General features: G+C 73.3%; 103 protein-coding genes and 2 pseudogenes (2 of these 105 running past the window's edge). 51 read left to right on the forward strand and 54 right to left on the reverse strand.

Features of this window, described 5'->3' with window-relative positions; all coding sequences use genetic code 11:
• Positions 1–500, forward strand: partial view of a B3/B4 domain-containing protein gene (locus tag ACZ7JA_RS13445; RefSeq protein ID WP_450745186.1) — the 3' portion only. 208 nt of this gene lie to the left of the window's left edge; only the last 500 of its 708 coding nucleotides appear in the window; the start codon falls outside the window, past its left edge; the stop codon is at positions 498–500.
• Positions 501–557: 57 nt separating this feature from the next.
• Here the strand turns inward: ACZ7JA_RS13445 and ACZ7JA_RS13450 are convergent, their stop codons facing one another.
• Positions 558–1,508, reverse strand: coding sequence for a helix-turn-helix transcriptional regulator (locus tag ACZ7JA_RS13450; RefSeq protein ID WP_470808531.1), 951 nt, complete (start codon positions 1,506–1,508; stop codon positions 558–560).
• 71 nt (positions 1,509–1,579) lie between these two features.
• Here ACZ7JA_RS13450 and ACZ7JA_RS13455 point away from each other — a divergent pair, with 71 nt between their 5' ends.
• A complete protein-coding gene (locus ACZ7JA_RS13455) occupies positions 1,580–1,966 on the forward strand; it encodes a VOC family protein (RefSeq protein WP_450745184.1) in 387 nt (128 codons plus the stop codon).
• Here the strand turns inward: ACZ7JA_RS13455 and ACZ7JA_RS13460 are convergent.
• Both ACZ7JA_RS13460 and ACZ7JA_RS13465 read right to left on the reverse strand, forming a co-directional pair.
• Positions 1,950–3,128: an RNA polymerase sigma factor gene (locus ACZ7JA_RS13460; protein WP_470808534.1), complete on the reverse strand. Its 1,179-nt coding sequence runs from the start codon at positions 3,126–3,128 to the stop codon at positions 1,950–1,952. The two genes, ACZ7JA_RS13455 and ACZ7JA_RS13460, sit on opposite strands and share 17 nt — an antisense overlap.
• Positions 3,129–3,136: 8 nt before the next feature.
• Positions 3,137–3,544, reverse strand: a complete 408-nt coding sequence (locus ACZ7JA_RS13465) for a YciI family protein (RefSeq protein ID WP_351663273.1) — start codon at positions 3,542–3,544, stop codon at positions 3,137–3,139.
• 278 nt (positions 3,545–3,822) lie between these two features.
• On the opposite strand from ACZ7JA_RS13465, the gene ACZ7JA_RS13470 reads away from it, so the two are divergent.
• The 3 genes and pseudogenes from ACZ7JA_RS13470 (at position 3,823) to ACZ7JA_RS13480 (ending at position 5,316) form a co-directional block, all read left to right on the forward strand.
• The gene (locus tag ACZ7JA_RS13470; RefSeq protein WP_351663270.1) at positions 3,823–4,554 is read left to right on the forward strand and encodes a dienelactone hydrolase family protein; all 732 of its coding nucleotides are present in this window, start codon (positions 3,823–3,825) and stop codon (positions 4,552–4,554) included.
• Positions 4,555–4,664: 110 nt separating this feature from the next.
• Complete coding sequence (locus tag ACZ7JA_RS13475; protein WP_389447564.1) at positions 4,665–5,078, forward strand: cytidine/deoxycytidylate deaminase family protein; 414 nt, start codon at positions 4,665–4,667, stop codon at positions 5,076–5,078.
• A 141-nt stretch (positions 5,079–5,219) separates the two neighbouring features.
• Positions 5,220–5,316: pseudogene (locus tag ACZ7JA_RS13480) on the forward strand.
• Positions 5,317–5,397: 81 nt separating this feature from the next.
• Here ACZ7JA_RS13480 and ACZ7JA_RS13485 read toward each other — a convergent pair.
• On the reverse strand, positions 5,398–6,243 hold the full coding sequence (locus ACZ7JA_RS13485; protein ID WP_351663264.1) for an RNA polymerase sigma factor SigF: 846 nt from the start codon (positions 6,241–6,243) through the stop codon (positions 5,398–5,400).
• Positions 6,244–6,558: 315 nt separating this feature from the next.
• On the opposite strand from ACZ7JA_RS13485, the gene ACZ7JA_RS13490 reads away from it, so the two are divergent.
• Positions 6,559–6,774, forward strand: a complete 216-nt coding sequence (locus tag ACZ7JA_RS13490) for a hypothetical protein (protein ID WP_351663261.1) — start codon at positions 6,559–6,561, stop codon at positions 6,772–6,774.
• Between the two features lie 238 nt (positions 6,775–7,012).
• A complete protein-coding gene (locus ACZ7JA_RS13495; protein WP_351663258.1) occupies positions 7,013–8,509 on the forward strand; it encodes a cryptochrome/photolyase family protein in 1,497 nt (498 codons plus the stop codon).
• Between the two features lie 13 nt (positions 8,510–8,522).
• On the opposite strand, the gene ACZ7JA_RS13500 is transcribed toward ACZ7JA_RS13495, so the two are convergent.
• Positions 8,523–9,770 carry an NAD(P)/FAD-dependent oxidoreductase gene (locus ACZ7JA_RS13500; RefSeq protein ID WP_403679940.1) on the reverse strand — a complete coding sequence of 416 codons (1,248 nt, stop codon included), beginning with the start codon at positions 9,768–9,770 and terminating at the stop codon, positions 8,523–8,525.
• A gap of 183 nt (positions 9,771–9,953) precedes the next feature.
• On the opposite strand from ACZ7JA_RS13500, the gene ACZ7JA_RS13505 reads away from it, so the two are divergent.
• The gene (locus ACZ7JA_RS13505; RefSeq protein WP_351663252.1) at positions 9,954–10,586 is read left to right on the forward strand and encodes a VOC family protein; all 633 of its coding nucleotides are present in this window, start codon (positions 9,954–9,956) and stop codon (positions 10,584–10,586) included.
• A 58-nt stretch (positions 10,587–10,644) separates the two neighbouring features.
• On the opposite strand, the gene ACZ7JA_RS13510 is transcribed toward ACZ7JA_RS13505, so the two are convergent.
• From ACZ7JA_RS13510 to ACZ7JA_RS13520, 3 genes are all read right to left on the reverse strand, one after another.
• Positions 10,645–12,207: a LamG domain-containing protein gene (locus tag ACZ7JA_RS13510; protein WP_470808536.1), complete on the reverse strand. Its 1,563-nt coding sequence runs from the start codon at positions 12,205–12,207 to the stop codon at positions 10,645–10,647.
• Positions 12,208–12,970: 763 nt separating this feature from the next.
• Entirely contained in the window at positions 12,971–13,141 is a 171-nt protein-coding gene (locus ACZ7JA_RS13515) for a DUF5670 family protein (RefSeq protein WP_199209256.1), read from the reverse strand.
• A gap of 145 nt (positions 13,142–13,286) precedes the next feature.
• Positions 13,287–14,573: a phosphatase PAP2 family protein gene (locus tag ACZ7JA_RS13520; RefSeq protein ID WP_389297979.1), complete on the reverse strand. Its 1,287-nt coding sequence runs from the start codon at positions 14,571–14,573 to the stop codon at positions 13,287–13,289.
• Between the two features lie 679 nt (positions 14,574–15,252).
• On the opposite strand from ACZ7JA_RS13520, the gene ACZ7JA_RS13525 reads away from it, so the two are divergent.
• The 4 genes from ACZ7JA_RS13525 (at position 15,253) to ACZ7JA_RS13540 (ending at position 19,691) form a co-directional block, all read left to right on the forward strand.
• Positions 15,253–15,813 carry a hypothetical protein gene (locus ACZ7JA_RS13525; RefSeq protein WP_389297647.1) on the forward strand — a complete coding sequence of 187 codons (561 nt, stop codon included), beginning with the start codon at positions 15,253–15,255 and terminating at the stop codon, positions 15,811–15,813.
• On the forward strand, positions 15,810–16,985 hold the full coding sequence (locus ACZ7JA_RS13530; protein WP_389447573.1) for a hypothetical protein: 1,176 nt from the start codon (positions 15,810–15,812) through the stop codon (positions 16,983–16,985). The genes ACZ7JA_RS13525 and ACZ7JA_RS13530 overlap by 4 nt, the downstream gene beginning before the upstream one ends.
• Positions 16,986–17,049: 64 nt before the next feature.
• Positions 17,050–18,204, forward strand: a complete 1,155-nt coding sequence (locus ACZ7JA_RS13535; RefSeq protein WP_351663237.1) for an MAB_1171c family putative transporter — start codon at positions 17,050–17,052, stop codon at positions 18,202–18,204.
• A gap of 32 nt (positions 18,205–18,236) precedes the next feature.
• A complete protein-coding gene (locus ACZ7JA_RS13540; protein WP_470808121.1) occupies positions 18,237–19,691 on the forward strand; it encodes an NAD(P)/FAD-dependent oxidoreductase in 1,455 nt (484 codons plus the stop codon).
• Between the two features lie 48 nt (positions 19,692–19,739).
• On the opposite strand, the gene ACZ7JA_RS13545 is transcribed toward ACZ7JA_RS13540, so the two are convergent.
• Positions 19,740–20,579, reverse strand: coding sequence for an MBL fold metallo-hydrolase (locus ACZ7JA_RS13545; protein ID WP_470808122.1), 840 nt, complete (start codon positions 20,577–20,579; stop codon positions 19,740–19,742).
• A gap of 126 nt (positions 20,580–20,705) precedes the next feature.
• Here ACZ7JA_RS13545 and ACZ7JA_RS13550 point away from each other — a divergent pair, with 126 nt between their 5' ends.
• Positions 20,706–21,101 (forward strand): GNAT family N-acetyltransferase, encoded by a 396-nt coding sequence (locus ACZ7JA_RS13550; protein ID WP_450745171.1) that lies wholly within the window; start codon positions 20,706–20,708, stop codon positions 21,099–21,101.
• A gap of 41 nt (positions 21,102–21,142) precedes the next feature.
• On the opposite strand, the gene ACZ7JA_RS13555 is transcribed toward ACZ7JA_RS13550, so the two are convergent.
• Both ACZ7JA_RS13555 and ctaD read right to left on the reverse strand, forming a co-directional pair.
• Positions 21,143–21,520 carry a hypothetical protein gene (locus ACZ7JA_RS13555; RefSeq protein WP_351663225.1) on the reverse strand — a complete coding sequence of 126 codons (378 nt, stop codon included), beginning with the start codon at positions 21,518–21,520 and terminating at the stop codon, positions 21,143–21,145.
• Complete coding sequence (gene ctaD / locus ACZ7JA_RS13560; RefSeq protein WP_450745169.1) at positions 21,517–23,247, reverse strand: aa3-type cytochrome oxidase subunit I; 1,731 nt, start codon at positions 23,245–23,247, stop codon at positions 21,517–21,519. Before ctaD ends, ACZ7JA_RS13555 begins: the two co-directional genes overlap by 4 nt.
• A gap of 334 nt (positions 23,248–23,581) precedes the next feature.
• Between ctaD and ACZ7JA_RS13565 the strand changes: the two genes are divergently transcribed.
• Positions 23,582–24,505 carry a YihY/virulence factor BrkB family protein gene (locus ACZ7JA_RS13565; RefSeq protein ID WP_389447581.1) on the forward strand — a complete coding sequence of 308 codons (924 nt, stop codon included), beginning with the start codon at positions 23,582–23,584 and terminating at the stop codon, positions 24,503–24,505.
• Between the two features lie 69 nt (positions 24,506–24,574).
• Here the strand turns inward: ACZ7JA_RS13565 and rox are convergent, their stop codons facing one another.
• The gene (gene rox, locus ACZ7JA_RS13570) at positions 24,575–25,999 is read right to left on the reverse strand and encodes a rifampin monooxygenase (RefSeq protein ID WP_351663219.1); all 1,425 of its coding nucleotides are present in this window, start codon (positions 25,997–25,999) and stop codon (positions 24,575–24,577) included.
• 291 nt (positions 26,000–26,290) lie between these two features.
• Between rox and ACZ7JA_RS13575 the strand changes: the two genes are divergently transcribed.
• Entirely contained in the window at positions 26,291–28,639 is a 2,349-nt protein-coding gene (locus ACZ7JA_RS13575) for a GH92 family glycosyl hydrolase (protein WP_470808123.1), read from the forward strand.
• A gap of 59 nt (positions 28,640–28,698) precedes the next feature.
• Here ACZ7JA_RS13575 and lpdA read toward each other — a convergent pair whose 3' ends face one another.
• Positions 28,699–30,111, reverse strand: a complete 1,413-nt coding sequence (gene lpdA, locus ACZ7JA_RS13580; protein ID WP_351663214.1) for a dihydrolipoyl dehydrogenase — start codon at positions 30,109–30,111, stop codon at positions 28,699–28,701.
• 153 nt (positions 30,112–30,264) lie between these two features.
• A complete protein-coding gene (locus tag ACZ7JA_RS13585; RefSeq protein WP_470808124.1) occupies positions 30,265–32,442 on the reverse strand; it encodes an FUSC family protein in 2,178 nt (725 codons plus the stop codon).
• Between the two features lie 272 nt (positions 32,443–32,714).
• Here ACZ7JA_RS13585 and ACZ7JA_RS13590 point away from each other — a divergent pair, with 272 nt between their 5' ends.
• The gene (locus tag ACZ7JA_RS13590; RefSeq protein WP_351663698.1) at positions 32,715–32,930 is read left to right on the forward strand and encodes a hypothetical protein; all 216 of its coding nucleotides are present in this window, start codon (positions 32,715–32,717) and stop codon (positions 32,928–32,930) included.
• A 31-nt stretch (positions 32,931–32,961) separates the two neighbouring features.
• Here ACZ7JA_RS13590 and ACZ7JA_RS13595 read toward each other — a convergent pair whose 3' ends face one another.
• A complete protein-coding gene (locus ACZ7JA_RS13595) occupies positions 32,962–33,852 on the reverse strand; it encodes a restriction endonuclease (protein WP_404029854.1) in 891 nt (296 codons plus the stop codon).
• 252 nt (positions 33,853–34,104) lie between these two features.
• Here ACZ7JA_RS13595 and ACZ7JA_RS13600 point away from each other — a divergent pair, with 252 nt between their 5' ends.
• Positions 34,105–35,259, forward strand: coding sequence for a glutathione-independent formaldehyde dehydrogenase (locus ACZ7JA_RS13600; protein ID WP_351663206.1), 1,155 nt, complete (start codon positions 34,105–34,107; stop codon positions 35,257–35,259).
• A gap of 83 nt (positions 35,260–35,342) precedes the next feature.
• Here ACZ7JA_RS13600 and ACZ7JA_RS13605 read toward each other — a convergent pair whose 3' ends face one another.
• From ACZ7JA_RS13605 to ACZ7JA_RS13615, 3 genes are all read right to left on the reverse strand, one after another.
• The gene (locus ACZ7JA_RS13605; protein ID WP_470808125.1) at positions 35,343–35,930 is read right to left on the reverse strand and encodes a lamin tail domain-containing protein; all 588 of its coding nucleotides are present in this window, start codon (positions 35,928–35,930) and stop codon (positions 35,343–35,345) included.
• A 296-nt stretch (positions 35,931–36,226) separates the two neighbouring features.
• Positions 36,227–37,357, reverse strand: coding sequence for a S8 family peptidase (locus ACZ7JA_RS13610; protein ID WP_351663696.1), 1,131 nt, complete (start codon positions 37,355–37,357; stop codon positions 36,227–36,229).
• 343 nt (positions 37,358–37,700) lie between these two features.
• Entirely contained in the window at positions 37,701–39,584 is a 1,884-nt protein-coding gene (locus tag ACZ7JA_RS13615) for an arabinofuranosidase catalytic domain-containing protein (protein ID WP_470808126.1), read from the reverse strand.
• A 235-nt stretch (positions 39,585–39,819) separates the two neighbouring features.
• Between ACZ7JA_RS13615 and ACZ7JA_RS13620 the strand changes: the two genes are divergently transcribed.
• Positions 39,820–39,975: a DUF6131 family protein gene (locus ACZ7JA_RS13620; protein ID WP_199209266.1), complete on the forward strand. Its 156-nt coding sequence runs from the start codon at positions 39,820–39,822 to the stop codon at positions 39,973–39,975.
• A 28-nt stretch (positions 39,976–40,003) separates the two neighbouring features.
• Here the strand turns inward: ACZ7JA_RS13620 and ACZ7JA_RS13625 are convergent, their stop codons facing one another.
• Positions 40,004–40,987 (reverse strand): ArsR/SmtB family transcription factor, encoded by a 984-nt coding sequence (locus ACZ7JA_RS13625; protein WP_389297625.1) that lies wholly within the window; start codon positions 40,985–40,987, stop codon positions 40,004–40,006.
• 57 nt (positions 40,988–41,044) lie between these two features.
• On the opposite strand from ACZ7JA_RS13625, the gene ACZ7JA_RS13630 reads away from it, so the two are divergent.
• From ACZ7JA_RS13630 to ACZ7JA_RS13645, 4 genes and pseudogenes are all read left to right on the forward strand, one after another.
• Positions 41,045–42,349 (forward strand): MFS transporter, encoded by a 1,305-nt coding sequence (locus ACZ7JA_RS13630; protein ID WP_403679903.1) that lies wholly within the window; start codon positions 41,045–41,047, stop codon positions 42,347–42,349.
• Between the two features lie 93 nt (positions 42,350–42,442).
• Entirely contained in the window at positions 42,443–42,730 is a 288-nt protein-coding gene (locus tag ACZ7JA_RS13635) for a DUF1905 domain-containing protein (RefSeq protein WP_393437976.1), read from the forward strand.
• A 464-nt stretch (positions 42,731–43,194) separates the two neighbouring features.
• Entirely contained in the window at positions 43,195–44,088 is an 894-nt protein-coding gene (locus ACZ7JA_RS13640; RefSeq protein ID WP_470808127.1) for a CAP domain-containing protein, read from the forward strand.
• A gap of 126 nt (positions 44,089–44,214) precedes the next feature.
• A pseudogene (locus tag ACZ7JA_RS13645) lies at positions 44,215–44,646 on the forward strand (ATP-binding protein); the annotation flags it as partial.
• A gap of 153 nt (positions 44,647–44,799) precedes the next feature.
• Here ACZ7JA_RS13645 and ACZ7JA_RS13650 read toward each other — a convergent pair.
• Both ACZ7JA_RS13650 and ACZ7JA_RS13655 read right to left on the reverse strand, forming a co-directional pair.
• Positions 44,800–45,492, reverse strand: a complete 693-nt coding sequence (locus ACZ7JA_RS13650) for a GAF and ANTAR domain-containing protein (protein ID WP_389297617.1) — start codon at positions 45,490–45,492, stop codon at positions 44,800–44,802.
• 112 nt (positions 45,493–45,604) lie between these two features.
• Positions 45,605–47,338 carry an LCP family protein gene (locus ACZ7JA_RS13655; RefSeq protein ID WP_470808128.1) on the reverse strand — a complete coding sequence of 578 codons (1,734 nt, stop codon included), beginning with the start codon at positions 47,336–47,338 and terminating at the stop codon, positions 45,605–45,607.
• Positions 47,339–47,596: 258 nt separating this feature from the next.
• Between ACZ7JA_RS13655 and ACZ7JA_RS13660 the strand changes: the two genes are divergently transcribed.
• The 3 genes from ACZ7JA_RS13660 to ACZ7JA_RS13670 all read left to right on the forward strand — a co-directional run bounded on the left by ACZ7JA_RS13660 (position 47,597) and on the right by ACZ7JA_RS13670 (position 50,304).
• Complete coding sequence (locus tag ACZ7JA_RS13660) at positions 47,597–48,010, forward strand: SRPBCC family protein (protein WP_351663176.1); 414 nt, start codon at positions 47,597–47,599, stop codon at positions 48,008–48,010.
• Positions 48,011–48,150: 140 nt separating this feature from the next.
• On the forward strand, positions 48,151–49,371 hold the full coding sequence (locus ACZ7JA_RS13665) for a phospholipase D-like domain-containing protein (RefSeq protein WP_351663173.1): 1,221 nt from the start codon (positions 48,151–48,153) through the stop codon (positions 49,369–49,371).
• Positions 49,372–49,458: 87 nt separating this feature from the next.
• Positions 49,459–50,304 (forward strand): DUF1206 domain-containing protein, encoded by an 846-nt coding sequence (locus tag ACZ7JA_RS13670; protein ID WP_351663170.1) that lies wholly within the window; start codon positions 49,459–49,461, stop codon positions 50,302–50,304.
• Positions 50,305–50,331: 27 nt separating this feature from the next.
• Here the strand turns inward: ACZ7JA_RS13670 and ACZ7JA_RS13675 are convergent, their stop codons facing one another.
• The 13 genes from ACZ7JA_RS13675 to ACZ7JA_RS13735 form a co-directional block, all read right to left on the reverse strand.
• On the reverse strand, positions 50,332–50,817 hold the full coding sequence (locus ACZ7JA_RS13675) for an ATP-binding protein (RefSeq protein ID WP_351663167.1): 486 nt from the start codon (positions 50,815–50,817) through the stop codon (positions 50,332–50,334).
• Between the two features lie 58 nt (positions 50,818–50,875).
• A complete protein-coding gene (locus ACZ7JA_RS13680; protein ID WP_470808129.1) occupies positions 50,876–51,235 on the reverse strand; it encodes an STAS domain-containing protein in 360 nt (119 codons plus the stop codon).
• Between the two features lie 44 nt (positions 51,236–51,279).
• Positions 51,280–51,672, reverse strand: a complete 393-nt coding sequence (locus tag ACZ7JA_RS13685; RefSeq protein WP_470808130.1) for an STAS domain-containing protein — start codon at positions 51,670–51,672, stop codon at positions 51,280–51,282.
• The gene (locus ACZ7JA_RS13690) at positions 51,669–52,763 is read right to left on the reverse strand and encodes a cobalamin B12-binding domain-containing protein (RefSeq protein WP_351663158.1); all 1,095 of its coding nucleotides are present in this window, start codon (positions 52,761–52,763) and stop codon (positions 51,669–51,671) included. Before ACZ7JA_RS13690 ends, ACZ7JA_RS13685 begins: the two co-directional genes overlap by 4 nt.
• On the reverse strand, positions 52,760–54,457 hold the full coding sequence (locus tag ACZ7JA_RS13695) for a PP2C family protein-serine/threonine phosphatase (RefSeq protein ID WP_470808131.1): 1,698 nt from the start codon (positions 54,455–54,457) through the stop codon (positions 52,760–52,762). Before ACZ7JA_RS13695 ends, ACZ7JA_RS13690 begins: the two co-directional genes overlap by 4 nt.
• Positions 54,458–54,564: 107 nt before the next feature.
• Positions 54,565–55,383, reverse strand: a complete 819-nt coding sequence (locus ACZ7JA_RS13700) for an oxygenase MpaB family protein (RefSeq protein ID WP_470808540.1) — start codon at positions 55,381–55,383, stop codon at positions 54,565–54,567.
• A gap of 64 nt (positions 55,384–55,447) precedes the next feature.
• The gene (locus ACZ7JA_RS13705) at positions 55,448–55,936 is read right to left on the reverse strand and encodes an MSMEG_6728 family protein (RefSeq protein WP_351663152.1); all 489 of its coding nucleotides are present in this window, start codon (positions 55,934–55,936) and stop codon (positions 55,448–55,450) included.
• 33 nt (positions 55,937–55,969) lie between these two features.
• Positions 55,970–56,203: a hypervirulence associated TUDOR domain-containing protein gene (locus ACZ7JA_RS13710; protein ID WP_351663149.1), complete on the reverse strand. Its 234-nt coding sequence runs from the start codon at positions 56,201–56,203 to the stop codon at positions 55,970–55,972.
• A 71-nt stretch (positions 56,204–56,274) separates the two neighbouring features.
• On the reverse strand, positions 56,275–56,484 hold the full coding sequence (locus ACZ7JA_RS13715) for a hypothetical protein (RefSeq protein ID WP_470808134.1): 210 nt from the start codon (positions 56,482–56,484) through the stop codon (positions 56,275–56,277).
• Between the two features lie 151 nt (positions 56,485–56,635).
• The gene (locus ACZ7JA_RS13720; RefSeq protein ID WP_470808136.1) at positions 56,636–57,547 is read right to left on the reverse strand and encodes an SDR family oxidoreductase; all 912 of its coding nucleotides are present in this window, start codon (positions 57,545–57,547) and stop codon (positions 56,636–56,638) included.
• Positions 57,544–57,996, reverse strand: a complete 453-nt coding sequence (locus tag ACZ7JA_RS13725; RefSeq protein ID WP_351663135.1) for a hypothetical protein — start codon at positions 57,994–57,996, stop codon at positions 57,544–57,546. The genes ACZ7JA_RS13720 and ACZ7JA_RS13725 overlap by 4 nt, the downstream gene beginning before the upstream one ends.
• Positions 57,997–58,027: 31 nt before the next feature.
• The gene (locus ACZ7JA_RS13730; protein ID WP_470808138.1) at positions 58,028–59,647 is read right to left on the reverse strand and encodes a phytoene desaturase family protein; all 1,620 of its coding nucleotides are present in this window, start codon (positions 59,645–59,647) and stop codon (positions 58,028–58,030) included.
• Entirely contained in the window at positions 59,640–60,149 is a 510-nt protein-coding gene (locus ACZ7JA_RS13735; protein ID WP_351663129.1) for an SRPBCC family protein, read from the reverse strand. The genes ACZ7JA_RS13730 and ACZ7JA_RS13735 overlap by 8 nt, the downstream gene beginning before the upstream one ends.
• 118 nt (positions 60,150–60,267) lie before the next feature.
• Between ACZ7JA_RS13735 and ACZ7JA_RS13740 the strand changes: the two genes are divergently transcribed.
• The gene (locus ACZ7JA_RS13740; protein ID WP_174266375.1) at positions 60,268–60,492 is read left to right on the forward strand and encodes a hypothetical protein; all 225 of its coding nucleotides are present in this window, start codon (positions 60,268–60,270) and stop codon (positions 60,490–60,492) included.
• Between the two features lie 137 nt (positions 60,493–60,629).
• Complete coding sequence (locus tag ACZ7JA_RS13745; RefSeq protein WP_351663126.1) at positions 60,630–61,040, forward strand: ATP-binding protein; 411 nt, start codon at positions 60,630–60,632, stop codon at positions 61,038–61,040.
• Between the two features lie 42 nt (positions 61,041–61,082).
• On the opposite strand, the gene ACZ7JA_RS13750 is transcribed toward ACZ7JA_RS13745, so the two are convergent.
• Positions 61,083–61,985: a YegS/Rv2252/BmrU family lipid kinase gene (locus ACZ7JA_RS13750; protein ID WP_389447611.1), complete on the reverse strand. Its 903-nt coding sequence runs from the start codon at positions 61,983–61,985 to the stop codon at positions 61,083–61,085.
• A 60-nt stretch (positions 61,986–62,045) separates the two neighbouring features.
• On the reverse strand, positions 62,046–63,638 hold the full coding sequence (locus tag ACZ7JA_RS13755; protein WP_389297594.1) for an FAD-binding oxidoreductase: 1,593 nt from the start codon (positions 63,636–63,638) through the stop codon (positions 62,046–62,048).
• Between the two features lie 83 nt (positions 63,639–63,721).
• Between ACZ7JA_RS13755 and ACZ7JA_RS13760 the strand changes: the two genes are divergently transcribed.
• Complete coding sequence (locus tag ACZ7JA_RS13760) at positions 63,722–64,321, forward strand: TetR/AcrR family transcriptional regulator (RefSeq protein WP_351663117.1); 600 nt, start codon at positions 63,722–63,724, stop codon at positions 64,319–64,321.
• Complete coding sequence (locus tag ACZ7JA_RS13765) at positions 64,318–65,901, forward strand: glycerol-3-phosphate dehydrogenase/oxidase (protein ID WP_470808147.1); 1,584 nt, start codon at positions 64,318–64,320, stop codon at positions 65,899–65,901. Before ACZ7JA_RS13760 ends, ACZ7JA_RS13765 begins: the two co-directional genes overlap by 4 nt.
• 163 nt (positions 65,902–66,064) lie before the next feature.
• On the opposite strand, the gene ACZ7JA_RS13770 is transcribed toward ACZ7JA_RS13765, so the two are convergent.
• The gene (locus tag ACZ7JA_RS13770) at positions 66,065–67,438 is read right to left on the reverse strand and encodes a tannase/feruloyl esterase family alpha/beta hydrolase (protein ID WP_470808149.1); all 1,374 of its coding nucleotides are present in this window, start codon (positions 67,436–67,438) and stop codon (positions 66,065–66,067) included.
• 512 nt (positions 67,439–67,950) lie between these two features.
• On the opposite strand from ACZ7JA_RS13770, the gene ACZ7JA_RS13775 reads away from it, so the two are divergent.
• Complete coding sequence (locus ACZ7JA_RS13775) at positions 67,951–69,177, forward strand: cytochrome P450 (protein ID WP_351663108.1); 1,227 nt, start codon at positions 67,951–67,953, stop codon at positions 69,175–69,177.
• 11 nt (positions 69,178–69,188) lie between these two features.
• Here ACZ7JA_RS13775 and ACZ7JA_RS13780 read toward each other — a convergent pair whose 3' ends face one another.
• The 5 genes from ACZ7JA_RS13780 to ACZ7JA_RS13800 all read right to left on the reverse strand — a co-directional run bounded on the left by ACZ7JA_RS13780 (position 69,189) and on the right by ACZ7JA_RS13800 (position 74,332).
• Positions 69,189–69,983, reverse strand: coding sequence for an SDR family NAD(P)-dependent oxidoreductase (locus tag ACZ7JA_RS13780; protein WP_351663105.1), 795 nt, complete (start codon positions 69,981–69,983; stop codon positions 69,189–69,191).
• Between the two features lie 55 nt (positions 69,984–70,038).
• A complete protein-coding gene (locus ACZ7JA_RS13785) occupies positions 70,039–71,100 on the reverse strand; it encodes a YihY/virulence factor BrkB family protein (RefSeq protein WP_470808153.1) in 1,062 nt (353 codons plus the stop codon).
• A gap of 260 nt (positions 71,101–71,360) precedes the next feature.
• On the reverse strand, positions 71,361–72,017 hold the full coding sequence (locus ACZ7JA_RS13790; protein WP_470808155.1) for a ScbR family autoregulator-binding transcription factor: 657 nt from the start codon (positions 72,015–72,017) through the stop codon (positions 71,361–71,363).
• A gap of 268 nt (positions 72,018–72,285) precedes the next feature.
• Complete coding sequence (locus ACZ7JA_RS13795; protein ID WP_351663097.1) at positions 72,286–73,524, reverse strand: cytochrome P450 family protein; 1,239 nt, start codon at positions 73,522–73,524, stop codon at positions 72,286–72,288.
• 124 nt (positions 73,525–73,648) lie between these two features.
• On the reverse strand, positions 73,649–74,332 hold the full coding sequence (locus ACZ7JA_RS13800; protein WP_389297584.1) for a ScbR family autoregulator-binding transcription factor: 684 nt from the start codon (positions 74,330–74,332) through the stop codon (positions 73,649–73,651).
• A 386-nt stretch (positions 74,333–74,718) separates the two neighbouring features.
• Between ACZ7JA_RS13800 and ACZ7JA_RS13805 the strand changes: the two genes are divergently transcribed.
• Positions 74,719–76,596: an acyl-CoA dehydrogenase family protein gene (locus ACZ7JA_RS13805; protein WP_470808161.1), complete on the forward strand. Its 1,878-nt coding sequence runs from the start codon at positions 74,719–74,721 to the stop codon at positions 76,594–76,596.
• A 6-nt stretch (positions 76,597–76,602) separates the two neighbouring features.
• On the opposite strand, the gene ACZ7JA_RS13810 is transcribed toward ACZ7JA_RS13805, so the two are convergent.
• A complete protein-coding gene (locus ACZ7JA_RS13810; RefSeq protein ID WP_470808165.1) occupies positions 76,603–79,050 on the reverse strand; it encodes a SpoIIE family protein phosphatase in 2,448 nt (815 codons plus the stop codon).
• Positions 79,051–79,197: 147 nt separating this feature from the next.
• Between ACZ7JA_RS13810 and ACZ7JA_RS13815 the strand changes: the two genes are divergently transcribed.
• Together ACZ7JA_RS13815 and ACZ7JA_RS13820 are read left to right on the forward strand one after the other, a co-directional pair.
• Positions 79,198–81,261 (forward strand): SpoIIE family protein phosphatase, encoded by a 2,064-nt coding sequence (locus ACZ7JA_RS13815; protein WP_351663088.1) that lies wholly within the window; start codon positions 79,198–79,200, stop codon positions 81,259–81,261.
• Positions 81,262–81,403: 142 nt separating this feature from the next.
• Positions 81,404–82,882 (forward strand): glutamate-cysteine ligase family protein, encoded by a 1,479-nt coding sequence (locus ACZ7JA_RS13820; RefSeq protein ID WP_389447623.1) that lies wholly within the window; start codon positions 81,404–81,406, stop codon positions 82,880–82,882.
• 90 nt (positions 82,883–82,972) lie between these two features.
• Here ACZ7JA_RS13820 and ACZ7JA_RS13825 read toward each other — a convergent pair whose 3' ends face one another.
• The 3 genes from ACZ7JA_RS13825 to ACZ7JA_RS13835 all read right to left on the reverse strand — a co-directional run bounded on the left by ACZ7JA_RS13825 (position 82,973) and on the right by ACZ7JA_RS13835 (position 85,401).
• Positions 82,973–83,734 carry a beta-glucanase gene (locus ACZ7JA_RS13825; RefSeq protein ID WP_351663082.1) on the reverse strand — a complete coding sequence of 254 codons (762 nt, stop codon included), beginning with the start codon at positions 83,732–83,734 and terminating at the stop codon, positions 82,973–82,975.
• Between the two features lie 106 nt (positions 83,735–83,840).
• Positions 83,841–84,623, reverse strand: coding sequence for a cache domain-containing protein (locus ACZ7JA_RS13830; RefSeq protein ID WP_351663080.1), 783 nt, complete (start codon positions 84,621–84,623; stop codon positions 83,841–83,843).
• Between the two features lie 37 nt (positions 84,624–84,660).
• Positions 84,661–85,401, reverse strand: coding sequence for a FadR/GntR family transcriptional regulator (locus tag ACZ7JA_RS13835; protein ID WP_351663077.1), 741 nt, complete (start codon positions 85,399–85,401; stop codon positions 84,661–84,663).
• 110 nt (positions 85,402–85,511) lie between these two features.
• On the opposite strand from ACZ7JA_RS13835, the gene ACZ7JA_RS13840 reads away from it, so the two are divergent.
• The 15 genes from ACZ7JA_RS13840 (at position 85,512) to ACZ7JA_RS13910 (ending at position 98,847) form a co-directional block, all read left to right on the forward strand.
• On the forward strand, positions 85,512–86,543 hold the full coding sequence (locus tag ACZ7JA_RS13840; RefSeq protein WP_351663074.1) for an ABC transporter ATP-binding protein: 1,032 nt from the start codon (positions 85,512–85,514) through the stop codon (positions 86,541–86,543).
• A gap of 95 nt (positions 86,544–86,638) precedes the next feature.
• Positions 86,639–87,835: an ABC transporter substrate-binding protein gene (locus ACZ7JA_RS13845; RefSeq protein ID WP_470808175.1), complete on the forward strand. Its 1,197-nt coding sequence runs from the start codon at positions 86,639–86,641 to the stop codon at positions 87,833–87,835.
• Positions 87,836–87,838: 3 nt separating this feature from the next.
• A complete protein-coding gene (locus ACZ7JA_RS13850) occupies positions 87,839–88,732 on the forward strand; it encodes an ABC transporter permease (protein WP_351663068.1) in 894 nt (297 codons plus the stop codon).
• A gap of 12 nt (positions 88,733–88,744) precedes the next feature.
• Entirely contained in the window at positions 88,745–89,560 is an 816-nt protein-coding gene (locus ACZ7JA_RS13855) for an ABC transporter permease (protein WP_470808178.1), read from the forward strand.
• 134 nt (positions 89,561–89,694) lie between these two features.
• On the forward strand, positions 89,695–89,952 hold the full coding sequence (locus ACZ7JA_RS13860) for a hypothetical protein (protein ID WP_351663062.1): 258 nt from the start codon (positions 89,695–89,697) through the stop codon (positions 89,950–89,952).
• 16 nt (positions 89,953–89,968) lie between these two features.
• A complete protein-coding gene (locus tag ACZ7JA_RS13865) occupies positions 89,969–90,523 on the forward strand; it encodes a hypothetical protein (RefSeq protein ID WP_470808179.1) in 555 nt (184 codons plus the stop codon).
• A gap of 55 nt (positions 90,524–90,578) precedes the next feature.
• Positions 90,579–90,971 carry a hypothetical protein gene (locus tag ACZ7JA_RS13870; RefSeq protein ID WP_470808180.1) on the forward strand — a complete coding sequence of 131 codons (393 nt, stop codon included), beginning with the start codon at positions 90,579–90,581 and terminating at the stop codon, positions 90,969–90,971.
• A gap of 142 nt (positions 90,972–91,113) precedes the next feature.
• Positions 91,114–91,962 carry a DMT family transporter gene (locus tag ACZ7JA_RS13875; protein ID WP_351663054.1) on the forward strand — a complete coding sequence of 283 codons (849 nt, stop codon included), beginning with the start codon at positions 91,114–91,116 and terminating at the stop codon, positions 91,960–91,962.
• Positions 91,963–92,352: 390 nt separating this feature from the next.
• Entirely contained in the window at positions 92,353–93,534 is a 1,182-nt protein-coding gene (locus ACZ7JA_RS13880) for an ATP-binding protein (protein WP_389297567.1), read from the forward strand.
• Positions 93,531–94,370: a roadblock/LC7 domain-containing protein gene (locus tag ACZ7JA_RS13885; RefSeq protein ID WP_351663051.1), complete on the forward strand. Its 840-nt coding sequence runs from the start codon at positions 93,531–93,533 to the stop codon at positions 94,368–94,370. Before ACZ7JA_RS13880 ends, ACZ7JA_RS13885 begins: the two co-directional genes overlap by 4 nt.
• Positions 94,367–94,750 (forward strand): DUF742 domain-containing protein, encoded by a 384-nt coding sequence (locus tag ACZ7JA_RS13890; protein WP_351663049.1) that lies wholly within the window; start codon positions 94,367–94,369, stop codon positions 94,748–94,750. The genes ACZ7JA_RS13885 and ACZ7JA_RS13890 overlap by 4 nt, the downstream gene beginning before the upstream one ends.
• 3 nt (positions 94,751–94,753) lie before the next feature.
• Entirely contained in the window at positions 94,754–95,314 is a 561-nt protein-coding gene (locus ACZ7JA_RS13895; RefSeq protein WP_351663046.1) for a GTP-binding protein, read from the forward strand.
• Between the two features lie 13 nt (positions 95,315–95,327).
• Entirely contained in the window at positions 95,328–96,686 is a 1,359-nt protein-coding gene (locus tag ACZ7JA_RS13900) for a cytochrome P450 family protein (RefSeq protein ID WP_470808182.1), read from the forward strand.
• 56 nt (positions 96,687–96,742) lie between these two features.
• A complete protein-coding gene (locus ACZ7JA_RS13905) occupies positions 96,743–98,032 on the forward strand; it encodes a cytochrome P450 (RefSeq protein ID WP_470808542.1) in 1,290 nt (429 codons plus the stop codon).
• Positions 98,029–98,847: an enoyl-CoA hydratase/isomerase family protein gene (locus ACZ7JA_RS13910; protein ID WP_389297563.1), complete on the forward strand. Its 819-nt coding sequence runs from the start codon at positions 98,029–98,031 to the stop codon at positions 98,845–98,847. The genes ACZ7JA_RS13905 and ACZ7JA_RS13910 overlap by 4 nt, the downstream gene beginning before the upstream one ends.
• Positions 98,848–99,119: 272 nt before the next feature.
• Here the strand turns inward: ACZ7JA_RS13910 and snpA are convergent, their stop codons facing one another.
• Positions 99,120–99,803, reverse strand: a complete 684-nt coding sequence (gene snpA, locus ACZ7JA_RS13915; RefSeq protein WP_351669727.1) for a snapalysin — start codon at positions 99,801–99,803, stop codon at positions 99,120–99,122.
• Between the two features lie 185 nt (positions 99,804–99,988).
• Between snpA and ACZ7JA_RS13920 the strand changes: the two genes are divergently transcribed.
• The 3 genes from ACZ7JA_RS13920 to ACZ7JA_RS13930 all read left to right on the forward strand — a co-directional run bounded on the left by ACZ7JA_RS13920 (position 99,989) and on the right by ACZ7JA_RS13930 (position 103,349).
• On the forward strand, positions 99,989–100,960 hold the full coding sequence (locus ACZ7JA_RS13920) for a LysR family transcriptional regulator (RefSeq protein WP_470808183.1): 972 nt from the start codon (positions 99,989–99,991) through the stop codon (positions 100,958–100,960).
• Positions 100,961–101,041: 81 nt separating this feature from the next.
• Positions 101,042–101,890, forward strand: coding sequence for an alpha/beta fold hydrolase (locus ACZ7JA_RS13925; protein ID WP_470808184.1), 849 nt, complete (start codon positions 101,042–101,044; stop codon positions 101,888–101,890).
• A 331-nt stretch (positions 101,891–102,221) separates the two neighbouring features.
• On the forward strand, positions 102,222–103,349 hold the full coding sequence (locus ACZ7JA_RS13930) for a hypothetical protein (RefSeq protein ID WP_351669735.1): 1,128 nt from the start codon (positions 102,222–102,224) through the stop codon (positions 103,347–103,349).
• Between the two features lie 43 nt (positions 103,350–103,392).
• Here the strand turns inward: ACZ7JA_RS13930 and ACZ7JA_RS13935 are convergent, their stop codons facing one another.
• From ACZ7JA_RS13935 to ACZ7JA_RS13965, 7 genes are all read right to left on the reverse strand, one after another.
• Positions 103,393–104,964, reverse strand: coding sequence for a hypothetical protein (locus ACZ7JA_RS13935; RefSeq protein WP_470808185.1), 1,572 nt, complete (start codon positions 104,962–104,964; stop codon positions 103,393–103,395).
• A 154-nt stretch (positions 104,965–105,118) separates the two neighbouring features.
• The gene (locus tag ACZ7JA_RS13940) at positions 105,119–106,261 is read right to left on the reverse strand and encodes a sugar phosphate isomerase/epimerase family protein (RefSeq protein WP_351669741.1); all 1,143 of its coding nucleotides are present in this window, start codon (positions 106,259–106,261) and stop codon (positions 105,119–105,121) included.
• Positions 106,262–106,273: 12 nt separating this feature from the next.
• On the reverse strand, positions 106,274–107,677 hold the full coding sequence (locus ACZ7JA_RS13945) for an alkaline phosphatase family protein (protein ID WP_389297554.1): 1,404 nt from the start codon (positions 107,675–107,677) through the stop codon (positions 106,274–106,276).
• Positions 107,674–108,843: a metabolite traffic protein EboE gene (eboE, locus tag ACZ7JA_RS13950; protein WP_470808188.1), complete on the reverse strand. Its 1,170-nt coding sequence runs from the start codon at positions 108,841–108,843 to the stop codon at positions 107,674–107,676. Before eboE ends, ACZ7JA_RS13945 begins: the two co-directional genes overlap by 4 nt.
• Positions 108,844–108,847: 4 nt before the next feature.
• Positions 108,848–109,696, reverse strand: coding sequence for a TatD family hydrolase (locus ACZ7JA_RS13955; protein WP_351669750.1), 849 nt, complete (start codon positions 109,694–109,696; stop codon positions 108,848–108,850).
• Positions 109,696–110,331 (reverse strand): EboA domain-containing protein, encoded by a 636-nt coding sequence (locus ACZ7JA_RS13960; RefSeq protein WP_389447647.1) that lies wholly within the window; start codon positions 110,329–110,331, stop codon positions 109,696–109,698. Before ACZ7JA_RS13960 ends, ACZ7JA_RS13955 begins: the two co-directional genes overlap by 1 nt.
• Positions 110,328–111,012: the 3' portion of a sugar phosphate isomerase/epimerase family protein gene (locus ACZ7JA_RS13965; RefSeq protein WP_470808191.1), read on the reverse strand. It continues 281 nt past the right edge of the window; the window shows 685 of its 966 coding nt (coding positions 282–966); its start codon lies beyond the right edge, outside the window; the stop codon is at positions 110,328–110,330. Before ACZ7JA_RS13965 ends, ACZ7JA_RS13960 begins: the two co-directional genes overlap by 4 nt.

Here is a 111,012-nt window from a genome sequence, read left to right on the forward strand (position 1 = left end):
GCTCCTTCGGCACCAACCCGCGCCGCATCCGGCCGAGCGTCGACGCCCTCGGCCGGCGGCTCGCCAAGAAGGGCGGCCTGCCGCGCGTCAACCCGGCCGTCGACTCCTACAACGTCGTCTCCGTCCGCCACGGCCTGCCCGCCGGCGCCTTCGACCTCGACCACGTGACCGGCGAGGTCGACATCCGGCACGCGGACGGCAACGAGGAGTTCACCCCGCTCGGCGAACCCGGCACCGTCGAGAACCCCAGGCCCGGCGAGATCGTCTACGCCGACGCCACCGGCGTCCTGACCCGCCACTGGAACCACCGCGACGCCCACCGGACCCGGGTCACCGAGGACTCCAGCCGGGTCGCCTTCGTCCTGGAGACCCTGCACGCCACCCGTGACGGCCACCTCCTGAAGGTCGCGGCCGACGAACTGCAGGGCCTCCTCGTCCCGCACGCCGACCGGACCGCGGTCCACCACTTCAGCCCCGCTCAGCCCGTCGTCGAGGTCTGATGCCGTGTTCGGCCAAGAGGCGGAGCCTCCTTCCCCCTCGGTGCCGAGGAGGGCCCTTCACTGCTGAGCCTCCAGGAGCGTGCGGGTGCGGTGCAGCAGCGCCTCCCGCACGGACTGTGGCGCGAGGACCCGCAGCGGTGTGCCGAGGCCGAGGAGATGGCGGACGAGGCCGTCCGGGTCGGGGCCGCCTATGTCGACCAGGGTCGCCCCGGGGCCGTCGGGGCGGTGGGTGCCGACCGTCGCGGGGACGAGCCGCAGCGCCTCGTCCAGCGGCAGCGGGAGCCGGACGGTCGCCGTGACCGGGTAGGGACCGTTCGCGATGTTGCGGGAGACCAGTCGTGCCGGGTCGGGCGGGTCGGTGAGGTCCGCCGGACGTCCGGTGGGCTGCAGCCGGTCGACCCGGTCCGCCCGGAACGTCCGCCACTCGCCGCGCGCCACGTCCCGGGCCACGAAGTACCAGCGGCGCCCGGCGCACACCAGACGGTACGGGTCGACGTCGCGGAGCGTCGCCCGCCCCTCCGCGTCGACGTACGACAGCCGGGCCCGCTCACCTCGCCGGCAGGCGACCGCCAACTCCAGCAGCAGGCCCGTGGCGATCCGCGGCCCGTCGGCCGTGGGAAGGCTGACGAAGGCGTCGTCCAGGTCGCCGAGCCGCTCCGCGATCCGCCGGGGCAGCACCTGGCGCAGCTTCAGCAGGGCGGACAGCGCGGCCTGATCGCCGCCCATGGCGTCGCTCTGCGCGGCCTCCCGCAGACCGGCCGCCACGGCCAGCGCCTCCTCGTCGTCGAGGATCAGCGGCGGCACCCGGGAACCGGCTCGGAGGCGGTAGCCGCCCCAGGGGCCGGCCTCGGAGTCGACGGTGTAGCCCAGTTCGCGCAGCCGGGCGACGTCCCGGCGGACCGTGCGGTCCGTGACCTCCATGCGCCCGGCCAGTTCGGCGCAGGTCCAGGACGGCCGGGAGGACAGCAGGGACAGCAGCCGCAGCAGGCGGGCGGAGGAGCCGATCACCCGGGGAAGTTTCCCACAGCGTGCCATGACCAGGACCGGAACTGTCCGGGTCACGGCCTAGCGTTCCCCCCATGACACAGGACACCGCTTCCGCACCCGCGTTCCGCTACGCCGCCGTCACCTTCGACTGCGCCGACCCCGCCGAGATGGCCCGCTTCTACGGCGAGTCGCTCGGCATGTCGATCCTCTACTCCAGCGACGACTTCGTCCTGCTCGGCCGGGAGGGGGCGACCGGGCTCGGCTTCAACCGTCTGGCCGGCTACCGCCCGCCCACCTGGCCGGACCCCGCCCAGGAGAAGCAGGCCCACATCGAACTCGGCGTGGACGACCTGGACATCGCCGAGAAGCGACTGCTCGACCTGGGCGCGACCAAGCCCGCCTTCCAGCCGCAGCCCGAACGCTGGCGGGTGCTGCTGGACCCGGCCGGTCACCCGTTCTGCATCACGACCCTGGTCTGACCCGCCCCGGTGACCCGCCTGCGTCACCGCCGGTGTTGAGCCGCGCGGCCTGGCGGGTGAGGTGGTCGCGCTCGGCCAGGTCGGGGGCCTTCCGGGCCGCCTCGGCGTACAGCCGTGCCGCCCTCGCCAGGTCGCCGTCGCGCTCGTGCAGGTAGGCCGCCACCGCGGTGTACCGGGGCAGCGAGTCGTCCAGGGCCGCGAGCGCCGCGAGCCCGGCGCGCGGTCCGTCGGCCTCGCCCACGGCGACGGCGCGGTTGAGCCGGACGACCGGGCTGTCGGTCAGTTTCGCGAGTTCGTCGTACCACTCGACAATCTGCACCCAGTCGGTCTCCCGGGCGGTGGGCGCGTCGGCGTGCAGCGCCGCGATCGCGGCCTGGGCCTGGAACTCGCCCAGGCGGTCTCGGGCGAGGGCGGCCTGCAGGACGTCGACGCCCTCGGCGATCGACGCGGTGTCCCACCGGCCGCGGTCCTGCTCGGCGAGCGGGACCAGGCTGCCGTCGGGCGCGGTACGGGCCGCTCGCCGGGCGTGGTGGAGCAGCATGAGGGCGAGCAGCCCCGCCACTTCGGGGTGGTCGATCCGGGCCGCGAGCTGCCGGGTGAGGCGGATGGCCTCGGCGGCGAGGTCGACGTCGCCCGAGTAGCCCTCGTTGAAGACCAGGTAGAGGACGCGCAGCACGGTGGTGACGTCGCCGGGCCGGTCGAACCCCGCGCCGCGGAGGGTGCGTTTGGCCCTGCTGATGCGCTGCGCCATGGTCGCCTCGGGCACCAGGTAGGCCTCGGCGATCTGGCGGGTGGTCAGTCCGCCGACGGCGCGCAGCGTGAGCGCGACCGCCGACGCCGGCGACAGCGAGGGGTGGGCGCACAGGAAGTACAGCCGGAGCGTGTCGTCCGCCTCCGGCGCCGGCCCGGGCGGCGGCTCCTCGTCGACCCGGTCCTCCCGCCGCCGGCGGGCGGCGTCCGCCCGCGTCGCGTCGAGGAACCGGCGCCAGGCCACGGTGACCAGCCAGCCCTTGGCGTCCCTCGGCGGGTCGGCCGGCCATGCCCGCACCGCCTCGACCAGTGCGTCCTGGACGGCGTCCTCGGCCGCCGCGAAGTCGGCTCCGCGGCGGACGAGGACGGCGATGACGCCCGGGATGAGGCTTCTCAGCAGCGCCTCGTCCATCAGCCGGGTCACTCCGTGATGGTGGGCGGCGCGGCCAGGAAGGGACGCACCTCGAGCCACTCGTGGATCGGCTTCCCGCCCGCGCCGGGCGCGGCCGACAGTTCCCCGGCCAGCTCGACGGCGCGCTCGCGGCTGTCGACGTCGATCACCATCCAGCCGGCGATGAGGTCCTTGGTCTCGGCGAACGGGCCGTCGGTGACCGGCGGCCGGCCCTCGCCGTCGTAGCGGACCCACATCCCCTCGGGCGCGAGCGCCTGGCCGTCGACGAACTCCCCGGTCCCTTCGAGCCGGGCCGCGAAGTCGCGCATGTACCGCATGTGCGCGGAGATCTCCTGCGGCGTCCACTGGTCCATCGGCACGTCGTTGACGGCTGCCGGAGCGCCTCGGTAGTGCTTGAGCAGCAGGTACTTCGCCATCGTGGGACTCCTCCGTACTGGTGCGGCCCATTGTGGCCGCCTTCACCACGGGGACGGAGCCGGCCACGGGTTCTCGACACGTCGGGCGAGAGTTTTTCCCACCTTCTTTTCCGCAGGTCTTTTCCGCACGTCCTTTCCGCACTCCGTGCTAAGTTCGACGCCGTCGTGCGCCGCTGCGAACCGAGGAGGTGAGACCGATCAACGCTTCGACAGGTCGGGACTCCCTCGCTCGCACGGTCCGGGGAGTGCCCGCGTAGGCATTCCGAAAGGCCAACGCCATGCGCTTCACTTCCGAGACGTCCTCCGCCGGCGTCACCGAACGACTCTTCCACCTCGACGAGATTCCGGGCGTGCTGTGGACGCCCGAAGGAGCCACGGGCACTCGTCCCCTCGTCCTGGTCGGTCACGGCGGCGGCCGGCACAAGAAGGCCCCCGACACCATGGCCCTCGCGCACCGCTTCGTGACCGAAGGCGGCTATGCCGTGGTGGCGGTCGACGTGCCCGGCCATGGTGACCGGCCCACGCACCCGGAGTACGACCGGCTCGCGACCCGGAACCAGGCGCGTGTCGAGGCCGGTGAGGACCCGGGCCCGCTGATCGCCGAGTTCCACGCGCTCGTGGCCCGTCAGACCGTGCCGGAATGGCGGGCGGCGCTGGACGCGGTCCAGGCCCTCCCCGACGTCGGCCGCGGGCCGGTGGGCTACTGGGGTGTGTCGCTGGGCTGCGGGCTCGGGGTCCCCTTCGTCGCCGCCGAGCCCCGGGTCCGTGCGGCGGTCCTGGGCCTGGGCGGTGGCTCGGCGTCGGCGGAGGCAGCCTCGCGGATCACCGTTCCGGTGGAGTTCCTGCTGCAGTGGGACGACGAGCGCGTGCCGCGGGCGGCGAGTCTGGCGCTGTACGACGCCCTGGCGTCGGCGGAGAAGACGCTGCACGCCAACCCCGGCAAGCACGGGGACCTCCCGGCGTTCGAACTGGACGGCTCCCTGCGGTTCTTCGGCCGGCACCTGAACTGACGCCGACGGGGCGACGGTGTGCGCGGTGGACCGGGCACACCGGCGGTATCGGCTTGCGTGGTTCCCGCTCAGGGGTCAGTGTCGGCTGACACCCGAAGAAGGCGGAGCAGATGACCACGCAAGCCCACCCCGTGGACCACGAACTCGTCGAGGCGGCGGCCCATGTCGCCGCCACGCGGTGCCGGGGCGACAACCACACCATGGCGGCCGCGGCCCGGGCCCGCGACGGCCGGATCGTCACCGCGGTGAACGCCTACCACTTCACCGGCGGCCCCTGCGCCGAGCTGGTCGTCATCGGCGCGGCGGCCGCCCAGGGCGCGTACGAGCTGGAGACCATGGTGGCCGTCGGCGACCGGGACCGGGGGGTGGTTCCTCCGTGCGGCCGCTGCCGTCAGGTCCTGCTCGACTACTTCCCCGCGCTCCGGGTCGTCGTCGGCAGCGGTGACGGCCTCCGGGCGGTCGCCGTCCGGGATCTGCTGCCGGAGAGCTACGTCTGGGCCGACCACCAGCTCGACGCCGGGTGAACCGGTGCGGCGCCGGGCGGGAACGGCCCGTACCGCGCGCCGTCGGTGAAGGTCCGGTCAGGCACGCGTCAGACGCGCGTCAGCGTTCTCCGGCAGTCTCGTACTCGTGAACGGCACGGGAGAACACCCCGGCCGGTCAAGGGAGAGGTGCCCGGAGTGGTTGATCGGGGACCAGCGAGCTCGCCTCACGGTCGGGCCTCCTCGGAGGTCCACGCAGGTTCGAATCCTGCCCTCTCCGCAGTGCGCGGTCGTCCGGCGGAACCGGACACGATGGAGGCCCGTCACGAAGGTGACGGGCCTCCATCCGCGCGGCGGGGTGTCAGTGGTTGGTGAGCATGCCCTCGCGCAGGCGGGCGAGGGTGCGGGAGAGCAGACGCGAGACGTGCATCTGCGAGACGCCCAGGCGCTCGCCGATCTGGGCCTGGGTCAGCTCCTCGACGAACCGCATGTGGATGATCTGCCGGTCCCGCTCGCCGAGCCCGGCGATCAGCGGCGCCAGGGCGTGGAAGTCCTCGACCAGGCCGAGAGCGGCGTCCTCGGTGCCGATGAAGTCCTCCAGCGCGGCCTCACCGTCCGCGCTGCCGTTGATCGTGGCGTCGAGGGAGGAGGAGTTGTAGCCGTTCGCGGCCAGCCGGGCCTCGCGGACCTCTTCCTCGGACAGGCTCATCAGCTCCGCCAGTTCCCTGGCCGACGGCATGCGGCCCAGGCGGCTCTGCAGCTCCTCCGTCGCGCGGGCGAGCTGGACCCGGGCCTCCTGCAGGCGCCGGGGCACGTGCACGGCCCAGGTGGTGTCGCGGAAGAACCGCTTGATCTCGCCGACGATGTAGGGGATGGCGAAGGAGGTGAACTCCGCCTCCCGCGAGAGCTCGAACCGGTCGATCGCCTTGATCAGGCCGATCATGCCGACCTGGACGATGTCCTCCATCTCCTCCGCGCCCCGGCTGCGGAACCGGCCGGCCGCGAAGCGGACCAGGGACATGTTCATCTCGATCAGCGTGTTGCGGGCGTACTGGTACTCGTGCGTGCCCTCCTCCAGCACCGCCAGCTGATGGAAGAACAGCTTGGACAGCTCACGGGCGTCCTTGGGGGCCACCCGGGAGGGGTCGGCGACCTCCGGCAGCTCCGCCGTCCGCGTACCTGTCGCCACCGTGCTCGTGGACGTCATGCTTCCCCTCCCGAAATCCCGGACCGTCACTGCTGTCTTTCCCGCCACTGCTTCCCAGTGGCCGGCGGCGCGGTCGATGACGCAGCGCGTACCCCCTCATCCTGAGCCCACGCCTGCCGTTCGCGCCAATGTGGCATGGATCTCCTCCGGCTCGCGAACAGGCCGTCGGACCGTGGAACGCTGCCCCGAGCCGGCGGGAGGGGACCGCATGACCGACAGACCCGGCAGATGCCGCCGGGTTATGCGAGATCACGGTCTGGTGCCGACCGCGTCCGCCGCCGAAACCCGCCGTGCCGCACGGCCGTTTCCCCGCATGTGTATGACGAACACCTTTTCACCAGCGGAACCTCCCGCCTGCTGGGCTCCTACTGGCTGGAGACCCCCGTCCGGCGCTCCCCGAAGCCCTGTTGCAGTTTCGCACCGCCCGTGCCGCGGCGGTCGCTGAGCGGGGCGCGCCTGGCCCGTACCGCCTTCACCGTGGCCGCGTACGCCCTCATCGTGACCGCACTCGCCCTCGCCGCCACCGGATGACCTCCCGCGCCGTCCCCTCTCCGAATGACGTCGGGCGTGCTCCTTGGGCCGACTGGTGACCCCGTTCGAGGGGCGTGCCGCCTGCCGCGCATCCGCCGGCCGGACGCCCCGGAAAGTGTCCGGTAGGCGGCCGGCGGCTACCGGCCGGCACCGCCCGACGCCCACGACGGGAGACGCCCATGCACGACGACGGCCGGTACGCACCGCATCCGCCCGGCCGCGGCTGAACGGGGGCGCCGTGCACTGGCTCTTCGGCGACCAGCTCGGGCCGCACTTCCTCAGCCCCGGCGACGGCGGCCCCGGACGGGACACCCCGCTGCTGATGATCGAGGCCCGGTCGGTGTTCCGGCGCCGGCGCTTCCACCGGGCCAAGGCGCACCTGGTCCTCTCCGCCATGCGCCACCGGGCCGCCGAACTCGGCGACCGGGCGACGTACGTACGGGCCGACACCTACCGGGAGGGACTGCGGCGCGCGGCGGGCGACCGCCCGGTCACCGTCCACCATCCGACGTCCTACGCCGCCGCCCGGCTGGTGCGTTCGCTCCCCCAGGTCACCGTGGGCCCCGCACGGGGCTTCCTGGTCCCGGTGGACGACTTCGCCGCGTGGGCGGACGGGCACGGCGGAAAGCGGCTGCGGCAGGAGGACTTCTACCGGTGGGTGCGCCGCGGACACGGCCTGCTGATGGACGGCGACACCCCGGCGGGCGGCCACTGGAACTACGACCACGACAACCGGCGGCCGCCGCCCCGCGACGCGTCGTCCCTTCCGGTTCCGGCGCCCTACCGTCCCCGGGAGGACGAGATCGACGAGGAGGTCCGCCACGACCTCGACCGCTGGGAGAAGGACGGTGACGTCTCCTTCGTCGGACGTGACGGGCCCCGCTCGTTCCCCGCGACCCGCTCCGAGGCGCGAGCCGCCCTGAAGCGCTTCCTCTCCCACCGGCTCGGCACCTTCGGGCCCTACGAGGACGCCGTGCTCGCCGCCGACCCGGTGATGAGCCACAGCCTGCTGTCGTCCTCGCTCAACCTGGGCCTGCTCGACCCCGCCGAGTGTGTCGAGCGGGCCGAGGCCGAGTGGCGCGCCGGGCGGGCGCCGCTCGGCAGCGTGGAGGGGTTCGTCCGGCAGATCGCCGGCTGGCGCGAGTACGTGTGGCAGCTCTACTGGTACTTCGGCGAGGACTACCGGCACTCCAACGTCCTCGGCCACACGGCGCCGTTGCCGCGGTGGTGGAGCGAGCTGGACGCGGACGCGGTCGGGGCCCGCTGCCTCAGCACGGTCCTGGCGCAGGTTCGGGACACGGGGTGGACGCACCACATCCCGCGGCTGATGATCCTCGGCAGCCACGCCCTGCAGCGGGGCTGGGACCCCGCCGCGCTCACGGACTGGTTCCACCGCTGCTTCGTGGACGGCTACGACTGGGTCATGGTGCCCAACGTCGTCGGCATGTCCCAGTACGCCGACGGCGGCCGGATGACGACCAAGCCGTACACCTCGGGCGGTTCGTACGTGAACCGCATGAGCGACCTGTGCGGGCCGTGCCGCTACCGGCCGGGCGAGCGGACCGGCGAGCACGCCTGTCCGTACACCGCCGGCTACTGGGCCTTCCTGGACCGGCACCGGGAACGGCTCAGCCACAATCCGCGGATCGCCCAGCCGGTACGGCAGTCGGAGCGGCTCGCCGACCTGGCCGAGGTCCGCCGGCAGGAACGCGCGCGGGGCGACTCGCCCCCCTGAGCGCGGCCCCCTGTCAGGCGCCCGGGAAGTCGCTCAGCACCTCCCGGGCCGCCCGGCTGCCCGAGGCCAGCGCCCCCTGCACGGAACCGGTGGCCCGGTGGTCCCCGCAGACGTACCGGCCCGGCGCGAGGCGCGTCGGGCGGCTCAGCGGCCACGGCGGACGCATCGCGGGCAGGGCTCCCGTCACGGTGTACGCGGCCACCTGCCGCCACTCGCCGGTGTCGGTGCCGTAGAGCTCCGCGAGGCGCCGCAGCACGGCTCCGCCCCGCTCCGGGCGGTCGAGTCCCAGCACGGAGGTGGAGATCAGCGCGGTGCCGGGCGGCGCGTACGTGGGCGCCGCCTCGGTGAGGACGCAGGTGTTGAGGACCGCCCGGGTGCTGTCCACCACCAGGGTCGGCTCGGCCAGGGGGGAGCGGGCGGCCGCGTGGTAGTACGTGGTGACCGTGCGGCTGTCCGGCGCGGCCGTGCCGGGCAGCAGACGGGCGGCGGTGACGGCGTCCGTCGCCACGACGACGGTCGTGGCGGGCAGTTCGCGGCCGTCCGCGAGGAGCACCCCGGAGGCGGTGACCTCGTCGACCGGCGTCTCCAGCCGCAGCACGCCCTCGGGCAGGCCGGCGGCGAGCTGGGCGGGTACGGCGCCGATGCCGCCGGCGGGAAGGCAGAGCGTCCCGCGGGCCATGCTGCGCCAGACGAGGTGGAAGAAGCGGCCGGACGTCTCCAGTGCGTCCTCCAGGAACACGCCGGAGAGGAACGGCCGCAGGATCTCGGCCACCGTCTCCGCCGACACGCCGGCGCGGGACAGGGTCTCGGCGGTGGAGCGGTCCGCGCCCCGCTTGAGGACGCCGGCCGGCAGCAGGACGTCCCGCGCGGTGAGCGCCCCGAGGGCGGCCAGGTCACGCGCCGGCAGGACCCGACCGGGCAGCAGCGCCCCCGCGTCCCTCGGCCGGCGGGTCGGGTCGGCGAGGCGGACGGGGCCGCGCGAGGTGTGCGCGACGAGGCCGGGAGTGAACGGCCGCAGCCGCAGGCTCCTCAGGTCGAGGCGTCGCTTCACCTGGGGGTAGGAGGTGTTGAACACCTGGAAGCCCCGGTCCAGCAGGAACCCGTCCCGCCGGTCCGTGCGCATACGGCCGCCCACGCCGTCGGACGCCTCCAGGAGCGCGACGCGCCGCCCGGCGCGGCACAGGTCCAGCGCGCAGGCCAGGCCGGCGAGCCCCGCACCGACGACGACGGTGTCCGGCTCCCCGCTGTGCCGAGTCATCATGGTCCCCTTCCTTCGACGCGGACACCTGTACCCCGAAAGCGGGGACCGGCCTCGCGGCGCGCCCAGCGTCGCCCGCCGTGGCACCCGTTCCGCCGCGGTGCGGTGCGCCGGGGGCTGGGAGTGGGGCACATCGGTCAGTTTTCGAGAAGCCACGGCACCGGGGCTTTCCCTACCGTCGAGGACATGACCTCCATCGACTCCGTCACCCTCGAGGTGGCCGACGCCGCGGCCGCCGCCCGCTTCTGCTCCCACGCCTTCGGGCTCGACTCCTCGCGGGTACGCCTGCGGGCCTGCGAGGAGCCGACGAGCGGCTTCCGCGGCTTCACGCTGTCGCTCGTGGTGTCCCAGCCCGGCAACGTGGACGCCCTGATCGGGGCGGCCCTGGACGAGGGCGCCACCGCTCTCAAGCCCGCCGCGAAGTCGCTGTGGGGCTACGGCGGTGTCGTCCAGGCCCCGGACGGCACGGTCTGGAAGATCGCCACGTCGGCGAAGAAGGACACCGGGCCGGCCACCCGCGACATCGACGAGCTCGTCCTCCTGCTGGGCGTCGCGGACGTGAAGGCCAGCAAGCGCTTCTACGTCGAGCGGGGTCTCACCGTGGGCAAGAGCTTCGGCGGCACGTACGTCGAGTTCGCCGCCGGGCCGGGAGCCGTCAAGCTGGCCCTGTACAAGCGGCGCGCGCTCGCCAAGGACGCGGGGCTGCCGGCCGACGGCACCGGATCGCACCGACTCGTGCTCTCCGGCGCCGCCGGCCCGTTCAGCGACCCCGACGGGTTCGTCTGGGAGGCCGCGGCCCCGCTGGGCGCCACGGCGTGACGCGGGCTCCCTCCGCCTCCGCGGCGGAGGCGGAGGCCGACTCAGCCCGTGCGCGCGTTCACGAGCACAGGCACGGGTCGGTGCCCATCCCCAGGCCGATGATGTCGCCGTCCCGCAGCGCCCCGGAGAAGGCCTGCACCTCGTCCACGTCACCGTGCAGGTACTCGCCCCAGCCGTCGGCGGTGAGCCCGCGCCCCACCTGGAGCGGGCCGCCGCTGTGCCAGCCGTTCGCGAAGCCGGCGGTCCCCGCCTCGCCCGTCATGCCGTCCAGGTAGAGCCGGATGGTGTCGGCGGCGTCGTCGTACACCACCGCGAGGCGGTGCCCCTGGCCCTCTCCGCCGTCGGCCATCGCGAGCTGGGAGACGACGGTCTCGGCCGCCCCCGTCTCGTCCTTGACCGGCATCACCAGCTGCCAGGCGTGCAGGGACGGCTGGTAGCGGACCTTGAAGGCGTCGGTGTGCTCGCCCGCCTGCGAGAGCACGGTCATCGGACGGTCCGGTTCGGAGTCCGCCAGGCGGACCACGGCGGCGACGGTGAAGCTGTCGGCGGTGTCCACGACCGGCTGCCGGGTGGCCGCGTAGGCCGTCCGGCCGTCCAGCTGGAGGTCGCCTTCGCCCTGGAGGGCGTAGGGGACGACGGGGCAGTCCGGGTCGAGCTCGGGCAGGCAGGAACCGTCGGGCCCGCGGTGGATCACCGCTCCCCCGCCGAGCGTCAACGGCTGTCCGCCGTTCTGCTCGGGGCTGGCGGTGCCGTCCGACGCGGTCTCCAGCGACCAGTGACCGAGCGGCGTCGGCTTGCGGTAGCCGAGTCGGCCGGCCTCGTCGGGCACCACGACCCGGTCGTAGGCGCGGACGTCGCCGATGTCGCCCTTCCAGGGCCGGACGCCGTGGGCCTGGCCGATCCGGAAGGCGCCGGAGGCCGGAGCGGGCGCGGCCTTCACCCGCGTACCGGTCTCCCGGCCGTTGACGTAGAGCTGCGCGTGGCCGGTCTCGGCGTCGTACAGGCCCAGGACGTGGGCCCATTCGCCGGTCTCCGGTACGCCGCCGGAGACCTCCTGGCCCCCGACGGTGAAGGACCAGACGGGACCTGTCTCCCGGCTGCGCAGGGCGAGCGCCACGCCCGCCGAGCCGTCCGTGTCCTGGCCCAGGACCGCCATGTCCCGGTCCGTGCGCCCGGGCCTCGCCCAGGCGCCGAACGCGAAGGTCTTCGTCGTGTCGGTCGCCGGGGCGCCGGGGGTGAGGAACGCCTGGTGGCCGCCGTCGAGGTGGGCCGTCGCGGTGAGGCCGGTACCGGCCGGCGCGTCCCCGCCGAACGTGACCCCGGAGCCCGCGCGCGCGTCGGTCCCGGACTCGGCGGCGGCGCTCGTGGAGCCGGCCGCGTCGCCGAGTTCCCAGTGCGCCACGGGGGCGCGGCCCGACTTGACGTTGAAGTCGTACGTCGACTGGCCGCTGCTGCGCCCGGCGCGGTCGACGGCACGGACCGTCAGCGTCTCGGGACCGGAGCTGAGCGGGAGGTAGGGAAGGGTCACCGCGCCGCCCGGCTGGTCCGCACGGACGGTTCCGTGCGGGCCGCGGATGAAGTCGTAGACGTACGCGACGACGTCGTCGGAGGGCGAGTCCATGGTGAAGTGGCCGTACACGCCGACTCCGTCCACCCAGAACACGTCCGTAGACCGCGGGTAGTCGGGCGAGGTGATGGCCGCCTTCTCCGGGTTCACGTCGTCGTACACGAACTCGCAGGCCGTGCCATCGTCGCCCGCCGAGCTCCAGGGGGACGTGCTCTGGCTGTCCTTGGCCCGCACGTGCCAGGACACGACGGTGTCCGGCGGGATGTCGGACGGCAGTCGCAGCGTGAACGGGCTGCCCGAGAGCTTGGCCGTCGTCGTGTAGGTCCGGCGCTGCTCGGCGCCGCCGGCGTCCGTCCACCAGACCTCGAACTCACCGCTGACCTGGCCGCCGTCGGGGTCGTACAGCACGGCGCTCAGTTGCGGGGCAGCCGCGACGTAGGCGCGGGCGTCCTCCCCGGCGGCGCACGCCTTGCCGTCGGTGTGCAGGTCCTTCACGAGGGGTTGTGCGGGCGGCACGTCGGTCGCCGCCCAGGACGTTCCCGGCACCGCCGCCGCCGTAGCGGCGACGAGCGCCCCCACGACGGTCCGTCTCAGGCGGTGCCGTCTCTGTCTGCTGTGTACGGGCACGGTTCGGCTCTCTCCCCTTGAGTCCGATGATCTTTGTCGGGCCGCCGCAGGCTAGCAACGGCGACCGACAACGCCGAAACCGTTTTCCCGCCAGTTTCGGGGCGCCGTACACACACGTGGGGCCCGGCCGTTGCGGCCGGGCCCCGTCCACGGTTCAGGCGTGGCGTGTTCTATGCGTCGGAACGCTCGTCTACCAGCGGTACCAGCGTCCCTTTCGGCCGCCGCTGCCCGCGGGCCGGACCACGAAGCCCAGCAGCCACACGACCAGAACGATCACCGCGATCCACCACAGCGCCTTCAGGGCGAAACCCGCGCCGAAGAGAATCAGGGCCAGCAGAAGAACCAGAAGCAGGGGAACCATATGTATCAACCTCCTGGCCAGCGAATGCCCTTGGTTCACCGCGACAAGCACATGAATTGGCTGGTTTTTTCATGGAGATGAAGGGCATGTGCGCGTGTTGCGGCGATTCCGGGGGCGCTCCGCGGCCGGGCCGCCCCCGGAGGGCTCACGCCGGCTCGGGCTGCGGTTCCGGCTGCTTCGGCACCGGTACCGGAACCGGGTCCCAGAGTCTGGTGGTGCGCACGTAGCCGTGGATGACCGAGGCCATCGCCAGGATGAGAAGCGGTCCGGACACCCAGGGGTACTCGGCCATCTCGACCGGCAGATAGCGGTAGGAGAGCAGGAGCGCGGCGAAGACCGCGGCGCCGTGGAGGACGAGCCGGGTCCCCGTCCGGTCCCAGCCGCGTTCGAGGGAGCGCAGGGCCGCCTCGATGGTGAGCGTGAACACGACGCCCGCGACGAGGTCCGCGCCGTAGTGGTAGCCGAATCCCAGGGTCGCGGTCAGGGTGGCGACCAGCCAGAAGGCGCCCGCGAAGCGCAGCACGCGGGGACCTTTGCGGGAGTGGAGGAAGATGGCGGTGGCCCAGGCGGTGTGCAGGCTGGGCATGCAGTTGCGCGGGGTGATCCCGTCGAACGCCATGTGGTGCGGGCCGGTGACCGGCGTCGGGGTGTCCGGCCACAGGTCGGCCACCGCCCAGTGCCCGCCGTCGGCGCCGTACGCGAAGACCGGCCCGACCACCGGGAACACCATGTAGACGGCGGGGCCCACGAGGCCGATCACCAGGAAGGTGCGGACCAGGTGGTGGCGCGGGAAGCGGCGCTCGGCCGCCACGTTGCGGAGCTGGTACATCGTGACGACGACGGCGGCGACCGCGAGCTGGGCGTAGACGTAGTCGAGCGCGTGGGCGCCGACCGGTCCCGTGGCCCGGACGAGCCGGCCCACCAGCCAGGACGGGTCGCCCAGCGCGTGGTCGGCGGTGGCGACGTACTGGTCGAGCACGGTCGGGCGGGTCTTGGAGGTGATGACCAGCCAGGTGTCGCCCGTCTTGCGGCCGGCCACGAGCAGCAGGCCCAGTCCGACGCCCTTGAGCAGCAGGGCGCGTTCGGCGCCGGTGCGGCGCGTGACGGCGACGACCGCGCAGCCGAGGAGCACCCACAGCGCGCCGTTTCCGAAGGGGTGCCCCTCGGTGAGGTCGGCGCCCGCCGCCCAGCGCGCCAGCAGGACGACGGCGTCGATGCCGATCGCGGTGCACAGCGCGATGATCCGTTGCCGCCAGGTGAGCACGACCATCATCAGCGCCATGCTGGCGTACAACAGGAAGCCCGACTTGGGCGGGAAGATCACCTCTCGCGCCTGATTGGTGAGGGGTCCCGCCATGCCGTAGTGGCGCGCGGCGATCTCCAGCGCGACCAGGAACCCGAGCGTCACCACACTCGCGGCGACCCACAGGATCGTCCGCGGCTCACGCCACGGTACGGACTTGACTCTGCTGTTTATTCGCGAAAACACCCGCGATGATATAGGTATCAACTTTTTGGCCGATTTGTTGGTTTTCAGTTAATGGAGTAACTGTTCGCACCGAATGGTGTGTTCGTCCGGTGCGGAACGGGCGTCGAGGGCGCTCGCCTTGGGCCGGATCATGCTATCGGAGCGGTGCGGGCGGATTTGAGCGATAAGTGGCCGAACCGGCGCCGGACCCCGGCGCGGACGCGCGGGTCACTCCGCGTGCTGATCTCGGGCCGCGATGCCACGGAGCGTCAACTGCGCCTGCCGGGACGGCCGGTCGGACCAGAGGACGGCGCTACGGATCCCGGCTCCGGCGAGCAGCGGAGGGGCGGAGTCGATACCCTCACGTCAGGCACGTTCCCTGATCCGAAGCCATGCGCCCGGGAGAGGACTCGGTGGCAGCAGACGATGCCGGCGCCCGGCCGGCCGGAGCCCCACAGCTCCCTCAGCTCGCCCGTGTGCGTCGCGAGCCGCGCGACGCACACGTCGCACCCCTGACCGCCGCCGCCCCGTGCGGCCCCGCCGCGGCCCGGGGCCCCGCGTCGTCGCCGACCGCCGTGGACCGCCCATGAGTTCTCCGGCCCGGCTTCGCCGGTGGCACAGACTGCGCAGGCGCGACAGGGAGATGCGTCAGCTCGCCGCGACGCTCATCGACCCCATCCGGGAGCGGCTCAGGGCCGGCACCGGCTCTGGGGAGGGCGGCTCCGGTGACGGGGCGATCCTGAACGCCGAGGACCTGTTCGACGCCCTGGTCGAGTCCGCCAGGCAGTGGCGCGGCGACCGCAGGCTGGAGGTGCACCGTGTGCCCATCCCCCGCGAGTTCAAGGCGACCGGGATGTGGCTGGAGCGTACGGACCGGGACGACGTCATCATCGAGCAGGGCGCCGAGATCTGGCACCAGGCGCAGATACTCGGACACGAGTTGTGGCACATGCGGCAGCGGGAGGGCTTCGCCGCGGAGCGGCCGGCCGCCGGGGCCCACGCCCCCGCGGAACCGGGGCACGAGCACGGCGCCCAGCCGGCCGCCGCGCGTTCCCGTTTCGACGACGATCCGGAGAAGGAGGCCGAGCTGTTCGGGATCCGGGTCGGCCAGCAGATGCGGGCGCTGATGGAACGGGACGTGATCACCGGGGAGACGGCCCGCCGTATCGCCGACGCCCTCAACTACCGGGGCAACCGGAAATGAGCGGGGCGATAAATTACATCAGCTGCGGTCTGCTGTGGGTCGGGCTGCTGGCCAAGCTGCCGGATCTGATCCGGCATCGCGGCGAACTCTCCCAGCGCGCCATCAACGGCGTGCTGGCGTTCGCGTCGCTGTGCTTCCTCTTCGGGGCGCCCCCTTCGGTCGGGGTCATCAACCGGGTCAGCGGCGTGCCCAACCTGGCCGCCCCGCTCACCTACGTCTCGATCACCGCGTACAGCGCTTCGCTGCTGATCCTCATCGCCTGCTGGCGCGGCGGCCCGACGGTGCGGCGGACGACCCGGCGCTGGATGTGGGGCTACGCGGCCGTTCTCGCCGGTGTCGCCGCCCTGTTCGCGCTGGGGACGACACCCCGGGAACGGCGCACCGACTTCGACACGTACTACGCGACGACGCCGTGGATCGCGGAGATGGTCGTCCTGTACCTGGTCGCGCACCTGACCGCGGTGACGGTCAGCGCCCTGTGGTCGCTGCGCTGGGGCTTCGAGGCGGAGGTGCGCGAGCGGCCCTGGCTGCGGGCCAGTCTGCTGACGATCGGCACCGGCACGGTCATCACCGCCGGGTACAGCGTCTCCAAGCTCATCGCCGTCGCCGCCCGCTGGTCGGGCCGGGACTGGCCGGTGCTCGCCACGTCGGTGCCGGCCGTCTGCGCCGGTCTGGGGGCGCTGCTGACGGTGGCCGGGGTGCTGCTGCCGATGACCGGCTACCACCTGTCGGCCTGGCGCGACTTCTTCCGGCTGGCCTCCCTGGACGCCGCGCTGGATCCGGTGCTGCGCGACCGTGCCCTGCGGGTGGAGCGGCCGCGCTCCCCCTTCCTGTGGGGCACCTGGCGCCGGAGCACCATCCTCAACGGCCTGCACGCGCTCGAGACGCTCTTCGACACCCGGCTCTTCGACGAGGTACACGAGGCCGAGCTGACGAGGACGGGCGACCGGGAACGGGCCGTCTCCGTGGCGTGGGCGGCCACCATAGCGGCGGCCGCGCAGCGCAGTACGCAGCCCGTACTCGAACACGTCGGCGCGCCCAGCCGGCTCTCGCACCCCCGCGACTCAGAGGCCCTGGTCCTGATCGCCGACGCCCTGAAGCGGTCCGCGCGGCTGACGCGGGCGACCGCCCAGGTCGCCGAAGGCGCAGGACCGGGCCGGCCCCGGGTGTGACGATGCCGACGACCCCACCCATCCCCCCACACAGCAAGAGGACCTGAACGGAGTCCCCCACGATATGAGTCTCGTCGTGTACACGGCGGCTTTCCTTCTGGCCCTGGCCGCCATGCTGCTTCGCCGACCACGCACGACTCCCCGCTCGCCCCTGACCGTCGCCACCCGGGCCACCACGTTCCTCGCCGCCGTCTGCTTCGTCTGGTCGGCGCCGGTGACCCTCGCGGCGGTCAACCACGCCACCGGCATCCCCAATGTCGGCGCCCCGCTCACCTACGGCTCGATCTCCGCCTTCAGCTGCTCCCTGATCATCCTGCTGATCCACTGGAGGGGCGGGGCGCAGGAGCGGATACGGCGCATGGTCCGGATGACCGTCGCGGTGTACGGGACGCTGGTCGTCGCCATCGTCGTGCTGTTCGCCCTCGCGGACGCGCGCACGGAACGGCTCACCGACCTGGACACCTACTACGCCAACACCCCGTACATGAGGGAGATGATCGCCCTCTACCTCGTGGGGCACCTGACGAGCACCATCGTGCTGAGCGCGGTGTGCCTGAAGTGGGCGCGCGACGAGGTCACCGGACTGCTCCGGGTCGGTCTCCGGCTGATCCTCGTGGGCCTCCTCGTCGACAGCCTGGGGTTCACCCTCACCAAGGTCACCGCGGTCGCCGCGCGCTGGCTCGGGTACGACCTGGACGTCCTGTCGACCACCGTGGCGCCCCCGGCCGCCGCGCTCGGCGCCCTGATCTACTCCGCCGGCTTCGTGCTGCCGCGGCTCGCGTCCGCCGCCGCGGCGGAGCGGCAGAGCCTGGCCACCTACCGCGCGCTGAAGCCCCTGTGGCCCGCCGTGAAGGACGTGGCGACGGCGCCGAGGGCGGAACCGACCTGGTGGCAGTTGTGGTGGCAACTGCCCAGCAATCGGCTCTACTTGCTGGAGGCGAACATCCGGGACGCCCTGCTGCAGCTCACGGCGCACTTCGACCAGCGGGTCGGACACAGCGCGTACGCGGCGGCAGTCCGGCGCGGCGAGCGGCAGGACAGGGCGCGGGCCGCGTCGGAGCAGGCGATGATCATGGACGGGTTACGGCGTGCGTCGGGCAAGGGCGCCGGTCCCGCCGATCCACCGGAGAAGTTCCGCATCACCATCGACCTGGTCGAGCTGGCGAGCACCGTGCACCGCCTCCACAAGGCGGCGCCGGAGCGAATAGGGACCCAGTGACGCCGTTCCAAGACCATTACGAGGAGAGCCCGTTGCCGCACAAAGCAGTCGTGATCGGAGCCGGCACGGCCGGACTGGTGGCCGCAGCAGCGCTGTCCCTGGCGGATCCCACGCTGCGGGTCCATGTGCTCGACCGGGACGAACTTCCCCAGGGCCCCGAGGACCGGCGCGGCGTCCCCCAGGGGCGGCACGCCCATCTGCTCATGGCCGGCGGCCTCGCCGCGATGGAGGCGCTGTTCCCCGTGAGCGTGCGCGAGCGCCTGCTGGAGGCCGGGGCCCACGAGATCGCGCTCGGCAACGGGATGCTGGCCCTCACTCCGGACGGCGGCTGGTTCCACCGGTGGAAGCGCGACGGCCCGCACATGATCACCTGCACCCGGGCGCTGACCGACTGGGTCCTGCGGCGGATCCTCCTCGAGACCCGGCCCGACGTGTCCTTCCACCGGGCGTCCGTCGAGGGGTTCCTCGGCGACGTCCGGCGGGTCCGCGGCGTCCGTCTCGGCCCGGAGGCGGACCACGGGCCGGGCCGTGAGCTGGAGGCGGACATCGTCGTCGACGCCAGCGGCCGCGGCTCGGGCAGCCTCGCGTGGCTCGCCGGGATCGGCATCACGGGCGTCGAGGAGAAGAAGATCGACTCGGGTCTCACCAACGCCACCCGGATCTACCGGACCCCGCCGGGCGCCGGATCGTTTCCGCTGACGCTGGTGCAGGCCAACCCCTACGCCGGCCGGCCCGGCCGCAGCGCCATGGTGCTGCCCGTCGAGGGCGACCGGTGGATGGTCAGCGCGGCCGGCACCCGGGGCGGTGAGCCGCCCCGCGACCCCGAGGGCTTCCTCCGTTACGCCCTCACGCTGCCGCACCCCATCGTCGGCCACCTCATCTCCGGCGCCGAGCCCCTCACCGACGTGGCGGTCAGCCGGGGCCACAGCACCGACAACAGCCGCCGGTACTTCGAGAAGGCCGAGCAGTGGCCCGAGCGCCTGGTCGTCCTCGGCGACGCGCTGGCGACCTTCAACCCCGCCTACGGACAGGGCATGTCGGTGGCGGCGCTCGGCGCCCGGGTCCTGGCCGGGGAAGTCCAGCGGCACGGCCTCACCGGCGCCGGTCTGTCCCGGCGCGTCCTGCGCGGGGCCGCCCGCCACGTCGACACGGCCTGGTCGACCGCCGTCGGAGTGGACGTCCTCTATCCGGGCGTCGTCGGCGCGCGGCCGCGGGCCGCCGACCGGGTCGCGGCCTGGTACACGAACCGGCTGACCCGGGCCGCGACCGGGACCTACGAGGCGGCCTCAGCACTGTGGGACGTCACCAGCCTCACCGCGCCCGCCACCCGCGCGCTGCGGCCCAGGGCCCTGCTCGCGGCGCTCACCGGGCCGGCCCTCCCCCGGACGCTGGAACCCCCGCTGCTGCCCTCGGAGCAGCGCGTGCTCGACCGGCTCACAGGGGCCGCGCACCGGCCGACCGCACCGCGGCCCAGTCCCACCCCGTAGCCGGGCGCGCCACGTGCCGGCTGCCGGCGGCCCGCGGTCCCGGAGGTCTCATCGGACGGTGTGCGGGTCGCCGTGGGGCTCCAGCCGCGCGTGCCGGCCGCGGGGGCAGTGCACGAGCCGCTCGTCCAGCCCGAGCCCGCGCACCTCGGCCAGGAAGTCGTCCAGCGGGGAGCGGAAGACCGTGTAGTCGTCGTAGTGCACGGGCAGGACGTGCCGGTAGTCCAGGCGCCGGGCCAGCTCGGCCCCCTGGGCGCCGTCCATGGTGACGACGAACCCGCCGGGGAGCCGGGTGCCGCCCAGGTGGAGCACGGCCAGGTCGGCGGTGGGGAAACGCCGGGCGATCTCGTCCAGGCCGTCGTACAGCAGGGTGTCGCCCGAGATGTACAGCCGCATCCGCACCGGGCCGCCGGCGGGGCCGAATTCCAGCATGCTGCCCATCACGGGCGGCAGCAGACCGCGCAGCACGGGCCGCAGGGCGTGGCGGCCGGGCAGGGACGTCACGCGGACCTGTGCGCCGCCCCGCTCCAGGACGCAGCTCTCCCAGGTGCCCAGGCCGCCCGCCCCGCCGAACCCCTGGAAGATGCGGAGCCGGCGTGCGGCGTGCGGCGTGGTGACGATGGGCACCGCCCGGTCCAGGTGGTTCCTGGCCCGGCGGTCCCAGTGGTCCCCGTGCAGGTGGGAGAGGACGACGCCGTCCAGGCGGGGCAGGTCCGCCACGTCGAGGGCCGGCTCCGTGAGCCGGCGGCTGACGAGCCCGTACCCGAGATGCGCCCGCTCGCCGCGGTGCAGGAAGTTCGGGTCCGTCAGCAGCGTCAGTCCCCGGTAGCGCAGCACCACCGTCGCGTTGCCGATGAAGTGCAGGTCAACCGCATCGTCCGTGTCACCCATGGCCGTCCTCACCCGACGGGCCGAGCCCGTCTGTCGCGTCCGCACCCCGTTCCACCGGCCCCGGGTTCCCACCGGTTCCCCGGTGGACACACGCCTCGGCGACGCGCACGGCCCTACGATCGGCGCATGGCGATCATGTTCGAATGGCGGGGCGACCTGGACGACGACTCCCTCGACGCACTGCACGCCGACGGATTCGGTCACCCGGTGACCCGCACCCGTTGGCGGGCACGACTCGAGCGGCACAGTCTCGGCTGGGTCTGCGCACGGGAGGACGGCGAGCTGGTCGGTTTCGTCAACGTGGTCTGGGACGGAGGGGCCCACGCCTTCCTGCTCGACACCGTGGTGGCCCGGCGCTGCCGGGGCCGGGGCGTCGGCACCGAGCTCGTGGCGGTCGCGGCCCGGGAGGCCCGGGCCGCGAAGTGCGCCTGGCTGCACGTCGACTTCGAGGAGCCGCTGCGCTCGTTCTACTTCGGCGCCTGCGGCTTCAGGGAGACGGCGGCGGGCCTGGTCGCCCTTTAGCGGGGCCAGGGGGGCGGCCGGCGGGCCCCGGTGAGGACGGGTCAGCGGGTGGCGTACCACGCCAGGGTGTTCGCCGTGCCGGTGCAGGTGACGATGAAGCAGGCGGTCATGGCGTGGCGCCGGAGCAGGGCTCGGCGCAGTTCGCGGTAGCGGGCCTCGTACTCGCCGCGCAGGCGCTTGGCGCGGTCGGCCGTGACCTGGAGGGCCTTGCGGGTCAGGTCGAGGCGCTGCTCGGTGTAGTGCTGGGTGAGGTCCTCGGCCTGGCCGGTGGTGAGCCAGGGCAGGCGGGCGCAGAGCGCCTCGGCCTCGCGCTGGGCCTGCTCGAGTTCCGCGTGCAGGAGCAGGTAGCCCTCGACCTCGTTGGCGAGCGAGCCGTCCTGGCCGCCCCGTGGGGCGTCAGGACGGTTCGGCGTCGTCACCTCTGGCCGCCCTCTGGCTCGACCGCGTCACGCCGGCCGACGTTGGCCTCGTGTTCGAGCTGAGCCACCTCGGGGTGGTGCAGGTCGAACGCCGGGGACTCGCTGCGGACCCGCGGCAGGGTGGTGAAGTTGTGCCGCGGCGGCGGGCAGGACGTCGCCCATTCCAGCGAGCGGCCGTAGCCCCACGGGTCGTCCACGCCGACCGGCCTGCCGTACCTGGCCGTCTTCCACACGTTGTAGAGGAACGGCAGCATCGACAGGCCCAGCAGGAACGAGCTGATGGACGAGACCGTGTTCAGGGCGGTGAAACCGTCGGCCGCCAGGTAGTCGGCGTAGCGGCGCGGCATGCCCTCGGCGCCCAGCCAGTGCTGGACCAGGAACGTGCCGTGGAAGCCGACGAACAGCGTCCAGAAGGTGATCTTGCCGAGGCGCTCGTCCAGCATTTTGCCGGTGAACTTCGGCCACCAGAAGTGGAAGCCCGCGAACATGGCGAAGACGACCGTGCCGAAGACGACGTAGTGGAAGTGGGCCACCACGAAGTACGAGTCGGACACGTGGAAGTCCATCGGCGGCGAGGCCAGGATGACGCCCGTGAGTCCGCCGAAGAGGAAGGTGACGAGGAAGCCCAGCGCCCACAGCATCGGCGTCTCGAAGGACAGCGAGCCCTTCCACATGGTGCCGATCCAGTTGAAGAACTTCACCCCGGTCGGCACGGCGATCAGGAACGTCATGAAGGAGAAGAACGGCAGGAGCACCGCGCCGGTGACGAACATGTGGTGCGCCCACACCGTCACGGACAGGCCGGCGATCGCGATCGTCGCGGCCACCAGGCCCATGTAACCGAAGACCGGCTTGCGGGAGAACACCGGCAGGATCTCGGTGACGATGCCGAAGAACGGCAGGGCGATGATGTACACCTCTGGATGGCCGAAGAACCAGAAGAGGTGTTGCCAGAGGATGGGGCCGCCGTTGGCCGCGTCGTACACATGGGCGCCGAAGATGCGGTCGGCGGCCAGGGCGAACAGCGCGGCCGCCAGGACCGGGAAGGCGAACAGGACCAGCACGGCGGTCAGCAGCACGTTCCAGGTGAAGATCGGCATGCGGAACATGGTCATGCCCGGGGCGCGCATGCAGATGATCGTGGTGATGAAGTTGACCGCGCCGAGGATGGTGCCGAAGCCGGAGAAGGCCAGGCCCAGGATCCACAGGTTGGGACCGAGGCCCGGCGACCGGACGATGTCCGACAGCGGGCTGTAGGCGAACCAGCCGAAGTCGGCCGCGCCCTGCGGGGTGAGGAAACCGCCCACCGCGATGAGCGAGCCGAACAGGTACAGCCAGTAGGCGAACATGTTCAGCCGCGGGAACGCCACGTCGGGCGCGCCGATCTGCAGCGGCATGATCCAGTTCGTGAAGCCGGCGAACAGCGGGGTGGCGAACATCAGCAGCATCACGGTGCCGTGCATCGTGAAGAGCTGGTTGTACTGCTCGTTGGAGACGATCTGCAGGCCGGGCCGGGCCAGCTCGGCCCGGATGATCAACGCCATCACCCCGCCGAACAGGAAGAAGAGGAACGACGTCGCCAGGTACAGCGTGCCGATCGTCTTGTGGTCGGTGGTCGTCAGCCATCTGACCACCACGTTGCCGGGCTGCTTGCGCCTGACCGGGAGCTCGTTCTCGTACGAGTCCTCGGCTGCCGCCGCTCCGGGAGGTTCGTTGACGATGCTCACAGGTTGGATGTCTCCCGATGTCGCGGTTCGCGGTCCAGTCGGCCTCCATCCTCGCGGCGACAAACGTGGGAATTCGCCTTGACCGGCCGAATACGGGGCCAATGGAATGACATTCGCCCTCTAAGGGAGTAGGTCCCCCGTACGCGTGTTGCCGCGGGTACGCGACGGCCGCCCGGCGCCCTGGGCATCGGACCAGGTCACCGGGGCCCTGCTGATAGCCTTCGGCGACCGTGACCGAGCAGGACAGGTCAGCGCACCCGGACCCTGGAAGAGATGTTGACCTCGCGCACCGCAGTCGACCGGCGTCCCGGCCGCCGTTTCCACCGGACGCCGCATGTCCGCTGACCTGCGCCCGGCCGGGCGCCCGGGCCGGCTCCGCGGCGGACTGAGCCGGCCCGCCCGGGACTGGTGGCCGGCCCTGCGCCGGACACCGGTGACGATGTGGAACGACGACCTCACCGACTACGCCGCCGCGCTGACCTACTACTCCATCCTGGCGGTCCTTCCCTCCCTGCTCGTCACCGTGCTCGCCTTCGGCCTGGTCAGCCCCAGCACCGCCGCCGAGTTCATCGCCCATGTCACGCACTACGCGCCCGGCCAGTCGGGCGCCGAGCTCCACGGCGTGCTCGCCGGTGTGCTCAGGCGGCACTCCACGACCTGGACGCTGATGGCGGCCGGCGCCGTCAGCGCGCTGTGGTCGGCCTGCAGTTACCTCGCCGTCTTCCGCCGCGCCCTGCACGGCATGTACCGCATCCCCGACCGCCGCTCCCCCTGGCGCAAGGCGCACCGCATCGTGGCGACCGCCCTGGTGCTGCTGGCCCTCCTCGTCGTCAGCGCCCTGGTGCTGATGCTGTCCGGACCCGTCGCCGAACTCCTCGGCCGCCTGCTGCGCCTGGACGGCACCGCGCAGCTCATCTGGGGCATCACCCGCTGGCCGCTGCTGCTGTGCCTGGTGGCGGTGCTGGTCGTGGTGGTCTTCCACACCGGGCCGGCGCCGGCCCGCCGGAGCCGTCACAGTCTGCCCGGCGGGGCCCTGGCCGCCGCGCTGTGGCTGACCGCCTCGGCCGGCTTCGCCCTGTACGCCGACCTGCTGGGCACCTACAGCCGGCTCTACGGGTCCCTGGCCGGCATCGTCGTCTTCCTCATCTGGCTCTGGCTGTCGAACCTCGCGCTGCTCGCCGGCGCGCAGTTCACCGCCGAACTCCACAAGGCGCAGGCCGCCGGCCCGCTCCCGGACGGCGACGCCTCCCCCGCCTGAACGCCGCACCGGTACGGCACGCCCGGCGGGTGACCGGACGGTCCGCGGGGGATCCCGTCGGACACGGCGTCAGGCGGCGGCGCCGAACCACTCGGACAGCCGGGCGGTCAGATCCCGCTGGTCCTCGCCGGCCCAGGCCACATGGCCGTCGGGCCGCAGCAGCACCGCGGGGGCGTCCAGTTCGTCGCTGACGTCGACGACGTGGTCGACCCGGTCCGCCCACCCGGCGGCCGACAGCCGGCCGGTCTGGTCCAGCAGCAGCCCGCGCCCCGCGTGCGTCAGCTCGTACAGCCGTCCCCGCTTCAGCCGCACGTCGCGCAGCCGCCGGCCGAGCAGCCGGTGTCCGTCACCGAAGTCGTAGCGGATCCCGACAGCGGTGATCTTCTCGATCAGGCGCCGGTTCACCTCCTCGATGTCCATCAGCTCCCCCATCAGCCGGCGCACCGCCCGGGCGCCCGGCTCGGTGGACATCAGCTCCATCTGCGCGCGGGTGTTGTCCAGCACTTCGGCGGCCACCGGGTGCCGCTCGTCGTGGTAGCTGTCCAGCAGCCCCTCGGGTGCCCAGCCGTTCACCTCGGCGGCGAGCTTCCAGCCGAGGTTGAAGGCGTCCTGGAGGCCGAGGTTGAGGCCCTGTCCGCCGGTCGGCGGATGGATGTGCGCGGCGTCGCCCGCCAGCAGCACCCGGCCGGTGCGGTAGCGCTCGGCGAGCCGGGTGGCGTCGCCGAAGCGGGAGAGCCGGCGCGGTGAGTGCACGCCGAAGTCGGTGCCGGCGAACGCCCGCAACTGCCGTCGGAAGTCGTCGAGGGTCGGCGGGACCGAGCGGTCCTCGGCCACCCCGTCGGCGGGTACGACGACGCGGTACGCTCCGTCCCCGAGGGGCATCGCACCGAAGCGTGTCTGTGTTCTGCGGACCTCGGCCACCACCGCGGCCAGCGTCTCGGGAGGCACCGCGACCTCCATCTCGCCCAGCAGGGTCTCCGTCCTCGCCGGTTCGCCGGGGAAGCCGACGCCGAGCAGCCTGCGCACCGTGCTGCGGCCGCCGTCGCAGCCGACCAGGTAGCGCGAGCGCAGCCGGGTGCCGTCGGCCAGTTCGGCGGTCACGCCCTCGTCGTCCTGGGCCAGTCCGACCAGTTCGCGGCCGCGCCGGATCTCGGCGCCCGCGTCGACGGCGTGCGCGGTCAGCAGGCGCTCGGTGACGGTCTGCGGAATGCCGAGGACGTAGGAGTGGGCGGTGTCCAGCCGCTCGGGCCAGGAGGCGCCCAGACCTGCGAAGAAGCCGCCGGTCGCGAACTTCCGGCCGTGTTCGAGGAAGCGCTCCAGCAGGCCGCGCTGGTCCAGCACCTCGATGCTGCGCACGTGCAGACCGAGCGCGCGGACGAACGCGGCCGGCTCCGGATCCTTCTCCAGCACGACCACCCGCACCCCGTGCAACCGTAGTTCGGCGGCGAGCATCAGCCCGGTCGGGCCACCGCCCGCGATGATCACGTCGGTCATCAAGTCCCCCATTTCGTGCGGCTTCTGCCTTCGGCCCGGAATTCTGCGGCAGGACGGGGGTCTTGCCGCAAGGCCCCCGGTGCGCTATACGTTGAGAGTGGCAAGGAGCGCTGTGACCTCCTTGCCTTTCGTTTTGCCGTCCGCCGCGGGACCGAAGTCTCCCGCGCGACACGGGACTCGGGGCCGGAATCCGGCCTTCGCCAAACCCTTGACGCGTACACGTACAGCACAAAGAATGGGCGCGCTGTGCGATTTGACAACGTTGTCTAGCCCCGGGAGGCGTACGCGCCCATGAGTGGGACTCATCCGCGCACGAGTTGGAGCCGACGCCTACGCGGCGCGGGCACGGTGGTCGCGGCGGCCGCGCTGATCGGCGCCGCCCTCGCCGCGCCCACGGCCCAGGCGGCCGCCGCACCGGACGGCCGGCTGACCGACCTGGTCAATCCGTTCATCGGCACCCAGAACGAGGGCAACACCTATCCGGGCGCCGCCGTGCCCTTCGGGATGGTGCAACTGTCCCCGGACACCGGGCACAACACCGGATACGACTACGCCCAGAACCACATCCGGGGCTTCTCCCTCGTCCATCTCTCCGGCGTCGGCTGCGGACTGGGCGGCGACCTGCCCGTCCTGCCCACCACCGGCGACGTGACGTCCACCGACTACGCCAAGTACCAGGCGGAGTTCAGCCACGACGCGGAGCAGGCGAGCCCCGGCTACTACAAGGTCGGTCTGAAGACCGGCATCGAGGCCGAGCTGACGGCGACCGCGCGCACCGGTGTGCAGCGCTACACCTTCCCGGCCACCGACAAGGCCAACGTGCTGCTCAACGCCGGCCAGTCGCTGCACCGGACGCTCTCCACCAAGGTCGAGGTCCTCGACGACCACACGGTGCGCACCGCGATCACCGGCAGCGGGTTCTGCCAGGACACCAAGCCGTACACGGTGTACACCGTCACCCGGTTCGACCACCCGTTCACCGCGTTCGGCACCTGGGACGGCTCCACGGTCAGCGACGGCTCGAAGAGCGGCCGGGACGGCGCGTACGTCCGGTTCGACACGAGCAAGGACCGGACGGTCGAGGCGACGACCGCCCTGTCGTACGTGGACGCGCACGGCGCCGCGCTCAACCTCCGCGCCGAGGGCGGGCGTTCGTTCCAGCAGATACGGGCCGCGGCCCGGCGCGCCTGGGAGGACCGGCTCGACGACGTACGGGTGCGGGGCGGGAGCGAGACCCTGCGGCGCACGTTCTACTCGTCGCTGTACCGGTCCTTCCTCGCCCCCAACATCGGCAGCGACACCGACGGCCGGTACACCGGGTGGGACCAGAAGGTCCACCGCGCCCGGGGCTTCACGTACTACCAGAACTGGTCCCTGTGGGACACCTACCGCACCCAGTCCCAGCTGCTGTCCCTGCTCGCGCCGCGCGAGGCGCGGGACATGGCGATATCGGTGATCCGGATCGACGAGGAGAGCGGCTGGCTGCCCAAGTGGGGCTACGGCACGGTCGAGACGAACATCATGACCGGCGACCCGGTCACCCCGTTCCTCACCAACGCCTACCAGCAGGGGCTGCTCAAGGGGTACGAGGACCGGGCCTACCGCGCCCTCAGGAAGAACGCCGACGGGGTGCCCCCCGCCGACTCGCCGGCGGTGGGCCGCGAGGCCGACAGGGAGTACGTCGCGGACGGTTTCGCGCCCTACGTCAAGGGCCGGCCGCACGCGAAGCCGGGCGACTCGGACTACGACCACGGCGCCTCGGCGACCCTGGAGTACGCCCTGTCCGACGCGATGCTCGCCGAGATGGCCCGCGACCTCGGCCATGACGCGGACGCCGCGCGCTACGCGGCCCGGGCCCAGAACTACCGCCGGATCTTCGACCCCTCGACCGGCTTCTTCCGGGCCCGCGACGCCTCCGGCGCCTTCACCGGTCCGGCCGACCCGGCGCAGAGCGAGGGGTTCCACGAGGGCACGTCCTGGCAGTACCAGTGGCTGGTGCCGCAGGACCTGCCGGGCATGGTCGGCCTGATCGGCGGCAAGCAGGCGGCCAACGAGCGGCTGGACTCCTTCTTCGCCTACGACAAGCTGGTGAAGGACCCCGCGAAGACCGCCCGCGAGGTATGGGTGAACGGCCCGTACGACTACTACAACGCGGACAAGTACAACCCGCAGAACGAGCCCGACCTCATCGCCCCGTACACCTATCTCTCGACCGGCCAGCCGTGGAAGACCACCGACGTGGTGCACGCCGCGCTGACCCTCTTCACGGACACCCCGACCGGCATGACCGGCAACGACGACCTCGGCACCATGTCCGCCTGGAACGTGCTGTCGTCGATCGGCGTCTTCCCGGTCCAGCCCGGCTACGACACCTGGGGCCTGTCCACGCCGGTCTTCGAGCGGGTCGACCTCACGCTGGACCGCCGCTACTACCCGCGCGGTGCGCTCACCGTGACCGCGCCCGGTACCTCCGACGGCAACCGCTACGTCCAGGCGGCGCGCGTCGACGGCGCCCCGTACGGCCGCACCTATGTGACGACCAGCGACCTGCGCGGTATGCGGTCGCTGGCGTTCACGGTCGGCGCCGAGCCGTCCGGGTGGGGCACGGGTGCCCAGGACGGGCCGCCCGCGCTCAACTGACCCGGGTGGAACGGGACGGGCCGTGGCCGCGATCGCAGAGTCGTGGCCACGGCCCGCTCTCACATGTTGATCATGTGGCCGGCCAGGCCGTGCACGGCCTCCTTGACGGCCTCGCCCAGGGTCGGGTGCGCGTGCACGTTGCGCGCCACCTCATGGACCGTCAGATCCCACTGCTGGGCCAGGGTCAGCTCGGGCAGCAGCTCGGTGACGTCCGGGCCGATCAGGTGGCCGCCGAGCAGCTCGCCGTACTTGGCGTCGCTGATCAGCTTCACGAAGCCCGTGGCGTCGCCGAGGCCGTGCGACTTGCCGTTCGCGGTGAAGGGGAACTTGGCGACCTTGACGTCGTGCCCGAGCTCGCGGGCCTGGGCCTCGGTGTAGCCGAAGCTGGCGACCTGGGGCTGGCAGTAGGTCGCGCGCGGGATCATCGCGTAGTCGAGCTCCATGGTCTCCGCGTCGGCGAGGGTCTCCGCGGCGACGATGCCCATCGCCTCGGCGGCGTGCGCGAGCATCAGCTTGGCGGTGACGTCGCCGATGGCGAAGATGTGCGGGACGGAGGTGCGGCAGCGGCCGTCGACGTCGATCGCGCCGCGCTCGGTGACCCGTACGCCCACCTTGTCCAGGCCGTAACCCTCGATGTTCGGGGCGAAGCCGATCGCCTGCATGACCTTGTCGGCCTCCAGGACCTGCTGCGATCCGTCCTTGGCGGTGACGGTGACCCGCACCTGCGGGCCGGACTCGTCGATGGCGTCGACCCGGGTGGAGGTCAGCACGTCGATGCCGAGCCTGCGGTACTGGCGGGCGAGCTCGGCGGACACCTCGGCGTCCTCGAGCGGGGTCACGCGGTCCAGGAACTCGACGATGGTGACCTTGACGCCGTAGTTGTGCAGGACGTACGCGAACTCCACGCCGATCGCGCCCGCGCCCGCGATCACGATCGACTGCGGCAGTTCCTCGGCGAGGATCTGCTCCTCGTAGGTCACCACCCGGGAGGTGCGGCGGGTGCCGGGGAGCAGCTTGGGGGTGGCGCCGGTGGCGATGACGCAGTGGTCGAAGCCGATGGTGCGCGTCGATCCGTCGTACCCCGCCACCTCGAGCGTGTGCGGGTCGAGGAAGGTGCCGCGGCCGTCGAACTCCGTGATGCCGTTCTTCTTCATCAGGTAGTGGACGCCCTTGACACGGCCGTCGGCGACCTTGCGGCTGCGGCGGAAGGCCTCGCCGAAGTCGAAGGACACCTTCCCGTCGACCTTGATGCCGAAGGTCTTCGCCTCGCGGGTGAAGATGTGCGCCAGCTCGGCGTTGCGCAGCAGCGCCTTGCTCGGGATGCACCCCACGTTCAGGCAGACACCGCCCCAGTACTTCTCCTCGACGACGGCGACGCGCTTGCCCAACTGGGCGGCGCGGACGGCGGCGACATAGCCGCCGGGTCCGGCTCCGAGGACCACGACGTCGAAGCGTTCGTCCAGCTCGGGCATGGGGGTTTCCCTTCCTGTGGGACGGTTCCGGTGGCCGGAGGTGGGTGCCCGGCCTCGATTGGATCATCCACGGGTCCGGCAGGCTCACGCAACCGCTTGGCCGACGCGCCCGCCGCCGGCGGCCCGGCCGCCCGCATCGCGCGGCGGAAGCGGTCAGTTGAGCCGACGTGGACCCGCGGCGCGGGGGGCCCGGTCGCCGGTCCGCGCGGCGGTGTTCGTCGCGGGCCCGGGTGCCGGGCCGGAGCGCGGGACGCGGGCCAGGTCGGTCATCAGCGCGCTCAGCCAGGCGACGGTCGCGTAGTACCGCCGGGGCGCGCCGGGCGGCTCCGCGGCGAATCCGGGGAGGTCGGGGTCGAGGCGGGGCACCGGTGCGGCCGGGGTGTCGCTCCCGGGGTCGAGCGCCGCCGAGACGAGCAGCATCCGCCCGGCCACCCGGTCCCCGAGCCCCGCGGCCGACTCGGCGGCGGCCGGGCCCAGCGGGGCGGGCGGCGGTTCCAGCAGCCGTTCCGATCCCCACAGGGTGTGATGCCCGGCGATCAGTGCGGCCTGCCAGTCCACCGTGGGCAGCGCCGCACCCCTCCCCCGGCCGCCGAAAAGCGTCGGCTCGCTCTGGAACTGGGCGTACGCGGACTCCGCGAGGATGACCGCCTGGTGCAGCGAGCGGTGGCCGGACACCGCGAACGGCGCGGCCGCCACCGGGCCGCCGGCCGCCACGTCGGCGCTGGTGGCCACCACGATCTCGGCCGCCCGGCGCAGGAGTTCCGCCGCCGCGTGGCGCAGCTCGTCGTGGGCGCCGCGGGGCCAGGCGAGCAGGCCGAACACCGCGCCGATCACGCTGCCGACGAGCACGTCCAGCAGACGGACCTCGGCCAGCTGCCAGGTCGACGGCGCGAGCTGGGCGAACACCAGGGCGACGAGCACCGTGAACAGGCCCTGTGCCCAGCCGACGCCCTTGACCGGGCCCACGGTGAAGGCGAACAGCATCCACAGCGGCAGCACGGCCGCGTAGACCTCGTCGTGGGTGCCCACCAGCGTCAGCAGTCCGGCGGTCAGCAGCGCCCCGGCCAGCGTCCCGCCGAGCGCACGGCGGATCGTGCTCCAGGTCTCGTCCATGGTGGTCCGGGTGAGGGTGAGCGTGGCCAGCATCGCCCAGAATCCGTGGGGCAGCGTGTCCACGCCCGCGACGAGCCGGGCGGCGGTCAGGGCCAGGGCGATGCGCACCGCGTTCTGGAAGAACACCGAACGGCGCCCGGCGTGGCCGCGCGCCCGGTGCCACCACAGCGTCGGGGCCCGGCTCGTGGCGTACCAGAAGGGGCCCGGCGGCACCGGCAGCGACGCCCGCCGGCCCCGTACCGCGAGGTCGGCCGCCCTGGCCATGGCCAGCGCGGCGTCGGCGATCTCCAGTACGGCGGCGTGCCGGCGCAGCACGGCGGGCGGCAGGACCGGCGGGCCCGTGCCGTCGGCGGCGGCCCCGGCCGGCACGTGGCCGGCGGAGGCGGCCGCCAGGTGTGCGCGCGCCTCGGCCAGTTCCGCGTACGCGGCCAGCGGCGCCGGACCCGATCCGAGGCCGCTCGCGGTCCCGGTGGACAGTCCGGCCACCGCGCGCAGGACGGCGGTCACGCGGGGGCCCTGACCGCCGCCGGGCGGGGTGGTCAGCCGTGCCAGCCGGCTGAGCAGGGTGCGGGTGGCCAGACCGGTGTGGGCGAGGGCGCGGTCACGCAGCCCCGGTCCGGCGGGACGTTCCGCCTCCGGCACGGTCAGCGGCCGCAGCGCCGCGCCGTCCTCCCGGGCGGCTTCGCTGTCGGCGCCGGTCAGGGCATACGGGGGCACGGCCAGGAGGGTCGCGCAGTGGGCCGCGGTCCGTGCGGCGTGGGCGGCCCGATCCCGGTACGACGGCGGCGGGGGCTCGGGGAGGATCAGCGCCTCGGCGGCGATGAGCAGGACCAGCCCCGTCGTCGTGCCGATCAGGCGTTCGCCGAGCGAGCCGGGGTCGTACGGCGGGAAGGACGGCAGGATGTAGAGCAGTTGCAGGCCGGGAGCCGCGCCGGCCGGGCGCGGCCCGCCCACGGCTGTGAAGGCCAGGGCGAAGCCCACGATCAGCATGCCCGCGACGGCGCTCCAGGTCCGCACCGACAGACAGGTGCCGACGACCACCAGCAGCCAGCACACCGGCAGCGCGCGCAGTCCCGTCGCGGCGCGCTGCCGTCCGGTGCCGGGGATCCTGGACAGTCCGCCCAGCGCCACGGCGGAGAACAGGGCGTACGTCGCCGCGACGGGGAGGCCCAGGCCGTAGCGGAAGAGGAAGAACCCGGTCGCGGCGACCAGCGTCACGCGTACCGCTCGGCGGCCCGAGGCGGCGTAGGCCGAGGGGATCCGGCCTGCTGGGGCAGCACACACGCTTACAGAATCCCGCACCGCCCGGCGCCCGGCACGCGCGGCGGCCGGGATGCCCGCCGTGAGGCGGGGCGTGCCGGCCGGGCGGAGGAGGCCGGCCGGCGGCGGGGCCATCAGGGTGGTCACGGGCCGTGTCGGGCGGCCCGCGCCGGAGCCGTTGGCCATGCTGGAGCGCGAGCTGCCCCTTCCCGGCGAACAAGGAGCACGGTATGCCGACGGACCCGGTGGGACGTTTCCTGGCGGCCCTGGACCCGGAGCACCGGGAGGCCGTGGCCGCCAGACCTCGCGAGGAGCAGGAGCGGCTGGCGGCGGCGTGGGAACGGGAGCTGGAGGCGGACACCGAACTCGACACCCTCGACGAGCTGTCCCCGCCGGCCGCGGAGGCCGAGGCGGCCCGCCGCGTCCTGGAGTCCGGAACCGACTAGCGGAGGACTCCTGTGGGCACCCCTCCGGCCCTCAGACGCCGGGTCCCACGAGATCCCAGGGGCGCGGTCCGGTGCCGTCGGTCCAGGCGCTCAGCTCCTCGCCGTTGACGCACAGGATGCCGCACTGCTGGGCGTACTCGAGGGCGGGCGCCGTGAAGTCGCTCGTCGTGACGACCACCGCTATGTCGGCCTCGTGGACGGTGAAGCAGGTGCCGCCGAAGCGCTGCATGTCCTGCGAGCCGACCTTGTTGGTGTCGCAGTAGCGCTTGCACTGGATGACCACGCGCCGGCCGTCGGGGGTGACCGCGGTGACGTCCGCGCCCAAGTCACCGGCGCCGCCGACCACTTCCACCTGCCGGCAGTCGTCGCGCGCACACAGGTCGGCTATGGCCTGTTCGAAGGCGTCGGGGTCGAGCTCGGCGTGGTCGACCACGTCGTCGAGGGGGACGGTCGCCTCCGCACCGCCGGGCCCGAACGGCTCGGCGCCGGGGTACGCGGCCTCCGGAGCGGGGACGCCGGGCCCGCTCGGTACGCCGGCCGGTGCGGTCGGCGCCGCGGCCACCGCCGCCTCCGCCGCCATCGGCTCGGCGGGGGCCGGCATCGGGGCGGGGGCGGGGGCACGCAGTGTGTCGGATGCCCGCTCGGCCGCCGCCTCCAGGGTCTCGGTGGCGCGGCGCGCACATCTGGCGACGGACAGCCGCCGCCACCGGGACCTGCCCGTCAGCGCCGCCGCGAAGCACACCATGGCCAGTGAACAGGCCCAGAACGGACGGCGTTCGACGATGTCGACCGCGGTACGGGCCACGAAGCTCAGGACGCACAGGATGATCGCGAGCAGCACGAAGAACAGGGCGGTCGTGCGCAGGTCGAAGCGCCGCCGGTCACGGTCGACGGGACGGAAGGGCCGGGCGGGGACGGTCATGCTGGGCTTCCCTCCAAGAGGACGAAGACGAAGATCACCCGGCTACGCGTGCCCAAGATCGCCGACTTCAACGGTGGTTGGCGGCCGTCGACGGCGTGCCTTTGCGGAACGGGCCGGGCGGGCGAATGCTGGAAGTGTTCAGCAGCGCGGCGAGGACTTCGTGGGGCGCGGCCGCGGGCCGGCCTGTCCGGTGCCCCGCGGAGCGGGCCCGTCGCCGCCGCCGTCCGGTGTTCCACGCGGAGGTGACCGAAGGTGAAAGCCGTCGTCTATGAGAAGCCGTTCAGCGTGACGGTGGGTGACGTCGACGATCCGCAGATCCAGCACCCGAACGACGTGATCGTACGGGTCACGTCCACCGCGATCTGCGGCTCCGACCTGCACATGTACGAGGGCCGGACGGCCGCGCCGGCCGGTATCGTCTTCGGCCACGAGAACCTCGGCGTCATCGAGGAGGTCGGCAGCGGTGTCGCCTCCCTGTCCCAGGGCGACCGGGTCGTGATGCCGTTCAACGTGGCCTGCGGGTTCTGCAAGAACTGCCTCGCCGGGAAGACCGGGTTCTGCCTGACGGTGAATCCGGGGTTCGCGGGCGGAGCGTACGGATACGTGGCGATGGGCCCGTTCACCGGCGGCCAGGCCGAGCGGCTGCGGGTCCCGTTCGCCGACTTCAACTGCCTGAAGCTGCCGCCGGGCGAGGAGTTCGAGACGGACTTCGTGCTGCTCGCCGACATCTTCCCGACCGGGTACCACGGCTGCGAGCTGGCGCAGGTGTCGCCCGGTGAGTCCGTGGCCGTGTTCGGCGCGGGCCCGGTCGGCCTGATGGCCGCCTACTCGGCGCTGCTGCGCGGCGCGTCCAAGGTCTTCTCGGTGGACCGGGTGCCCGAGCGGCTCGCCAAGGCGGAGGAGATCGGGGCCATCCCCATCGACTTCACCAAGGGCGATCCGGCCGAGCAGATCAAGGAGCAGACCGCGGGCGAGGGGACCGACAAGGGCGTGGACGCCGTCGGCTACCAGGCCACGTCGCACAAGGACGTGAGCCACGAGGAGCCCGCCGTCGTCCTCAACACCCTCGTCGAGACGGTACGGCCCACGGGCATGCTCGGCGTGCCCGGCCTGTACGTGCCGTCCGACCCGGGCGGACCCGACGAGCACGCCAAGCACGGTCAGCTGCTGGTCTCCATCGGCCGGATGTTCGAGAAGGGCCAGCAGATGGGCACCGGCCAGTGCAACGTCAAGCGGTACAACCGCCAGTTGCGCGACATGATCATCGCAGGACGGGCCAAGCCGAGCTTCGTGGTCTCGCACGAGCTGCCGCTCGAGGACGCGCCCGACGCGTACGAGAAGTTCGACAAGCGGATCGAGGGCTACACGAAGGTCGTACTGCACCCGGGCCACGCGCTCGCCGCGTGACCTGAACTGCGGCACGGAGAATCCGACGGCGCGTCACCCCTGGTGGGTGACGCGCCGTGGGTCATGGGATGCGGAGTGCCGGATCAGCGGTGGTCGCCGTGGCGGCGGTCGCCCCGGTGGTCGCGGTGGTCGTCGCGGCGGTCGCCCCAGCGGCCGCGGTCGTCGTCGCGGCGGTCGCCCCAGCGGCCGCGGTCGTCGCCGCGGTGGTCGCGGTAGCCGCCGCCCCAGCGGCCGTGGCGGTCGTTGCCCCAGGACGCGGAGTCGATGTAGCGGCCGCGGCTGTCGCGCAGGGTCGCGGTGTCGTTGTTGTCCCACACCTGGCGGCCGCGGTCCTGGTAGACGTCGCCGACGCGGTCCCGGCCGTTGCCGGTGTGGACGCGGACCGTCTCGTGGCCCTCGAGCCGGTAGTAGCGGAAGACGTACGTGTGACCGTCGGCGTCGGACAGCGTCCAGCCGTTCAGGTTGACGTCGCGCCGGCCCTCGTTGGTGATCTCCACCCACTCCCGGTTGAGGGCGCGGGCGTCGCGGACGTGGGAGCCGTGCTGCACGGCGCTGATGACGACCTGTGCGCGCTGGTAGCGGCCGTGATCGGCAGCCGAGGCCGGCAGTGCCGCCGCGCCCACGACGGCCGCCGCGGCGACGGTGGCGGCAGCGACACGACGTGCGGTCACGAAGACAGAAGCGGACAAGGTGTCCCCCTTCTCAGGGTTGTGCGGGTGGCGGCCGGGCGGCCGCACAGCCACACCGTGCAGGCTGCGGACCGCGCCGCCGACGGACACACGAGGTCCGTTACGGTTCACGCACATTTCCGTGACTCTCGGGTGCAATGTCCATTAATGCGGTGAATGGGGCATGTACGGCCGTCGTCGGCCGTGTGAGGGCCGGCCCGGCCGTGCCTCTCTCACCCGAAAGTGCGTAACAGCCGGCGGCCCGGCGAGTGGGGTCGCCGGGCCGCTGGACGGTGTCGTTACTCGGTCACCTTCAGCAGCTTGTTCGGCGTTCCGCCGGCGGCGTTGGTGATCTTGTCCGCGGTCGCCCCGCCGGTCAGGGCCGTGGCGACCTGGGCCGGTGTGGCGTCCGGATGGGCGGCGACGTAGACGGCGGCGGCACCGGTGACATGGGGGGTGGCCATGGAGGTGCCGGAGATCGTCTTGGTCCCCTCGTCGCTGTCGTTCCAGTCCGAGGTGATGTCCGAACCCGGCGCGTACAGATCGACGGTGGAGCCGAAGTTGGAGAAGTCGGACTGCGCGTCGGCGTCGGTGCTGGAGGCGACGGTCAGGGCCTCGGGCACCCGGGCGGGCGAGCTGTTCTTGGCGTCGGTGGACTCGTTGCCGGCCGCGACCGCGAAGGTGACGCCGGCGGCGATGGCCTTGGCGACCGCCGCGTCGAGGGCCGGGTCCGCGCCGCCGCCGAGGCTCATGTTGGCGACGGAGGGACCCTTGTGGTTCTTGGTCACCCAGTCGATGCCGGCCACGACCTGCTCGGTGGTGCCGGAGCCCTTGTCGTCGAGGACTCTGACGGCGACGATCTTGGCCTTCTTGGCGACACCGTGAGCGGTTCCGGCGATGGTTCCGGCGACGTGGGTGCCGTGGCCGTTGCCGTCGTCGGCGGTCTCGTCGTTGTCGACGGCGTCGAAGCCGTAGGAGGCGCGGCCCGCGAAGTCCTTGTGGCTGATGCGCACGCCGGTGTCGATGACGTACGCGGTCGCGCCCTCGCCGGCCTTGTCGGGATAGGTGTACTTGTGGTCGCCGGCCGTGTCGGCCTGGTCGATCCGGTCCAACCCCCAGGACGGCGGGTTGTCCTGCGCGGCCGTTATGTGGAACTTCTTGTTCTGGACCACCGTCGAGACCGCGGGATCGGCGGCCAGCCGCCTGGCCTCGGTCTCGGTGAGGCTCGAGGCCGAGAAGCCGTTGACCGCCGAGCCGTAGGTGCGGCCGAGTTCACCGCCGTACTGCTGCGCCAGGTCCGCCTTCCGCGCCTGTGACGCCTTGTGGTCCAGCAGGACGATGTAGCTGCCGGCGACCGCTCCCCGGGCGTGCGTCCCGTAGACCGTGCCCTCGGCGGGGCGTTCGGCGTGGGCGGTGGGCGACACGGCCATGGCGGTGCCGACGACGGCCGTCACGGAGGCGATCGCGGTGGCGATCCTCGCCTTGCCCATGCGGTGGTGATGGGTCGTCAAGAGGGGTCTCCTCGTCGTGCGTGGGGGGTGGAGTGGGGGAACGCACCGGCGACGAAGAGCCGGTGCGTCTCGGAGCGTGCCGAGTTGTCACGCACAGATCAACCCCGTGCGTGCGGGCGGCAGGCCGCTCCCGCTCACACCTCCACCGGATCCCCTCGCCCCCGACGGAACCCAGGGGTATAGCCGCAGCTCCCGGCGGTGATTGAAAGCAAAAAACAACACCGGAGGAGCCTTTGTGACTTTTTGCTCACACGATGTGCACTCAGCCGAGCCGGAACCTCTGCGCAGCCGATCCATTGCAGTCCCAGATCTGCAACCGGGTGCCGTTCGCGGTCGCGCCGCCGGGCGAGTCGAGGCAGCGGCCCGACTGCGGGTTCAGCAGCGAACCGTCCGTCCGCTGCACCCACCTCTGGCCGCCCACGCCGTTGCAGTCCCAGAGCTCGACCTTCGCCCCGTTCGCCGTTGCGTTGCCCTCGATGTCCAGGCAACGGCCCAACACCTTCAGGGAGTTGTCGGCCTGATGGAACCAGTGCTGGTCGACGGCCCAGGTCTGGCAGTCCCAGAGCTGCACGGCGGTGCCGTTGACGCCGGTGTCGTCGGCGGCGACGTCGACGCACCTGCCGCCGGGGCCGGCGACGGGCGCGCCGCCGTTGACGGAGAACTTCTGGGCCGAGGCGCCGTTGCAGTCCCAGATCTGCAGCCGGGTGCCGTTCGCGGTGGCGCCGCCGGGCGAGTCGAGGCAGCGGCCCGACTGCGGGTTCAGCAGCGAACCGTCCGTCTGCCGCACCCACCTCTGACCGCCGGCGCCGTCGCAGTCCCACAGCTGGACCTTCGTGCCGTTCGCCGTTGCGTTGCCGCTGATGTCCAGGCACCGGCCGAGCGTGCCGAGGGAGCCGTCGGGATTGTGGGTCCAGAACTGGTCCTCGGCGTACGTCTGGCAGTCCCAGAGCTGTACGGCGGCGCCGTTGACGCCCGTGTCGTCCGCCGCGACGTCGACGCACTTGCCGCCGGGGCCGGTGACCGTGCCCTGGGGGCCGTTGGGCAGGTCCGTCCGGCCGGAGTAGCCGACCGAGACGATGTCGGCCTGCACGGCGTTCTCGGCCGCGTCGGTCGGATAGCCGGCGACCATCACGCCCTCGAAGAACGTGCCCATGTTCCAGTTGCTGTTGTCGCCGCCCGTGCCGAGGATGATGCCGCCCTCCTGGTGCATCGGCCGGTAGCCGCCCCGGGTGGGCAGGGCGCCGTCCCACCACGTGGTCAGCGCTCCGGACTGGGAGTCGCCGCCCTTCAGGGCGTATCGCGTCTGCCCGTTGTTCTTCAGCATCGCGGTGACGTACGCGCTGCTGTTGCCGCGGTTGGCGGTGTTGGAGCCGTTGTCGCCCTGGAACATGCCGTTCTCCAGGTCCGCCTCGACCCAGGGCCCCGAGCCGGTGCACGGGGCGAAGTAGCAGGTGGTCGCGATGCTGACCGCGTCCATGTGCCCGTTGCCGGTGTCGGCCGGTGTGCTCTCGGCGTTGCCGTAGTCGAAGCAGCAGGCCGAGCCGACGTGGGTGCCGCTGGCCACCATGTAGGCGCCCTCGGGCTGCCCGTTCACCGCGACGCCCGAGGCGACGCCGGTGTAGCGGTAGCCCACGCCGGGCGAGATCCACACGCCGTAGACCTTGTGGCCGCCCGCGGTGACGGCGATCTCACCGGCGTCCGCGCCGCGGTCCGCACCCATGCCGGCGGTCCCGGCGGGCCCGGGGGTGAGGTCGTTGTGGCGTGCGGTCTGGTCGTAGATCCTGGTGATGCGGCAGGTGGTCCCGCCGCAGAAGGTGTCCTGGCGGCCGGCGTCGGCGTAACCGCCCGGCGACAGCATTCCGATGTCGGTCGCGGCGCCGTCCGAGGCCCGGGTCACCCGGTACAGGGGGCCGTTGTAGGCGCCGTAGAGCGCGCGCACCGTGCTGTGCGCGGCGACGCACGGGGTGCCGGCGCCGCCGTAGATGTCGCACGGCAGTGAGCCGGCGGCCTCGGCCGGCCCGCTCAGGCCGGCCAGGGCGCCGAGCACGAGTGCCAGGACGGCCGACAGGGATCGCACGCGTGCGTAGGGGCGCCGCGGCGGTCTGGGCCCGGCGCCGGTCGCGGGTTCGAGTCTCTCTCCGCGCATCGTCTGCTCCTCGAAGGACGGGACGTGCTGCCAACAGGGCGGGGTGGCGACCGAGTTCGTCTTTCGCTGCGGCCGTTGCGGAACGTATGAAGCGCGGTGGATGACGTCAAGATTTGTTGCTTCAGACTTATTTAAAGTTTTGTATCTGTCCTGAAATGTTGCTTCCGTGGGTGGCTTGACGCCTCACTTCGGGGCACACGGACAGGAGAGGTGTTACTTCGACAGGAGGCACGTCATGATCGCCCTCGGAGTCATCCTGCTCATCATCGGCTTCCTCACCGGGATCTCGATTCTGTGGACCATCGGCATCATCCTGGTGGTGATCGGCGCGGTCCTGTGGATCCTCGGCTCGATGGGGCACGCGGTCGCGGGTCGCAAGCACTACTGGTAGGAGTACCGCCCGGCGGCTCCGCCGTGCGCTACCTGCACAGTGCGTCCCCCAAGGGCGTGCGCCGGTAGCGCACGGTGCGGCCGCTGCGAGCGCGGCTGAGCAGCCCGGCGTCGTAGAGGACGGCGAGGTGCTGGCTGACGGCGCCGGGGGTGACCTCCAGGCGGTGCGCGAGTTCGGTCGTGGAGGCCGGTTCGGCGAGAAGGGACAGCAGCCGCGCCCGGGGCCGGCCGAGGAGCCGGACCAGGGCGCGGTCGGTCACCGGGGGCGGCGTCTCGGAGAGAGTGGCGCGGCCGCGGGCCGGATACACGAGGAGCGGCGGGCGGGAAGCGTCGATCATCGTCTGGGCGCCGCGCGCGAAGAGCGTGGGCACCAGCACCATGCCGCGGCCCGCGATGCGGATGTCGGCCGACGGCCAGGGAGCGGTGTCGCCCTCGCGGTGCAGGCGGAGCTGGTCGCCGGTCCACACCAGCCGCGGGTCGAGCCCGGCGAACAGCGCGGCCGCGCCCTGTTCCGCCAGCACCCGCGCGCGGTGGGCGAGATCGGCCTCCATGATGCTCTGCGTACGCGGCCACCAGGCGTCGGCGAGGCAGGTGCGCCAGTACGCGTCGAGGGCGCCGGTGAGCCGGACGAGGAAGGCCGCGGGGTCGGCCAGGCCCCGGGCGACGAGCGGGGGAAGGGTGTCGGCGGTGCGGTAGGTGGCCCGGAAGTCCGCGGCGACGACCTCCGGCGGGGTGCGGCGCACCTCGTCGAGCTCCTGCGCGAAGACCGGCCGGGCCCGCGCCGGGCGCGGGGTGAGGAAGTCCGGCACCCACAGCCAGGGGGCGACCAGGACGGTGAGCACTTCGTGGTCGAGGTGCTCCAGACGCGGGCGGATACGGCGCAGCCACGGCCGGTGGTGCGGATACCTCGCGGAGTCGTGCAGACAGCGCAGCGAGAACACCGCCTCCTGCAGCGGGGAGTAGGCGAAGGAGGTGGTGGCCAGATCACCGACGGCGAAGCGGAACTCGATCATTGAGCGTCACGCTAAATCATTGTCGGAGCGGGACGCGGACCGGGTTGGCTGTCGGCCATGACCACCACACCACTTCCGAAGTCGGCCTGCGAGGACGGCGGTTCGCGGCCGGAACGGGCGACCCGGGCGGGCGGGCTGCTGCCGGCCGATCCGGTGCTGCGCCTCGCCACCGTGCTGACGGCCGTCAACTCCCTCGGCAACGGGCTGTACTTCCCCCTTGGCGTCCTGTACTTCACGCGTATCGTCGGCCTGGAGGCGACCTCCGTCGGGCTCGGGATGACGGTCGCGGGCCTGGTGGGCGTGGCCGCGGGGGTGCCCGCCGGACGGGCGGCGGACCGGTGGGGGGCGCGGCGGGTCGGCTCGCTGCTGTGGGGCGGCACGGGGATCGCCACGGCCTCGTACGTCCTCGTCGGCTCCTACGCCGCGTTCCTGGTCGCGGTGATCTGCGCCACGGGACTGCAGATGGCGAGCCGGGGGGTGCAGGGCGCGCTGTACGCGGAGGTGCTGGCGCCGGCGACGCGGGTGGAGGCGCGGGCGTACCTGCGGATGGTGACGAACGTCGGGATGGGCGTGGGCGGCGCACTGGGCGCGGTCGCCCTGCAGGTGGACACGCGGGGCGCCTACCTGACGGTGATCGTGCTCAATGCGCTGTCCTTCGCGGGCCCCGCGCTGCTGCTGCCTCGGCTGCCGCTGGCGCCGCACGCGCGGGAGCGCGCGGTCCCCGCGGCCGGCGCCGCGGCGGTCGACCGCTGGCGGGCGGTGCGCGACCTGCCCTTCCTGACGGTGACGGTGCTCAACGCGGTGCTGGTGGTGCAGTACACGCTGGCCGAGGTCGGGCTGCCGCTGTGGATCGTGCAGCGCACCACGGCTCCGCGCTGGACGGCCGCTCTGCTGATGATCGTCAACTGTGTGCTGGTGGCCCTGCTTCAGGTGCGGGTCGCCCGGCGCGCCTCCCATGTGACCACGGCGGTGCGGGCGATGGGCTGGTCGGGCCTGCTGCTGGCGGCGGCCTGCGCGGTGTACGCGCTGTCCGCGGGCCTCTCCCCCGTGTGGGCGGTGCTGTCGCTGACGGCCGGGGCGGTGGTGCAGGTGTTCGCCGAGGTGCTGTCGGCCGCCGGCGGCTGGACCCTCGGCTACGAACTCGCCGACGCCCGCGCGCACGGCGTCTACCAGGGGGTGTTCGGCACGGGTGCATCGGCGGGGATGATGGCGGGACCGGCCCTGGTCACGGTCACCGCGATCGCGCACGGCGCCTTCGGCTGGGCGGTGCTGGGCGGGGTGTTCGCCCTCGCCGGGCTCTGCGTGGCGCCGGCCGTGCGCTGGGCCCGGCGGGACGGCGCCTGGCGGGGCGAGCCGGCCTGACGCCCCGGCCCGGCGGGGCGTCAGGCCGGTTGTTCCCCCGGCCGGTACGCTGAGCGCGATCCGCCCCTGGTCGTGTCAACTGGAGCAGCTCGTATGGAACTTGTCTTCGACGGCCGGGTGATCGAGTGGCGTGGGCCGTCCCCGTTCTACTTCGTGGGCGTGCCCGAGGAGGAGTCCGCCGAGATCCGGGAGATCGCCTCGGCGGCCACCTACGGCTGGGGCGTCATCCCGGTCGACGCCCGGATCGGCGGCAGCGACTTCTCCACGTCGCTCTTCCCGAAGGACGGCGGCTATCTGCTGCCGCTGAAGAAGGCGGTGCGTGCGCCGCAGGGCCTGTCGGCGGGCGACGAGGTGACCGTGACCATGACCGTGCGCCTCTGACCCGCGGGCCCGGCCCCCGTCGCGGCCCCGGACACCCGGAACAGCAAACGGAATCAATGGTTCCGTGACATCCGTCACAGCACCGCCGCGACATGAGCGGGTCGGTTAGTAGACCCCGCTCCGGCGACATATGAGATTTGTCCGTCTTGGTGCGGAAGTGGATCAGGGCAGACCGGACGGCGTTCCGACCGGACGGCCGCGCCGGCCCTGCGCTCGGCGCGGGACGGTTTCTGACGGAGCGGCAGCGGTGGGCGCACCTCCCTCCGGCCGTACCTGCACGCTCCGACGCCCTTGGCAAGGGCCGACCCCGTCTACTAGGCGCGGTAGTACGACGGCCTCTTTGCATGCCGTGTGAAGGCTTCCTAAGAATGACGATCCGCAAGGCGTTCCCGCAGGTCGGGAGCGGAGTCCGCGGCGCGTCGGCCACACCGGGGCGCGCAACGACCAGCGAGTGAGGTCACGCAATGGGAGAGCATCGCAAGAAGCAGCGTTACCGGCGGGTGGTCGTCGCTGCGGTCGCCGTGAGCGCCGTCGGAGTGCCGTCCATAGCCATGGCCTGCGGCGAGTGGCCGGGCGGCGCAGCGGACCGCCCCGTCGACGCCCGGAACGCCGCCGCGCAGAGCCGGTACGCCGACTACGGACAGCGGTACTGGCACGGAGACGGCGGGATCGCGCCCAGCTGGCTGCCCTCGCAGACTCCGAGCACGAGCGCACCGAGTGCGACCACCCCTGCCGCGACCGCACCGAGCGCTCCCGCCGCAACCCCGCAGAAGCCGAAGCACAAGCACAAGCACCGGCACCTGCGCAAGCACACCGTCACGGTGTCCCCCAGCGCTCCCCGGCCCACCGCCTCCACGCCCCGGAGCACCCCGAAGCCCGCCGCCACGGCTCCCCGCAGCACGCCCAGGCCCACCGCGCCGGCGGCCACCGCGACCGCGCCGAGCACCCCGGCGCCCACCGCCTCCGCCACCGCCACCGCCTCGGGCGTCGTCGCCCGCGTCGTGGAGCTGGTCAACGCCGAGCGCGGCAAGGTCGGTTGCTCCCCCCTGAACCTGAACGCGACCCTCACCAAGGCCGCCCAGGAGCACAGCCAGGACATGGCCGCCCACCAGAACATGTCGCACACCGGCTCCGACGGCTCCTCGCCCGGCGACCGGATCACCGGCGCCGGCTACTCCTGGAGCTCCTACGGCGAGAACGTCGCGTACGGCTACTCCACGCCGGAGGAGGTCATGGCCGGCTGGATGTCCAGCCCCGGTCACCGGGCCAACATCCTCAACTGCGCGTTCAAGGAGATCGGCGTCGGCCTGGCGCAGCCCGGCAGCTACTGGACCCAGGACTTCGGGGCCGCCCGCTAGCGGGCCGCCCGGCCCCGTGACCCGTCCGTCCGACACTGGTGAGCCGGAGGGGGGCTACGGGAGCGGCTTCTGGGTAGCCGACTGATTCAGATCAGCCACGTACCCAGTGACAACCGAGGCAGTTTCATGGCCATCCCGCTTAGGCAGAAGGCGTCGGATGAGCCGGAACGGAACGGGGACGCCTCGCTGCGGTGGAACACCACCTGGGACAGCGGTGCTCTCAGCGCCGCCCAGGCCCGCGCAGCGGCGGAGCGCTTTCTCGACCGTGTCCGTGCCACCGACCGCATCCCCGTCCCCGACCGCGTGGTGCAGGACACGCAATTGGTGGTCAGTGAACTGATCACGAATGTCGTGCGGCACACGTCGGGGCCCTGTGGGCTCGGTCTGGAGGTGTCTCCCGACGGTGACCGCCTGCGGATCTCGGTGTGGGACTCCTCCCGCCGGATGCCCGAGGTCCTCTCCCCCGACGGGGAGCGCATCGGCGGCCACGGGCTCGAGATCGTCAAGGCGATCAGCCACACGCTGTCCGTGACGGCCCACGACGAGGGCAAGCAGGTCGACGTGTCGCTCCTGCTGCCCGGCTCCCGCGGCCCCGCGGCCGCGGGTCGGGACCCGGATCCGCGGCGGAGGGCGCCGCGGGAGCGGAGCCGGACGGATCCGCCCAACGGGCCGCCACCGCCGCCGGGACGGACGGCACCGGCCCACAGCCGGTCAGACCGGCCCGGGACGGTCGTCGCGCACCCGCTCGGCGATGTCGCGCAGCTTGACGTTGTGCTCCTGCGAGATGCGCCGCAGCACGTTGAAGGCCTCGTCCTCGCTCAGCTTGTGGCGCTCCCGCAGGATGCCCATGGCCTCCCCGATGGCGTGCCGGCTCTGCAGCCCGTGCTCGAGCTGGTCGATGGTGCGGGCGCTGGCCAGGGCGACGGCGGCGTGCGAGGCCAGCAGCCAGCCGGCCGTCTCGATCTCCTTGCCGAAGGCCCCGGGACGGGAGCTGTACAGGTTCAGCGCCCCGAAGTCCTCGTGGTCCGTGTACAGCAGCACCCCCGTCATGCTGCAGACGCCCACTTCGCGGGCCTGCGACGCGAACCTCCCCCAGCCGGGCTGGGGCGCGGTCATGTCGGAGATGCGGTAGACACGGTCGCCGCCACCGCGCCGTGCCAGGTCGAAGCACGGCCCCTCCCCCAGCTCGCCCTGGAGCCGGTCGCACTCGCGGACCACGTCGTCGGTGGCGGACAGGGTGACCGCCTTGCCCTTGCGCACCGCGAGGATGCCCGCGGACTCACAGCCCTCGACGAGTTCCACGGCCGCCGCACAGATCGCGTCCAGCGTCGCCTGTACCGAGTCCTGCTCCAGCAGGTCCCTGGCGAGCCGGGCCATCGCCTCCGCGTACTCCCGCCACTCCATCCGCCACCACTTCCGTCTCGCTCACCGGTTCGATCAACAGTAGCGCCGCCGTCGCGGGCGCCGCGCCTCCGGCTCGGGCCCGGGCCCGGGCGCGGCGCTCCCGGGCGACGGCTCAGTCGTCGGAATCCGGCTTGCCGCGCGCGGCGGCGTAGGCCTGGGCCGGGGTCATCGGGACTCCGCCCAGGCTGACCGTCTTGTAGGGGCTGACCTTGGCGCAGGTCTTCGCCTGGTCGGCGGTCTGGGCGTGGGCGTTGGAGACGGCGGCCTTCGCGTCGCCCGGCGCCGACGAGGCCGACGACGAGCCGCCGGGCCAGGTGGCGCCGCTCGGCCAGTCGGCGCCGACCACGAGGGTGAGACCGGTGCCGGAGCCCTGCTTCAGATGCGAGGCGGGCAGGCCCAGGGCCTCGGCGGCGGCCCGGGCCTCCGCCTTCTGGCCGGTGCCGTAGGTGAGCGTGGTGGTGGCCGCGGGGCTGGGGGCGTTGGCCGTGGTCGTGCCGGTGCTGAAGCCCTTGCCGGTGAGCGCGGCGGCGACGGAGGAGGCGCGGCCGGTGATCGCGGTGCCGTTCTCGACGGTGACGGCGATGTCGGAGGCGGGTACGGCCGACGCCTTGTCCTTGTCCTTGGCCTTGGCGGTCGCCGAGGCGGCCCCGGACTTCTTTCCCGAGCCGGTGGTCAGTGACCGGTCGTCGGCGATGGCGGAGAAGAGCGCCGTGGCGCCGGAGCCCACCACGACCCGGTTCTTGTCGCCGGGATCGGCGCCCGTCTGCATCGTGGTGAAGGTCATCCGCTTGGTGGGGACCTTGTTCACGTCGGTGGCGAGACCGATCAGCTTCTTCACGGTGCCGAGGCCGTCGTCCACGGTCAGCGCCTTGGTGGCGGCGTCCGCGAGATCGTAGACCGCGCTCGGGTCGGTGAGCGTGCCCGCGCTCTTGAACTTGCGGATCATCGCGCTGAGGAAGATGTGCTGGGAGATGGTGCGCCCGAGGTCGCTGCCGTCGCCGAAGCCGTGCCGGGAGCGGACGAACTCCAGGGCCGCGACGCCCTTGAGGGTGTGGCTGCCCTCGGACAGCTTCAGATGCGAGTAGGTGTCGTAGACGTCGTCGGTGACGCAGACGGAGACTCCGCCGACCGCGTCGGACATCTTGACCACGCCGGAGAAGTCCAGCTTGACGAAGTGGTCGATGGGGATGCCGGTGAGCTGGTGCACGGTGGCCACCTGGCAGGCGGGGCCGTACTGCAGCGCGCTGTTGATCTGGCCGTAGTAGCCGGCCGTGGACCGGCCGGTGGCACTGTCCTTGCAGGCCGGGACCTTGGTCATGGTGTCGCGGGGGATGCTCATCACGGTGGCGTTGGAGCGGTCGGCGGATATGTGCACCACCATCTGCACGTCCGCGTTGCTGCCGTCCTGGACGCCGGTGTGCGAGCAGCCGCCGCCGAGTTCGCAGTCCGCCTTGCTGGTGCGGCCGTCCGAGCCCATCACCAGGATGTTGATCGGGGTGCGGCCGAAGGCGTCGGCCTTCTCGCTGCCGCCCTTGCCGTCGAGCGAGACGCTGTGGATGTTGCCGTTCAGATGCTCGTAGAACCACCAGCCGGCGCCGGCCGTGACCAGTATCGCGAGCGACAGGCCTATTCCGGCGATCCGCAGCGCGCGCCTGCCGCGCCGGACGGGCCGGCCCCGCCGGGCCCGTGCGCCGCGGGGAGGGGCGGCTTCCCGCGCCGCCCGCCGGGCGGCACTCCGGCCGCCGGAGGCCGGCGGCGCGCCGGAGTCGCCGGTGCGCTGTGCGGGCACCCGGGCGGTGCCGTCACGCGTGGCCTGACCGCCCGGGCCGTCCCACGGGTCGCTCATCTTCCACTCCCCTGAACGGTCGGGCCCGGCAGGCTGGACCGTGTCGGGCGCACGGCGGCTCCACCTGGGTTTCTTCGGTTGCGAAATCTAACAAACCCCTGGTGCGAACAGCACGGATCCTGGGGTGATTCACAGGTGAGAGGTCGGCAAGACGGGCCGGCGCGACGGTCCGCCGCCGGGGCGAATCGGGGCTTTTCGGTCGGCGCGAAAGGGGCACGCGTCCGGGGTAGGTGTTCCGACCGGAGGGGCGGTGTCCCGATGTCCGAGTACGAGCGTTCCCGCACGATGCCCGCACAGCCCGAGCATGTCTTCGACCAGGCGGCCAACACCCACCAGCTCGACGCCTGGCTGCCGCGCGAGCTGCACGTGCGTGTCGAGGATCCGCCCGCCGTCACGGTCCACGAGGACGACACCGGCCAGGACACGGCGGCCCTCATGCGCTCCGAGAGCGACCAGCTCCGCATCGAGTGGGGCACTCGCGGACAGGGCTCCTACGCGGGCTGGCTCCAGGTCGCCGGGATCGGCAGCGGCGCGAGCGAGGTGACCGTGCACCTGTCCTTCTTCGACGAGGGCCACGACCCGGGCGAGCGGCAGGTGTGCGAAGCACTCGACGACAGCCTGCGGCGCCTGGAGGAGCAGGTGCGGCTGCGCGTCGACAACGCGGCGGGCTGAGCCCGGCGCCGACGGGTGTCCGGTGACCGGACACCGTACGGAGGCATGTGACACGTCCTGCGGGTATACGTACGCCCGGCGGATCCGGCGCCCGCCCCGAAGCCATGGTGCGGGGGGGGCCACGACAGGGGAGGCAGGGCATGTTGCAGCGGACGGCGGAGGAGGACGGGCACCCGGACACGGGCGCCACGGCGACGGAGGACGCGGAGGCCCGCAAGCAGCGGCTGCGAAGACGGCTCGAGCGTCTGCTCGGCATCGCCGCGACGGAGGGCAACCGGCTCACGCGGCTGCGCAACGGCGACGCGATCTTCCCGGCCATGCTCGAGGCGATCCGCTCGGCGCGGCACACCATCGACATGATGACCTTCGTCTACTGGCGCGGCGAGATCGCCCACGAGTTCGCCGACGCGCTGGCGGAGCGGGCCAGGGCGGGGCTGCGGGTCCGCCTGCTGCTGGACGGGTTCGGGGCGAAGGAGATCGAGCCGAGGCTCCTGAACGCCATGGACGAGGCCGGGGTCCAGGTCGCCTGGTTCCGCAAGCCGGTGCGGCTGTCCCCGCTGAAGCAGAACCACCGCTGTCACCGCAAGGCCCTCGTCGTCGACGAGAGCCTCGCCTTCACCGGCGGTGTCGGCATCGCGGAGGAGTGGTGCGGGGACGCCCGTGGGCCCGGCGAGTGGCGGGACACCCATGTGGAGGTGCGCGGACCGGCGGTGGACGGCATAGCCGCCGCGTTCGCGCAGAACTGGGCCGAGTGCCACGACACGCTCTACGACGACCGCGACCGGTTCGTCGAGCACGAGCAGCCGGGCGACGCCGTCGTGCAGGTGGTGCGGGGCTCGGCCAGCTTCGGCTGGCAGGACATGCAGACGCTCGTGCGGGTCGTGCTGACGTCGGCGCAGGAGCGCTTCCGTCTTTCCACGGCGTACTTCGCGCCCGACGACTACTTCGTCGACCTGCTGGCCGCGACCGCCCGGCGCGGCGTGCGGGTGGAGATCCTGCTGCCCGGTCCGCACACCGACCAGCGGGCCTGCCGCCTGGCCGGGCAGCACCACTACCAGCGGCTGCTGGACGAGGGCGTCGTGATCCGCGAGTACCAGCCGACCATGCTGCACACGAAGATCATCACGGTCGACTCGGTGGCCTCGCTGATCGGCTCCACGAACTTCAACCGGCGCTCCATGGAGCACGACGAGGAGGTCATGCTCGCCGTGCTGGACGAGGAGTTCACCGCCGGTCTGGACCGTGACTTCGACGAGGACGTGAAGCGCAGCGAGCCGGTCGACGCCGCGCGCTGGCGGCGCCGGCCGGTGCTCCAGCGGGCCCGCGAGCTCTCGGTCGCGCCGATCCGCAGGTTCCTGTAGGTGATGCGTCCTGTCCCGCCGGGCGCGGCGGGACAGGCGGCCGTACCGGCCAGGTGTCGAAACCGAGTCCGGGGGCATCGGCGCAGTATGAATGCACAGTCATGGGCCCTGCGCGGACGGGGCAACGCCCGCCGCGCGGCCGACAGCACGGCGATGGCCGCGGCGGCCCGTTCGGGATTCGCCGCCCGAGGACTGATCTACCTGCTGGTGGGCGTGATAGCCCTGCAGATGGCGTTCGGCGGCGAAGGCGGCGGCAAGCAGGCCGACCGCGGTGGCGCGCTGAGTGAACTCGCGAACAAGCCGTTCGGCTCGGCGATGCTGTGGATCGTCGGCGTCGCCCTCGCCGGCATGGCGCTGTGGCGGCTGTCGGAGGCGGTGTTCGGCGGGGCCGGCGCGGACGGGCACAAGGCGTCCAAGCGGGCCATGGCCGCGGCCCGGGCGGTGTTCTACGCCTTCCTCTCCTTCTCGGTCCTGTCGTACGCCGCCGGCGACAAGGGCAGCGGCAGCGGCTCCTCCGACCGGAACACCGACGACGTCACCGCCACCGTGCTGAAGTGGCCGGGCGGACAGTGGATCGTCGGTCTCGCCGGGGCGGCCGTGGTGGTCGCCGGGCTGTGGATCGCCGCCCGGGCCGTGATGAAGAAGTACCGCAAGCACCTGCGGACCGCGGAGATGTCCCGGAAGGCCAAGCGCTTCACCGACTTCTTCGGAGTCGCCGGCGGCACGGCCCGGGGTCTGGTGTTCTCCGTCGCCGGGGTCTTCGCGCTGGTCGCGGCGGTGCAGCACCAGCCCGGCAAGGCCAAGGGCATGGACGACACGCTGCGCTCGTTCCGCGACATGCCGGCCGGTCCGTGGCTGCTCGCCCTCGTCGCCCTCGGCCTGGCCGCGTTCGGCGTCTTCTCCTGGTGCAACGCCCGCTGGCGCGAGGTCTGAACCGGCCTCCCCCGGCCGGTCGCCCGCTCAGCCGGGCAGCGGCATCGTGGCCGTGACCCGTTTGCCCCGGTCGTCCCGGGTGACGCGCAGGCGCCCGCAGATCCGCAGCACGAGGTGCAGACCGCGGCCGCCCATGCGCTCGGCGTCCACGGGCCGGACCACGGGCGGGCGGTGGGAGGTGTCCGAGACGGTGACGCGCAGTTCGCGCCGGCCGGGTGAGATCTCCAGCAGCATGCCGCAGGGGCCGGGAGCGTGGCGCAGCGCGTTGGTGATCAGTTCGCTGACCACCAGTTGCGCGTCCTGGCTGGGACGCTGCGCGGGAGAGTGCCCGGCCCGGGCGAGGAGGGTGCGGACGGCGCCGCGCGCGTCGGCGATGCGCAGGGCCCCCTCGGCCCAGGTCGCGCTGAAGAGGAGCGCGTCCGCCGGCCCGGCGGCGCTGCCGGCCGGGCCGTCCGGTGGGACCGCCGTCCTGTGCGGCCCCGGGCCGCCCTCGCCCTCGTGCGTCACGGACATTCCGTCCCCCTCGGTGTTCCAGGCATCCTTCCCGTCATTTCAGGTGGTGCACCGCGCCTCAGGAGGTGTCGCTGGGCAGCGCGCTGTCGCGGGAGTCGGTGATCGTGAAGTGCCCGATGGTGCCGCTGATGGTCAGCAGCCGGACCAGGCCCTCCTGGAGCGGGCCGAGGATCACGAACTCGCGGCCCCTCGCGCGGTGGCGGCGCTGGGCGTCGAGGAGGGCGCTGAGCAACTGGCTGTCGCCGAAGGTGACACCGGAGAGGTCCACCACGGTGGTGGGCAGATCGGACTCGTCGGCCTCGGCCCAGGCCGCGCGCAGCAGGTCGCACTCGTCGTAGTCGACCTCCCCGCGCACCTTGATCTCCAGGACGCGCGCGTGCCGCGCGACCTGCACCGTTGTCTCGGATCCCCACCGCATGCCGTCATCCTGCCATCCGCGGTCGGGCGAAGGCGAGGCCGGTGTCACGAGACCACCGCCCCGGTGCGGCCGCCCGCTTCCGGCGGCCCCGGTTCACCCGCGGCGACGGGTGCCGTGAGGGGTCCGAGCACGTTGGTGTGACGCAGCATGCGCTCCAGGACGTCGGGCCGGTTGTCCAGGTGCAGCGCGGCGCCGGCCGCCCGGGTGTGCCGGTGGATCATCAGCAGCGCGGACAGTCCCATGGAGTCGATCCAGGTGAGCGCGGCGAAGTCCAGGCGCACATGACGGGGGGCCGGCTGCTCGGCGAGGCCGTCGACGACGGTGTCCACCAGATCGTCGCAGGTGTCGTAGTCGAGTTCCCCGGACACGCGCACGGTCAGGGTGGACGGCGCGCTGTCCGTGGCGAGGCCGAATTCGATGGCAGGGTGCTGGGTCATACGTGCAGGTCGGGTCCGGATGCGTGAGCGGGCGAGTGGGCGCGCTCGAGAAGGGCGGTGACGCCCTCGCGGAGCATTTTCAGGGTACGCGGGAAGTCGCGCAACCGGTCGGACAGCGCGTCCAGGCCGCTGACCAGGGAGAGCGCCGGAACGCTCCGCGCCTCGAGGATCTCGGCGGTCCACAGCAGGAAGCCGGTGAACACCTCGGCGTCGTCGACGTAGAGCGCCGTGGCCAGGAAGCCCACGATGTGCGCGATGTCCTCGGCGGTCCGCTCCCGCTGCTCGTCGCTGTACGCACGCAGTGCGGGGAAACGGTCCTCCAGGTCCTGCAGCGTCTGTTTGACGAGCGTGCCGCGCGACTGGACGACCATCGTGTACTCCTGGTCGGCCAGGTGCGGCAGGTCGTCCACGATCTGCCGGGCGGCGGCCGGGTCCGGGTGCGGCAGGTCGGCCTCCAGTGCCGCCGCCGCGCCGCGGGCGTCGGCCGCCCACCGGTCCGCGCCGAGCGCGTACGCGTAGCGGCCCCGCGGGCCGAACGCGCGGCCGCCGGCCAGTACCGGGACACCGACCGCCTGGCAGGCCGTGATGGCCGCGTGCGCGGTGGGCAGGTGGGTGGGGATGGACCCGGACAGCAGCACCGCACGCGGGTTGGTGTGGTGCAGGTGGGCGACCAGATGGGAGGTGGGGGTCTGCGCTCCCAGATAGTCGACCTGCCAGCCGCGCAGGCGCAGTACCTCCGCGACCAGCCGGGCGGGGAAGGCGTGCCACTCCCCGTCCACACAACTGACCGTCACCCGTCCGCGGTACTCGCGCGGGTGCGGGCCGGCGTCCTGGCGATGGGCCAGGGCGGCGACCACCCGCTCGTTGATCGCGGTGGCGGCGTGTTCCTGGGCGACGCTGATGCGGTTGGCGGCCCACTCGGTGCCGACCTTGGCCTGGACCCGGGCGATGACGTCCAGCAGCAGGGTCTCCTCGTCGACGCCCTCGGCGAGAGCGCCGTGCACGATGCCGACCGCGCTGTACTCGTCGCCGTCCACGACGGCCCGCCAGAGCCGGTCCTCAGTCCCGCCCACCTGTATCGGAAGGCTCACCTGCGCCTCCCGCCGCGCTCGCCGGCGCCGCCGTGGTCCGCGGCGCCCGCCGGCGCCCTCGCGGGGACGCCCTTCGCCGGGGCGCTGACGGCGACGGTCGCCATGTCGTCGTGGCGGCCCGTGCCGATCCACTGGGCGGCGATCATCTGCACCCGCTCCACCACGGCCTCGGCCGGCATTCCGGCGCACTCGGCCAGGGTCCGGCGCAGCCGCCGCTCGCCGAACATCTCGTCGCCGAGCGGCCCGCCGCGCGCCTCGGTGATGCCGTCCGTGTACAGCAGGCAGGTCTCGCCCGGGCCGAGCACCACCTCCACGCCGACCGAGCTGATCTCCGGCAGCGCGCCGACCAGGGTGCCCCGGGTGGGCGCCTCCTCCACGGTGCCGTCGCGGCGCACGATCAGCGGCGGCAGGTGTCCGGCGCTGGTCAGTCGTACGTGCACCCGGTCGTCGCGGCGGCGCACCGAGGCCAGCACCAGGGTGGCGAACCGGGTGTGCTGGGTGGTCAGCAGGGCGCCGTTCAGCAGTTTCAGCACCTCGTCGTGGTTTCCGGCCAGGGGCAGCAGGGCGTGCAGGGTGTTGCGGATCTTGCCGGTGAGCACGGCCGCGTCCAGGCCCTTGCCCGCGACGTCGCCGAGCACGACCAGGGTCTCCTGGGAGGCCTCGGCGCCGGGGTGGAAGTCGTAGAAGTCACCGCCGACGCGCTCTTCGTCCCCGGCGGGGCGGTACTGCCCGGCGTACTCGACCCCGTCCACCGTGTGCAGGGCGGGCGGCAGGAGCTCGCGCATGAGCGTGGCCGTTATGGCGGTCTGCTCGGTGTACAGGCGGGCGGCGGACAGGGCGGCTCCGGCCCGGGCGGCGAACAGCCGGGCGAAGACCTCCTCGCCCTCGGTGAAGACCCGCTCGGTTCCGGAGCGGAGCAGGATGAGGGCCCCGGCGGGGACGCCGTGCCCGGGCAGCGGGGTGACGATCACCGAGCCGACGGGTCCTTCGAAGCCGTCCGGGACCACCCAGTCGGGAAGGCCGTCGGGGTCGATCCACCTCGCCGGGACCGGCGGGAACCCCTGCAGGGCCTCCGCCAGACCGTGCACGGCGCGCGGGTCGATCCGCCGCAGGGCCCGCTGGACGGGACGCCCCCGCTGGGCGTAGGTCAGGATGTGCCGGCGCCCCTGCGGGGGCAACACGAGCACCGCGGCCTCGGCCAGGTGCTCCGCGGCCATGCCCACGGTCGCCTCGGCGCAGCGCGGCACGTTGAGGGTGGACAGCAGTCTGCTGGACACGGCCGACAGGACGGCCACCCGCTCCTGCGAGCTGTGCAGGGCGCTCTCGGCCACCCGCCGGTCGGTGTCGTCGATGAGCCACCACACGACGCCCCCGTCCTCCGACGGGGTGGCATGCGCCTCGTAACGGCGCTCGTCGATCTCTCCGGTCAGCGGGCCGGTGAAGGCACCCGCCGGTCCTTCGGTGAGGCGCTGGTGGGCCGCGGACAGCCAGGACGGCACCAGGTGCTGTGGCGCGCCGTCGCCGTTCCCGTGCGGCAGGAGCCGGCGGGCGGCGGCGTTCAGGCCGGCGAGACCGCCGTTCCGGTCGATGACGAGCACCGGGTAGGGGGCATCACCCCAGGTCGCGCCGACGTTGACGCCGGCGTCCCGCGGGTCGGCAAAAGAACTCGGGGAAGCGCACACAAGCGGGGGCACGCGAGCCGCGCGCCCCACCACCTTCCTGCGTCAGGGGATGTTGTCCTTTGGCAACCGTCCCGCATCCACCGTCCGGAAGCAAGCCGCCCCCAGGCATTCGCGCACCGTCAGGACGACGGCGGCGGCGCCATGGCCCAGCGGATGGTACGGGTGAGCAGATGACCGGCCGGGCGCACCGTGAGGTCCTCCACCAGGGGGAGCCGGGGCAGGCGCAGCAGCTCGCGGGCCCAGTCGGGCAGGAGGTTCACGGCGTTCGCCGCCAGGGCGCCGTACAGGGGGCGCACCGCGAGCGGCACGGGCGGTTCGAGGAGCAGGAAGCGGGCCACGGCGCGCGCCTCGGGGGTGGCCCGGAGTTCGGGCCGGTAGCGCTCGAGCCGGTCGGACAGGGCCCGGCGGTCGCGTGGCGGGTCGCTCACCCCGAGGGCCTCGGCGACGAGCGCGGTGTCGGCCGTGTAGCCGTCGTACCCGGCCGCGTCGAGGCGGTGGGCGCCGTAGCGTTCGTGGGCGCGCAGGAAGCATTCCGTCTCTGCGGTGTGCACCCAGCCGAGCAGGTGGGGGTCGGCGGCGTGGTAAGGCTCACCCCGCCGGGTGCGCCCGCGCACGTTCTCGTGGATGCCGCGGACCTGGTCGACGGCCGCCTGTGCGTCCGCCGCCGTGCCGTAGGTGGTGACGGCCAGGAAGGCGCTGGTGCGCTGCAGCCGTCCCCAGGGGTCGCCGCGGTAGCCGGAGTGGGCGTCGACGGCCGCCATCGCGAGGGGGTGCAGGGACTGCAGCAGCAGGGCGCTCACCCCGCCGATGAACATCGAGGCGTCGCCGTGGACGGTCCTGATGGGCCGGTCGGGCCCGAACCAGCGGGGGCCGGGGGTGTCATGGATGCGGGCGCGGGTCTCCCGTCCGTCGGGGCCCGCGACCCGGCGGAAGAGCATCGCCCCGAGTCGGGTGCGCAGGTCCGGCAGCACGGCTTCTCCCGTCTCCCGTCGGCCGCCCGCGTCACTCGCCGGCGGACACCCCGTCTCGTTCCCGGTCCGATCGCGGCCACACATACGGCAGGTCGTCGGGCACGCCGGGGAACGCGTGCCCGTAGGTCTCGGGGTCCTTGCGGACGAGCGCGGAGCGGTGGCTGCGGTGGAAGTCCTCGTCGCCGAGCCAGGGCGGCAGCTCGCCGGCCGCCTCGAGAACCGCCTGGTCGCGCACGGGGGCGCCGGGGCGCTCCGCGGCGAGGCCGGCGACCAGCGAGGCGGCGCAGCTGTCCTGGTGGCCCCGGTCCCGCCAGACCCGGCAGATCTCCAGGCCGTAGCGCACCAGGGCCTCCTCGTACCCGGTCCACATGCGCACGGCGGGGTGCCGGCGCCATCCGTATCCGGGGACGGTCAGGCCGCGCAGGACCTGGAGCGCCTCGACCCGCTGTTTGCCGAGGCGCCGGCGGTCCAGGAGCAGGGCGGAGCGGTGGAAGTCGGGGTCGGGCAGGAATGTCTGCATGGGGGCCGTCCTCGCCTTCCGCGGTGGTCCGCGTCACTTCTTGCGCAGGGCGGACGGCTTGTGCACCGCCCGCTTGCCCGACTTCGCGCTGCGGACCTCGTACTGCGGGTCGTCGGGCGAGGCGTCCACCGTGCGTCCGGCGGCCTCGGTGCGCTTGGTGAGCTTCCGCTCGACCTCGCCCTCCGTGCTGCTCCCGTGGCTCTTCCAGGCCACCTTGTCGCCCTTGGAGAGATCGTCGCCGGAACCCTCGCGCTTGCTCCTGGCCATGGTCATCGGTCCTTTCGGGCCCCCCTGCCGTGGTCGTCGGTCGTTGCGCCGGGTCCCCCGTGTCATGGCCGTCAGTCCTCGTGTCCGACGGCACGGGGCACGGCGCGGACCGGCGTCGCCGTCGGTCGGGCGAGTCCGCCGTAGCCGAGGGCGACCAGGGAGGTGCCGACGGCCGGCGCCCACCGGCCCAGCCGGCTCACGGCCCTGCCGCCGAGAGCGGTGGCCCCGAAGAACCCGGCGCCCCTCGGGAGGTACATCAGGCCCGAGCCCAGCGGCGACATGCCGCGCCCCCATCTGATCGGCAAGCTCGCCGACCGGGGCTGACGCGCCGGCGAGTGCCGCGGCTCCGGTCGCGGCACTCGCCCGCATCCGCGCGCACCTTCGGACACCGACGCGGCCGCGGTCCCGGCCGCTCCCGGTTCCTCCAAGCCGTCACCCGTCCTCTCGTCCGCCCGCCCCGGCCCCGGCCCCGGCCGCGGCGCGGTCGGCGTCGCCGCCGGCGCCGAGCAGCCCGGTGTGCAGCAGCGGTTCCCGTTCCTCCAGCCGGGGCAGTTCGCGGCGGGACAGCCGCAGGACCACCGGCGGCAGGGCGGCGCGCACGGGCTGGACGAGCCGCAGCCAGGCCGGTGCGTAGATCGCCGTCCGGCGGCGCTCCAGCCCGCGGACGACCCGTGCGGCGACGTCGTCGGCGCGGTACGTGCGGCGGGCCGGCGGCGGCATGTGACCGCGCAGTTCCCGCAGCACGGCATGCCGGTCGGCGTCGCGGATCATCTCCGTGTCCATCCAGTTGAGGTAGGCGATGCCCACGCCCACCCCGCCGTGGGCGACCTCGGCCCGCAGCGAGTGCGTGAAGGCCTCCACTCCGGCCTTGGAGGCGCAGTAGGCGCTCATCATGGGCGCGGCGCCCATCGAGGCCAGGGAGGCGATCTGCAGGTAGTAGCCGGCCGTGTCCACCAGGTCCGGCAGGAAGGCCCGGGCCGTCTGGGCGCTGCCGACGAGGTTCACCTCGATGACACGGCGCCACTCGGCGGGGTCCGAGGTCGCGAAGGGGCCGCCCTCGGCGACACCGGCGTTCGCGATCACGGCGGACGGGCGCCCGATACGGCGGCGCACCTCCTCGGCGGCCGCCCGCAGCCCCGGGGCGTCGGTGATGTCGACCTCGTGGACCAGGGAGGGCCCCGGCAGCCGGGCGGCGACCTCCGCCAGCAGGGCGGGCTCGTGGCCCAGCAGCGCCGGCGTCCCGCCGCGGCGGGCGACCTCGTGCGCGAGCGCGGCGCCCAGGCCGCGTGCCGCGCCGGTCACCACGACGACCCGGCCCCGCAGGGGGCTGCCGCCGGGCGTCATGTCTCCTCCGTTCCCGGCCGGGCGGTGTGGTTCGGGTGCCCGGCGGTACGGCGGGCCTCCTTCATCTCCGCCTCGTACAAGTGGTCCCGTCCCTGGGCGAGTTCGTCGACCGCGCTGCGTTCGAGCTCCCGGAACGGCTGGTAGTAGGTCCGGTCGTAGGCCTCGATGATCTGGAAGGTCCAGTGTCCGGGGATGACGTTGCGGCCCAGGATCTCCGTCTCGACCTTGTCGGCCCACTCCGGGTGCCCGGCCTCCCGTAGCAGGGCGACCGCGCGGTCCAGTTCGAGGTCGGCGCCGCCGGTGAGCTGGTGGAAGTCGTAGAGGCTGCCGCGGGCCCGTTCCGTCGTCTCCAGGGCCTTCGAAAGGGATCCGAGGGCCTCGACCGTCTTGTCGTCGACGCCCTCCGGGCGCCGGTGCCGGCGGTCGGGGCCGTCCTGCTGTTCGCTCATGCCGCTCCCTGCTGTTCGCTGTTTCCGGCCGTCAGCGCCGGCGGCCGGTCCGGTCGCGCCGGGCGAGCAGCCGCTGGGCGCCGGCCAGGCCCCTGACGCGGTGGCCGCGGAGCACGGCCCGGGCCGCGTTCGCCCCGCACGCACCGTGCACACCACCGCCGGGGTGGGCGCCGGCGGAGGCCAGGTAGAGACCCGGCACGGGGGTCTCCGGCCGTCCCGTGCCGGGCAGCGGACGGAAGACGAGCTGCTGATGCATTGCGGTCGTGCCGCCGTTGATGGCGCCTCCGCAGAGGTTGGCGTCGAGTGACGCCAGTGCGGGCGGCGCCAGGACGCGCCGGGCGCGGATGCGGGACCGGAAGCCGGGCGCGAAGCGTTCGACCTGGCGCTCGACCCGGTCCGCCATGCGCTCCTGGTCGTCGGGGCCCCACTTCCCGGTGATGCCCTCGTCGCCGGCGTCTCCGCGGATGTCGTGCGGGATGTGCGTGTAGGCCCATGCCGCCTCGGTGCCCTCGGGGGACCGGGTGGCGTCGGCCGTGGTCATCTGGCCGAACAGGGAGAAGGGGCGGTCGGGAACCTGGCGCATGGCGATCTGCGCGGCGAAGCGGGTCAGTTCGTCCATGCCGTCGGCCAGGTGGACGGTCCCGGCGCCGGCGGCCCGCTCGTCCTGCCAGGGCACCGGGCCGTCGAGCGCCCAGTCGACCTTGAAGGTGGCGAAGTCCCACTGGAAGCGCCGCAGGTCGTCCAGCACCTGGGGCGGCAGGTGCTCGGGGCCGACCAGTTCCTCGTACAGGGCGGGCACGGCGACGTCGGCGAGCACGGCGCGCCGGGCGGCCACCGCCTGTCCGTCGGCCGTGCGGACGCCCACGGCCCGCCCGCCGCGCACCACGACCCGTTCGACGCGCCGCCCGCAGTGCAGCTCTCCCCCGCGGCTGCGGATCCGGCGTACGAGCGCGGCGGTGAGCTCTCCGGAGCCGCCCACCGGCACGGGGAAGCCGTAGGTCTGTCCCAGCATGGACATCAGCCAGCCGAAGCCTCCGCTGCCCGCGGACTCGGGGGCGAGGTCGGCGTGCAGCGCGTTGCCGGCCAGCAGCAGCCGGCCGCCCTCGCCGCGGAACTCCTCCTCGCCCATGCGGCGCACGGGCAGGATCAGGGAGCGCGCCACCCGCAGGCCGCCCGAGGCGCGCAGGTCGAGGGCCAGCTTCGCCATGGCTTTGACCGGCGGGAAGGGGGTGAACAGGGCGCCCAGGACATCGGGGCTCAGCTTCCCCCACAGCTCGACCAGCCGGTGCCAGGCGGCGCCGTCGCCCGCCGCGAAGGACTCGAGGGACGCCGCCGTGTCCTCGGTCCGCCGGTGCAGCACGGCGCACCTGCCGTCGGTGAGCGGATGGGCCAGCACGCTCGGCGCGTGGCTCCAGCGCAGTCCGTGCTCCTCCAGGCGCAGCGCGGAGAGCACGGGCGACGCGGCCGCCAGGGGGTAGAAGGAGCTGAACATGTCGCTGACGAACTCGGGGTCCACGCCCCGGTCGTGCCGTACGGCGCCGCCAGGCTCCGGCTGCTCCTCCAGCACGGTGACGCTCCAACCGGCGTCCAGCAGCACGTTGGCGGCCACCAGGCCGTTGGGGCCGGCCCCGATCACCACGGCATCAGGCATGGCCGGCTCCGCTCCCGCCCGTCGCGTACCGCCCGCCGGTCCGCGGGTGCCGTGCCCGCTCCTCGGCGGTGTCCTCGCCTTCGCAGGTCTTCGCCAGACGCGCGAGCATGGCCCGGTGGCGGAGCTGGATCAGCGCCTCGAAGCCGAGGTTGTGCAGGGTCCCGCCGGCGCCCTGGAGCGGGTGCTCGTCGACGATGACCAGGCAGTTCTCGCCCCATTTGCGCAGCTCGATGCTGATGCGGGCGGTGCCGAGCGGGCCCGCGTTGGCCTCGAGTTCCAGGACGGATCCCTCCACGCACCGGCGTACGACCGTCTCGTTGCCGACCTCGAAGGGGCCCAGCCGGATCTGGTAGCTGATCGACGCCGACTCCTTCGGCCAGTCGCCGTCCTTGGGCTGGGACGCGGCGGTCCCCACCACCCACTGCGCGTACCGGCTGCCGTCGGCGAGGACCTCCCACACCCTCGCCGGGCTGGCCTTGATCAGACGATGCCGAACCGCCACGTGCGCCTCCTGGTGCATATGTCCGTCGTACTGTCCTGGCCGAGTGCCCTGGCCTGCCCCGCCGACACGTGTCCGCGTCCCGGGTGCGGGGGCGGCGTAATCGGCCGATGCTGGAGCCATGCCCGGCAAGCGTCCAGTGATCGTGCAGCTGCCGTCCCCGACCGGCGGGCGCCGGGTGAGGGTCGACGGTGAGATTCTCGGCCTCGCGCACAGCGTGCGCGACCTGGTCGAGTTCCTGCGCCGGGCGGGTCTGGAGATCGAGCCGGAGGAAGTGGCGGACTCGCCGCTGATCGACTGGCGCGGCATGGGGCCGGACCGGTGGGAGGCCGAGACCCGGACCTGAGCGCAGGGGCCGCGCGTCCCCGATGGGGGTATCGGCGCATTCCGCCCGATGCCCGGTGTGCCCCTGTGGGTACTGGTCGCGTCGATGCCCGCCGAGCGGGTATCCGCGTCGCACGACCACAGCAGGAGGGGCGCACATTGAGCGAATCATCATTGCGGGCGGTGGGCTGGGCACGCTCACTGCCGCTGGACTCGAGCGTCAAGACCGCTCGCGACTGGGCGCGCGAGCACCTTCGGTCACTGGGCTGGGCCGAGTCGGCGCCGGACACCGTGGACGACGTGCTGCTGACCATCTCGGAGCTGGTCACGAACGCCCACGTGCACGCGCACAGCGCGGCCGACCTGGTGCTGACCTGGGACAGCAGCTGTCTGCACGTGTCCGTCCACGACCGTTCCCGGCAGCTGCCGGTCCCCCGCCCGGCGGACACCGAGCGGCCGAGCGGGCGGGGCATGCTGCTCGTCGACGCGCTGGCCGACACCTGGCAGGCCCGCCCCTGCCCGGACGGCAAGGTCGTGCACGCCTGTTTCCGGCCGCCGGACACCGGATGACACCGCGGCCGCTCCCCGGCCGCCGGCGGCCGGGGAGGCCCGTCAGCCGCCGGCGGCGCCCGGCCGGTACAGCACGGGCAGGTCGGCGGGACGCACCCGGAGCGTCACCGGCAGGGTGGCCTCCACCTCGCCGTCGGCCCCGTAGGGAACGGGCCGGGAGGCCTCGATGCGCAGTTCGCGGCCGCGCAGGATGCGTACCTCGGGGCGCCGCACATGGATACCGGTCTTCAGTTCGTTCATCAGGGTGAAGAACAGCAGGCGCGGCGCCTCGCGGATCAGCACGACGTCGAGCAGTCCGTCGTCGACCCGCGCGCCGGGGGCGATGAGACGGCCGAAGCCGTAGTACGGCGAGTTGGCGGCCACGACGGTGTAGCCGCGGTGGTGGTGTTCCTCGCCGTCGACGGTGACGCGGTAGTCGGCCGGCCGCCAGGTGGTGACGGCCCGCAGGCCGCCGGCGTAGTACGAGGCGGCGCCGCGCAGCAGCCGGGTGCGGTTGGCGTGCCGGTTGGCGAGCGCGTCGACGCCGGCGTAGACGCTGCCGAGGACCACGGTGCGCTCGTGGACGGCCGATTCGACCTCGATGGTGTCGACGGCTGCGGGCTCGGCGTGCAGCAGGATGTCCGCGAGTTCGGCGGGGTCCCGGGGCAGGCCGAGGGCGCGCGCGAAGTCGTTGCCCCGCCCGGCGGGCACGAGGCCGAGGACGGTGCCGGTGCCGCTGAGCGCGCCGCCGATGCCGCCGGCCATGCCGTCGCCGCCGACCGCCAGGACCACCCGGCCGCGTGCTCCGGCCTGCCGGGCGACGTCCTGGGCGTGGGCGAGGCTGTGGCTGTACTCCGTCTCCAGTCCGGCTCCGGCCTCGCGGAGCAGGCGGGCCACCTGGAGCAGTGCGGCCGCCCCTGTCGAGTCACCCGCGGTCGGGTTGACGACGGCGGTGAACTGTCGCATCGGTGTGCCTCCGGGTGGTGACGGGGGGAGCGGAAGGGGCGGCGGGGTGGGCGGCACGGTTCAGTCGGTGGGCAGCAGGACACCGGGGTTGAGGATCCCCTCCGGGTCCAGCCGGTGCTTGACGGCGCGCAGGGCGTCGACGCCGAGGGCGCCCGTCTCCCTGACGTACCAGTCCCGGTGGTCGGTGCCCACCCCGTGGTGGTGGCTGATGGTGCCGCCGGCGGCCAGGACGGCGTCGTTGGCGGCGTGCTTGGCGGGTGCCCAGTGCGCGACCGGGTCCTTGCCCTGGGCGCTGACGACGGTGAAGTACAGCGAGGCGCCGTTCTCGTACACGTGGGAGATGTGGCACATCACCAGCGGCGGGGTGCCGGCCTGGGTGAGGGTGTCGGTGAGGGCCGTGCGCACGCCGGTGTAGAGGTCGGGGATGCGGGACCAGAAGGCGGCGGTCTCCAGGGTCTCGGCGAAGGCGCCCGCGTCGAGCAGGGCGTCGCGCAGGTAGGGCGCGGAGTAGCGGCCGTGGGCCCAGCGTTCGCCCGGTTCGGCACCGATCGGCGTGCCGCCGCAGGCCCGCAGGACGGCCGCCGCCCGCTCGCGGCGCCGGCCGGTGTCCTCGGCGGTGCCCTCGTAGCCGGTGATGGCCATGCATCCGGCGTCGCCCTGCTCGAGCCGGGAGCCGATGGCGTCCGGCTGGGCGAGGCCGATGAGCGTCTCGGTCTCGTCGGACAGGCGCAGCACGGTGGGCCGCGGTCCGTCCTGGGCGAGCCGGCGCAGGGCCGCGGAGCCCTCCTCGAAGGAGTCGAACCGCCAGCCCTCGTAGACGCGGGTCTGCGGCAGCGGGCGGATGCGTACGAGGACGGAGGTGATGACGCCGAAGGCGCCCTCCGAGCCGAGGACGAGCTGGCGCAGGTCGGGTCCGGCGGCGGAGCGCGGGGCGCGGCCGGTCTCGATGGTGCCCTCGGGGGTGGCGAGGGTCAGGCCGAGCACCATGTCGTCGAAGCGGCCGTAACCGGCGGAGGCCTGTCCGCTGGAGCGGGCGGCGGCGAAGCCCCCGATGGTGGCCCACTCGTAGGACTGCGGGAAGTGGCCGAGGGTGAATCCCTGTTCGGCGAGCAGTGCCTCGGCCTCGGGGGCGCGCAGGCCGGGCTGGAGCACGGCGGTGCGGGAGACCGGGTCGAGGTCGAGCAGGCCGTCCATGCGGCGCAGGTCCAGGGCGACGAAGGCGCTGCGTTCGGGGGCGAGCCCGCCCACGACCGAGGTGCCGCCGCCGAACGGGACGGCGGCCAGACGGTGTTCGGCGCAGGCCCGCAGCACGGCGAGGACCTCGTCGTGGGAGGCGGGCAGGACCACGGCCTGCGGTACGTCGGCGACGTCGCCGGCGCGCAGCCGGAGCAGGTCGGGCGTGGACTTGCCACGGGTGTGCCGGATACGGCTCTCGGGGTCCGTGCGGACGTGCTCCTCGCCGCCGGCGGCCCGGGCGAGGGCCTTGAGCGCGGCCGGGGCGGCCGTGGTCGCGGGCAGCCGGATGTCCTCGAGCGCGAGCGCCGGAGCGGTGCGCGGTGTGACGCCGAGCAGGTCGCGCAGCAGTTCGGTCACCGTGCCGGGCAGCGGTGCGGCCTTCGCCGGGTCGCCCCAGCCGTTCCACAGCATGTCCATCGAAGGGTCGTCCTCACAGATCGGTGTGCTCGGTTCGCGCGGCGGCGGCTCCGGCCGGCCCCCGGGGCGTTACACTGTGACACATGACGCCTATTCGTCACAACGGTTCGGACAGCGATCCCGTGCTCGACGCGGTGCGCGACTGCGTGCTGGCCGTCGGGGTGCGCCGCACGACCCTGGCCGACGTGGCCCGCCGCGCCGGCGTCTCACGGATGACGCTGTACCGGCGCTGGCCCGATCTGCGCACCCTGGTCGGCGATCTGATGACCCGGGAGTGGATCGGGGTGGCCACCCGCGCGATACCGGAGCCCGCGCCGGACACCGTCACCCGCGTCCGGATCGTGGACGGGCTGGTGGCGGGGGTGGAGGCGTTCCGCGCCCACCCGCTCTTCCGGAAGATCGTCGACGTCGATCCCGAACTGCTGCTCCCCTACGTCCTCGACCGGCGCGGCACCAGCCAGGAGGCGCTGCTGGCGCTGCTGGCCGAGGCGCTGCGCGAGGGCCACGCCGACGGCTCGGTGCGCACCGCCCACACCGAGCGGCAGGCGCGCGCCCTGCTGCTGGTGGTGCAGTCCTTCGCCCTGTCCCTGCGCACGATGACCGACGAGGACGACCCCGACCTCGACTCCGCCGCCCTGCTCGGTGAGCTGCGCGCCCTTCTGGAGAGGACCCTGACGCCATGAGCCACCCCGAGGCCGTACCCGGCTCCTCCCTCAGCGCGGGCCGGCGCGCCCGCGAACTCGCCGAGGCGGCGGACGGCCGGCTCTGCGACGTCCTGGTCGTCGGACTCGGCGCCACCGGTGCCGGAGCGGCCCTTGACGCGGCCGCCCGCGGGCTGGACGTCGTCGCGGTCGACGCCCACGACCTGGCGTTCGGCACCTCGCGCTGGAGCTCGAAGCTGATCCACGGCGGGCTGCGCTATCTCGCCTCCGCACAGTTCGACGTCGCGCACGAGAGCGCCGTCGAGCGCGGGGTGCTGATGACGCGCACCGCGCCGCACCTCGTGGCCGCCCAGCCGTTCGTGCTGCCGCTGACCCCGCTGGTGTCGCGGGCCCAGGCCTCGCTGGCGTGGGCCGGGTTCCGGGCCGGTGACATGCTGCGGCTGGCCGCGCGGACGCCCCGGCAGGTGCTGCCCGCGCCGCGCCGCCTCTCGGCGACGGAGGCCCGGCATCTGGCGCCCGCCGTGCGCGCCGACGGGCTGCGCGGCGGGCTGCTGTCCTGGGACGGCCGGGTGACCGACGACGCCCGGCTGGTGACCGCCCTGGCCCGCACCGCGGCCGCGCAGGGCGCCCGGGTGCTGACCCGGGTGCGGGTGCTGGAGCTGACCGGGACCGGCGCCCGCGTGCGGGACGAGGTGACCGGCGAGGAGGGCGAGATCCGCGCCCGCGCGGTGGTCAACGCCACCGGCGTGTGGGCGGGCGAGCTGGTCGAGGGCATCCGGATCCGCCCGTCCCGCGGCACTCACCTGGTCCTGCGCTCGGAGCGGCTCGGCACGCTGCCGGCCGGGCTGCACATACCGATCCCCGGCGAGACCAACCGCTTCGTGCTGGTGCTGCCGCAGGGCGACGGCCGGGTCTACGTCGGCCTCACCGACGAGCCGGTCGACGGCCCCCTGCCGGACGTGCCGGAGGTCCCCGAGACCGACATCGGCTTCCTGCTGGACGTGCTCGGGTCCGTCCTGGACGTCCCGGTGCGCCGGGACGAGGTCGCCGGGGCCTTCGCCGGGCTGCGCCCGCTGCTGGACACGGGCGGGGCCGGGGGCACGGCTGACGCACCGGCCCGGACCTCCGACATCTCCCGCCGGCACGCGGTCCTGACCTCCCCGGACGGGGTGACCACCGTCGTCGGCGGCAAGCTGACCACCTACCGGCGGATGGCGCAGGACGCGGTGGACGCCGCTCTGGAAGCCCGCGGGCTGCCCGCCAGGCCCTCCCCCACCATGGATCTCCCGCTGGTCGGCGCCGCCCCGCCCGGACTGCTGCGGGCCCTGCCGGCGCCGCGCCGGCTGGTCCGCCGGCACGGCACCGAGGCGCCGGCCGTCCAGGCCCTGGCGACCAGCGATCCGGCACTGGCCGAACCGGTCCTGCCGGGCCACCCCGTCACCCGGGCCGAGCTGGTCTGGGCCGCCCTGCACGAGGGCGCCCTGGAGCCGTCGGACCTCCTGGACCGCCGCACCAGGATCGGCCTGGTCCCCGAGGACCGCGCCGAGGCGCTCACCCCCGCCCGGGACGCCCTGCATCGGGCGACCGCGACACACCGCTGACCCCGGCACCGGCCGGGACGGCCACGGGCGCCGCCGAGGCCGACACGGGCCGGGACGGGCGGGCGGCGGACCGCCCCCGGGAGCGGCCTGGGCCCCTCGGGCGGCGCATCCGTGACGGGAGTCCCGGCACCGTCGCCGGCACCTCGCGACGGGCTCGGTACGGTCAGGTGAGTGACCCCGTGTTCACCAGGTCGCCGGTGGACGGTCGGGGCACCGTGCCGCTCGCCGGGGGCTCCTCGCGGTGTTCCACCCAGTCCGTCAGCGCGGTGAAGGCGGCCCGGTAGCAGGGCAGGATCGGGCGGAGCCGGTCCGGGTAGGTGTCGTAGAGACTGTCGACGTGGGTGCCGCCCTCGATCCGGTAGTAGCGGTGCAGCCGGGAGCGGCCCTGCTCGGCGATCATCCGGGCGTACAGGTCGGACTGGACCCGGATGGGGATCAGCGCGTCCAGGGTGCCGTGCACGGTGATCATGGGCTTGCCGATCCGGCCGGTGAGCGCGACCCGGGCGACCGCGTCATGGACGGCGCGGGGCCGGGACGCGTAGTCGTACGCGGCGTCGGACGGGCAGGGGGCGAAGATCTCCTCGACCGTCGAACCGGCGGAGGCGCCGGGGCAGTCGGGGTCGTAGCCGGGGTCGAACTCGGCGCGGTAGGTCTTCTGGGTCAGTCCCCAGTAGGCCTTCTCGTGGTACGGCCACAGGAACTCCGAGCCGCGGGCGAACCCGGCCGCGTACATGTCCTCGTCGCCGGCCCGGCCGAGCTGGCGGGCGACGGCGGTGGGCAGGAACGTGAAGAGGTTCGGGCCCTCCGGGCGCCACAGCGGCCCCTCCCAGTCCACCCCGCCGTCGTACAGCTCGGGGTGGTTCTCCAGCTGCCACCGGGTGAGGTAGCCGCTGTTGGAGATCCCGGTCATGTAGGTGCGGCGCGGGGCGTGTCCGTAGTGCTGGGCTACGACCGCCTTGGCCGCGCGGGTCAGCTGGGTGGTGCGCCGGTTCCACTCCACGACGGCGTCGCCGGGCCGCTTGCCGTCGGTGTAGAAGTCGGGCCCGCTGTTGCCCTTGTCGGTGGCGGCGAACGCGTACCCCTGGGCCAGCACCCAGTCGGAGACGAGGGTGTCCATCGCGTACTGCTTGCGGACGCCGGGGGCGCCGGTGACCACCAGCCTGCCGTTCCAGTCCTCGGGCAGCCGGATCACGAACTGGGCGTCGTGGTTCCAGCCGTGCAGCGTGTTCAGCCGCGAGGAGCCGGGGAAGTAGCCGTCGATCTGCAGACCCGGCACGCCGGTGGGGTTACGGGTGCCCTTGGCGGCGAGTCCCGCCCAGTCGGCGGTGTCGGTGTAGGCGGTGCCGGCGAGGGCGCTGGTCGTCAGGTCGTCATGGCGGGAGACCTGCTGGAACTCGGCGCCCGGCACCGTGAGCGGGCGCCGGCCGCGGCCCCGGCCGGGCGAGCCGTCGTCGGCCCGGGCCGCGGCCGCGGGGGTGACGGACGCCGCCGCGAGCAGGGCGGCGGACAGGAGGGTGCTTCGGCGGCTGGGGTGCATGGTGCGGCCTTCCGGGTCCGGTGGTGCGGGTACGGAGGGAGCTGGAGCGTGTCGTGCACATGTTTGGCCGCCCGCGCCCGCCCGGCCATGGTCGGTCGCCACACTTCGCAAGCGTCGGTGATGGCATGAGCGCACATGCCGGCGGAGGGCGCTGGCGCCACCCGCCGCCGCAGGGGTCCCGGCGCTCCCGGCGTGCGGGCCGTCGGCGGCTGCGGCACGCTACAGACAGGTTCGGCGAAGGGACGCAGCGTGGCCGACGGCGGCAGACCGCCCCGGCCGTCCGGGCGAGGCAGCGCGGACGGCGCCGGGCGAGCACACGAGCCGGCCCCGCGACCGGGCGGGCACTCCCGGACGCCACGGCCCGCCCGCGTGGTCGTCCGGCGGGCGCCGCGTCCGCCCCGCGACGGCCCCTCCCCCGGATACTCCGGCGTGGAGCACGGAACCTGCTGACGCGCGGCCGCCCGCCGGCGGACCGGCAGTTCGGACTCGGGGACAGTCAGGAGTGATGCGACATGAGCTTCGACACCGAGCCCGCGGCGCCTGCCCCGCAGGTGCGGCACTGGCCCGTCGACGACCTGCCCGCCCTGGAGCCCGACCCGTTCCTGGACGAGGTGCTCCGCGACGAACCGGTCACCCGGATCACCCTGCCGTACGGGTCCGGGGACGCCTGGCTGGTCACCCGCTACGAGGACGTCCGCCTCGTGACGTCCGACCCGCGCTTCTCCCGGGCGGAGCTCGTCGGGCGCGCGGTGACCAGCATGGCGCCGCAGGCCGTGGCGTCGCAGACGGCGGGACTGCAGTACATCGACCCGCCGCGGCACACCCGGCTGCGCCGGGTCGTGGCCCGGGCGTTCACCGCGAGAGGCATGGACCGGCTGCGCCCGCTGGCGGAGCGGACCGCGGAACGGATGCTCGACGGCATGGAGCAGGCCGGCCCGCCGGCGGACCTGATGGAACACCTGCACACGCCGTTCCCGATCGCCGTCGTGTGCTTCTTCCTCGGCGCGGACGAGGACGACTGGCGCGACTGGGCCGGGAACAACGAGGCGCTGCTGTCCAAGGACCCGGACGGCGGCGACCGCAACCGCGCGGCGCGCGAGGCGACCCGGGGCCGGGTGGTCGATCTGCTCGCGCGCCGCCGCGAGGAACCCCGGGAGGACCTCGCCAGTGTGCTGGCCCAGGCCGCGGCGGCCGGCGAGATCAGCGACGACGAGGCGGTCTCGCTCGCCATGGCCGTGTACGTCAGCGGCGGTCACGCGGTCCGCAACAACAGCGGCTCCATGATGTACGCGCTGCTCACCCATCCGGCCCATCGCGACCGGCTGCGGCGCGATCCGGCGCTGGTGCCGAAGGCGGTGGAGGAGCTGTACCGGTTCGTGCCGCACCGCAACGGCGTCGGGATCCCCCGGGTCGCCACCGAGGACGTCGAGGTCGGCGGCCGGCTCATCCGCAAGGGCGACGTCGTCTACAACGCCTATGTGGCCGCCAACCGCGACCCCTCGGTCTTCCCCGACCCGGACACGCTCGACTTCTCCCGGGACGGCGCCGGGCATCTCGCCTTCGGACACGGCCCGCACTTCTGCCTGGCGGCCCTGATGGCCCGGATGGAGGCCGAGGTCATGATCAGGGCCGTGCTCGGCCGCTTCCCGCGGATCCGGCTCGCCGTGGCGGCCGAGGACGTGGAGTTCCAGCGCGAGGGGCTGATCCGCGGGCCGCGCGTGCTGCCGGTGACCTGGTAGCGCGGGTCCGGTCAGGGCAGGATCGCGTCGACGTACCCGCCGTCGACGCGCAGCGCTCCCCCGGTGGTGGCCGAGGCCTGCTCGGAGCTGAGGTAGACGACCATGTTGGCGATCTCCTCCGGTTCGATCAGGCGTTGCAGCAGCGACTGCGGGCGGTGCTCGCGCATGAAGGCCCGCTGGGCCTCGTCCCAGGGCAGGGACCGGTCGACGAGTTCGTACACGAAGTCCTCGACCCCGCCGGTGTGGGTGGGCCCGGCGATGACGGAGTTCACCGTCACGCCGGTGCCCGCCGCCTTCTTGGCGAATCCGCGGCTCACCGCGAGCAGCGCGGTCTTGGACATCCCGTAGTGGATCATCTCGGCGGGGATGACGACGGCGGAGTCGCTGGCCACGTACTGGATGCGCCCCCAGCCGCGCTCGGTCATGCCGGGCAGGTACGTCCGGGTCAGCCGTACGGCGGCCAGGACGTTGACCTCGAAGTACCGCCGCCACTCGGCGTCGGTGATCTCCAGCGGGTCGGCGGAGCCGAAGACGCCGAGGTTGTTGACGAGGATGTCCACCCGCGGCAGCAGCGCGGCCACCCGTTCGGCGCCCTCCTCGCTCGCCACGTCCGCGGCCACCGGCACCCATTCGGCGCCTGGGACCTCCCCGGCGAGCGTGCCGACCGCGGCCGACACGCTCTCCTCGCTGCGTCCGTTCACCGCCACCCGGGCGCCGGCCCGCGCGAGACCGGCGGCGATGGCGGCGCCGATGCCCTGCGTCGAACCCGTGACGAGGGCGGTGCGTCCAGTCAGATCGATGTGCATGCGACGACGGGTTCCCCGCGCGCGGGACGCACTACCGGGTTCGGGCCCGGATCGTTCACGTCTCGTCCAGCCGGCGTACGTCCTCCTCGTCCCACGCGCGTGTGTCGCGCGGTTCGACGTAGGGCTCCCCCTCCGGCGGGTTCCCGCCGGCGATCGCCCGCTGCCGTGCGGTCTCCGCGTCGAACTCCAGGCCCAGCAGGATCGCCAGATTGCTGATCCACAGCCAGATCAGGAAGACGATGACGCCGGCCATGGTCCCGTAGGTCTTGTTGTACGAGGCGAACCCGGCGACGTACAGCGCGAACCCGGCCGACGCGATCAGCCACAGGAGCAGGGCGAGGAAGCTGCCGGGGGTGATCCACCTGAACCCCCTGACCTTGGCGTTCGGCGTCGCCCAGAACAGGATCGCGATCATCACGGTGACCAGGACGACCAGCACCGGCCACTTGGCGATGGCCCAGGCCGTCAAGGCGGCGTCCCCCATGCCGAGGGCCTCCCCGGCGCGCCGGGCGATACCGCCGGTGAACACCACGATGAGGGCGCTGACCACGGCGAGCACCATCAGGACCACCGTCACGCCGAGGCGGACCGGGAGGATCTTCCAGATCGGCCGGCCCTCGGGGACGTCGTAGACGGCGTTGGCCGTGCGGATGAAGGCGGCGACGTAGCCGGAGGCCGACCAGACGGCCAGCACCACGCCGACGATGGCGAGCACGGAGCCGGTGCCCGCGCTGCCCTGCAGCTGCTCCACCGCGCGCGTGAGGATGTCGCGGGCGGGGCCGGGGGCGAGGTGCTTGAGGTTGGTCAGCACCTTGTCCGTGGCGGACTTGCCCGTGATGCCCAGCAGGGAGAGCAGCACCAGCAGCGCCGGGAAGAGGGACAGCACGCCGTAGTAGGTCAGCGCCGCGGCCCGGTCGGTCAGCTCGTCGTCCTTGAACTCGCGCAGCGAGCCCTTGAGGACCTGGCCCCACGCGGCCTTCGGCAGCTTGGTCGGCGCGTCCGGCGCGCGCCGTTCCACCTCCGGGCCGGGCCCGGCCTCCTCCGGTGACGGCGGCTCGGACGCCTTGGCCTCGTCGTCGTGATGGTCCTTGTGCCCTGGAAGATGCAGTCGTGCCATGTCCCCCGGGTACCCCCGGTGGCGCGGATACGCAGCCGGGTGCGGGACGCGGGCGGCGCCGGGCCAGGGTGGTCCGCTTGCTCGGGTCGGCGCACAGGTGCGCGGCACAGCGCCGCGCGTCGCGGTGCGGCGCGGGGACGAAGCGCTCCGGCGGGCGTGCCGACCAGGTCCCGGGCCGCGACGTCCGCGTCCGGGTGTGCCTCGTCCCGCTCGGTGCGTACTGCGGGCGGCTCGCGACCCGACCGGCGGGGCACGGAGGCCTACAGACCGGCCATGCTGTTCTCGGCGCCCCGGCCGGCGACCGGCTCACCGGTTGGCATCAGGGCGGGGCCGGGGACCGGCGCGGCGGTCAGCCGGGGCAGCAGGCAGGTCCAGAACTCCACCATGCGGTCCTCCGACTCCGGGTCGCGGTGCGGTCCGCCGAGCCGCTCGAAGCCGACCGTGGCCGCCACCACGACGGTGGCCACGCCCTCGGGCGAGACGCCGTCCCGCAACTCCCCCGCCTCGTGGGCCCGCCGGGCCGTGTCGCGCACCCAGTCGTGCCAGGTGTCCAGCGCCGCCGTCCCGTCGCGGCGCGCGGGGTCGGCGCTCAGCACGAAGCCGGCGCGCACCACCGGGTCGGCGGCCAGGGCCACCACCAGCCGGCGGATCGCGCCGACCAGCGTCCCGGCCACCCCGGTCTCCGTGGACCCCGCGCACTCGGCGAGCTCCCGCACCGAGTAGGCGGCGGCGCCCTCGATCTCGCGGGCGAGGGCGTCCTTGCTCGGGAAGTGGAAGTGCAGCGCACCGGCGCTGACTCCGGCCCGTCCGCTGATCGCGGGCAGGGAGGCGCGGGCGTAGCCGTCGTGGGCGAAGGCCTCCGCCGCCGCGCGGATCAGGGCCTGCCGGGTGCGAGCCGCGCGTACCTGCTTGACCATGACGCCCTCCTCCTGGGCCGGAGCGGAGGCAGGCCACTCCTCGACCCCGTAAACCGCATGTTCAGTATGTTTATGCGGGACGGGCTCGGCAAGGCCTGACGTCACGCCGGGTGCGAAAACCCGTAAGGGCTCTCAAATACCCTTGCACATGCGGGGAGTTCACCGTGCGCCCCAGCCGGAAACCGCGCGTCGGGTCGGCGGCGGGGCCCGGGCGGGGTCCGCCGCCCGCGAGGGACGGCGGACTTCCGGCCGGCGGCCGCCCGCGCGCTCAGGAGTCCTGTGGGCGCAAGCGGACGGGCAGCGAGCGGTAGCCGTTGAGCATGAAGGTCGGCAGCGGCGCCAACTCCGATGGCGAGCAGGCGAGTTCCACGTCCGGGAACATCTCGAAGAGCCGGGAGAGCGCGGAGGCCGCCTCGATCTCCCCGAGCGGTGCGCCGAGGCAGCGGTGCGGCCCGTGGCCGAAGCCGAGGATGTCGCGGTCGCGCTCGCGCAGCAGGTCGAAGCGGTCCGCGTCGGGTCCGTGCCGCTCGGTCTCGTGGCCGCCGGCCGCGAAGTTGACGAGGATGCAGTCGCCCTTGCGGATCAGTACCCCGTCCAGGTCGATGTCCTCGACGGCGAACCGCATCGGCGCGTAGGCGCCGGGCGTGTGCACGCGCATGGTCTCGGCGACCACGTCCGCCCAGCCGGCCCGGCCCTCGCGGACGTGCGCGAGCTGTTCGGGGTGGGTGAGCAGGGCGCCGGCCGCGTTGGTGATGAGGGTGGCGGTGGTGTCCTGGCCGGCGGCGATGAACATGAAGAGGGAGCCCAGCAGTTCGTCCTCGGTGAGCCGGTCGCCGTGGTCGCGGGCCGCGATCAGCGAGCTGGTGAGATCGTCGCCCGGCCGTTCCCGCTTGTCCTTGACCAGTGCGGCCAGCCTCCCGAAGGCCTCGAGCCGGGCGGCCTCCATCTCCGCACCGGAAACCGTGGAGCTGAACACGGTGCTCAGCGCGGCGGACAGCGCGTCCGTCTCGGCGCCCCGCGGCACGCCGAACAGTTCGCAGACGACCCGCAGCGGCAGCACCTCCGCGTAGGCGGTCCGCAGGTCGACCGGGGCGCCGGGCGGCAGCGCGGCGAGTTCGCCGAGCAGTTCGGCCGACAGTTCCCGGACGCGGGGCCGCAGCGTCTCGGAGCGCCGCGCCGTGAAGGCGCCGGCCACCAGGCGGCGCAGCCGGGTGTGGTGCTCCCCGTAGGCGAACAGCATGTTCTCGTTGGCCACCCACGGGTAGAGCGGCCACTCCTCGGTGATCTCCCCCGTCATGAACGGCGGCCAGTGCAGCCGTGCGCTGCGCGAGACGCGCGGGTCGGTCAGCAGCCGCTCCACGTGACTCTGTCCCACGACCGCCCAGGCGAGGACCCCGCCGGGCAACTCGACCTGTACCGCGGGGCCCTGGGCGCGCAGGGTCGCGGCCTCGCCCATGTGGTCCCGGCCCATGAGGTCCAAGGCGTAGGGGCAGGCGTTCTGTTCCATCGGTGTGCTCCCTGGGTCGGTCCTGCATCACGTTGGGGCGTGGCGACGTGCCCATGGCAGCGATGTCCGCTCCCCCGCTCCGGGAGCGGCCCGGCGGCGGCCGTGCTCCGCGGAGGGCCTCCGCTCAGCCGGCGGCCGGGGCCTCCTGCGGCTCCGCGCGCAGCTCCATGGCCTCCTCGTGGACGCGTCTGCCCCGGTCGAGCGACATGTCCAGGCGCACCAGGACCGCGGGGACGGCGATGCTGGTCATCAGGTGCCGGTAGAGGTCGACCACCCGCTCCATCAGGTCCGAGTGATCGTTCATGATCTTGGAGAGCACCTGGGCCCCGGTGAACGCGGCCACGAACGCCTTCGCCGCGGCCCGGACGTCGACCTGGGGCAGCAGCTCCCCGTTCGCCCTCGCCCGTTCCAGGAGCATGGCGTTGTAGTCGACCCAGGCGGCCATCGGCACCCGCCGGTCCAGCCCGTCGTGCGGTGAGCCCTGGTCCACGGTGAGGCGGATGCTGCCGCGCACCATGGGGTCCCCGGAGCCGAGCAGATGGGCGAGCAGGAAACCCGCGTCCAGCCCCTCCTGCAGGACCAGTTCCCGTGGCGGCGATTCCGGCACCGACTTCAACTGGTCGGTGAGCACCGCCTGGGCGAGCTGTTCCTTGGAGGCGAAGTGGAAGTAGAGCGCGCCCTTGGTGACGTTCGCCCGCTGGAGGATCTCCGAGATGGTCGCGGCCTCGTAGCCGACGTCGGCGAACACGTCGGCGGCCGCCACCAGGATGTTGCGCCTCGTCCTGATCGCTCGTTCCTGCAGGGCCACGGCACACCTTCCGCACTGGCTTCACGGACCGGTCGGCCACGAAAAGAAACCGACAGGTACGTATCGTGCCACCTCGGAAGATGCCCTTTCAACCATATGGATGCCTCCCCTTCACCGGGTGCGCGGGCTCCCCGGGCCGTCGCCGACGTCACGATAAAACCTGTCGCCCGGTATCTCAATGCCCCGCCGCGCCTGCCCGCACGGGAAGAACGTCCCACCGGCGAGGAGTTGGGGATTCCGCTCACGACCGCCTCCGCCGGAGTCCGCAAGGCCCCTCTGTTCGGCCACCGTTGGCAGAAACTTGGCTTGATTAGCAAACCGGGAGGTCCGTATCTTCTGACTCTGCGCAACCCACCCTGCCGGATCCGCGACCACGGGAGAGGGTCATGACCCTTCTGACGTCCCAGGTACACCTCCCTCCTCCGCCGGAGATCGAGGACCACGGCGAGCTGACCCGGCTCCTCTTCGACGGCGACGACCGGGACCGCGTCCACGGCATGTGGCGCGACCTCATCGCCAAGGACACCTTCCGCCACCGACCCGGACTCGGCGCCGCCGAGCGCGCCGAGCTCTCCTACGAATGGCTGCGCCTGGTGAACGACACCGCCGGGGACGCCGAACGGCTCGCGGACGACCCCCGGTTGCTGGCGGCGCTGCACGAGTGGGCGGCGATCGTGGACGGCGGCGGCGGCCTGTGCACGGTGGCGAGCATCCACTACAACCTCTTCCTCGGCAGCCTGCTCGACCACGGGGGCGCCGGGCGACGGGACCTGTCCGACTTCACGGCCCTGCGGCGCACCGGAACGTTCCTGTGCACCGAGCTGGACCACGGCAACGACGCCTCGGCGCTGGAGACCACCGCCGAACTCGACCCGGAGACGGGCGGATTCGTGCTCCACACCCCGCACCCGGGCGCGCAGAAGTTCATGCCCAACACCAGCATGACCGGCGGCCCGAAGAGCGCCGTGGTCGCCGCCCGCCTCCTGGTCGAGGGCCGGGACGAGGGCGTCTTCCTGTTCCTGACCCCGCTGAGCGACGAGCGGGGGCTGCTGCCGGGGGTCGGGGTCCGCCGGCTGCCGCTGCGCACCGGCGCCCCGGTGGACCACTGCCTGACCTCGTTCGACCGGGTGGCGCTGCCGCGCGAGGCCCTGCTGGAGTCCGGGCACGGCCGGCTGGACGCCGAGGGCCGGCTGCACAGCGCGCTGGGGAACCGGCGCAAGCGGTTCCTGCACTCCATCGGCCGGGTCACCATGGGCAAGCTGTGCATGAGCGGCGCCGCCGTCGGCGCGACCCGGGCCGCGCTCGCGATAGCCGTACGCTACGGCGACCACCGGCTGGTCAGCGGGCCGCGGGCGGGTGAGCGCATTCCGGTCAACGCCCATCGCTCGCATCACGGGCGGCTGCTGAAGGGCATCGCCACGGCCTACGCCATGACCTTCCTGCACCGCGCGGCGCTCGCCCGCTGGGCCTGCGCGCGGAACGCGGCGGACGCCGGGGAACGGGCGGACGCCGAGCGGCTGATCGCCGTGGCGAAGAGCTGGATCACCTGGCAGGCGCGGGACATCACGGTCGAGTGCCGGGAACGCTGCGGTGCCCAGGCCCTGTTCGCCGCCAACGGCCTGTCGGAGTTCCCGCAGTACATCGAGGGCACCATCACCGCCGAGGGCGACAACCTGGTGATCTGGGTGAAGGCGGCCGCCGAGATGCTCTTCGAGCACCAGCCGCCCCGGCAGGACCCCGAACCCCCGGGCAGTGTCGAGCGGTTGACGGACGCTCGGCACCTGCGCGGGCTGCTGGCCCGGGCCGAGGCGGTCTGGCAGGACCGGGCGCGGGCGGCCCTGCGTCAGGGACCCTCCGGTGATCCGGTCGAGCGGTGGAACGGCGCCTCCTCCGCCGCCCTGGAGATGGTCTCGGTGCACGCCCGGCTGCAGGCGGCCGACGCCTTCCTGGCCGCTGCGGCCCGGGCGCGGCGGCCGGAGGCGGGCGAACTGCTGGAGCGGCTCTGCCGGTTGTTCCTGCTGCAGCAGCTCGGCGAGTTCACCGGCGACCTGCTGGCCGACGGCCACCTCTCCGCTGACCAGGTGCGGGCCCTGCCCCGGTTCGTCGACGACGTCCTGCGCGACCTCGCGCCGCGCATGACCGACCTGGTCGAGGGCTTCGACCTGCCCAGGGAGTACCTGGACGGCATTCCGATGGCCGCGGGCGGACCCCGCTCGCTCGCCGGCCACTGCACCGGCGACGCCTGCGACGGTTCCGGGGACTGACCGCCCTCACGGAATCTCCTGCTCGGCCCAGATGATCTTTCCGTCGGCCGTGTGGCGGGCTCCCCAGTGCTGGGCGAGCCTGGCCACCAGGAGCAGCCCGCGCCCGCCCTCGTCCGTGCTGCGGGCGTGCCGCGGCCGGGGAGCGGTGGGACTCGCGTCGCTGACCTCGCAGCTCAGCCGGGCGCCGCGCACCAGCCGCAGCCGGATCGGGGGCCGGGCGTAGCGGACCGCGTTGGTGACCAGTTCGCTGACGATGAGTTCGGTGGTCATGGCCAGTTCGCCCAGGCCCCACTCGGTCACCCGGCGGGTGGCCGCCGCGCGGGCGCGGCCCACGGCGGCCGGGTCGGCGGGCACGTCCCACGAGGCGACCCGGTCCGCGCCGAGGGCGTGGGTGCGCGCCAGCAGCAGGGCGACGTCGTCCGGCTGGGGCGTGGACACCAACCGTCGCACGGCGGACGTGCACAGGGCGTCGAGGCCGGTCCCGGACCCGGCCAGCACCTGTGCGAGCCGGGACATGCCCGACTCCATGTCGTGGTCGGCGCCTTCGATGAGCCCGTTGGTGTAGAGGCCGAGCAAAGTGTTCTCCGGCAGGTCGAGCTCGGCGGCCTCAAAGGCCATGCCGCCCAGTCCGAGCGGTGGGCCGGCCGGGATGTCCGGGAAACGGGCGGGCGCTCCCGGCGCGACGACCACGGGCGGCGGGTGTCCGGCCCGGGCCACCGCGCACCGGCCGCCGACCGGGTCGTAGACGGCGTAGAGGCAGGTCGCGCCGATGAAGGTGGTCGTGCTGCGGCCGGCCTGGTCGCGGCCGGCCTCCTCGTCGCTCAGCCGCAGCACCAGATCGTCGAGGTGGGCCAGCAGCTCGTCGGGGGGCATCTCCATCGCGGCGAGGGTCTGCACGGCCGTGCGCAGCCGGCCCATGCTCGCCGCCGCGGGGAGGCCGTGCCCCACCACGTCGCCGATGACGAGGCCGACCCGCGCGCCGGACAGCGGGATCACGTCGAACCAGTCGCCGCCGACCCCGCCCGACGCGTCCGCCGGACGGTAGCAGGAGGCGACGTCCAGTGCCGTGCCGCCGGACGGGGCGTCCGGCAGCAGGCTGCGCTGCAGCGTGACCGCGGCGGTGTGCTCCCGGGTGTAGCGGCGGGCGTTGTCCACGCACAGCGCCGCCCGCGCCACCAGTTCCCCGGCCAGCAGCACGTCGTCGGGTCCGAACGGCACCGGGTTGACCGAGCGGAAGAAGCCGGCGAGCCCGAGGACCGTGTTCCGGGCCCGCATCGGCACGTAGATGAGGCTGTGCAGGCCGAAGTCGCGCAGGCGGTCCGCCACGGCGGGCTGTTCGGCCCGCCAGCGGGGGTCGGCCGGGTCGAGGACGGGGACGAGGATCGGCTCGCCGCTGACCAGCGGGTTCACATCGCCGGGGGGCGGCTGGAAGCGCACCTCCTCGCCGGTCCCGGCCATCGCCTCGGGGCAGCCCTCCCGCACCGACCGCAGGCCCGCGCGGCGCATCGCGGGTCCGGCGCCGGCCGGCCGGGCGCCCTGGCCCTCCGCGCCGAGCGCCGGCTCCAGGAGGTCGACGACGACGAAGTCCGCGAACCGCGGGACCGAGAAGTCGGCCAGTTCCTGCGCCGTGCGCGGCACGTCCAGGGTCCTGCCGATGCTGGTGCCCGCCTCGCTCACCAGCGACAGCAGCTGGCGGGCGTTCCACCGCTCGGTGACGTCCTGGACCATGTAGCAGACGCCGTTGCGGGCGCCGTGGGCGTCGACCAGCGGGAAGAAGGACGTGGAGTAGGCGTGCCGGCGGCCGGGATCGGCCCAGCTCCATCCCAGGTACTCGTAGTCGGTCACCGGCTCGCCCGTGGCGAGCACCTTGCGCATCCGCCCCTCCAGGACGTCCGCCTGCAGACCGGGCAGCAGCTCGCTCAGCCGTCGCCCCAGCCGCTGTTCCCGGGGCACACCGCCGGATCGTTCCAGCGTGTCGTTCAGCCACACATAGCGCAGATCCAGATCCATCACGGCCATCCCCACCGGTGAGCGGGTCAGGAAGCCGTCGAGGACCGACTGGCCCATGGTCCACCGGGTCCGCTGCTCGTGCGCCGAGACCAGGAAGCACTCCTCGCCGAGGACCCGGAAGGGCGCCGAGACCCGGACATCGAGATCGAGGTCGCGGCCGTCCCGGTGCCGCAGCGCGATGCGGCCGTTCCACCCCATTCCGGTGCGGCAGTGCCGCGCGACGGCCGCGGCCCGCGCCGGGTCCCCGGGGCCGGCGAGCAGGCGGGCGGCGGGGCGGCCGACCACGTCCGGCGCGCGATGGCCGAGCAGCGCTTCGGCGCCGCGCGTCCAGCCGGCCACGACGCCGTCGGCCGACAGCACCGCCGCCGCGTCGGTGGAGGCGTCGAGAAGGTCGCCCGGCGCCGCGGACATGGCCGCGTCGCGGCCGTTTCCGGCAGGTTCCATCGGTTCCATCTCCCGTCATCCCCATGGTGCTGCCGGCCGGCCCGAAGTGCACGGGCCCTCTGCGGTTGGGGCGGGCCCGGCGCCGGGGGCAGCATGGAGATACCGGTCCGCGCCGCTCGGAGCACGACCGGTGGAGGTGGATCCGGTATGGCAGTGGACTCCTTCCGCGCCGACGACGAGCACAGCCGCGAGCGGCCCCGCCCGACCGGCCTGCTGGACGTGCTCAGCGTGGCCGCCGTGGCGCTCGACACCAACGGGCGCATCGTCTTCTGGACCCCTCAGGCCGAGGAGCTGTTCGGTTACACCGCCGAGGACGTCCTCGGCCAGTACGCGGCGCAGCTGTTGGTGCGTCCCGAGCATCTGCAGGCCGTGGTGGGCCTGTTCTCCGAGGTCCTTCAGACCGGCCGGGGATGGGCGGGCGCCTTCCCCATCCGGCACAAGGACGGCAGCAGCCGCCTGACGGAGTTCCGCACCATGCGGCTGCTGGACGACGTGGGAGAGGTGTACGCCCTGGGCATCGCGGCCGACCACACGCTGCTGCAGCGGGTGGAGACCGACCTGGCCCTGTGCGAGCGGCTGATCAACCAGTCCCCCATCGGTCTGGCCCTGCTGGACCCTGATCTGCGCTACCTGCTGGTCAACCCGGCGCTGGAGCGGATCGACGGTGCTCCCGCCGAGGACCACATCGGGCGCCGGCTGCGGGACATGCTGCCCTTCCTCGACGTGGGCACCGTCGAGTCCTGTCTGCGCCAGGTGCTCGCCACCGGCCTGCCGCTGCTCGACCAGTACCACGTGGGCCTGCCGCCGTCCGACCCGGAGCAGGAGCACGCCTGGTCGCTGTCCTTCTACCGCCTGGAGGACCCCGGCGGGCGGGTGCTGGGCGCGGCCGCCTCGGTCGTCGACGTCACCGAGCGGCACCACGCGGCCGCCGAGGCGGACCGGGCCAGGCGGCGGCTGGCGCTCATCGCGGAGTCCTCCACCCGGGTCGGCACCTCGCTGGAGGTGGAGCAGACCGCGCGGGAGCTGGCCGACATCACCACCCCGGTGCTCGCCGACGTGGTCGCCGTCGACGTCCTCGACTCGGCCCTGGCCTGCCGGCGCGTCCGCCGGCCGGACAACGGCGCGGAGCTGTTCCGCGCCCTCGCGCTCCGCGCGGCCCACCCCACGGTGGCGCTGCGGGCCGCCGACCCGCCCGGCGACCTCGCCTCCTACGACGGTGACCGGCTGGTGACCCTGTGCGTCCACACCGGCCGTCCGGTCCTGGTCCGGCACGTCGGCGAGCGGGATCTGCCGCGCATCGCGCGCAATGAGGAGGCCGTGGCCTATCTGGCCCGGGCGGGCGTGCACTCGTACCTCGCCGTGCCGCTCATCGCGCACGGCGAGGTGCTCGGCGCGCTCGACCTCAAACGCACCCGCAACCCGCTGCCGTTCGACGACGACGACGTGGTGCTGGCCGGCGAGCTGGCCGGCCGCGCCGCGATCGCCATCGACAACGCCCGCTGGTTCCAGAGCGTGCGCAACACCGCGCTCACCCTCCAGCGCAGCCTGCTGCCCGACCACTCGGCGCACAGCACCGGCCTGGAGCTGGCCTCCCGGTACCAGCCGGCGCAGGCCACCAGCGAGGTGGGGGGCGACTGGTACGACGTCATCCCGCTGGCCGACGACAAGACCGCGCTGGTCGTGGGCGACGTCATGGGAAACGGCATCGACGCGGCCGCCACCATGGGCCGGCTGCGCACCGCGACCTGCGCCTACGCCGACCTCGACCTCGCCCCCGACGCGGTGCTCCAGCACCTGGACCGGATCACCTGCGACCTGGAGCACTACATCGTCACCTGCCTGTACGCCGTCTTCGACCCCCGCACCCGGCGGTGCACCGTCGCGAACGCGGGACACATGCCGCCCGCCCTCGCCCGGCCCGGCCGTGCCCCCGAGCTGCTCGACCTGCCCGCCGGGGCGCCGCTCGGCGTCGGGGGCGTCGAGTTCGAGACGTCCACGACGGAGCTGGGACCCGGCGATCTGCTGGTGCTGTACACCGACGGCCTCGTGGAGACGCGGCAGCACCCCATCGACGACCGCCTCGACGTGCTCCTCGGTTTCCTCGACGACCCGGGACGGCCGCTGGAGGAGACCTGCGAACTGCTGCTGCACGGACTGCGGCATCCCGAGGACCACGACGACGTGGCGCTGCTGGTCGCCCGGGCGCTGTGACCCCCGGGTGGCGCCCCGCACCGCCCGCACCGCCCGCACCGTCCGCCGCCGCCGGGCAAGGGCCGCCCCGCATGGTGCGGTTCGCCCGACAATGCCACCCTGGGACGGGAGGTCTTTCGAGGAGCGCGATCCAGGAGGGCCGATGGGACGGGACGTCCCGGCGCTCGTCTTCACCCGTGAGGACCGGCGCCGGTACCGGATCAAGATGCAGGAGTGTCTCGACGTCTTCGCGCAGATGCTGCGCGAGCAGCTCTTCGAGGCGGAGCGGCCCCAGGTGGGGCTGGAGATCGAGCTGAACCTGGTCGACGACGCGGCCGAGCCCGCGATGCGCAACACCGCGGTGCTGGAGGCGATCGCGGACCCCGCGTGGTCCACCGAGCTGGGCCGGTTCAACCTGGAGATCAACGTGCCGCCCCGCGCGCTGACGGAAGGCGGGCCCGACGCCTGGGAGTCCGAGATCCGGGCCGCGCTGAACCACGCGGACGAGCGGGCCAGGTCGGTGGGGGCGCGCCTGGTCGTGATCGGCATCCTGCCCACGCTGCGGCAGGACGACATCGGCGAGGGGACCCTGTCGGAGAACCCGCGCTACCGGCTGCTGAACGACCAGGTCTTCGCGGCGCGCGGCGAGGACCTGCGGATCGAGGTGGACGGCGTCGACCGGCTGCGGACGTACGCCGACACGATCACCCCCGAGGCCGCGTGCACCAGCACCCAGTTCCATCTCCAGGTGTCCCCGGAGAACTTCGCCGGGTACTGGAACGCGGCGCAGGCCATCGCCGGGGTGCAGGTGGCGCTGGCGGCCAACTCGCCGTTCCTGTTCGGCAAGGAGCTGTGGCACGAGACCCGGGTGCCGCTGTTCGAGCAGGCGACCGACACCCGTCCCGAGGAGATCAAGATCCAGGGGGTGCGGCCCCGGGTGTGGTTCGGCGAGCGGTGGATCAACAGCGTCTTCGACCTGTTCGAGGAGAACCTGCGCTACTTCCCGGCCCTGCTGCCGCTGTGCGACGAGCAGAGGCCCGGCGAGACGCTGGACCGCGGGGACATCCCCGAGCTGTCCGAACTGTCCCTCCACAACGGCACCATCTACCGCTGGAACCGGCCCGTCTACGCGATCGCCCACGACAAGCCGCACGTGCGGATCGAGAACCGGGTGCTGCCCGCCGGGCCGACCGTCGCCGACACCCTGGCCAACGGCGCCTTCTACTACGGGCTGACGCGCGCCCTGGTGGAGGAGGACCGGCCGGTGTGGTCGCGGATGTCCTTCGCCGCGGCCGAGGAGAACCTCCACACCGCGGCCCGGCACGGGATCGACGCCCTGCTGTACTGGCCCGGCATGGGCGAGGTGCCGGTGCCCGAACTGGTGCTGCGCCGGCTGCTGCCGCTGGCGCACCGGGGTCTGGAGCACTCCGGCATGGACTCGGCCTGGCGGGAGCCGCTGCTCGGCATCATCGAGCAGCGCTGCGTCACGGCGCGCAACGGGGCGGTGTGGCAGAAGGAGATGTTCCACCGCATCGATTCCGGCACCCAGGCCGGCCGCCACGAGGCGCTGCGCCGGATGACCGAGCTGTACATCGACTACATGCACCTCAACGCCCCGGTCCACACCTGGCCGGTGGACTGACCGGGCGCCGCGCGGACGCGGCCGCCGGCGGTGCCGGGCACGGGCCGGGCAGCCCGTCGGCGCCGGCCGGACCGGCGGACGGAACGCCCCTCAGGCGGGCTGCTCCTCGCCGTCCTCCCGCACCTCCGCCCCCTCCTGCGCGGCGGCGGTTCGCGGCCGCCGCACGACGAGGTCCCTCACCTCGAACGACATCGACGTCGTCGACCGGCCGGGCGCGGGGTGGTAACGCCCGGCGGACACGGACAGGTTGACGATGAGGTGGGCGTGCCAGCCGGCGCCCACCCCGCGCCGGTCCGCGAAGGCCCTGGCGCCGTTCACCCACCAGACGACGGACCGGGCGCCGAAGTCGGTCCGCAGGTCGACCCAGGCGCCGGGGCGGACGGCGTCGTCGCGGAAGTAACTGCCGCTGCCGCGAACGTGGTTGGACAGCTCCAGCAGATCCGGGTTGTCGGGGTGGTACTCGAAGACGTCGATCTCCTGGTCGCCGTCGCGCCAGGTCCAGATGGCGGGCCACGCGCCGGTCTCCCGGGGCAGCCGCACCCGGGCCGTGAGGACGTCTCCCGCGCGCAGCAGGAACGCCTCCTCGCTGCCCTCGGTGGTCAGCAGTCCGGTGTTCCACCGGCCGTCCGGCCGCCGCCTGGCCCGGAAGACGCCCGAGCGGCTGTAGGCGGCGTCGGACACCAGGTGGTCGAGTTTGTCGTCGCCGGGGTTCTCCGGGCCGCCGTCGGGATACGCCCACGAGCGGCCCGCGACCCACTGCCGTTCGGAGCCGAAGTCCGCGGTGAACACCACGTCGGACCGGGACGGGGTGCGCGGAGCCGGAACCGGGCCGTTCGGTGTCGGTTGTTCCATGACCGATGTCTCACCGGCCGGGGCCCGCCCATGCGCCGGGACGGCCGGAACGCCTCCGGAATGACCCGTCCGGGTGAAGGGCGCCCGCGCACGCGCCGGAGCGTGCTCAGTCCTCGCGCTGGACGAGGACCAGCGGGACGCCGTGGCAGGGCACCAGCCGCAGGCCGGGGTGCCCGGCGGGCGCGGACCCGGCGAGCAGGTCGCCGAAGCCGGGGCCCTTGGTGAGCGAGCCCGCGAGGTGCGCGGGGTCCGCCGAGGCCGCGACCCGGCCGCGGGCGTTCACCAGATGGGCGGGGCGGGGCAGCCGGCGCAGCAGGGGCAGTACGGCGGCCTCGAAGTGCCGCAGGTACACGTCGGCGGCGGCGACTCCGGCGAAGCGCCCCGCGGTCTCGACCGGTGCGGACAGGGTGAGGCTGTACTCGTCGGAGCAGAGGTAGTCGACGTAGGGGCCCGCCACGGCTCGGCGGCCGGTGTCACGGGGCAGGGTGAACCAGTCCCAGTGCGTGTAGTCGGAGTAGGCCGTGTGGCCGGGGTCCAGGTCGAGCAGCAGGGGCCGCAGGTCTCCGTCGGCGCCCTTCTGCCACCACTCCAGCCACGCCGGTACGTCGGCCAGCAGGCCGGGGGCGGCCACGAAGCCGGCGCCGGAGACCAGAGCCTGGCCGGTCAGGCGGTGGTGCAGTCCGGGGCGCAGGGCGGCGAGGTCGGCGCTCGTCGGACGTCCGCCGCGTGCGGACACCCTGGCCAGCAGGGCCGCGGTGTCGGCGCGGGTGGCGGCGACGGCCTCGAAGACCGTCTCCAGCGCGCGGCCCACCTGGGAGGCCACCCAGGACTCGACGTCCGTGTCGAGCGTGGCGGCCGCAGAGGCGGTTCGCGCGGGGCTCCAGCCCATGGTGTCCTCCAGCGGACGGGAACCGGACGCGGCGCGTTCAGAGGGTGAGGCGTACGGCGACGAGCCGTGCCGTGGCGTCCCTGACGCACCGCTCGGCCAGCGTGCCGGCCGTGTGGTCGGCCCCATCCTGCACGGCGGAGATTACGGAGCGGTGACGCTCCGCCACTTCTTCACGATATTCGTCGCTGTCGAGGACCAGGCACAGCAGCGCCCCCACCTCGCTCTGCAGGGCCACCTGTTCGCGGGTGAGCCGGGCGGACTGGGCGGCGGCCGCGAGCTCGACGTGGAAACGGCCGTACAGCCGGCTGCGCGTGGCCGCGTCCGCGGCCCGCGCCAGCTCCTCGGCGGTGCGGCGCAGCGGGTCCAGGTCGCCCGGTTCGGTGCGCTGGGCGGCGAGGCGGGCGGCGGCGCCGGACAGGGCGGCCCAGTGGTCGCCGAGGTCGCGCAGTTCGTCGGTGCTCCAGCCGCGCAGCCGGGCCTCCAGGCGGTCGGCGGCGGGGACCTCGGGCAGGGAGACGAAGCTGCCGCCGCCGCGGCCCCGGCGGGTGGTGACAAGGCCCTGCTGCCGCAGGGCCATGAGGGCCTCGCGCAGGGTCACGGTGGAGACGCCGAGCTGCCCGGCCAGGTCGCTCTCGCCGGGCAGTTGCTCACCGTCGGCGAGCAGGCCCAGCTCGATCGCGTCGCCTATGCGGCGGACGACGGCGTCCACGCGCGCCCGGCTGTCCACCGGGGCGAAGACGGCCAGGCGCGCGCCGCCCTCTCTCTCGTGCTGCCTCACGGCCACCACCTCATGCGTTGACTGAAGCTTTACCTTAAGGGGCTCTTGAGTTCAGAACTATGACTTCATATGTTTGCGGTCAACGTTGAGCGCGCCAGAAAGGTTCCCGCATGGAGGGGATTGCGATCCGGCTGCAGGGTCTGCGGAAGTCGTTCGGGGAGACGACCGCCGTGGCCGGGGTCGACCTGGAGGTCCGGGACGGGGAGTTCTTCTCCATGCTCGGCCCGTCCGGTTCCGGGAAGACGACGGTGCTCCGGCTCATCGCCGGATTCGAGACCCCCACCGGGGGCGGCATCGAACTCGCCGGGCAGGACGTCACCGGCCTCGCCCCCTTCGAGCGGGACGTGCACACCGTCTTCCAGGACTACGCCCTGTTCCCGCACATGACGGTCGAGCAGAACGTCGCCTACGGCCTGAAGATCCGCAAGGTGCCCAAGGCCGAGCGCCTGGTCCGCGCCCGCAAGGCACTGGCCGAGGTCCGTCTGGAGGGCTACGGCCGGCGCCGTCCCGCCCAGCTGTCGGGCGGCCAGCGCCAGCGCGTCGCGCTCGCCCGCGCCCTCGTCGGCCGTCCCCGGGTCCTGCTGCTCGACGAGCCGCTCGGCGCCCTCGACCTGAAGCTGCGCGAGCAGATGCAGGTCGAACTCAAGGCGCTGCAGCGGGAGGTGGGCATCACCTTCGTCTTCGTCACCCACGACCAGGAGGAGGCCCTGACGATGAGCGACCGCATCGCCGTCTTCGACCAGGGCCGCATCGCGCAGGTCGGCACTCCGGCGGAGATATACGAGCGGCCCGCCACCCCGTTCGTCGCCTCCTTCGTCGGCACCTCGAACCTGCTCGAGGGCGAGACGGCCCGGCGGATCGCCGGCGCGCCCGGCACCTACAACATCCGTCCGGAGAAGATCCGGGTGCTGAAGGAGTCCGCCGAGGCGGACGAGCCCGGGCACGCCACCGCGACCGGCACCGTGGCCGAGGTGGTCTACCTCGGTGACGCCACCCGGTTCCTCGTCGACCTCGACGGCGGCGGCCGGCTCACCGCCCTGCAGCAGAACCTGGAGACCTCGTCCGAGGACGTCGCCGCCTACCGCGGCACCCGGGTCAGGCTGCGCTGGCACCGCGGTCACGCCGTCCGGCTGCCCACCTGACCCCGCACGCCCCGTCCCCACTCCCCCGTCCCCACTCCCCCGCTCCCGCTCCCGCTCCCGCTCCACGCAAGGCTCCCTCACACCTGGAGAACGTCGTGCGTCTCACCCGTACCCTGAAGGCCGCGGCCGGCGCCGCCGCGCTGCTGCTGGCCGCCGCCTGCGACTCCTCCGGCTCCGGCGGCTCCGCCGCCACCGGTCTCAACCCGCCCGACCTCAAGGCGCCCACGAAACTGGGCCGGACCGAGGGCCAGGTCAATCTGATCGCCTGGGCCGGCTACGTCGAGGACGGCTCCAACGACCCCAAGGTCGACTGGGTCGGCGACTTCGAGAAGCAGACCGGCTGCCAGGTCCACTCCAAGGTCGCCGCCAGCTCCGACGAGATGGTCAAGCTGATGAAGACCGGGGAGTACGACGCGGTGTCCGCCTCCGGCGACGCCTCCCTGCGCCTGATCGCCTCCGGTGACGCCGCCCCGGTCAACACCGCGCTCGTCCCCAACTACAAGGACGTCTTCAGCGGGCTGAAGAACGGCTCCTGGAACTCCGTGAAGGGCAAGATGTACGGCATCCCGCACGGCCGGGGCGCCAACCTGCTGATGTACAACACCGAGAAGGTGAGCCCGGCGCCCACCTCGTGGTCGGCCGTCTTCGACGACGCCGCGCGGCACAAGGGGCACGTCACCGCGTACGACTCGCCGATCTACATCGCCGACGCGGCCCTGTATCTCAAGGCCACCAAGCCCGAGTTGAAGATCAAGGACCCCTACGCGCTCGACCAGAAGCAGTTCGACGCCGCCGTGGCGCTGCTGAAGAAGCAGAACGGCGACATCGGCGAGTACTGGAGCGACTACCTCAAGGAGGTCTCGGCCTTCAAGAGCGGGGACTCCGTGGTCGGCACCACCTGGCAGGTCATCGCCGGCCTCGCCGCCGACGAGGGCGCCAAGGTCAAGGCCTTCGTCCCCAAGGAGGGTTCGACCGGCTGGTCCGACACCTGGATGGTGTCCGCGAAGGCCAAGCACCCCAACTGCGCCTACAAGTGGCTCGACTGGATCGTCTCCCCCAAGGTCAACGCCCAGGTCGCCGAGTACTTCGGGGAGGCCCCGGCCAACGCCAAGGCCTGCGCCGAGACGAGCGAGAAGACCTTCTGCGCGACCTACCACGCCTCCGACGAGGGCTACTGGAAGAACATCGCCTTCTGGAACACGCCGATCGAGCAGTGCCTCGACGGCCGCACCGACGTCCGCTGCGTGCCGTACGCCAAGTGGGTGCAGGCCTGGACCGAGATCAAGGGCTGAGCGGTGACGACCGATGTGACGCCGGCCGCCGGACGGGGCACCGTCCGGCGGCTCGCCGGGACCCTCCACCGCAGGCCCCGGCTGCGCCTGACGCTGCTGCTCACCGCCCCGCTGCTGTGGCTCGCCGTCCTCTACCTCGGCTCGCTGACGGTCCTGTTCGTCTCGGCCTTCTGGACGACGAACTCCTTCACCTCCCAGGTGGTGAAGGTCTGGTCGACGGACAACTTCCACGCGCTGTTCACCACACCGGTGTTCCGGCAGGTGGTCCTGCGCAGTGTCGGCGTGGCCCTGGCGGTGACCGTGCTGTGCGCGCTGATCGCCTTCCCGGTCGCGTTCTACACCGCGCGGGTGGCCCGGCCGAGGTGGCGCCCGCTGCTGGTGGTCGCCATCCTCACGCCGCTCTGGGCGAGTTACCTGGTCAAGGTGTACGCCTGGCGGCTCATACTCGCCGAGGGCGGCCTGGCCGACTGGATGCTGCGGCCGTTCGGGCTGGACGGCCCGGGCTTCGGCCTGCCGGCCACCGTGCTCACCCTGACCTACCTGTGGCTGCCGTACATGATCCTGCCGGTCCACACGGCCCTGGAGCAGCTCCCCGGCAACCTGCTCGACGCCTCGGCCGACCTCGGCGCGCGGGCCGGCCGCACCTTCCGCTCGGTGGTCCTGCCCATGGTGCTGCCCTCGGTCGCCGCCGGATCGGTCTTCACCTTCTCGCTCAGCCTCGGCGACTACATCACCGTGCAGATCGTCGGCGGCAAGACCCAGCTGATCGGCAACCTCGTGTACTCGAACATCGAACTCAACCTGCCCATGGCCGCCGCGCTCGGCACCGTCCCCGTGGTGGTGATCGTCCTGTACCTGCTGGCGATCCGCCGTACCGGCGCCCTGAACAACCTGTAGAGGAGGAGCGCCATGCATCTTGGCCGCACCGCGCGGATCGCCCTGCGACTGGGCGCCGCGCTCGGCTTCGCGGTGATCTACGTCCCGCTGCTGCTCGTCCTCGTCAACTCCCTCAGCCCGGACCGCAGTGCGAGCTGGCCACCGCCGGGACTCACCCTGCACTGGTGGTCCGTGGCCGCGGACAACTCCGGTGCGCGGGCGGCGGTGTGGGTGTCGGTGAAGGCGGGTCTCGGGGCCACGGCCATCGCGCTGGTCCTCGGCACGCTGATCGCGTTCGCGGTGGCCCGGCACCGCTTCTTCGGCCGCGGCACGGTGTCCTTCGTCGTGGTGCTGCCGATCGCGCTGCCCGGCATCGTCACGGGCATCGCCCTCAACTCCGCCTTCGGCACCGTCCTGGAGCCGCTCGGTGTGGGCCTCGGCCTGTTCACCGTGATCGTCGGCCACGCCACCTTCTGCATCGTCGTGGTCTTCAACAACGTCGTGGCCCGGCTGCGGCGCGCGGCCGCGTCGTACGAGGAGGCGGCGATGGACCTCGGCGCGAGCTCCTTCCGCGCCTTCGCGGACGTCACCTTCCCGCTGGTCCGCTCCGCCCTGCTGGCCGGCGGCCTGCTCGCCTTCGCCCTGTCCTTCGACGAGATCGTCGTCACGACCTTCACCGCAGGCCCCGGCGTCGAGACCCTACCCATCTGGATCTTCAACAACATGACCCGGCCGCAGCAGGCGCCCGTGGTGAACGTCGTGGCCGCCGTCCTCGTCCTGCTCTCGGTCCTGCCGATCTACGCGGCCCAGCGGCTGTCCGCGGACACGGCCACGTCGAGCCGGGTGTGAGGGGTCGCGCCCACGGGCGATGGGACCCCTAAACGGATCACCAACTTCCGTATGGAGCAGGGTACTTGACGACATGCACCGGCCCCGGCCGGGTACGCGTCAGGCCTCGGACCCCGAACGGGAGGAGACAGGTCGTGACATCGCGCGGGACACCGCTGGACCGGGGACTGGGCGACCTCGAACCGGGCACCGTGCAGCGCGCGCAGCTGCGCGCCCGCATCACCGACATCGCGTGGACGGCCGGGTGCGCCGTCCTCGCCCTCTGGGCGGTGTGGAGCGCGGTCGGCGCGGTGCGCGGGACGACGGCTTGGGTGTACAGCGCGGTGGCCTGGGTCCTGCTCGCCGGGGCGCTCACCGTCCGGGTGGCCGGCCGCCGCCGGGCACGCCGCTGAGGGCCGGGAGGGGGTCGTGGAACGCCTGAACGGCTTCCTGCGTCGGCACTTGTGGGTGCAGATGCTGCTGTCCGTCCTGCTCGCGAGCGCCCTGATCCTGCTGCTGTACCCGTCGCGTTCGGCCGCCTCCGTCGTGACCCGGACGGCGCTGTGCTCAGTGGGCGGCATCGCCGTGGTGGTGGCGGCCCGCAGCAGGGAGAAGCGCGCGGCCGGCGGTTCCACGGACCGGCTCGTCGGACTGGACGGCAGGCTGCGCGAGGGCGAGGCGCCCACCGATCCGGCGGAGCGCGACGCCATGCGCGCCCTGGTGGAGCAGCGCCTGCACCGCACCCGGCACCGGGTCGCGGCGCAGGTCGTGCTCGTCGTGCTGTTCTGCTCGGTGACCGCGCTGACGGCACTGACCGCCGGGGCGCGCCCGACCCTGGGCTTCGCGCTGCTCACCGTGGTCTTCCTCGGCTGGTTCATCCCGTACGGCAACCTCCAGCACCGGAGGCTGTGCCGGATGCGGGCGGCGCTGGCCGATGACCGGCACGGACCCGGCGCCACCGGCGCCGAGCCGCATGACCGGTGACCGGACCGTCGACCCGGCCCGGACACCGCGTACGGCCTAGGAGGCCGCCTCGGCGGTGGTGGCGGAACTCGGCGACGAGGAGTCCCGGCTCCCCACCGGCTGCACCGGGGTGGCGGCGACCTGGCGCGCGGCGGCCTGCGTCGACCCCGCCGCGCGCGTGGCCACCCAGGGGCACGTCCTGACCGCGGGCGACCCGATGACCACGCTCGCCGTCGAGGCGACCGTCCACCAGCTCGACATGGTCGTACGGCTCCCGCACGCCCCCGGCCGGTCGCGCGCGGTGCCCGCCGCGGTCCGCTCCACCCTCGACGGCCTGCTCGGCCGGCCCACCCCGGCGGGGTGGAGCGACCCGCGCTGCGTACGCGTGGGCACCGGGCGGGCCGCGCTCACCGACGCCGGACGCGACGCGCTGGGCGTCGCGGCGCACCGGTTCCCGCTGTTCGGCTGACGACATCCGGCCGCGCCCGCCGACGCGTGCCTCCGTACGGCCGTAACGGCCCGTGGCGCGGCGGCGCCCCGGCGAGGGCTTCCGTAGGCTGAGGGTGCCCGAGGCTCCTCCGCAACGCAGTGTCCGCAGGCGGGAGACGGTCGTGATCGAACTGGCCGCGGTGTTCGCCGTCGCGGGAGCGGCGAGCAACGCCGCGGGCACCGCGTTCCAGCGCAAGGCCGCCTCCGCGAGCCGGCGAGGCGGGCTGCGGCTGCTGGGCGAGCTCGTGCGCAGGCCCGCCTGGGTGCTGGGCATGGCCGGGGTGATCGGCGCCGCGGTGTGCCAGAGCCTGGCCCTCGTCAACGGGCCGCTCGCGCTGGTGCAGCCGCTGTTCATCCTGGAGCTTCCGTTCGCCCTGCTCATCGCCGGGCCCCTGATGCACCGGCGGCTGCCCCGCTGGGGCTGGTGGGGCGTCGGCGGCGTGGTGGCGGGCCTGGCCGTCCTGCTCGCCGCGGCCGCACCGCACGGGGCGACCGACCAGGCCGGGATGGAGCGCTGGATCCCCGCCCTGTCCCTGTGCCTCGGCGCCATGGCCGCGATGGTCCTGCTGGCCGGCCGGGGGCGCCCCGCGACACGTCGGGCCGCGCTGCTCGCGGCCGCCTCCGCCACCGGCAACGCCCTGACCGCGGCCCTGCTGAAGTCGGCGACGGGAACCTTCGCCGACCAGGGCTTCGCGGCGTTCCTGCGGTCCTGGCAGACGTACGGCTTCGCGCTGGCCGGCGCGGCGGCCGTGCTGCTGCTGGAGAACGCGCTGCAAGCCGGTCCGCTGGCCGCGTCGCAGCCCGCGCTGACCATCGGTGACGCGGTGGTGAGTCTGGCCCTGGGCATCTTCCTGTTCGACGAGCGCGTCCGCACGGGCTGGTGGCTGCTGCCCTCGGTGTGCGGCGCCGTGCTGATCGTGGCCGGCGTGGTGGTGCTGAGCCAGGCCGTCCAGCGGATCAGGGAGCGGTGACCGGCGTCGTATACGGGCGCACGTGACCCCAAGTCCGACAAAAGGCAATGAGTCCGGCGGGATGTCGGGAAAATGACGACCGCCGCGCATTCAAAAGGCGCCCCGGCGAACAACGTCCGGTTACCGGAGAGCACCCGGCAACCGGTACGCCTGCAAAACAGGCGCAGCCAACGATCCGGACCGTCCCGATACGGCCACTCCACGTGCAAACGTTTCGCCAAGGCGGTGATAGCATCCCCGCGTCTGCGACCTTGGCCCACTCGGCTCGGGCGCTGCACTCCGACCGGCTTCTCGACTCGAAGTCGGCCGAGTGGTTCCAAGCGGTGTGTCACGGATTCCCCCCGACGTCCGTCCACCGATGGTTGCGGGCTACACATAGGAAAGGTATCCATGTCTCGAGACGCACTCGTTTGGTGCCTGGTCGCGGTGACGGTCATCGCCGTCGCCGCGGCACTCGCGCTCAGTCGTCGCAACAGGGCCATCGCTGCGAAGAAGCGCCAGGCCGAGGCCGAACTGACCCGGCAACTGAGCGCGGCCGACAGTCAACTGGCTGCTTTAAGCGCAGAGTTGCAGCAGCACCGCGCCGAGCACGACAAGACCATCGCGGAAGCCGAAGAAGCGGCCGAGGAAAGCACGAAGGCCGTTCTCAAGGGCTCGGCGCGCTTTCTGCAGAGTCTTGCAGCGGAACAGCTCGCGCTGCTCGAGGAAATCCAGCGCAAATACGGCGGCCATTCGGTCCTGGGCGATCTGCTGGAAGTCAGCCACGCCAATGCGCAGATGGCGCGCAAGGCGCAGGGTATTGCGGTGATGTGCGGTGCTCCGCTGGGCCGTCGCAATAGGCCCGCAAGCGTTTATGACGTAGTGCGCAGTGCGCAGGGTCAGATTCGGAATTTCCGGCGCGTCGAAATCATGCAGCAGACCGGTTTTGCCCTGAAGGCGTCCGCCGTTTCCCCGGTCGCCCTCGCCGTCGCCGAACTCCTTGACAACGCTGCCAGCTTTTCCCAGCAGGGTTCGCCGATCGAGGTCAATTTCCAGCGGGTGCAGAAGAACCTGTGCATCGTCATCGACGACGCCGGTGTCGGTATGAACGACGAGGACCGGGAGAAGGCCACCGCGCTGCTCTCCGGTGAGTTCAGCCCCCGGCTCTCGCACCTGGGGAACCAGCCGAAGTTCGGTTTCCCGGTGATCGGCCTGCTCGCGCGGCAGTACGGATTCCGGGTGGACGTCACCGGCGTCTCCCGCTACGGCGGTGTGCGGGCGGTCGTCCTGCTGCCGGAGGAACTGTGGACCGAGGAGGAGCCGGCGGTGCCCGAGGAGCCCCAGGTCAGCGGCATCCGAGGCAGTGTGGGCCGGCCCGAGCCGGCGGCCCGCACCGCGCACGGCCTGCCCCGGCGGGGCGCCCGTCAGGTGCCCATCGCCAGCGTTCCCGACCAGGACGGCACCGCGTCGCCCGCCCCGGCGCCGGAGGACGCCGGCCGGGCCGTCGGCCGAAGCCTGGGAGCCTTCCAGCGCGGCACGCTCTCGGGCCGCAATCTCGCCTCGGCGCCGTCCGAAGGGTCCGATGACGCATGACCACAGACCTTTCGTGGATGCTCGAGGACATCGTGCAGAACGTGCCGAAGGCGCGCCACGCGGTCCTGCTGTCCGCGGACGGCCTGCCCCGCGGCGCGACCGACGGCATGGAACAGAAGGACGTCCGGACGATCTCCGCCGCCATGGCGGGCATGCAGTCGCTCAGCCGGGCGACCTCCCACTTCGCCGGTCCCGGGACGGACCGCCAGTGGAACCAGACGATCATCGAGTTCTCGCACGGCTGGATCTTCCTGATCGGCGCCGGCCAGGGCGCCTATCTCGCCGCGGCCGCGGCGCCCGACGTCGACATGCAGCAGATCTCGTTCCGCATGCACCGGCTCGTCGCCAGACTCGGCAACAACCTCACCTCGCCGCCGCGCGTGCACGCGGAGGGCGCCGACGGACCCTCCGACGGCGGCCGGGAGATGGCGGTGGGCGGCACGGGGATCCCGATCGCGGACCTCGACGCGGCGGTCGGCGAGGTGCAGGGCGCCCGCCACGCCGTCCTGCTGGGCCACGACGGCCTGCCACGCGGCGCCACCACGGGGATGAGCCAGGACCTGGCGGACACCATCTCGGCGGCGATGACGGGCATCCACGCCTACAGCAGGGCCACCTCGCAGTTCGCCGGGCCCGACCCGGCGGCGCAGTGGCGGCAGACGGTCATCGAGTTCCAGCACGGCTGGATCTTCCTGATCTCCGCCGGACACGGCGCCTTCCTGGCCGCGGCCGCCGAACACGACGCCGATATAGAGGAGTTCACCACCCGTCTGCATCAGGCGGTGCCGCGGCTGAACGGATATCTGGCGCCACGCGGGGAGGCGAGCCGCCCGTGAATGACGAGCCGCACGAGGAACTCGAGCTGACCTCGGCATTAGTCCCGCTCTTCGTGATCACCAACGGGCGGGCCCTGCCGCCGGACAATACCTACGAGCGCACCACCCTGGTGTCCGCTCAGGAGGGTGCCGCCGCTTCGGTGCGCACCCTTTCGCCGGAGGCCCAACGGGTTCTGGAACTGGTGCGGGAGGGCTTTCTCTCCGTGGCCGAAGTGGCCGCCCACACCCATCTGCCCCTGGGAATCGTGCGGATTCTCCTGGCGCAGATGGAGGAGAGCGGTCACATCATCGCGCGTAAGCCGGTTCCGCCCGCCGAACGTGTCGACCGCGAAGTCCTCAACGCCGTACTCGACGGCCTCAAAGCCCGATTCGGAGCGTGATTCGTGTACCTGGATTCAGGTGTTCTCACCGCGGTCAAGATCCTCGTGGTGGGGCACTTCGGGGTCGGGAAGACCACGTGCATCGGGAGCATCTCCGAGATCGAGCCCTTGCGGACCGAGGAGGAGATCACCGAGGCCAGCGTGGGATTTGACGACCTGTCGGGAACCCCGGACAAGGTCACCACGACGGTCGCCATGGACTTCGGCCGCCTGACCATCAGCGACGAGGTGGTGCTCTACCTCTTCGGCACGCCCGGTCAGGAGCGCTTCAAGGAGATGTGGGAGGAGCTGTCCCGGGGCGCGCTCGGCGCCCTGGTCCTCGTCGACCCCGAGCGGCTGTCGGAGTCCTTCCCGGTCCTCGACCTGGTCGAGCGGTTCGGGCTCACGTACGCCATCGGCGTCAACCACTTCGACGGCACGACCGACTACCCGCTCGCGGAGATCCGCGAGGCGCTGAACCTGTCCGAGCGGACCCCCGTCGTCGCCTGCGACGTACGCGACCAGCAGTCGTCGGCACAGGCTCTGATCACCCTCGTCCACCACCTTCTGTCCCTTCTCGACTAGGAGCCACCCCCACATGCAGCAGCCTCCCGGCATCCAGGGGCCCCCGCCCGGCTGCCCCGCGCACGGCAACGTCCCGCTCTACGGGCCCGAGTTCGGCTCCGATCCGGACGCCCACTACGAACAGCTGCGCCGCCTCGGCCCGAGCGCACCGGTGGACATCGCCCCGGGAGTCGAGGTCGAGCTGGTCACCAGCTACGACGCCGCCCTGTACATCCTGCAGAACCCGGCCTCGTTCGTCCGCGACTCGCGGCGCTGGCGGGCGCTGAACGAGGGGCGTGTGCCCGCGGACAGCCCGGCCCTGCCGATGATGGGGTACCGGCCCAACGCGCTCTTCAGCGACGGGGCGGCGCACGCCCGGCTGCGCCAGGCGGTCACCGACAGTCTGGCCGGCGTCAACGAGATGCAGCTCGTGCGGCAGACCCAGCAGTCGGCCGACTACCTGATCAGCCAGTTCAGCTCCGACCGGCTCGGGCAGGCCGAACTGATGGCCGAGTACGCCCAGCCGCTGCCGCTGCTGGTGTTCAGCGACCTGTTCGGGTGCCCGCCCGAGATCGGCGACCGTGTCATCGCGGGCATCAGCGGCATCTTCGACGGCACGCCGGGCGCGGACCAGGTGCTCGGCGAGGCGCTCGGCGAGCTGATCGCGCTGAAGCGCCGCCGCCCCGGAGGCGACCTGACGACCCGTCTGATGGAGCACTCCGCCCAGCTCACCGACGAGGAGGTGCTGCACCAGCTGGTGACCCTGCTCTCCGGCGGCACCGCTCCGCTGTCGGCGACCATAGGCAGCGCCTGCGCGCTGATCCTCGGCGAGGACTGGCAGGCCGGCCTGCCCGTCGAGGACGCCGTCACCCAGGTGCTGTGGAACTATGCGCCGATCGCCAACTACGCCGCCCACTACCCCACCCACGACGTGGAGTTGGGCGCCCGGACGGTCCGGGCCAACGACCCGGTGCTCATCTCCTTCGCCGCGGCCAACACCGACCCCCGGCTGGCCGAGCACCGCGAACAGCTCAGCGCCAAGGCCCATCTGGCCTTCGGTGCGGGGCCGCACGCCTGCCCGGCCAAGGACCCGGCGTTCGTGATCGCGGTCACCGCCGTGGAGTCGCTGCTCAACCGGCTGCCCGACGTCGAGGTGCGGGTCCCCTTCAAGGACCTGAACTGGGTGCCGGCGCCCTGGAGCCGTTCCCTGGTGAACCTGCCGGTCCGGTTCACCCCCCGCAGCGTGTCGCCCGCGCAGAAGCCGCAACCCCAGCCGGCCGCCGGCACCGCCCGCCCGGTCGTGAGCCCGTCGCCGCACCCGGTGGCGCCGGCCGCGCCCAAGGGGAGGCCCGGTCTGTTCAGCCGGTTCCTCGCATGGACCAGGGGAGAGTGACGTAGGCAACTCGCGCCGCGCATAGTCACCTTGTATGTATCAGCCACCGGTTGGGTATGCATGGCGCGCCCGATGCCGACGATCAAGAAGGGACCGTCGTGGAGATCGCGACAACTCCGCCCGCAGACAGACGCTTCGCCGTCTCTCTCTTCTCCCGGCTGCGCACGGCGAAAGGCCAGGCGAACCCCTTCCCGATCTACGCGGAGCTCCGGGCGGGGGGCGGAGTGGTCGCGGCCCCGTGGGGCGGTCATCTGGTCACCGGATTCGATCTCTGCGACCAGGTCCTGCGCTCCCGCGAGTGGCTGGAACCGGACAGCCGCTGGCGGGAGCAGCAGGGTGACGGAACACGCTGGACGGCGCCCTCCTCACGGGAGATGAGCAGGACGCTGCCCGCGCTCAACCCCCCGGACCACACATGGGTGCGCCGGTCGGCCGGCATGTTCGACCGCTCCACCCTCGAGGAGTTGCGCGGCACGGTCGAGCGAATAACCGGCGGGCTCCTCGACACCCTCGCCGAGCGGCTGCGCGACGGCGAGGCGGACTTCAACGCCCTGGTGAGCGAGGAGCTGCCGGTGGCCACCATCGGCCACTGGCTGGGGCTGCCGGCCGCCGACTTCCCCCGGCTGCGCGAGCTGACCCACGACCAGGTCTTCACCCAGGAACTGCTGCCCTCGGCCAGCCAGTTGGCCTTGTCCGACGCGGCCACGGCCGAGCTGCGCGAGTACTTCACGGCGCTGGTCCAGGACCGGCGGGCGCGTCGCGGCGACGACCCCGTGTCCCGCTGGATCGCGGTGTGGGACGGCGTGGAGAGCGACCGCGACAAGGCCGACGAGGCCGTCTACCATCTGGCCCTGTTCTTCCTGCTGGCCGCGCTGGAGACCACGTCCACGCTGCTGTCGACGACGGTCCTGCTGCTGCTGGAGCACCCACGTCAGTGGGACCGGCTCACCGTGAGTCCCGACCTCGTCCCCGCGGCCGTCGAGGAGTCGCTGCGCTACGACCCTCCCACCCACGTCATCAGCCGCGTCGCCTCCCGGGACTGCGTGCTCGGCGGCACCGAGGTGCGCGAGGACGACATGGTCCACCTCATGGTGGGCGCGGCCAACCGCGACCCGGCCCGGCACGCCGACCCCGAGCTGTTCAACCTGCACCGCAAGCCGGGCCACCTGTCCTTCAGCGGCGGCATCCACTACTGCCTCGGCGCGCCGCTGGCCCGGCTCGAGGCCCAGACCCTGCTCCACCAACTGGTCAGGCGCTTCCCGGGCCTGACCCTCGTACGCCGGCCGTCGTGGGCGCCGCGTGTGGCCTTCCGGCGGCTGCTGAACCTGGACGTCGCCCTCTCATGACCGAGATCATCTCCCCCTCCCCCGCAGCCCCCTCCCCCACCGCCGTGTTCCACGGCAAGGCGCTGGACGCCGAGCAGGACGGGCCGGTGCTGCGGGTCCGGCTCAACCCCTCGGGGCGGGACAGCACGCTGACCGTCGCCGCCCTCGACGACCTCGCCGACCTGCTGCACGGCCTGCACGACCGCCCCGACGTCCGGGTGCTGGTGCTGTCGGCCGCCGGCGACGACTTCTGTCTGGGCGCCGACCGCACCGAGTACCAGGCCGCCCTGGAGGAGGACCCCACCGGGGCCGTGATGCGCCGGATCGCGGACAAGGCCCACCGGGTCTGCGAGGCCCTGGAGAACACCCACGCCGTCACCATCGCCCGGCTGCACGGCCGGGTCATCGGCGCCGGTCTCGCGCTCGCCTCGTTCTGCGACCTGCGGGCGGGCGCCGACACCTGCCGGTTCCGCATGCCCGAGATCGGCGTCGGACTCCCGCCGGCCTGGGGCGGCGCGATGGGCCGGCTCGTCGTGGAGGGCGGCGCCGCGCGCATCCGTGAACTCATGCTCACCTGCGACGTGTTCGACGCGGCCACCGCACACCGGCTCGGCCTGCTGCACAAGGTCACACCGCCGGACGGACTGGACGCCGCCGTCCAGGCGTGGGTGCGGCCGCTCGTCCGGCGCTCCCCTGAGGCCGTCACCCTCACCAAGCGCATGCTCGCGGGCCACTCGCGGGCCGCCCGCACCGCCGACGTGGCGCTGCTCGACGCGCACCTGCTGACCGCCGAGCTCAACCGGCCGCGCCCGCGGCGGGCGGAGGAGACCGCCTAGGTCGTGTCCGCAAAGTCGCGTCGTTCGCCCGCAGGGCGGGCGTCGCGGCGTCCGGTGCGTGCTCTCGTCGTGCCGGCCGGATGCCCTCGTACTGGGTGTACTCGGGCTTTCGGCCGGTGCGGCGAGAGTGCGTGCCGGGCGCCGTGACGCAGACGCGACTTTGCGGACACGGCCTAGCACTCACCGGCCCCGGGAAGCGGCGACACGGCGAAGCGGGCCGTGCCGCCGGTGGCACGGCCCGCTTCCGGCAGGGGGCGGAGAGCTCCGGGGTGTCAGCCCACCTTGTTCAGCTTGTCGAGGGCCTTGGCGAGACCGTTGGCCCACAGCTGGTTGACGCGCGCCCGCTCGGTGGAGTTGGGGTAGCGGTTGGTGCAGGACGTGCCGGGTCCGCCGCCCGACATCAGCTCGCTGCACGGGCCGCTGTAGTGGTCCGGCAGCCCCAGCACGTGACCGGTCTCGTGGGCGGCGACGCGGATCGAGTCGTACTGCCGGTTCTGCGCGTAGTCGAGGAAGATGTAGCCGCTGCCGTGGCCGTTGGTGGAGGCGTACGAGCCGCGGGAGTCGTTGCCCTCGTAGTACGAGAAGTCGGCGCTGCCCGTGGTGGACGCCAGCTTGACGTTGCTCACGGAGCTGTTCCAGATCGAGGCGGCGCTCGATATCTGGGAGCGGAAGGTCGGCGCCTGGGAGGCGTTGTAGTACACGGTCACCGACTGCAGGTTCGGGTGCGCGGCCTGCTTCCTGGCGACCGAGTCGAGCACGGCCTGGAAGAACGCCTTGTTGTTCGCCGCCTCGTCGGCCGAGCCGGTGTAGCCGGCCCGGACGGCGGCCGGGGAGCCGGTGGTGTGGGCGCTCGCCGGGATCGCGCCGCCCAGGGCCGCGAGGGTCACGCCCAGGCCGACCGCCAGCAGTCTCCTGGAGGTCTTGGCGGACGTGGAGGACGTACGGATGGACGTCATGTGGGGGGCTCCTACTCGTTCGTGTGGGGTGGTGAACGATCGGTCGCCCAAGAGTCTGGGACAGCCCGGTGGCCGAGCGGATGATGGCAACTGGGGATAGCGCACGGCTATCAGGGCGACTCCTGCTGTTCCGTTGGCGTTTGAACATCTGGCGCCCCAACAGACGCTGCCCTTACGCTCCGCGCATGGAGCTCGAGGTGAGGCACTTACGCGTGCTGTGCGCCATCGCCGACGCCGGCAGCCTGCACAAGGCGGCTCGGGAACTGGGCATGGCCCAGCCCTCGTTGAGCACCCAGCTGCGCCGGATCGAGCGGCTGCTGGGCGGCCGGCTCTTCACCCGGGACCGCACGGGCAGCCGTCCCACGCCGCTGGGGCACATCGTGGTGAGCCGCGCCCGGCCGCTGGTCGCCGAACTCACCGCGCTCGTGACCGAGACCCGGGCCGCGGCCGCCCGCGCGGCCGGCGGTCCCCGGCTGCGCATCGGCGCCACGGCCAGCCGGGCGCTCCCGGGCTGGCTCAGCCGGCTGCGCGCCCGCGTTCCGGCCGTCGAGCCCAGCCTGCAGATGGACGTGTCCGCGAGCGCCCTGCTGCGGCAGGTCGCCGAGGGCAGGCTCGACCTGGCGTTCGTGCACGAGGTCGAGGGGAGCCCGCTGCGCGTTCCGGACGGGCTGTGCCTGCGGGTCCTGGTGGAGCGCGAGCCCCAGTTCGTCACCCTGGCCGCGGACCATCCCGCGGCGGGCAGGCGGGAGGTACGTCTCGCGGACCTGGCGCAGGACCGCTGGATGGTGGACGCCACGGTCGACGGCGAGTGGGACGGGGTGTGCCGGGTGCTGCGCGCCGCCGGGATCGAGCCCGACCTGCTGCACGGCGACTACCTCACGGCCTACTTCCTCGCCGCCATCGGCGAGGTGGTCACGGTCAGCCAGCCGACCGCGCTCCCGCCCCGCTCCGACCTCGTCATCCGGCCCCTCCAGGGCGATCCGATAGGAGTGCGGCTGCTGCTCGCGGCCCGCACCGCGGACGAACTGAACCTCGGGGTCGCGGAATTGGAGGAGGCCTACTGGGAGGCGGCCCGGCAGGCGCCGGCGTACCAGGAGTGGCTGGCACGCCGGGGCGCCGGGCGGACCGCACCGGCGCTGCGGGCGGTGGGCGCCTAAGGAGCGATGACTTCCGGGCGGCCGCGGGGTCAGCACGCCAGGCAGTGTCCCCGTCCGCTTCCCCACCGGAGGAACCGCACCATGCAGAACGTCCGAGTCGGCGAGCGCACCGTGGAGTCGCCCGACGGCCGCAGGCTGCACGTCTACGACACCGGCACCGGCGATCTCCCCGTCCTGTGGCAGCACGGCACGCCCAACGTGGGCCTGCCGCCCGAGCCGCTCTTCGCCGCGTCCGCCCGGCTCGGGATCCGCTGGGTGTCGTACGACCGGCCCGGCTACGGCGGCTCGTCCCCGGTCCCCGGCCGTACCGTCGCCTCGGCCGCCGGCGACGCCCGCCGGGTCGCCGACGCGCTCGGCCTCGGCCGGTTCGCGGTCATGGGCCACTCCGGCGGCGCCTCGCACGCCCTGGCCTGCGCCGCGGTGCTGCGCGAGCGGGTGCTCGGGGTGGTCGCCGTGTCGGGGCCGGCCCCGTTCGGCGCCGGGGGGCTCGACTGGTTCGCGGGGATGGCCCCGTCCTGCCGCGCCTCGCTCACCGCGGCCGCGGCGGGCCGCGCGGCCAAGGAACGGCACGAGGCGGAGGCGGGGTACGACCCTGAGATGTTCACCCCGGCCGACCACGCGGCCCTCGCCGGCGACTGGTCCTGGTTCGACAAGGTCGTCCGGCCCGCCGTCGCCGCCGGTCCCGGCGGGCTCGTCGACGACGATCTGGCCTACGTCCGTCCGTGGGGCTGCGATCCGGCGTCGGTCACCGCTCCGGTGCTGATCCTGCACGGCGGGCAGGACCGGGTCGTCCCCTTCGCCCACGGGCAGTGGCTGGCGAGCCACTGCCCGTCCGCCGAACTCCAGCCGCGTCCCGCCGACGGCCACATCTCAGTGCTGACCGGAGCCGAGGACGCGCTGGAGTGGCTGGCCGGGCGGGCCAGGGCGTGAGGGCGCCCGCGCAAGCCGGACGCGAGGAGAGCCGGGAGGCCAGGGCGTGAGGCCCCACCGCGAGCCGAACACAAGGAGAGCCGCGCAGCCAGGCCGTGAACCGCCCCGACGGGCCAGCACGTGAAGACCCCACCGCGGGCCAGACGCGAGGAGAGCCGCGCGGCCAGGCCGTGAGCCGCCCGGCGGGCCAGCGCCTGAGAGGGCCCGGCGGGCGTGTCCGATCCGGTCGCGCGTGCAACCCCCGGGGGGTCGTGACGGTCTCCCCTGGTGGGAACGCGCGTTCCCACCAGGTTCACCTGTCCGCAACAGCCGCTCCACCCATGAGGACTTCATGCCCCCCACGCTCACCGGCTCCCGTGTGCCGCGCCGTACCGCCGGCGCCGTCGGAGCCGTCGCCCTCCTCGCCCTCGGCGCCGCCCCCGCCGGCGCCGCGGACCCGGAGCCCTCCCTGGTCCTCGGGAGGATCGCACCGATCCACGGGCTGCGGCCCGGCAGCGGCTTCACGGTGCCCACCTCCTTCACGAACACGGGCACCGCCGCGCTCGACAAGGTCTGGATGTCGTACTCCGTCACCCGCGGGCTCGCCCACACCGAGGTGCCCTCCAACTGCTCCCGTTACGAGATCACGGACTTCGACGAGGAGCCGAGCCGTTCGGTGGTCTCCTGCGAGTTCGACCGGACGGTCAGGCCGGGCGTCGTCTACGCCCCCGAGCGTCCGCTGGCCCTGAAGGCGCTCGGCCGCGCCCTCTACGACGAGCTGCGGGTGACGGTCGACAGCATCGAGACCGGTCCGGGCGACGGCGCGTCCGAGCCGGTGCGGGGCACCGGGCCCGCGCTGAAGCTGGTGGAACGGCCCGCCGAGACCCCGGCCGCGGGCGGCGCCCAGGCCTCCGGCCGGAGCGCGGCGACCGTGAAGGTGACCGCGAGGAACACGGCCGACTTCCGGGTGAGCGGTGCCCGGCTGAAGGGCCGGGCCGGTGACACGGTGCCGCTGGTGGTGAAGTTCACCAACGCCGGGCCGGGCTGGGTGCTGCGGGAGATCGGCGCCGGGGCGACCCGGATCCGCCTGAGGATGCCCGCCGGAACCTCGGTCACCAAGACCGACGGATTCTGCAAGAGCCTGGGGTCGGGCACGTACGAGTGCGGCACCGCCCAGGCGTGGATCGACGAGGGCGGCGGCGGGACCTACCGGTTCAGGCTGCGGATCGACAAGGCGGTCCCGGGGGCGAGGGGTTCGGTGGCGCTCGCCGGGCAGCCGCGGCCGTTCGACGTCAACAAGGCGAACGACACCGCGGACATCGTGCTCGACGCCACCGGCGCCGGCTCCACGACGGGCGGCGGGCTGCCGGGCACCGGCTCCGGGCCCGCCCTGCCGCTGGCGGGCGCGGCGGCCGGGGTCGTGGTCCTCGGCGCCGGCGCCGTCGTGGCGGTCCGCCGCAGGGCCGCCCGGCGGCGCTGACGGCACCGGCCGGGCGCGGGAGCGCCCGGCCCGCGTGGCGCGGTCAGTAGCTGGACCCCAGGGTCCGGGTCGTGTAGGCGCATTCCGTGTAGATGTACCCGGGCCGCAGTCTGGCGGTGTCGGAGGCGGGCGTGGCGGTGCTGTCGCCGTGCGGCTTGTGCACGAAGTACGTGGTGCCGACCGGCAGGCTGAGCGTGCGCTGCGGGTAGTGCCGGCCGCTGTCGTCACACGGCTTGAAACCGGTCAGGAGGGTGTCGGTGAGCGAGTACGCCTTGCAGCCGCCGCAGCCCTTCAGGGTGAAGCTGCCGGTGACGGGTCCCGTGTACAGGACGGTGACGTCGTCGGGGCTGTCGTTCTTGACCGTGACGGAGATGCCGCCGCCGGAGGCGGTGGTGGGCAGCTTCTTCCCGGCGGCCGGGAGCGTTCGGGCCACCTCGGCGCCGATGGCTATCTTCTTGGCGCGCTCGCGGTTCCCGCCGTGCTCGTCCCCGGCGTAACCCTCCATGGTCTTCTGCGCCGCTTCGAAGTCGCCGTCCTCGAACTGGTCGACGCCGCAGGAGTACTGCCCCGCCTTCCCGCTGCGGCTCGCCCGGCCCGCGCTCCCGGTGAGGTCGTCCGCCGTTCCCGCGGCGCCGTCCGCGCTCCGTGCCAGGTCGGTGATCCGGCTGTGCAGGCTGTCCAACCGCTCGACGGCCGCGCAGGGTTCGTCACCGCGGACGTCCTTCTCGGCCTTCCGCACCGCCGCGTCGACCGCGGGCGCCACTCTGGCCGCCGGTGCGGACCGCGGGAAGGTGGTCAGCAGGTCGCCGAAGCGCGCGACCCAGTCCGCCGCATCGTCCGTCAGGCCTGCCGCGCCGCACTCGTACAGCGAGGTGGCGAGGCGCTCGTCAGGCCACCGGGCCAGTGAGCCGAGCTGCCGCTTCGGCATGGTGCCGGGCACCGTGCGCAGGTAGGTGAGCGGCTCCACGGCCGCGCAGTAGTCGTGGCGGCCGTAGGGCGCGCCGACCGTCGTGTAGTAGGTCCGCATGCGGTCGGGGACCTGGCCGGCCGCGCGGGAGCCGGGGTGGCCGACGGCGAGGTCGCGGTAGACGCCCAGGGCGGTGCGGTAGTCGGACCGTGCGGTGGCGAAGGGCTGCCGGCCGGCGGCCTCCACCAGGTGGTCGGCCCGTTCGAGACGGTCCAGGAGCGCCTGTTGCACGGCCTCGTCCCGCGCGTCCCGGTACCAGAGGGCGCCGCCGGCCGGGACGGCGAGCAGCAGCACGGCGAGCAGCAGGGCGAGGGGCGCGCCGGCCGGTCCGGTGAGCCGGGTGCGCAGTCCGACGACCGCACCGTGCGCGGCCGCGAGCACCAGCAGTACGCCGTAGAGGACGAGGGCGGTTCCCGGGACGCCGTCCGCGTCGGCGGGCAGGGCGACGAACAGCAGGACCGCGGTCGCCATCCAGCAGGCGGCCATCGGCAGCCATCTGCGGACCAGCGCGTATCCGAGGCCGAGACCGCTCAGGTTGAGCAGCGCGACGGCGGCCGCCCGCAGACCGTCCGGCGGTGCGGGCGGCGGCGCCTGGGGCATGGGCGGCACGGCGAATCCCGGTCCCGGGCCGTACGGATCTCCGGACATGGCGGCTCCCCCCGTCAACTGTCCCCGCATGTCTGCGGATGGGCAGTGTAGGGCCGCCGGCGCGGACCCGACAGAGGCCGTCCAAGGCGGTGGCCGCCGCGGGCGGGGAGGGGCCGTGCCGGGGTACGGCACGGCCCCTCCCCGCGGCCCGCCGCTAGCGGCGCAGGGCGGCCAGGTTGCGGTAGCCGATCGCGGCGTGCTGCAGGGACTGGCCCGGGTCGGTGCCGCTCGGGGCGTTGTCCTGCTCGACCATCGGGTTGTGGTAGTTGCGGTGGCCCACGCGGGAGAAGAACGTCGTGTAGTCGATGACGCCGGTGCCGAACGGGACCATGTCGTAGCCCATCCCGTTGGTGTTGTTGACGACGCCGTCCTTGGCGTGGAACAGGGGGTAGCGCTTGTCGTTGCGTTCGACCAGGCCGGCCGGGTCGAAGATGTCGGTCTGTGTCGAGCCGTCGTGGGCGGTGTAGGTACGGAACTTGTACTGGGCGACATGCGCCCAGAAGATGTCCATCTCCAGCCAGACCAGCTTGGGGTCGGTGATGGAAAGGAAGTACTCCAGCTTGCGGACGCCGGAGCTGCGGGTGGGGCGGCCCTGGGCGTCCAGCGGTCCGCCGTCGAGCAGGAAGCCGTACGCCGCGTCGTGGTTGTGGGTGTACAGCTTGAGTCCCTCCCGGCGGGCGAGGGCGCCGAGGGCGTGCCACTTGTCGGCGGCGGCGTCCCAGTCGGCCTTGTAGGCACTGCTGGTGGGGTCGCCGCCGGTGCCCACGTGGGCCATGCCGAGGATGTTGGCGATCTCCAGGTGCTTCTTGAAGGTGTCCAGGTCGGCGCTGCTCAGCGGCCAGGAGCCCGGGATGAAGCCGTGGTTGCCCTGGGCGCGCAGTCCGTTGTCGTCCAGCCAGCGGCGCAGCAGCCGGGCGCCCTCGACGGACTCCAGGTTCGCGCCGCCGGGTGCGTTCGCGTGCTGGCCGTAGCCGGCGAACTCGACCTGGCGGTAGCCGAACCGGGCCAGCTGCTCGAACACGGCGCGGAACCCGGACGGGAGGGTGGTGGTCAGCGGGTCGCGGCCGATCGCGTCGCGCACGGTGTAGAGGATGATGCCGCGCTTGTCCGCCGGCACCAGCGTGCGGCCCTCGCCGGTGGCGGCCGCCGCCTGGGGGGCGGCGTGCACCGGGGCCGCGCCGAGGACGGGCGCGGCGATCGCGCCCGCCGCGACGGCGCTGCAGGTGCTCAGGAAGCCGCGGCGGCCGATGCCGAGGCTGCGGCGCAACTGGTCGTCGGTGTCATGGGTGTTGTTCACGGGTGCCTTCCCTCAGGACGGGTCGCCGGTGCCGAGGCCGGCGAGTTCGAGCAGGAGTGACTTCACGTCGGTGGCCGCGATGCGGTCGCCGGCGGCGCGGGGGGTGGAGCACAGGAGGAGCGGACCGTCGTCGTCGCTCGTGGGCAGCCGGCCGTGGCTGCCGCGGATGGGTGAGGGGTCCAGGGGGACGACCGCCATGCGGTAGCGCAGCCCGAGTTTCTTGCGGGCGAGGGCGGATGCGGCCCTGAGCTTCACGTAGGGGTCGAGCGGGTCCATGAACAGCTCGACCGGGTCGTAGCCGGGCTTGCGGTGGATCTCGACCAGCCGCGCGAAGTCGGGCGCGCGGTCGTCGTCCAGCCAGTAGTAGTAGGTGAACCAGGAGTCCGGTTCGGCGACGGCGACGAGTTCGCCGGCGCGCGGATGGTCCAGGTGGTGGGCCTTCTTGCCCTCGTCGTCGAGGAGTTCGGCGATGCCGGGGAGTCCGTCGAGCGCGGCCCGGGCGGCGGCGAGGTCCTCGGGGCGGCGGACGTAGACGTGGGCGATCTGGTGGTCGGCGACGGCGAAGGCGCGGGACGCCATCGGGTCGAGGTACTCCATGCCGTCCTGGGTGTGCACCTCCAGCAGACCGGCGCGGCGCAGGGCCCGGTTGACGTCGACGGGCCGGCTGACCGGGGTGATGCCGTACTCGGACAGGGCGACGACCGTACGGCCCTCCGCCCGGGCGTCGTCCAGCAGCGGGGCCACGGCCGCGTCGAGGTCGGCGGCCGCCCGCAGGGCGCGGGGGTCGTCGGGGCCGTAGCGCTGCAGGTCGTAGTCCAGGTGCGGGAGGTAGCAGAGCGTCAGGTCTGGTCGCCGGGTGCGGATGACGTGCCGGGTGGCGTCGATGATCCACCGGCTGGACGCCAGGTCCGCGCCGGGTCCCCAGAACCGGAAGAGCGGGAACGTGCCGAACTTCCGGGTGAGTTCGGCGTGCAGGGCGGGCGGCCGGGTGTAGCAGTCGGGCTCCTTGCGGCCGTCGGCGTAGTAGACGGGGCGCGGGGTGACGGTGATGTCGGTGTCGGCGCCCATCGCGTACCACCAGCAGATGTTGGCGACGGTGTATCCGGGGTGGGCGCGGCGGGCGGCGTCCCACAGTTTGTCCCCGGCGACCAGGCCGTTGTGCTGGCGCCACAGCAGGACGTCGCCGAGTTCGCGGAAGTACCAGCCGTTGCCGACGATCCCGTGCTCGGCGGGCGTGGCCCCGGTGAGGAAGGTGGACTGCGCGGCACAGGTGACGGCGGGCAGGACGGTGCCCAGGTGGGACCGGGTGCCGGCCGTGGCGAGGGCCTCGAGGTGCGGCATGTGGCGGAGCAGTTTCGGGGTGAGGCCGACGACGTCGAGGACGAGCAGCGGGGTGGGCCGGCCGGTCGCGGTCATGGCAGCTCCTTCAGGCCGAGGCCGGTCAGCAGGTCGCGGGCGAGGGCGAGTTCGGCGGCGATGCCGTCGGTGAGCCGGTCGCGGGCGTGGGGCCGCAGCTCCGGCGGGAGCGCCTGCCAGGTGTAGGTCTCGACCTCCAGGTGCCGGGTGAGCGGGCGGGGGCCGCCCACCAGCCGGCCGAGGGCGGTCCTGAGCACGGGGAGGGTGGCGGTGAGGGGTGCCGCCGGGGCCGCGTGCAGGGGGACGTGGAAGTGGGCGCGCCAGGGGGCGCCGGAGGGCAGGGCGCCGCCGCCGAGGGCCTCGGGGAGGTCGTCGGTGCCGTGCGTCCCGGTCTCGGTGACGGTGCGGGTCTGGTGCAGGAAGCGGGGCTCGGCGAAGGCGGCGAGGGCGGTGCGGACCTCCGGCCGGCCGGGGTGTTCGGCGTGCAGGGCGGCGGAGAGCTGGGACTTGACGACGGGTACGCCGGCGGCGGCGAGGGCGTCCAGCGCGGTCCGCGGCTCCTCGAAGGAGGTCGCGAGGTGGCAGGTGTCCACGCAGACGCCGATGCGCTGGTGGCCCACGGCGGTGAGCGGGGCGAGGGCGTCCCCGGTGGTCTCGACGGTGCAGCCGGGCTCGGGTTCCAGGCCGACCCGGATGGACCGGCCGGTCAGCTCGGCCAGGGCGTCCAGCCGCTCGGCGAGGGCCAGCAGGGCCTGGTGGCCGGCGCGGGCCCGGTCGGCGGTCCAGGCGGTGCGCCAGCCGAGCGGCAGGGTGGAGATGCTGCCCTCGGTCACGTCGTCGGGCAGCAGCGCGGCGAGGATCCGGGCCAGGGCGGTGGTGTACGCCAGGCGCTCCGGGTCGGCCCAGTCGGGCCGGTACACCCGGTACTTGACCTCGGCGGCGCCGAACCCCTCGTACGGGAAGCCGTTGAGGGTGACGACCTCCAGGCCGCGCCGCCGAAGTTCGCGGCGCAGGGTGCGCAGGGCGGAGGGGTCGCCGTCCAGGGTGCGGGCGGCGTCGCGGGCGAGCCAGAGGCCGATGCCGAGGCGGTCGCGGCCGAGGCTGCGGCGCACGGGCTCGCAGTGGTCGCGGAGCTGGGCGAGGACGCCGTCGAGGGTCTCGGCGGGGTGGACGTTGGTGCAGTAGGCGAGGTGGACGGTGGAGCCGTCGGGGTGGCGCAGCCGCATCGCGTCACTCCCCGCCGCGCAGCAGGGAGTTGCCCTCGTGGGTCGCCTCGGGCGGACCGGTCTCCAGGTCGAGGCGGCCGCTGAGGCCGTAGAAGGCGACGGGGTTGCGCCACAGCACCAGGTCGACGTCGTCCTCGGTGAAGCCCTCGGCGAGCATCACGTCGGCGACCCGGCGGGTCTTCAGCGGGTCGCTCCTGCCCCAGTCTGCGGCGGAGTTCACCAGGACCCGCTCAGGGCCGTACGCCCGCAGGACGGCCACCATCCGGTGCTCGTCCATCTTGGTGTCGGGGTAGACCGAGAAGCCGAGCCAGCAGCCGCTGTCCTTGGCCTCCTCCACGGTCGTCTCGTTGAGGTGGTCGACCAGGACCCGGTCCATGGGGAGGGCGGACTCGCGGACGGCGTCGAGGGTGCGGCGCAGCCCGGCGAGCTTGTCGCGGTGCGGGGTGTGCACCAGGGCGGGCAGGCCGTGCTCGGCGGCCAGTTGGAGCTGCGCGGCCAGGGCCTTGTCCTCGGCCGGGGTCATGGAGTCGTAGCCGATCTCGCCGACGGCGACCACATGGTCCTTGACGAGGTAGCGGGGCAGTTCGTCCAGGACGGGCAGGCAGCGGGGGTCGTTCGCCTCCTTGGGGTTGAGGGCGAGCGTGCAGTGGTGGGCGATGCCGTACTGGGCGGCGCGGAACGGCTCCCAGCCGAGCAGCGAGTCGAAGTAGTCGAGGAAGGAGGCGGGCGAGGTGCGGGGCTGGCCGAGCCAGAACGCGGGCTCGACGACGGCGCGGACGCCCGCGGCGCGCATGGCCTCGTAGTCGTCGGTGGTGCGGGAGGTCATGTGGATGTGGGGGTCGAACAGGCGCATCAGGACTCCTCGCGGGGCTGCGCGGCCAGGGTCAGGACGTGGTGGAGGCCGTGGGGGACGGGCCGGCCGGCGGCGGTGCGCTCGGCCGCGAAGTCGGCCAGCATGCGGGCGAGTTCGGCGTCGCCGCGGGCCCGTTCGGCGAGGCCGGCGATCAGGTCGACGGGGACGCCGGTGAACAGGCACTTGAGGACTGCGTGCCGCCAGGCGTGGGGTTCGAGGTGGCGGGCCCCGTAGGGGCCGAGGGCGGCGGCCACCAGGCGGGTGTCGTTGGTGCGCAGGGCGTCCTCGACCAGCGGCAGGGCGTCGGGGCCGGGGACGAGATGGGGCAGGGCGTGCAGCACGGCCCGTCGCTCGGCGGCGGTGCCCTGGTGGTAGACGCGGCTGAGGACGGCCGCGTCGGCGCGCGCGGCGTGCAGGATGAGGACGCGGACGGCGTCGGCGTGCCGCGCGCCGCAGCGGCGGCCGGCTTCCGCGAGGCGCAGCTCCCACACGGAGATCGGCCCCCGCCCGCCCGGATGGGCGGCGGCCTCCTCCACGGCCCGGTGGAACCAGGCGCGGGCGTCCGGATCGAGCTGCGTCTCGAGGTGGTCGCGCAGAGCCTCGGGGCCGGTGTCCGCGACGGGTGAGGTGTTCATGCGGTGCTCCCTTCCGGCACGGCCGCGGCGCCCGGGCCCCCGGTGGCCGCGGCGCGCAGGAACCGGAGGGACTCCTCCGCGTACCGGGGCCCGGCGTGGGAGTGGCGGGGCAGTTCCACGACCGTCAGTCCGCGGTATCCGGTCGATTCGAGGGCGGCGAGGACGGGCGGGAAGTCGATCTCTCCCTCGCCGAACGGCAGGTGCTCGTGGACCCGGCGCCGCATGTCCTCGATCTGGACGTGCCGCAGCCAGGGCGCGGCGGCGCGCACGCAGTCCTCGGGCGGCAGGGGCTCCAGGCACTGGCAGTGGCCGATGTCCAGGGTGAGGCCGAGGGCGGGCGGGTCGCCGAGCAGACCGCGCAGCCGATGGAAGTCGGCGAGGGTGGCCAGCAGGTGGCCGGGCTCGGGCTCGACGGCCAGCGGCACGCCGGCGGCGGTGGCCGCGTCCACGACGGGTGCGAGGGCGGCTGCGAGCCGGGGCCAGGCCGTGGCGCGGTCACTGCCTGGCGGAACGATTCCGCTGAAGCAGTGCACCGCGTGCGCGCCGAGGTCGGCCGCCACCCGCACCGCGCGCAGCAGCAGGTCCACGCGCCGCTCACGGGCCCGCGGGTCCGGGTCGAGGAGCGAGGGGCCGTGCTTGCGGCGCGGGTCGAGGACGTAGCGCGCGCCGGTCTCCACGGTG

The organism is Streptomyces sp. NPDC038135, from assembly GCF_055601245.1.

Excerpts from the sequence above, each read along its gene's own strand:
- ACZ7JA_RS13630 (WP_403679903.1), top strand. The coding sequence starts at position 41,045 with ATGACCACCACACCACTTCCGAAGTCGGCCTGCGAGGACGGCGGTTCG.
- ACZ7JA_RS13750 (WP_389447611.1), bottom strand. The coding sequence starts at position 61,985 with ATGCGACAGTTCACCGCCGTCGTCAACCCGACCGCGGGTGACTCGACA.
- ACZ7JA_RS13485 (WP_351663264.1), bottom strand. The coding sequence starts at position 6,243 with ATGACGTCCACGAGCACGGTGGCGACAGGTACGCGGACGGCGGAGCTG.
- ACZ7JA_RS13855 (WP_470808178.1), top strand. The coding sequence starts at position 88,745 with ATGCATCTTGGCCGCACCGCGCGGATCGCCCTGCGACTGGGCGCCGCG.
- ACZ7JA_RS13615 (WP_470808126.1), bottom strand. The coding sequence starts at position 39,584 with ATGCGCGGAGAGAGACTCGAACCCGCGACCGGCGCCGGGCCCAGACCG.
- eboE (WP_470808188.1), bottom strand. The coding sequence starts at position 108,843 with ATGCGGCTGCGCCACCCCGACGGCTCCACCGTCCACCTCGCCTACTGC.
- ACZ7JA_RS13650 (WP_389297617.1), bottom strand. The coding sequence starts at position 45,492 with ATGGAGTGGCGGGAGTACGCGGAGGCGATGGCCCGGCTCGCCAGGGAC.
- ACZ7JA_RS13815 (WP_351663088.1), top strand. The coding sequence starts at position 79,198 with ATGGCAGTGGACTCCTTCCGCGCCGACGACGAGCACAGCCGCGAGCGG.
- ACZ7JA_RS13535 (WP_351663237.1), top strand. The coding sequence starts at position 17,050 with ATGAGTCTCGTCGTGTACACGGCGGCTTTCCTTCTGGCCCTGGCCGCC.
- ACZ7JA_RS13740 (WP_174266375.1), top strand. The coding sequence starts at position 60,268 with ATGCCCGGCAAGCGTCCAGTGATCGTGCAGCTGCCGTCCCCGACCGGC.
- ACZ7JA_RS13550 (WP_450745171.1), top strand. The coding sequence starts at position 20,706 with ATGGCGATCATGTTCGAATGGCGGGGCGACCTGGACGACGACTCCCTC.
- ACZ7JA_RS13515 (WP_199209256.1), bottom strand. The coding sequence starts at position 13,141 with ATGGTTCCCCTGCTTCTGGTTCTTCTGCTGGCCCTGATTCTCTTCGGC.
- ACZ7JA_RS13465 (WP_351663273.1), bottom strand. The coding sequence starts at position 3,544 with ATGGCGAAGTACCTGCTGCTCAAGCACTACCGAGGCGCTCCGGCAGCC.
- ACZ7JA_RS13880 (WP_389297567.1), top strand. The coding sequence starts at position 92,353 with ATGTCTCGAGACGCACTCGTTTGGTGCCTGGTCGCGGTGACGGTCATC.
- ACZ7JA_RS13720 (WP_470808136.1), bottom strand. The coding sequence starts at position 57,547 with ATGACGCCCGGCGGCAGCCCCCTGCGGGGCCGGGTCGTCGTGGTGACC.
- lpdA (WP_351663214.1), bottom strand. The coding sequence starts at position 30,111 with ATGCCCGAGCTGGACGAACGCTTCGACGTCGTGGTCCTCGGAGCCGGA.
- ACZ7JA_RS13755 (WP_389297594.1), bottom strand. The coding sequence starts at position 63,638 with ATGGACATGCTGTGGAACGGCTGGGGCGACCCGGCGAAGGCCGCACCG.
- ACZ7JA_RS13930 (WP_351669735.1), top strand. The coding sequence starts at position 102,222 with ATGCCCCCCACGCTCACCGGCTCCCGTGTGCCGCGCCGTACCGCCGGC.
- ACZ7JA_RS13820 (WP_389447623.1), top strand. The coding sequence starts at position 81,404 with ATGGGACGGGACGTCCCGGCGCTCGTCTTCACCCGTGAGGACCGGCGC.
- ACZ7JA_RS13960 (WP_389447647.1), bottom strand. The coding sequence starts at position 110,331 with ATGAACACCTCACCCGTCGCGGACACCGGCCCCGAGGCTCTGCGCGAC.
- ACZ7JA_RS13700 (WP_470808540.1), bottom strand. The coding sequence starts at position 55,383 with ATGCTCTTCCGCCGGGTCGCGGGCCCCGACGGACGGGAGACCCGCGCC.
- ACZ7JA_RS13885 (WP_351663051.1), top strand. The coding sequence starts at position 93,531 with ATGACCACAGACCTTTCGTGGATGCTCGAGGACATCGTGCAGAACGTG.
- ACZ7JA_RS13545 (WP_470808122.1), bottom strand. The coding sequence starts at position 20,579 with ATGGGTGACACGGACGATGCGGTTGACCTGCACTTCATCGGCAACGCG.
- ACZ7JA_RS13685 (WP_470808130.1), bottom strand. The coding sequence starts at position 51,672 with ATGACCCAGCACCCTGCCATCGAATTCGGCCTCGCCACGGACAGCGCG.
- ACZ7JA_RS13635 (WP_393437976.1), top strand. The coding sequence starts at position 42,443 with ATGGAACTTGTCTTCGACGGCCGGGTGATCGAGTGGCGTGGGCCGTCC.
- ACZ7JA_RS13910 (WP_389297563.1), top strand. The coding sequence starts at position 98,029 with ATGACCGAGATCATCTCCCCCTCCCCCGCAGCCCCCTCCCCCACCGCC.
- rox (WP_351663219.1), bottom strand. The coding sequence starts at position 25,999 with ATGACCGACGTGATCATCGCGGGCGGTGGCCCGACCGGGCTGATGCTC.
- ACZ7JA_RS13610 (WP_351663696.1), bottom strand. The coding sequence starts at position 37,357 with ATGGCCGTGTCGCCCACCGCCCACGCCGAACGCCCCGCCGAGGGCACG.
- ACZ7JA_RS13655 (WP_470808128.1), bottom strand. The coding sequence starts at position 47,338 with ATGAGCGACCCGTGGGACGGCCCGGGCGGTCAGGCCACGCGTGACGGC.
- snpA (WP_351669727.1), bottom strand. The coding sequence starts at position 99,803 with ATGACGTCCATCCGTACGTCCTCCACGTCCGCCAAGACCTCCAGGAGA.
- ACZ7JA_RS13705 (WP_351663152.1), bottom strand. The coding sequence starts at position 55,936 with ATGCAGACATTCCTGCCCGACCCCGACTTCCACCGCTCCGCCCTGCTC.
- ACZ7JA_RS13925 (WP_470808184.1), top strand. The coding sequence starts at position 101,042 with ATGCAGAACGTCCGAGTCGGCGAGCGCACCGTGGAGTCGCCCGACGGC.
- ACZ7JA_RS13935 (WP_470808185.1), bottom strand. The coding sequence starts at position 104,964 with ATGTCCGGAGATCCGTACGGCCCGGGACCGGGATTCGCCGTGCCGCCC.
- ACZ7JA_RS13730 (WP_470808138.1), bottom strand. The coding sequence starts at position 59,647 with ATGCCTGATGCCGTGGTGATCGGGGCCGGCCCCAACGGCCTGGTGGCC.
- ACZ7JA_RS13470 (WP_351663270.1), top strand. The coding sequence starts at position 3,823 with ATGCGCTTCACTTCCGAGACGTCCTCCGCCGGCGTCACCGAACGACTC.
- ACZ7JA_RS13475 (WP_389447564.1), top strand. The coding sequence starts at position 4,665 with ATGACCACGCAAGCCCACCCCGTGGACCACGAACTCGTCGAGGCGGCG.
- ACZ7JA_RS13775 (WP_351663108.1), top strand. The coding sequence starts at position 67,951 with ATGAGCTTCGACACCGAGCCCGCGGCGCCTGCCCCGCAGGTGCGGCAC.
- ACZ7JA_RS13945 (WP_389297554.1), bottom strand. The coding sequence starts at position 107,677 with ATGACCGCGACCGGCCGGCCCACCCCGCTGCTCGTCCTCGACGTCGTC.
- ACZ7JA_RS13770 (WP_470808149.1), bottom strand. The coding sequence starts at position 67,438 with ATGCACCCCAGCCGCCGAAGCACCCTCCTGTCCGCCGCCCTGCTCGCG.
- ACZ7JA_RS13640 (WP_470808127.1), top strand. The coding sequence starts at position 43,195 with ATGGGAGAGCATCGCAAGAAGCAGCGTTACCGGCGGGTGGTCGTCGCT.
- ACZ7JA_RS13665 (WP_351663173.1), top strand. The coding sequence starts at position 48,151 with ATGTTGCAGCGGACGGCGGAGGAGGACGGGCACCCGGACACGGGCGCC.
- ACZ7JA_RS13530 (WP_389447573.1), top strand. The coding sequence starts at position 15,810 with ATGAGCGGGGCGATAAATTACATCAGCTGCGGTCTGCTGTGGGTCGGG.
- ACZ7JA_RS13625 (WP_389297625.1), bottom strand. The coding sequence starts at position 40,987 with ATGATCGAGTTCCGCTTCGCCGTCGGTGATCTGGCCACCACCTCCTTC.
- ACZ7JA_RS13955 (WP_351669750.1), bottom strand. The coding sequence starts at position 109,696 with ATGCGCCTGTTCGACCCCCACATCCACATGACCTCCCGCACCACCGAC.
- ACZ7JA_RS13455 (WP_450745184.1), top strand. The coding sequence starts at position 1,580 with ATGACACAGGACACCGCTTCCGCACCCGCGTTCCGCTACGCCGCCGTC.
- ACZ7JA_RS13790 (WP_470808155.1), bottom strand. The coding sequence starts at position 72,017 with ATGGTCAAGCAGGTACGCGCGGCTCGCACCCGGCAGGCCCTGATCCGC.
- ACZ7JA_RS13780 (WP_351663105.1), bottom strand. The coding sequence starts at position 69,983 with ATGCACATCGATCTGACTGGACGCACCGCCCTCGTCACGGGTTCGACG.
- ACZ7JA_RS13565 (WP_389447581.1), top strand. The coding sequence starts at position 23,582 with ATGTCCGCTGACCTGCGCCCGGCCGGGCGCCCGGGCCGGCTCCGCGGC.
- ACZ7JA_RS13500 (WP_403679940.1), bottom strand. The coding sequence starts at position 9,770 with ATGATGACTCGGCACAGCGGGGAGCCGGACACCGTCGTCGTCGGTGCG.
- ACZ7JA_RS13795 (WP_351663097.1), bottom strand. The coding sequence starts at position 73,524 with ATGGAACAGAACGCCTGCCCCTACGCCTTGGACCTCATGGGCCGGGAC.
- ACZ7JA_RS13805 (WP_470808161.1), top strand. The coding sequence starts at position 74,719 with ATGACCCTTCTGACGTCCCAGGTACACCTCCCTCCTCCGCCGGAGATC.
- ACZ7JA_RS13595 (WP_404029854.1), bottom strand. The coding sequence starts at position 33,852 with ATGACCGTCCCCGCCCGGCCCTTCCGTCCCGTCGACCGTGACCGGCGG.
- ACZ7JA_RS13810 (WP_470808165.1), bottom strand. The coding sequence starts at position 79,050 with ATGGAACCTGCCGGAAACGGCCGCGACGCGGCCATGTCCGCGGCGCCG.
- ACZ7JA_RS13725 (WP_351663135.1), bottom strand. The coding sequence starts at position 57,996 with ATGAGCGAACAGCAGGACGGCCCCGACCGCCGGCACCGGCGCCCGGAG.
- ACZ7JA_RS13660 (WP_351663176.1), top strand. The coding sequence starts at position 47,597 with ATGTCCGAGTACGAGCGTTCCCGCACGATGCCCGCACAGCCCGAGCAT.
- ACZ7JA_RS13905 (WP_470808542.1), top strand. The coding sequence starts at position 96,743 with ATGCATGGCGCGCCCGATGCCGACGATCAAGAAGGGACCGTCGTGGAG.
- ACZ7JA_RS13900 (WP_470808182.1), top strand. The coding sequence starts at position 95,328 with ATGCAGCAGCCTCCCGGCATCCAGGGGCCCCCGCCCGGCTGCCCCGCG.
- ACZ7JA_RS13785 (WP_470808153.1), bottom strand. The coding sequence starts at position 71,100 with ATGGCACGACTGCATCTTCCAGGGCACAAGGACCATCACGACGACGAG.
- ACZ7JA_RS13510 (WP_470808536.1), bottom strand. The coding sequence starts at position 12,207 with ATGGACTCGCCCTCCGACGACGTCGTCGCGTACGTCTACGACTTCATC.
- ACZ7JA_RS13680 (WP_470808129.1), bottom strand. The coding sequence starts at position 51,235 with ATGCGGTGGGGATCCGAGACAACGGTGCAGGTCGCGCGGCACGCGCGC.
- ACZ7JA_RS13840 (WP_351663074.1), top strand. The coding sequence starts at position 85,512 with ATGGAGGGGATTGCGATCCGGCTGCAGGGTCTGCGGAAGTCGTTCGGG.
- ACZ7JA_RS13670 (WP_351663170.1), top strand. The coding sequence starts at position 49,459 with ATGAATGCACAGTCATGGGCCCTGCGCGGACGGGGCAACGCCCGCCGC.
- ACZ7JA_RS13460 (WP_470808534.1), bottom strand. The coding sequence starts at position 3,128 with ATGGACGAGGCGCTGCTGAGAAGCCTCATCCCGGGCGTCATCGCCGTC.
- ACZ7JA_RS13620 (WP_199209266.1), top strand. The coding sequence starts at position 39,820 with ATGATCGCCCTCGGAGTCATCCTGCTCATCATCGGCTTCCTCACCGGG.
- ACZ7JA_RS13715 (WP_470808134.1), bottom strand. The coding sequence starts at position 56,484 with ATGTCGCCGCTGGGCTCGGGCCTGATGTACCTCCCGAGGGGCGCCGGG.
- ACZ7JA_RS13590 (WP_351663698.1), top strand. The coding sequence starts at position 32,715 with ATGCCGACGGACCCGGTGGGACGTTTCCTGGCGGCCCTGGACCCGGAG.
- ACZ7JA_RS13760 (WP_351663117.1), top strand. The coding sequence starts at position 63,722 with ATGACGCCTATTCGTCACAACGGTTCGGACAGCGATCCCGTGCTCGAC.
- ACZ7JA_RS13505 (WP_351663252.1), top strand. The coding sequence starts at position 9,954 with ATGACCTCCATCGACTCCGTCACCCTCGAGGTGGCCGACGCCGCGGCC.
- ACZ7JA_RS13575 (WP_470808123.1), top strand. The coding sequence starts at position 26,291 with ATGAGTGGGACTCATCCGCGCACGAGTTGGAGCCGACGCCTACGCGGC.
- ACZ7JA_RS13825 (WP_351663082.1), bottom strand. The coding sequence starts at position 83,734 with ATGGAACAACCGACACCGAACGGCCCGGTTCCGGCTCCGCGCACCCCG.
- ACZ7JA_RS13525 (WP_389297647.1), top strand. The coding sequence starts at position 15,253 with ATGCGTCAGCTCGCCGCGACGCTCATCGACCCCATCCGGGAGCGGCTC.
- ACZ7JA_RS13710 (WP_351663149.1), bottom strand. The coding sequence starts at position 56,203 with ATGGCCAGGAGCAAGCGCGAGGGTTCCGGCGACGATCTCTCCAAGGGC.
- ACZ7JA_RS13765 (WP_470808147.1), top strand. The coding sequence starts at position 64,318 with ATGAGCCACCCCGAGGCCGTACCCGGCTCCTCCCTCAGCGCGGGCCGG.
- ACZ7JA_RS13675 (WP_351663167.1), bottom strand. The coding sequence starts at position 50,817 with ATGTCCGTGACGCACGAGGGCGAGGGCGGCCCGGGGCCGCACAGGACG.
- ACZ7JA_RS13830 (WP_351663080.1), bottom strand. The coding sequence starts at position 84,623 with ATGGGCTGGAGCCCCGCGCGAACCGCCTCTGCGGCCGCCACGCTCGAC.
- ACZ7JA_RS13920 (WP_470808183.1), top strand. The coding sequence starts at position 99,989 with ATGGAGCTCGAGGTGAGGCACTTACGCGTGCTGTGCGCCATCGCCGAC.